The sequence below is a fragment of the Cochlodiniinecator piscidefendens genome, from assembly GCF_011326755.1.
Lineage (GTDB): Bacteria > Pseudomonadota > Alphaproteobacteria > Rhodobacterales > Rhodobacteraceae > Cochlodiniinecator > Cochlodiniinecator piscidefendens.
In genome coordinates this window covers 170,868-285,368 of record NZ_JAAOIE010000003.1, presented here as the reverse complement: position 1 = coordinate 285,368, position 114,501 = coordinate 170,868, and the positions used below count along the sequence as shown (strand labels likewise).

General features: G+C 50.9%; 116 protein-coding genes, 2 tRNA genes, 2 pseudogenes and 1 riboswitch (2 of these 121 running past the window's edge). Of the genes and pseudogenes, 35 read left to right on the top strand and 85 right to left on the bottom strand.

Going from position 1 to position 114,501, the window contains the following annotated elements:
- A protein-coding gene (gene cpaB, locus G9C99_RS10270; RefSeq protein ID WP_166417397.1) for a Flp pilus assembly protein CpaB crosses the window boundary here: on the top strand, positions 1-277 show its 3' end. The gene continues 560 nt to the left of window position 1, outside the view; the window shows 277 of its 837 coding nt (coding positions 561-837); its start codon lies off the left edge, out of view; the stop codon is at positions 275-277.
- A 33-nt stretch (positions 278-310) separates the two neighbouring features.
- On the opposite strand, the gene G9C99_RS10265 is transcribed toward cpaB, so the two are convergent.
- Complete coding sequence (locus G9C99_RS10265) at positions 311-901, bottom strand: TetR/AcrR family transcriptional regulator (protein WP_166417396.1); 591 nt, start codon at positions 899-901, stop codon at positions 311-313.
- Positions 902-984: 83 nt separating this feature from the next.
- Between G9C99_RS10265 and G9C99_RS10260 the strand changes: the two genes are divergently transcribed.
- Entirely contained in the window at positions 985-1,482 is a 498-nt protein-coding gene (locus tag G9C99_RS10260; protein WP_166417395.1) for an anthrone oxygenase family protein, read from the top strand.
- Between the two features lie 73 nt (positions 1,483-1,555).
- Here the strand turns inward: G9C99_RS10260 and G9C99_RS10255 are convergent, their stop codons facing one another.
- The 3 genes from G9C99_RS10255 to ychF all read right to left on the bottom strand — a co-directional run bounded on the left by G9C99_RS10255 (position 1,556) and on the right by ychF (position 6,566).
- Positions 1,556-3,448: an acyl-CoA synthetase gene (locus tag G9C99_RS10255; protein WP_166417394.1), complete on the bottom strand. Its 1,893-nt coding sequence runs from the start codon at positions 3,446-3,448 to the stop codon at positions 1,556-1,558.
- Positions 3,449-3,549: 101 nt separating this feature from the next.
- A complete protein-coding gene (locus G9C99_RS10250) occupies positions 3,550-5,331 on the bottom strand; it encodes an ABC transporter transmembrane domain-containing protein (RefSeq protein WP_166417393.1) in 1,782 nt (593 codons plus the stop codon).
- Positions 5,332-5,468: 137 nt separating this feature from the next.
- On the bottom strand, positions 5,469-6,566 hold the full coding sequence (ychF, locus tag G9C99_RS10245; RefSeq protein ID WP_166417392.1) for a redox-regulated ATPase YchF: 1,098 nt from the start codon (positions 6,564-6,566) through the stop codon (positions 5,469-5,471).
- A gap of 122 nt (positions 6,567-6,688) precedes the next feature.
- On the opposite strand from ychF, the gene trpA reads away from it, so the two are divergent.
- Positions 6,689-7,480, top strand: coding sequence for a tryptophan synthase subunit alpha (gene trpA / locus G9C99_RS10240; protein ID WP_166417391.1), 792 nt, complete (start codon positions 6,689-6,691; stop codon positions 7,478-7,480).
- A 54-nt stretch (positions 7,481-7,534) separates the two neighbouring features.
- On the opposite strand, the gene G9C99_RS10235 is transcribed toward trpA, so the two are convergent.
- From G9C99_RS10235 to G9C99_RS10225, 3 genes are read right to left on the bottom strand one after another with little or no spacing between them, the layout of a single operon-like run.
- Positions 7,535-8,863 carry an MATE family efflux transporter gene (locus G9C99_RS10235; RefSeq protein ID WP_166417390.1) on the bottom strand — a complete coding sequence of 443 codons (1,329 nt, stop codon included), beginning with the start codon at positions 8,861-8,863 and terminating at the stop codon, positions 7,535-7,537.
- A complete protein-coding gene (locus tag G9C99_RS10230) occupies positions 8,856-9,356 on the bottom strand; it encodes a PaaI family thioesterase (protein ID WP_166417389.1) in 501 nt (166 codons plus the stop codon). Before G9C99_RS10230 ends, G9C99_RS10235 begins: the two co-directional genes overlap by 8 nt.
- A complete protein-coding gene (locus G9C99_RS10225) occupies positions 9,353-9,799 on the bottom strand; it encodes a PaaI family thioesterase (protein WP_166417388.1) in 447 nt (148 codons plus the stop codon). The genes G9C99_RS10230 and G9C99_RS10225 overlap by 4 nt, the downstream gene beginning before the upstream one ends.
- 163 nt (positions 9,800-9,962) lie before the next feature.
- Here G9C99_RS10225 and G9C99_RS10220 point away from each other — a divergent pair, with 163 nt between their 5' ends.
- From G9C99_RS10220 to G9C99_RS10180, 9 genes are all read left to right on the top strand, one after another.
- Entirely contained in the window at positions 9,963-10,343 is a 381-nt protein-coding gene (locus tag G9C99_RS10220) for a MerR family transcriptional regulator (protein WP_166417387.1), read from the top strand.
- Between the two features lie 121 nt (positions 10,344-10,464).
- Positions 10,465-10,842: a MerR family transcriptional regulator gene (locus G9C99_RS10215; protein WP_168713298.1), complete on the top strand. Its 378-nt coding sequence runs from the start codon at positions 10,465-10,467 to the stop codon at positions 10,840-10,842.
- A 4-nt stretch (positions 10,843-10,846) separates the two neighbouring features.
- A complete protein-coding gene (locus G9C99_RS10210) occupies positions 10,847-12,640 on the top strand; it encodes an acyl-CoA dehydrogenase C-terminal domain-containing protein (protein ID WP_166417385.1) in 1,794 nt (597 codons plus the stop codon).
- 49 nt (positions 12,641-12,689) lie between these two features.
- Positions 12,690-12,902 (top strand): hypothetical protein, encoded by a 213-nt coding sequence (locus G9C99_RS10205; RefSeq protein WP_166417384.1) that lies wholly within the window; start codon positions 12,690-12,692, stop codon positions 12,900-12,902.
- A gap of 30 nt (positions 12,903-12,932) precedes the next feature.
- Complete coding sequence (locus G9C99_RS10200; protein ID WP_166417383.1) at positions 12,933-14,075, top strand: acyl-CoA dehydrogenase family protein; 1,143 nt, start codon at positions 12,933-12,935, stop codon at positions 14,073-14,075.
- A gap of 10 nt (positions 14,076-14,085) precedes the next feature.
- On the top strand, positions 14,086-14,718 hold the full coding sequence (locus tag G9C99_RS10195; RefSeq protein ID WP_166417382.1) for a glutathione S-transferase family protein: 633 nt from the start codon (positions 14,086-14,088) through the stop codon (positions 14,716-14,718).
- A gap of 13 nt (positions 14,719-14,731) precedes the next feature.
- Positions 14,732-15,943, top strand: a complete 1,212-nt coding sequence (locus tag G9C99_RS10190; RefSeq protein ID WP_166417381.1) for an acetyl-CoA C-acetyltransferase — start codon at positions 14,732-14,734, stop codon at positions 15,941-15,943.
- Positions 15,944-15,949: 6 nt separating this feature from the next.
- Complete coding sequence (locus G9C99_RS10185) at positions 15,950-16,486, top strand: NADAR family protein (protein ID WP_166417380.1); 537 nt, start codon at positions 15,950-15,952, stop codon at positions 16,484-16,486.
- Positions 16,479-18,683 carry a 3-hydroxyacyl-CoA dehydrogenase NAD-binding domain-containing protein gene (locus G9C99_RS10180; RefSeq protein ID WP_166417379.1) on the top strand — a complete coding sequence of 735 codons (2,205 nt, stop codon included), beginning with the start codon at positions 16,479-16,481 and terminating at the stop codon, positions 18,681-18,683. Before G9C99_RS10185 ends, G9C99_RS10180 begins: the two co-directional genes overlap by 8 nt.
- Positions 18,684-18,733: 50 nt before the next feature.
- Here the strand turns inward: G9C99_RS10180 and G9C99_RS10175 are convergent, their stop codons facing one another.
- From G9C99_RS10175 to G9C99_RS10150, 6 genes are all read right to left on the bottom strand, one after another.
- Positions 18,734-19,714, bottom strand: coding sequence for a Hint domain-containing protein (locus tag G9C99_RS10175; protein ID WP_166417378.1), 981 nt, complete (start codon positions 19,712-19,714; stop codon positions 18,734-18,736).
- A gap of 220 nt (positions 19,715-19,934) precedes the next feature.
- Positions 19,935-20,483: a hypothetical protein gene (locus tag G9C99_RS10170; RefSeq protein ID WP_166417377.1), complete on the bottom strand. Its 549-nt coding sequence runs from the start codon at positions 20,481-20,483 to the stop codon at positions 19,935-19,937.
- 303 nt (positions 20,484-20,786) lie between these two features.
- A complete protein-coding gene (locus G9C99_RS10165; protein WP_166417376.1) occupies positions 20,787-21,059 on the bottom strand; it encodes a hypothetical protein in 273 nt (90 codons plus the stop codon).
- A gap of 39 nt (positions 21,060-21,098) precedes the next feature.
- Positions 21,099-21,287: riboswitch (cobalamin riboswitch) on the bottom strand.
- A gap of 66 nt (positions 21,288-21,353) precedes the next feature.
- Entirely contained in the window at positions 21,354-22,529 is a 1,176-nt protein-coding gene (locus tag G9C99_RS10160) for a winged helix-turn-helix domain-containing protein (RefSeq protein WP_166417375.1), read from the bottom strand.
- Between the two features lie 47 nt (positions 22,530-22,576).
- Positions 22,577-23,425 (bottom strand): universal stress protein, encoded by an 849-nt coding sequence (locus G9C99_RS10155; RefSeq protein ID WP_166417374.1) that lies wholly within the window; start codon positions 23,423-23,425, stop codon positions 22,577-22,579.
- Positions 23,426-23,436: 11 nt separating this feature from the next.
- A complete protein-coding gene (locus G9C99_RS10150) occupies positions 23,437-24,924 on the bottom strand; it encodes a SulP family inorganic anion transporter (protein ID WP_166417642.1) in 1,488 nt (495 codons plus the stop codon).
- Positions 24,925-25,180: 256 nt separating this feature from the next.
- Here G9C99_RS10150 and G9C99_RS10145 point away from each other — a divergent pair, with 256 nt between their 5' ends.
- Positions 25,181-26,050: an SDR family oxidoreductase gene (locus G9C99_RS10145; RefSeq protein WP_166417373.1), complete on the top strand. Its 870-nt coding sequence runs from the start codon at positions 25,181-25,183 to the stop codon at positions 26,048-26,050.
- A gap of 10 nt (positions 26,051-26,060) precedes the next feature.
- Here the strand turns inward: G9C99_RS10145 and dxs are convergent, their stop codons facing one another.
- From dxs to G9C99_RS10125, 4 genes are read right to left on the bottom strand one after another with little or no spacing between them, the layout of a single operon-like run.
- Positions 26,061-27,989, bottom strand: a complete 1,929-nt coding sequence (gene dxs, locus G9C99_RS10140; protein WP_166417372.1) for a 1-deoxy-D-xylulose-5-phosphate synthase — start codon at positions 27,987-27,989, stop codon at positions 26,061-26,063.
- A gap of 27 nt (positions 27,990-28,016) precedes the next feature.
- Positions 28,017-28,883 (bottom strand): polyprenyl synthetase family protein, encoded by an 867-nt coding sequence (locus tag G9C99_RS10135; RefSeq protein ID WP_166417371.1) that lies wholly within the window; start codon positions 28,881-28,883, stop codon positions 28,017-28,019.
- A 6-nt stretch (positions 28,884-28,889) separates the two neighbouring features.
- On the bottom strand, positions 28,890-29,132 hold the full coding sequence (locus G9C99_RS10130; RefSeq protein ID WP_166417370.1) for an exodeoxyribonuclease VII small subunit: 243 nt from the start codon (positions 29,130-29,132) through the stop codon (positions 28,890-28,892).
- Positions 29,133-29,134: 2 nt separating this feature from the next.
- The gene (locus G9C99_RS10125) at positions 29,135-30,064 is read right to left on the bottom strand and encodes a histone deacetylase family protein (RefSeq protein ID WP_166417369.1); all 930 of its coding nucleotides are present in this window, start codon (positions 30,062-30,064) and stop codon (positions 29,135-29,137) included.
- 153 nt (positions 30,065-30,217) lie between these two features.
- Between G9C99_RS10125 and G9C99_RS10120 the strand changes: the two genes are divergently transcribed.
- Entirely contained in the window at positions 30,218-30,403 is a 186-nt protein-coding gene (locus G9C99_RS10120; RefSeq protein WP_166417368.1) for a hypothetical protein, read from the top strand.
- Positions 30,404-30,448: 45 nt separating this feature from the next.
- Here G9C99_RS10120 and G9C99_RS10115 read toward each other — a convergent pair.
- Both G9C99_RS10115 and G9C99_RS10110 read right to left on the bottom strand, forming a co-directional pair.
- Positions 30,449-30,685: pseudogene (locus G9C99_RS10115) on the bottom strand (M15 family metallopeptidase); the annotation flags it as partial.
- 39 nt (positions 30,686-30,724) lie between these two features.
- Positions 30,725-30,970: a hypothetical protein gene (locus tag G9C99_RS10110; RefSeq protein WP_166417367.1), complete on the bottom strand. Its 246-nt coding sequence runs from the start codon at positions 30,968-30,970 to the stop codon at positions 30,725-30,727.
- A gap of 157 nt (positions 30,971-31,127) precedes the next feature.
- Here G9C99_RS10110 and G9C99_RS10105 point away from each other — a divergent pair, with 157 nt between their 5' ends.
- Positions 31,128-31,715, top strand: coding sequence for a hypothetical protein (locus G9C99_RS10105; RefSeq protein ID WP_166417366.1), 588 nt, complete (start codon positions 31,128-31,130; stop codon positions 31,713-31,715).
- Here G9C99_RS10105 and G9C99_RS10100 read toward each other — a convergent pair.
- Positions 31,712-32,416: a response regulator gene (locus G9C99_RS10100; protein WP_168713288.1), complete on the bottom strand. Its 705-nt coding sequence runs from the start codon at positions 32,414-32,416 to the stop codon at positions 31,712-31,714. The genes G9C99_RS10105 and G9C99_RS10100 overlap by 4 nt on opposite strands.
- Complete coding sequence (locus tag G9C99_RS10095) at positions 32,413-32,910, bottom strand: MarR family winged helix-turn-helix transcriptional regulator (protein WP_166417639.1); 498 nt, start codon at positions 32,908-32,910, stop codon at positions 32,413-32,415. The genes G9C99_RS10100 and G9C99_RS10095 overlap by 4 nt, the downstream gene beginning before the upstream one ends.
- A 194-nt stretch (positions 32,911-33,104) precedes the next feature.
- Here G9C99_RS10095 and G9C99_RS10090 point away from each other — a divergent pair, with 194 nt between their 5' ends.
- Both G9C99_RS10090 and G9C99_RS10085 read left to right on the top strand, forming a co-directional pair.
- Positions 33,105-33,971, top strand: a complete 867-nt coding sequence (locus G9C99_RS10090) for a branched-chain amino acid aminotransferase (RefSeq protein WP_166417365.1) — start codon at positions 33,105-33,107, stop codon at positions 33,969-33,971.
- An 84-nt stretch (positions 33,972-34,055) separates the two neighbouring features.
- On the top strand, positions 34,056-34,466 hold the full coding sequence (locus G9C99_RS10085; RefSeq protein WP_166417364.1) for a hypothetical protein: 411 nt from the start codon (positions 34,056-34,058) through the stop codon (positions 34,464-34,466).
- On the opposite strand, the gene G9C99_RS10080 is transcribed toward G9C99_RS10085, so the two are convergent.
- From G9C99_RS10080 to G9C99_RS10040, 9 genes are all read right to left on the bottom strand, one after another.
- A complete protein-coding gene (locus tag G9C99_RS10080; RefSeq protein ID WP_166417363.1) occupies positions 34,467-35,390 on the bottom strand; it encodes a DMT family transporter in 924 nt (307 codons plus the stop codon).
- Positions 35,391-35,405: 15 nt separating this feature from the next.
- Positions 35,406-36,437: a tRNA epoxyqueuosine(34) reductase QueG gene (gene queG / locus G9C99_RS10075; RefSeq protein ID WP_331459989.1), complete on the bottom strand. Its 1,032-nt coding sequence runs from the start codon at positions 36,435-36,437 to the stop codon at positions 35,406-35,408.
- Positions 36,438-36,458: 21 nt separating this feature from the next.
- Positions 36,459-37,124 (bottom strand): FtsZ-binding protein FzlA, encoded by a 666-nt coding sequence (fzlA, locus tag G9C99_RS10070; RefSeq protein WP_166417362.1) that lies wholly within the window; start codon positions 37,122-37,124, stop codon positions 36,459-36,461.
- 61 nt (positions 37,125-37,185) lie between these two features.
- Positions 37,186-37,932 carry a monofunctional biosynthetic peptidoglycan transglycosylase gene (mtgA, locus tag G9C99_RS10065; RefSeq protein ID WP_166417361.1) on the bottom strand — a complete coding sequence of 249 codons (747 nt, stop codon included), beginning with the start codon at positions 37,930-37,932 and terminating at the stop codon, positions 37,186-37,188.
- 51 nt (positions 37,933-37,983) lie between these two features.
- Positions 37,984-38,376, bottom strand: a complete 393-nt coding sequence (locus tag G9C99_RS18340; RefSeq protein WP_205859842.1) for a CBU_0592 family membrane protein — start codon at positions 38,374-38,376, stop codon at positions 37,984-37,986.
- A 93-nt stretch (positions 38,377-38,469) separates the two neighbouring features.
- The gene (locus G9C99_RS18485) at positions 38,470-40,197 is read right to left on the bottom strand and encodes an alpha/beta fold hydrolase (RefSeq protein ID WP_166417360.1); all 1,728 of its coding nucleotides are present in this window, start codon (positions 40,195-40,197) and stop codon (positions 38,470-38,472) included.
- Between the two features lie 153 nt (positions 40,198-40,350).
- Entirely contained in the window at positions 40,351-44,877 is a 4,527-nt protein-coding gene (gltB, locus tag G9C99_RS10050) for a glutamate synthase large subunit (RefSeq protein WP_166417359.1), read from the bottom strand.
- A complete protein-coding gene (locus tag G9C99_RS10045) occupies positions 44,874-45,602 on the bottom strand; it encodes a hypothetical protein (RefSeq protein ID WP_166417358.1) in 729 nt (242 codons plus the stop codon). Before G9C99_RS10045 ends, gltB begins: the two co-directional genes overlap by 4 nt.
- A gap of 130 nt (positions 45,603-45,732) precedes the next feature.
- Positions 45,733-47,166, bottom strand: coding sequence for an NAD(P)-dependent oxidoreductase (locus G9C99_RS10040; protein WP_166417357.1), 1,434 nt, complete (start codon positions 47,164-47,166; stop codon positions 45,733-45,735).
- 217 nt (positions 47,167-47,383) lie between these two features.
- Between G9C99_RS10040 and G9C99_RS10035 the strand changes: the two genes are divergently transcribed.
- Positions 47,384-48,187, top strand: a complete 804-nt coding sequence (locus G9C99_RS10035; RefSeq protein ID WP_166417356.1) for an undecaprenyl-diphosphate phosphatase — start codon at positions 47,384-47,386, stop codon at positions 48,185-48,187.
- A gap of 48 nt (positions 48,188-48,235) precedes the next feature.
- On the opposite strand, the gene G9C99_RS10030 is transcribed toward G9C99_RS10035, so the two are convergent.
- Positions 48,236-49,222 carry a complex I NDUFA9 subunit family protein gene (locus G9C99_RS10030; protein WP_166417355.1) on the bottom strand — a complete coding sequence of 329 codons (987 nt, stop codon included), beginning with the start codon at positions 49,220-49,222 and terminating at the stop codon, positions 48,236-48,238.
- A gap of 257 nt (positions 49,223-49,479) precedes the next feature.
- Between G9C99_RS10030 and G9C99_RS10025 the strand changes: the two genes are divergently transcribed.
- A tRNA-Leu gene (locus G9C99_RS10025) sits at positions 49,480-49,566 on the top strand.
- A gap of 160 nt (positions 49,567-49,726) precedes the next feature.
- Here G9C99_RS10025 and folD read toward each other — a convergent pair.
- From folD to ruvC, 17 genes are all read right to left on the bottom strand, one after another.
- Complete coding sequence (gene folD, locus G9C99_RS10020) at positions 49,727-50,620, bottom strand: bifunctional methylenetetrahydrofolate dehydrogenase/methenyltetrahydrofolate cyclohydrolase FolD (protein WP_166417354.1); 894 nt, start codon at positions 50,618-50,620, stop codon at positions 49,727-49,729.
- Positions 50,617-50,940, bottom strand: a complete 324-nt coding sequence (locus tag G9C99_RS10015) for a chorismate mutase (protein WP_205859850.1) — start codon at positions 50,938-50,940, stop codon at positions 50,617-50,619. The genes folD and G9C99_RS10015 overlap by 4 nt, the downstream gene beginning before the upstream one ends.
- Before the next feature lie 66 nt (positions 50,941-51,006).
- Positions 51,007-52,683: a formate--tetrahydrofolate ligase gene (locus tag G9C99_RS10010; protein ID WP_166417352.1), complete on the bottom strand. Its 1,677-nt coding sequence runs from the start codon at positions 52,681-52,683 to the stop codon at positions 51,007-51,009.
- Positions 52,684-52,832: 149 nt separating this feature from the next.
- The gene (locus G9C99_RS10005; protein WP_166417351.1) at positions 52,833-53,414 is read right to left on the bottom strand and encodes an MOSC domain-containing protein; all 582 of its coding nucleotides are present in this window, start codon (positions 53,412-53,414) and stop codon (positions 52,833-52,835) included.
- 128 nt (positions 53,415-53,542) lie between these two features.
- Positions 53,543-55,459 (bottom strand): ATP-dependent zinc metalloprotease FtsH, encoded by a 1,917-nt coding sequence (gene ftsH, locus G9C99_RS10000; RefSeq protein WP_166417350.1) that lies wholly within the window; start codon positions 55,457-55,459, stop codon positions 53,543-53,545.
- A 78-nt stretch (positions 55,460-55,537) separates the two neighbouring features.
- The gene (tilS, locus tag G9C99_RS09995; protein ID WP_166417349.1) at positions 55,538-56,785 is read right to left on the bottom strand and encodes a tRNA lysidine(34) synthetase TilS; all 1,248 of its coding nucleotides are present in this window, start codon (positions 56,783-56,785) and stop codon (positions 55,538-55,540) included.
- A complete protein-coding gene (ybgF, locus tag G9C99_RS09990) occupies positions 56,782-57,609 on the bottom strand; it encodes a tol-pal system protein YbgF (RefSeq protein ID WP_166417348.1) in 828 nt (275 codons plus the stop codon). The genes tilS and ybgF overlap by 4 nt, the downstream gene beginning before the upstream one ends.
- A gap of 10 nt (positions 57,610-57,619) precedes the next feature.
- On the bottom strand, positions 57,620-58,129 hold the full coding sequence (gene pal, locus G9C99_RS09985) for a peptidoglycan-associated lipoprotein Pal (protein WP_166417347.1): 510 nt from the start codon (positions 58,127-58,129) through the stop codon (positions 57,620-57,622).
- A gap of 77 nt (positions 58,130-58,206) precedes the next feature.
- Positions 58,207-59,544 (bottom strand): Tol-Pal system beta propeller repeat protein TolB, encoded by a 1,338-nt coding sequence (gene tolB, locus G9C99_RS09980; protein ID WP_166417346.1) that lies wholly within the window; start codon positions 59,542-59,544, stop codon positions 58,207-58,209.
- Positions 59,541-60,461, bottom strand: coding sequence for an energy transducer TonB (locus tag G9C99_RS09975; protein ID WP_231704040.1), 921 nt, complete (start codon positions 60,459-60,461; stop codon positions 59,541-59,543). The genes tolB and G9C99_RS09975 overlap by 4 nt, the downstream gene beginning before the upstream one ends.
- 129 nt (positions 60,462-60,590) lie before the next feature.
- Positions 60,591-61,061, bottom strand: coding sequence for a protein TolR (tolR, locus tag G9C99_RS09970; RefSeq protein ID WP_166417344.1), 471 nt, complete (start codon positions 61,059-61,061; stop codon positions 60,591-60,593).
- A gap of 2 nt (positions 61,062-61,063) precedes the next feature.
- Entirely contained in the window at positions 61,064-61,759 is a 696-nt protein-coding gene (gene tolQ / locus G9C99_RS09965; RefSeq protein WP_166417343.1) for a protein TolQ, read from the bottom strand.
- Positions 61,760-61,870: 111 nt separating this feature from the next.
- Positions 61,871-62,260, bottom strand: coding sequence for a tol-pal system-associated acyl-CoA thioesterase (gene ybgC / locus G9C99_RS09960; RefSeq protein WP_166417342.1), 390 nt, complete (start codon positions 62,258-62,260; stop codon positions 61,871-61,873).
- Positions 62,261-62,314: 54 nt separating this feature from the next.
- Positions 62,315-62,950 carry a hypothetical protein gene (locus tag G9C99_RS09955; protein ID WP_407926013.1) on the bottom strand — a complete coding sequence of 212 codons (636 nt, stop codon included), beginning with the start codon at positions 62,948-62,950 and terminating at the stop codon, positions 62,315-62,317.
- Positions 62,951-63,005: 55 nt separating this feature from the next.
- On the bottom strand, positions 63,006-64,040 hold the full coding sequence (ruvB, locus tag G9C99_RS09950) for a Holliday junction branch migration DNA helicase RuvB (protein ID WP_166417340.1): 1,035 nt from the start codon (positions 64,038-64,040) through the stop codon (positions 63,006-63,008).
- Between the two features lie 12 nt (positions 64,041-64,052).
- Positions 64,053-64,730, bottom strand: a complete 678-nt coding sequence (gene ruvA / locus G9C99_RS09945) for a Holliday junction branch migration protein RuvA (RefSeq protein WP_166417339.1) — start codon at positions 64,728-64,730, stop codon at positions 64,053-64,055.
- Entirely contained in the window at positions 64,727-65,233 is a 507-nt protein-coding gene (ruvC, locus tag G9C99_RS09940) for a crossover junction endodeoxyribonuclease RuvC (RefSeq protein ID WP_166417338.1), read from the bottom strand. Before ruvC ends, ruvA begins: the two co-directional genes overlap by 4 nt.
- Before the next feature lie 333 nt (positions 65,234-65,566).
- Between ruvC and G9C99_RS09935 the strand changes: the two genes are divergently transcribed.
- Positions 65,567-65,776, top strand: coding sequence for a DUF1127 domain-containing protein (locus tag G9C99_RS09935; protein WP_166417337.1), 210 nt, complete (start codon positions 65,567-65,569; stop codon positions 65,774-65,776).
- 112 nt (positions 65,777-65,888) lie between these two features.
- Here the strand turns inward: G9C99_RS09935 and G9C99_RS09930 are convergent, their stop codons facing one another.
- From G9C99_RS09930 to G9C99_RS09900, 7 genes are all read right to left on the bottom strand, one after another.
- Positions 65,889-66,239 carry a hypothetical protein gene (locus G9C99_RS09930; protein ID WP_166417336.1) on the bottom strand — a complete coding sequence of 117 codons (351 nt, stop codon included), beginning with the start codon at positions 66,237-66,239 and terminating at the stop codon, positions 65,889-65,891.
- A gap of 119 nt (positions 66,240-66,358) precedes the next feature.
- Positions 66,359-67,228: a 50S ribosomal protein L11 methyltransferase gene (locus G9C99_RS09925; protein WP_166417335.1), complete on the bottom strand. Its 870-nt coding sequence runs from the start codon at positions 67,226-67,228 to the stop codon at positions 66,359-66,361.
- Between the two features lie 51 nt (positions 67,229-67,279).
- Positions 67,280-68,518 (bottom strand): MFS transporter, encoded by a 1,239-nt coding sequence (locus tag G9C99_RS09920; RefSeq protein WP_166417334.1) that lies wholly within the window; start codon positions 68,516-68,518, stop codon positions 67,280-67,282.
- Between the two features lie 36 nt (positions 68,519-68,554).
- Positions 68,555-70,564, bottom strand: a complete 2,010-nt coding sequence (locus G9C99_RS09915; protein WP_166417333.1) for a peptidoglycan -binding protein — start codon at positions 70,562-70,564, stop codon at positions 68,555-68,557.
- A complete protein-coding gene (locus G9C99_RS09910; RefSeq protein WP_166417332.1) occupies positions 70,564-71,748 on the bottom strand; it encodes a biopolymer transporter ExbB in 1,185 nt (394 codons plus the stop codon). The genes G9C99_RS09915 and G9C99_RS09910 overlap by 1 nt, the downstream gene beginning before the upstream one ends.
- Positions 71,749-71,890: 142 nt before the next feature.
- Positions 71,891-72,394 (bottom strand): hypothetical protein, encoded by a 504-nt coding sequence (locus tag G9C99_RS09905; protein WP_205859841.1) that lies wholly within the window; start codon positions 72,392-72,394, stop codon positions 71,891-71,893.
- A gap of 145 nt (positions 72,395-72,539) precedes the next feature.
- Positions 72,540-73,079: a gamma-glutamylcyclotransferase gene (locus G9C99_RS09900; RefSeq protein WP_166417331.1), complete on the bottom strand. Its 540-nt coding sequence runs from the start codon at positions 73,077-73,079 to the stop codon at positions 72,540-72,542.
- 64 nt (positions 73,080-73,143) lie between these two features.
- On the opposite strand from G9C99_RS09900, the gene G9C99_RS09895 reads away from it, so the two are divergent.
- The gene (locus G9C99_RS09895; RefSeq protein ID WP_166417330.1) at positions 73,144-74,076 is read left to right on the top strand and encodes a DUF2125 domain-containing protein; all 933 of its coding nucleotides are present in this window, start codon (positions 73,144-73,146) and stop codon (positions 74,074-74,076) included.
- 3 nt (positions 74,077-74,079) lie between these two features.
- On the opposite strand, the gene G9C99_RS09890 is transcribed toward G9C99_RS09895, so the two are convergent.
- The 7 genes from G9C99_RS09890 to G9C99_RS09860 all read right to left on the bottom strand — a co-directional run bounded on the left by G9C99_RS09890 (position 74,080) and on the right by G9C99_RS09860 (position 81,034).
- The gene (locus G9C99_RS09890; RefSeq protein WP_231704039.1) at positions 74,080-74,934 is read right to left on the bottom strand and encodes an extensin-like domain-containing protein; all 855 of its coding nucleotides are present in this window, start codon (positions 74,932-74,934) and stop codon (positions 74,080-74,082) included.
- The gene (locus G9C99_RS09885; RefSeq protein WP_166417329.1) at positions 74,934-75,866 is read right to left on the bottom strand and encodes a prephenate/arogenate dehydrogenase family protein; all 933 of its coding nucleotides are present in this window, start codon (positions 75,864-75,866) and stop codon (positions 74,934-74,936) included. The genes G9C99_RS09890 and G9C99_RS09885 overlap by 1 nt, the downstream gene beginning before the upstream one ends.
- Complete coding sequence (gene hisC / locus G9C99_RS09880; protein ID WP_166417328.1) at positions 75,863-76,951, bottom strand: histidinol-phosphate transaminase; 1,089 nt, start codon at positions 76,949-76,951, stop codon at positions 75,863-75,865. Before hisC ends, G9C99_RS09885 begins: the two co-directional genes overlap by 4 nt.
- A gap of 173 nt (positions 76,952-77,124) precedes the next feature.
- The gene (gene rpsD, locus G9C99_RS09875) at positions 77,125-77,745 is read right to left on the bottom strand and encodes a 30S ribosomal protein S4 (protein ID WP_166417327.1); all 621 of its coding nucleotides are present in this window, start codon (positions 77,743-77,745) and stop codon (positions 77,125-77,127) included.
- A gap of 172 nt (positions 77,746-77,917) precedes the next feature.
- Positions 77,918-78,985 carry a Hint domain-containing protein gene (locus tag G9C99_RS09870; RefSeq protein WP_166417326.1) on the bottom strand — a complete coding sequence of 356 codons (1,068 nt, stop codon included), beginning with the start codon at positions 78,983-78,985 and terminating at the stop codon, positions 77,918-77,920.
- A gap of 84 nt (positions 78,986-79,069) precedes the next feature.
- Positions 79,070-79,981 carry a lipid A-modifier LpxR family protein gene (locus tag G9C99_RS09865; protein ID WP_166417325.1) on the bottom strand — a complete coding sequence of 304 codons (912 nt, stop codon included), beginning with the start codon at positions 79,979-79,981 and terminating at the stop codon, positions 79,070-79,072.
- A 123-nt stretch (positions 79,982-80,104) separates the two neighbouring features.
- Positions 80,105-81,034 carry a LysR family transcriptional regulator gene (locus G9C99_RS09860; RefSeq protein WP_166417324.1) on the bottom strand — a complete coding sequence of 310 codons (930 nt, stop codon included), beginning with the start codon at positions 81,032-81,034 and terminating at the stop codon, positions 80,105-80,107.
- Positions 81,035-81,135: 101 nt separating this feature from the next.
- Between G9C99_RS09860 and G9C99_RS09855 the strand changes: the two genes are divergently transcribed.
- A complete protein-coding gene (locus tag G9C99_RS09855) occupies positions 81,136-82,116 on the top strand; it encodes a sterol desaturase family protein (protein WP_166417323.1) in 981 nt (326 codons plus the stop codon).
- On the opposite strand, the gene G9C99_RS09850 is transcribed toward G9C99_RS09855, so the two are convergent.
- On the bottom strand, positions 82,103-84,643 hold the full coding sequence (locus G9C99_RS09850) for a PAS domain-containing hybrid sensor histidine kinase/response regulator (protein WP_166417322.1): 2,541 nt from the start codon (positions 84,641-84,643) through the stop codon (positions 82,103-82,105). The genes G9C99_RS09855 and G9C99_RS09850 overlap by 14 nt on opposite strands.
- 39 nt (positions 84,644-84,682) lie before the next feature.
- Positions 84,683-85,192: an oxidoreductase gene (locus G9C99_RS09845; protein ID WP_166417321.1), complete on the bottom strand. Its 510-nt coding sequence runs from the start codon at positions 85,190-85,192 to the stop codon at positions 84,683-84,685.
- Positions 85,193-85,496: 304 nt separating this feature from the next.
- Here G9C99_RS09845 and G9C99_RS09840 point away from each other — a divergent pair, with 304 nt between their 5' ends.
- On the top strand, positions 85,497-86,111 hold the full coding sequence (locus G9C99_RS09840; protein WP_166417320.1) for a response regulator transcription factor: 615 nt from the start codon (positions 85,497-85,499) through the stop codon (positions 86,109-86,111).
- Positions 86,112-86,131: 20 nt separating this feature from the next.
- On the opposite strand, the gene G9C99_RS09835 is transcribed toward G9C99_RS09840, so the two are convergent.
- The 4 genes from G9C99_RS09835 to G9C99_RS09820 all read right to left on the bottom strand — a co-directional run bounded on the left by G9C99_RS09835 (position 86,132) and on the right by G9C99_RS09820 (position 91,718).
- Positions 86,132-87,004 carry a sulfotransferase domain-containing protein gene (locus G9C99_RS09835; protein WP_166417319.1) on the bottom strand — a complete coding sequence of 291 codons (873 nt, stop codon included), beginning with the start codon at positions 87,002-87,004 and terminating at the stop codon, positions 86,132-86,134.
- A 149-nt stretch (positions 87,005-87,153) separates the two neighbouring features.
- Entirely contained in the window at positions 87,154-88,551 is a 1,398-nt protein-coding gene (locus G9C99_RS09830) for a nucleotide sugar dehydrogenase (protein ID WP_166417318.1), read from the bottom strand.
- A 130-nt stretch (positions 88,552-88,681) separates the two neighbouring features.
- Positions 88,682-90,274, bottom strand: coding sequence for a glycosyltransferase (locus tag G9C99_RS09825; protein ID WP_166417317.1), 1,593 nt, complete (start codon positions 90,272-90,274; stop codon positions 88,682-88,684).
- On the bottom strand, positions 90,255-91,718 hold the full coding sequence (locus G9C99_RS09820; protein ID WP_166417316.1) for an HlyD family secretion protein: 1,464 nt from the start codon (positions 91,716-91,718) through the stop codon (positions 90,255-90,257). Before G9C99_RS09820 ends, G9C99_RS09825 begins: the two co-directional genes overlap by 20 nt.
- A 178-nt stretch (positions 91,719-91,896) precedes the next feature.
- On the opposite strand from G9C99_RS09820, the gene G9C99_RS09815 reads away from it, so the two are divergent.
- Both G9C99_RS09815 and G9C99_RS09810 read left to right on the top strand, forming a co-directional pair.
- On the top strand, positions 91,897-92,478 hold the full coding sequence (locus tag G9C99_RS09815; protein WP_166417315.1) for a histidine phosphatase family protein: 582 nt from the start codon (positions 91,897-91,899) through the stop codon (positions 92,476-92,478).
- Positions 92,479-92,541: 63 nt separating this feature from the next.
- Positions 92,542-92,617: transfer RNA gene (locus tag G9C99_RS09810), tRNA-Val, on the top strand.
- Between the two features lie 28 nt (positions 92,618-92,645).
- Here the strand turns inward: G9C99_RS09810 and G9C99_RS09805 are convergent.
- Together G9C99_RS09805 and G9C99_RS09800 are read right to left on the bottom strand one after the other, a co-directional pair.
- Complete coding sequence (locus G9C99_RS09805) at positions 92,646-93,179, bottom strand: zinc ribbon domain-containing protein (RefSeq protein WP_166417314.1); 534 nt, start codon at positions 93,177-93,179, stop codon at positions 92,646-92,648.
- A gap of 750 nt (positions 93,180-93,929) precedes the next feature.
- The gene (locus G9C99_RS09800) at positions 93,930-94,538 is read right to left on the bottom strand and encodes a TetR/AcrR family transcriptional regulator (RefSeq protein ID WP_166417313.1); all 609 of its coding nucleotides are present in this window, start codon (positions 94,536-94,538) and stop codon (positions 93,930-93,932) included.
- 175 nt (positions 94,539-94,713) lie between these two features.
- On the opposite strand from G9C99_RS09800, the gene G9C99_RS18585 reads away from it, so the two are divergent.
- Positions 94,714-95,946, top strand: a complete 1,233-nt coding sequence (locus G9C99_RS18585; protein ID WP_166417312.1) for a flavin monoamine oxidase family protein — start codon at positions 94,714-94,716, stop codon at positions 95,944-95,946.
- A 325-nt stretch (positions 95,947-96,271) separates the two neighbouring features.
- Here the strand turns inward: G9C99_RS18585 and G9C99_RS09790 are convergent, their stop codons facing one another.
- The 10 genes from G9C99_RS09790 to G9C99_RS09745 form a co-directional block, all read right to left on the bottom strand.
- A complete protein-coding gene (locus G9C99_RS09790) occupies positions 96,272-96,898 on the bottom strand; it encodes a CPBP family intramembrane glutamic endopeptidase (protein WP_166417311.1) in 627 nt (208 codons plus the stop codon).
- A 116-nt stretch (positions 96,899-97,014) separates the two neighbouring features.
- On the bottom strand, positions 97,015-97,341 hold the full coding sequence (locus G9C99_RS09785) for a hypothetical protein (RefSeq protein ID WP_166417310.1): 327 nt from the start codon (positions 97,339-97,341) through the stop codon (positions 97,015-97,017).
- Between the two features lie 96 nt (positions 97,342-97,437).
- Positions 97,438-97,713: a hypothetical protein gene (locus G9C99_RS09780; RefSeq protein ID WP_166417309.1), complete on the bottom strand. Its 276-nt coding sequence runs from the start codon at positions 97,711-97,713 to the stop codon at positions 97,438-97,440.
- A gap of 47 nt (positions 97,714-97,760) precedes the next feature.
- Entirely contained in the window at positions 97,761-98,024 is a 264-nt protein-coding gene (locus G9C99_RS09775) for a helix-turn-helix domain-containing protein (protein ID WP_231704038.1), read from the bottom strand.
- Positions 98,002-98,511, bottom strand: a complete 510-nt coding sequence (locus tag G9C99_RS09770; RefSeq protein ID WP_166417308.1) for a hypothetical protein — start codon at positions 98,509-98,511, stop codon at positions 98,002-98,004. The genes G9C99_RS09775 and G9C99_RS09770 overlap by 23 nt, the downstream gene beginning before the upstream one ends.
- A 316-nt stretch (positions 98,512-98,827) precedes the next feature.
- A complete protein-coding gene (locus tag G9C99_RS09765; RefSeq protein WP_166417307.1) occupies positions 98,828-98,992 on the bottom strand; it encodes a hypothetical protein in 165 nt (54 codons plus the stop codon).
- Complete coding sequence (locus tag G9C99_RS18465) at positions 98,986-99,144, bottom strand: hypothetical protein (protein ID WP_231704037.1); 159 nt, start codon at positions 99,142-99,144, stop codon at positions 98,986-98,988. Before G9C99_RS18465 ends, G9C99_RS09765 begins: the two co-directional genes overlap by 7 nt.
- Positions 99,145-99,557: 413 nt before the next feature.
- The gene (locus G9C99_RS09755) at positions 99,558-100,508 is read right to left on the bottom strand and encodes a DUF3667 domain-containing protein (RefSeq protein WP_166417305.1); all 951 of its coding nucleotides are present in this window, start codon (positions 100,506-100,508) and stop codon (positions 99,558-99,560) included.
- A 262-nt stretch (positions 100,509-100,770) separates the two neighbouring features.
- Positions 100,771-101,502 (bottom strand): CPBP family intramembrane glutamic endopeptidase, encoded by a 732-nt coding sequence (locus G9C99_RS09750; protein ID WP_166417304.1) that lies wholly within the window; start codon positions 101,500-101,502, stop codon positions 100,771-100,773.
- 119 nt (positions 101,503-101,621) lie between these two features.
- On the bottom strand, positions 101,622-102,623 hold the full coding sequence (locus tag G9C99_RS09745) for a GlxA family transcriptional regulator (RefSeq protein ID WP_166417303.1): 1,002 nt from the start codon (positions 102,621-102,623) through the stop codon (positions 101,622-101,624).
- Positions 102,624-102,748: 125 nt separating this feature from the next.
- On the opposite strand from G9C99_RS09745, the gene G9C99_RS09740 reads away from it, so the two are divergent.
- The 7 genes and pseudogenes from G9C99_RS09740 to G9C99_RS09710 all read left to right on the top strand — a co-directional run.
- Positions 102,749-103,774 carry a proline racemase family protein gene (locus G9C99_RS09740; RefSeq protein ID WP_166417302.1) on the top strand — a complete coding sequence of 342 codons (1,026 nt, stop codon included), beginning with the start codon at positions 102,749-102,751 and terminating at the stop codon, positions 103,772-103,774.
- Between the two features lie 50 nt (positions 103,775-103,824).
- The gene (gene dctP, locus G9C99_RS09735) at positions 103,825-104,817 is read left to right on the top strand and encodes a TRAP transporter substrate-binding protein DctP (RefSeq protein ID WP_166417301.1); all 993 of its coding nucleotides are present in this window, start codon (positions 103,825-103,827) and stop codon (positions 104,815-104,817) included.
- A 64-nt stretch (positions 104,818-104,881) separates the two neighbouring features.
- Positions 104,882-105,388 carry a TRAP transporter small permease gene (locus G9C99_RS09730; RefSeq protein ID WP_166417300.1) on the top strand — a complete coding sequence of 169 codons (507 nt, stop codon included), beginning with the start codon at positions 104,882-104,884 and terminating at the stop codon, positions 105,386-105,388.
- Between the two features lies 1 nt (position 105,389).
- Entirely contained in the window at positions 105,390-106,682 is a 1,293-nt protein-coding gene (locus tag G9C99_RS09725) for a TRAP transporter large permease (protein WP_166417299.1), read from the top strand.
- A gap of 11 nt (positions 106,683-106,693) precedes the next feature.
- Positions 106,694-107,899 carry a glycine C-acetyltransferase gene (locus G9C99_RS09720; RefSeq protein WP_166417298.1) on the top strand — a complete coding sequence of 402 codons (1,206 nt, stop codon included), beginning with the start codon at positions 106,694-106,696 and terminating at the stop codon, positions 107,897-107,899.
- 11 nt (positions 107,900-107,910) lie between these two features.
- Complete coding sequence (locus tag G9C99_RS09715; RefSeq protein ID WP_166417297.1) at positions 107,911-108,678, top strand: SDR family NAD(P)-dependent oxidoreductase; 768 nt, start codon at positions 107,911-107,913, stop codon at positions 108,676-108,678.
- Positions 108,679-108,768: 90 nt separating this feature from the next.
- Positions 108,769-108,945 (top strand): annotated as a pseudogene (locus G9C99_RS09710) (ATP-binding protein); the annotation flags it as partial.
- A 146-nt stretch (positions 108,946-109,091) separates the two neighbouring features.
- Here the strand turns inward: G9C99_RS09710 and G9C99_RS09705 are convergent.
- From G9C99_RS09705 to G9C99_RS09690, 4 genes are all read right to left on the bottom strand, one after another.
- The gene (locus tag G9C99_RS09705) at positions 109,092-109,265 is read right to left on the bottom strand and encodes a hypothetical protein (RefSeq protein WP_231704036.1); all 174 of its coding nucleotides are present in this window, start codon (positions 109,263-109,265) and stop codon (positions 109,092-109,094) included.
- On the bottom strand, positions 109,262-109,618 hold the full coding sequence (locus G9C99_RS09700; RefSeq protein ID WP_231704035.1) for a MobC family plasmid mobilization relaxosome protein: 357 nt from the start codon (positions 109,616-109,618) through the stop codon (positions 109,262-109,264). Before G9C99_RS09700 ends, G9C99_RS09705 begins: the two co-directional genes overlap by 4 nt.
- A 325-nt stretch (positions 109,619-109,943) precedes the next feature.
- On the bottom strand, positions 109,944-110,525 hold the full coding sequence (locus tag G9C99_RS09695; RefSeq protein WP_166417296.1) for a HupE/UreJ family protein: 582 nt from the start codon (positions 110,523-110,525) through the stop codon (positions 109,944-109,946).
- 106 nt (positions 110,526-110,631) lie between these two features.
- A complete protein-coding gene (locus tag G9C99_RS09690) occupies positions 110,632-111,405 on the bottom strand; it encodes an isocitrate lyase/PEP mutase family protein (RefSeq protein ID WP_166417295.1) in 774 nt (257 codons plus the stop codon).
- 232 nt (positions 111,406-111,637) lie between these two features.
- Between G9C99_RS09690 and msrP the strand changes: the two genes are divergently transcribed.
- Both msrP and msrQ read left to right on the top strand, forming a co-directional pair.
- Positions 111,638-112,561 carry a protein-methionine-sulfoxide reductase catalytic subunit MsrP gene (gene msrP / locus G9C99_RS09685; RefSeq protein WP_166417294.1) on the top strand — a complete coding sequence of 308 codons (924 nt, stop codon included), beginning with the start codon at positions 111,638-111,640 and terminating at the stop codon, positions 112,559-112,561.
- Entirely contained in the window at positions 112,562-113,185 is a 624-nt protein-coding gene (gene msrQ, locus G9C99_RS09680) for a protein-methionine-sulfoxide reductase heme-binding subunit MsrQ (RefSeq protein ID WP_166417293.1), read from the top strand.
- A 42-nt stretch (positions 113,186-113,227) separates the two neighbouring features.
- Here the strand turns inward: msrQ and clpB are convergent, their stop codons facing one another.
- Positions 113,228-114,501, bottom strand: partial view of an ATP-dependent chaperone ClpB gene (gene clpB, locus G9C99_RS09675; protein ID WP_166417292.1) — the 3' end only. Its footprint extends 1,342 nt past the window's final position; the window shows 1,274 of its 2,616 coding nt (coding positions 1,343-2,616); its start codon lies beyond the right edge, outside the window — the gene reads right to left on this strand; it ends in the stop codon at positions 113,228-113,230.

Here is a 114,501-nt window from a genome sequence, read left to right as displayed (position 1 = left end):
AGAGCGCGATCAAAACGAAGTTCCTCGTACGGTAACTGTACAGGTATCACCGCAACAGGTCGCCGCCCTCGCACAAGCCCAAAGCACCGGTCGGCTTTCCCTGTCACTTGTTGGGAACAATGATGCGACGGTTGCAGAAGTCATCGAAGTGGATCAGAATCGGTTGCTCGGCATTCAAGAACGTCAGGTTGTCGAAGTAGCACGAGAACGGGTTTGCACAACACGCGTAAGGCGTGGGGCCGAAGTTATCGACACCCAGATCCCTTGTACAAACTAACTCAAAGGCACCTTCGGGTGCCTTTTGGTATCTTTACGGTTTGGTTAACTTGAAAAAGACGTTTAGGGCGGATTGCGCCCTCTCATCTATTTCTTTTTGGCTCGGCAGAGGCATTACTCCAATCACCCGTTTGATCTGTAGATCCCCTACCAGAAGCCCCAAAAACCAAGTGGTCAACTGTTTGGCATTTCCTCCTTTATCCCGAGCAACCGCTTGAATGATATTTTCGATCAACGGCTGAATTACCTCGCGCCCTCCCGCCGAAATAGCAGCGCCCAACTCTCCCGTTGGATCAGCGGCCGCGGCGCGATTGAGCAAGATAGCCCGCTCCCCAAGGATCATCGCCAGAAACACTGGCGCAAATTTTTCTAACGTCTGAACAGGGGCATCCTGCGTTGTGATCGCCGAATTCAGAATGCGTTCAATTTCGATGGTATTGTCCCGGACCAACCTTTCAAAAAGGCCACGTTTATTCCCATACCAACGATAAAGAGTTTCATTTGAAGCCTTGGCTGCCTTTGCAATGCTCAGCATTGACGCCCCATCATATCCCTTCTCAGATAAAATCGTATAAGCCGCGTCTCTTATCGCTTCATGTCGGTTTTTCTTCGTTTCGTCTTTCACGGATGTCTCCAAATTTCCCTTGCCATTTACTGTACACACCATTACGGATAATCGCAAACGTACACATCTATACGGAAAATATTATGCTACGCCATATTACAACACCACTCATTCTTTCGTCGTTGTTGCTCAGTGCAGCTATATTCGGTTTTTTCTACGCTTGGATTTGTTCAACAATGTGGGGTTTAGATGCAACTGATCCTCGCATCGCAATTCAGGCCATGCAGGCAATGAACGGCTCTGTTAGGAACGCCGTCTTCGCCCCGGCGTTTTTTGGAACCCCTGTGCTTCTCGCCATAACCGCATTGGTATTATGGCGTCAGCAATTCGCAGTGAGCGCATATTATTTCACTGCCAGTGCGACGATCTATTTTTTCTTTGGTCTCATCCTAACCATGTCAGTCAATGTCCCAATGAACGAAGCATTGGCCATCCAACACGTGCCAGACAATATTTCAGATGCAGAGAAAATATGGGCGGAATATTCGCCGGAATGGCAGTTTTGGAATCGAATCCGCACTGTCGCCTCCGGATTATCTTTCTTGCTGGCGGCCTATGGTTCTTTAAAACTGAAGCGGTAAACCAAATAGCGGCCAAACTGTTTCTTGGCGGAGTTGCTAGCCACCTAATTTTTGAGGCGGCTAGCATTGGTTTCTATTTGTCGGCGGCCCATTCCCACGGCCGCACAAATTGGCCTAAGCACTTGGTTATCTCTTCGTCGGAGGATGACCCATCTTTATTAATCTGAGCAACCAGACCGCGCTTTTTACTGTCCAAAACGCTTACGATTTCAGCATCGATCCCTGATTTAGAAAGCGCATCGTTATAGACCCGCGTAATCGCCATCTTACGCAGATCAGGTTTAAACACCTTACCCACAGCTGTCTTTGGAAGCTCTGGCAATATTTCAACATGTTTGGGGCGCGCAGCTCGTTCGTGGACGGTTTCGTTTGCATAGGCCAATAGCTCTGCCTCTGTCACCACCGCCCCATCAATCAATTCCACATAGGCACATGGGATTTCCCCAGCGTGGGCGTCCGGTTGCCCAATCGCCCCAACAAACGCAACGGCCTCATGACCGGCCAGCGCCTCTTCGATCTCAGCGGGATCAATGTTATGTCCACCGCGAATGATCAAATCCTTGGCTCGGCCAGTGATCCACAAATACCCATCTTCATCAATGCGTCCAAGATCACCGGTACGAAGGTAAACATCATTGTGGAACAGATCATGGTTCTTGTCTGTTTCAGTATAAGTAGATCCGGCAAACACCCCGATGTTATCAATACAAATTTCACCAATTTCGTCAGTGTCACATTGCTGCGGCCCGTCCGGTGCCTGGCGTAGAATTTTCACATCGGTATAGGGAAATGGTACGCCAACCGACCCAACTTTGCGCGCACCATCTGGCGGATTACATGAAACCAGACAGGTCGCCTCTGTCAGTCCATAACCTTCGACAACTTCAATTCCGGTGGCATCCTGAAACCGGTTAAACAGCTCTATTGGCAATGGGGCTGAACCAGAAAACGCATTCCGTAGGGACGAAATATCTGCATCGACAGGCCGTTGCATCAAAGCCGATAGCGCAGTTGGCACGGTAATCATAAAGGTCACGCCCCAACGTTCGATCAATTTCCAGAAGTTATCGAAAACGCCATCCCCTCGGTAACCCGCCGGTGTCGGAAACACGACATGGGCGCCAGAAGCAATCATCGACATCAGAATTGGATAAACGGCAAAAACGTGAAACAGCGGCAATGGGCAGATAATCACATCATGGGATTCAAAGAGCAAACGGTGACCCAGCCACCCGTTATACACCATTCCTGAATACTTATGCTGCGCAACCTTGGGCATTCCTGTCGTCCCGCCCGTATGAAAATAGGCCGCAACGCGATCACCAGTGCTGTCGGCAAAATCTAGCGTTTTATTTTGCTTGGCCATTTCTTTACTGAAATCCAACACCCGCGCCGAATGCGTAACCGGATTTTTGGGCCTGATTAGCGGCACAATCCAACTTTTTGGCGGAGATAGATATTTCAGAAGATCAACTTCAAGAACGGTTTTAACGCCCGGCGCCATTTTCAAAGCTTCGGCAGCTTTTTGTGGAACGTCGGTTTTAGGAAAAGCCTTTAGCGTAACAAGAACAGTCGCCCCGGTTTCACGCAGGATAGCCGCTATTTGTTCAGCTTCCAAAAGCGGGTTAATAGGATTTGCGATGCCCGCAATGGCCCCGCCCAGCAATGTATCAACAGTTTCATTCGCGTTGGGTAGCAAATAGGCGACGACGTCTTTTTCACCGATACCTAGGCTACGAAACATATTAGCGGCCTGCACAGCACGATCAAAGACATCAATCCAACTTAGAGTCTCCGCCTTATCCTTGGCTCCGGATGTAATTTGGTAACTGACCGCATTCCGATCACCATATTGGTCACGCGCGGATTTTAAAAACTCGTACAGCGTTTTGGGAACATTACGATCTTCCCATGTTTTTTCGGCTTCTATCGCATCGCGATCGGCCACTGTCGCAAATTTGCTCATGCGGTCATCTCCCCTACATCCTTTTTAGGATCTTATTTGATCCAAGGATGGGACGGAAATGCCTCTACCGCAAGTCTAACGCTACGAAATTTTAGTTTAGCTTACCCTTCGGTAAACTGAAGACGCGCCAGTCGTGCGTATAATCCACCCTCGTCTACAAGCGCCTCATGGGTTCCTTCGGCAACGATTTTCCCGTCCTCAAACACCAAAATACGATCAGCCCGTTTCACCGTTGCCAACCGATGCGCGACAATCAAAGTGGTTCTATTTTCTGACATTTCTTCAACGGCCTGCTGCACGGCGCGTTCGCTTTCGGCATCGAGTGCTGACGTCGCTTCGTCCAATAGCAACAAAGGGGCGTCGCGTAAAATGGCCCGCGCAATTGCAATCCTTTGCTTTTGGCCGCCAGACAACATGACACCACGTTCACCAACGTAGGTATCATACCCATCAGGCAAGGCACTTAGGAATTCATGTGCAGCCGCAGCCTTGGCTGCGACTTCGACCTCTGCGTTGCTTGCCTCGGGACGGCCAAAGCGGATATTTTCTCGGGCGGACATCGCAAAGATGACAGGATCCTGCGGAACAAGAGCGATCGCGCCACGAACCGCTGTTCGTTCTGCTTGTGCGACATCGACACCATCCAAAGAAATTTGACCCGAACTCGGATCATAAAAACGTTGGATCAATTGCAAAATCGTAGATTTACCAGCCCCTGATGGACCGACCAAAGCAACAGTTTCTCCGGCTTTCACTGTAAAACTAACTTTGTTCAACGCAGATTGCTGAGGTCGTGTTGGGTAATGGAATGAGACGCCTTTAAAGGAAACTTCGCCTTTTACAGGACACGGCAAAGCAACAGGGTTCGATTGATCCTGAACTGGATCATCGGTATTCAAAAGTTCGACCAAACGTTCTGTCGCGCCCGCGGCACGCTGCAATTCACCCCAAATTTCGGATAAAGCCCCTACAGCGCCGGCCGTCATAACCGCGTAAATCACGAACTGGACCAATGCGCCGGGGGACATAATATCGGCCCGCACATCACGCGCTCCAACCCACAGCACACCAACCACACCCGTAAATATCAGAAAGATAACAATCACAGTCATCACAGCACGCGTTCCGATACGCGCTTTAGAAGATTCGTATGCCCGTTCAGTCACGGCAGAAAAATCATCAGATGACAGCTTTTCATGCGTGAACGCCTGAACGGTTTGAACAGATAACAGCGCTTCGGAAGCTGAACCAGAACTCTGCGCGATCCAATCTTGATTTTCGCGGCTTAGATTGCGCAGGCGCCGCCCCAATACGATGATCGGTATCAATACCATCGGCACAATAAGCAACACAAGCCCGGTCAGTTTTGCGCTGGTAAAGAGCATCAAGATTATCCCGCCAAAGAACAGCAGCACATTGCGCAGTGCCACAGAAATAGACGACCCAATTACGGACAAAATTAGCGTAGTATCAGTGGTAATGCGCGATAAAACCTCGCCAGACATCACCGTATCGTAAAATCCAGAGGACAGTGAAATGACTCGTGCGAAAACGGCTTTTCGAATATCGGAAACCACCCGTTCCCCGAGCTTTGTCACCATGTAATACCGCAGCCCTGTTCCGAGCGCCAACAGCATAGCAATCACCAACGCTGCGAAAAAGTACTGGTCCAGCAGAGCGATATCATCAGCGTTAAAGCCATCGATAACCCGGCGTACCGCCAAAGGTAACGTCAAAGATAACCCAGCAGTCGCGATCAATGCCAATAATGTCAGCGCAACCCATCCCTTATAGGGCAGCAAATAAGGGATCAGTCCCCGCATTGGGCCAACTGTTTTTGACTTTTCACGTTCTTCAGGGTTTGAATTATCGTTACGTGCCATGGGGCCTGTCCATCGTTGTTTGTTCTCACATAAAACGCTCTGCCCCGCGCAACAAGCGATGATTGCTCAACTTGCATCTTTGACGCAGAAACAAAAAAAGCGCCCAACTGGGCGCCTTTTAAGGATCGTTGCAAATTTTAGGTATTAAACAAGAAATGCATCACATCGCCATCTTTTACGAGATAGCTTTTCCCTTCGATCCGCATTTTGCCTGCTTCTTTTGCCCCAGACTCGCCTTTGAACTGAACAAAGTCGTCATAGGCTGTTGTTTCTGCCCGGATAAATCCGCGTTCAAAGTCACCATGAATGACACCGGCGGCCTGTGGGGCCAATGTCCCCGCTTTGATCGTCCAAGCGCGTGCTTCTTTTGGCCCAACGGTAAAGTAGGTTTCCAATTTCAACAATTCGTACCCAGCACGGATCAACCGGTCTAGACCTGCTTCTTCCAGACCCATTTCCGTCAAGAACATCTCGGCTTCGTCTTCTTCGAGCTGGCTGATTTCTTCTTCGATCTGCGCGGAAATCACGACCGAAGCCGCACCCTGCTTAGCGGCCATTTCAGCGACAGCTGCGGAATGGTCGTTGCCTTCTGATGCTGACCCTTCGTCGACATTGCACACATACAAAATGGGCTTAGACGTCAAAAGTTGCAGCATATTCCATGCCTTAAGATCGTCTTCGTCAACCTCAACCGTGCGTGCCGGTTTCCCTGCCTCAAGCGTGTCCAAAGCGGTTTGCAACAGGCGTTGCTGCTGCACCGCTTCTTTGTCGCCACCTTTGATCTTGCGTACGATATTCTTAAGCCGTTTTTCAATCGACTCCATATCCGCGAGCATCAATTCCATTTCGATGACTTCAGCGTCTTCAACTGGGTTCACTCGGCCATCAACATGGGTAACGTCGCCGTCTTCGAAACAGCGCAGTACATGTGCGATCGCGTCAGTTTCACGGATATTGGCTAAAAACTGGTTGCCCAAGCCTTCGCCTTTTGACGCGCCTTTCACCAGACCCGCAATGTCAACAAAGGTCATGCGTGTTGGAATGATCTGCTTTGATCCAGCGATTTCCGCCAACGTGTCCAACCGCGCATCGGGCACAGCAACCTCACCGACGTTTGGTTCAATGGTGCAGAACGGGAAATTCGCCGCCTGCGCAGCCGCTGTTTTTGTCAGCGCGTTAAAGAGGGTCGATTTCCCAACATTCGGCAAACCGACGATACCCATCTTAAAGCCCATGGCACTTTCTCCGTTCCTAATATCCGCGCGCATGTAGGGGCCTTAGACCCTTCTCGTCAAGCGGGGCATTGATTTCCGCCTTAATTTCGCGCAAACCGCTAATGAAAATACATGAGGGTGCCATGACTCGGATTGACCGTAAGTTTGAAGAACTAAAAGCAGCAGGCAAAAAGGCGTTTGTGTCTTACATTATGGCGGGCGATCCCGACTATGATACATCGCTTGAAATCGTCAAAGGTTTGCCCGCCGCTGGCGTCGACATTATCGAGCTTGGCTTGCCCTTTACCGACCCTATGGCGGATGGTCCGACGATCCAACTTGCCGGGCAACGTGCCCTTGCTGCAGGTATGACTTTGAACCGAACGCTCGAATTGGCAGCAGCGTTTCGTGAAACCGACGACACAACCCCGATTGTCCTGATGGGGTATTACAACCCGGTTTACAGCCACGGTGTTGACAAATTCCTTGCAGATGCAAAGGCGGCAGGCATCGACGGGCTCATCATCGTTGATCTACCACCCGAAGAAGACAGCGAACTTTGCATTCCTGCCCAAGCAGCGGGTCTGAACTTTATTCGTTTGGCCACCCCAACCACCGACAACAAACGTTTGCCTAAGGTCATGGAAAACACCTCGGGCTTTATCTACTACGTGTCTGTGACAGGCATCACCGGCGCCGCCGAAGCGGAAGCAGGCGACGTTGGCCCCGAAGTAGCACGCATTCAAGCGGCTGGCGATCTTCCTGTCATCGTGGGCTTTGGCATCAACACACCGGAAAAATCCGAAGCCATCGCCAAAGTCGCTGATGGGGCCGTGGTTGGTTCTGCTATCGTGAGCAAAATCGCCGAAGGCCAACCTGTTGATCAGGTTCTGGCCTTTGTCAAAACGCTATCAGATGGCGCGCACCGCGCCTAAGGTTCTGCACCAATCGTTCGAATGTAAAAAGAGCGCCGATCGCGGCGCTCTTTTCTATTGGGAGACCTGTGCCTCCAACCTTGGATAACGGGCCCATAGCGTCACCCCGCGCGCAATATTCAAAATCAATAAGGACGCCCATAACCCATGATTGCCGAGACCCGGTAACAATAGCGCCAGCGCCAGAATGTAAATGGCAACCGACCACAACATGGCCTGCATCATCTGACGGGTCCATGTTGCGCCGATGTAAATTCCATCAAACATATAGGACGCAACGCTCAGGATCGGAAGCAAAGCCACCCAATACAAATATGCGCGTGCCTCAGTACGAACATCGGGTGCGGTCGTCATCAAGTCGATCAATATCCAGCCAAAGAACCAAAAGGTGGCTCCCAGCATCAATGCACCTGCTGCCCCCCATTGGCTTGTCACTATCGCGGAGCGACGTAATGCAACCCGGTTTTTCGACCCCACTGCTGAGCCAACAAGCGCCTCAGCTGAAAACGCAAACCCATCAAGTGCATAGGCCGTGATTTCTATGAATTGCAACAATATCTGATTGGCTGCAAGCGTCACATCACCCAGCCCTGCCCCGAGGAATAAAAAGCTGGTGAAGGCCCCGGTTAGCAAAACGGAGCGCACCAAAATGTCGCCGCTGACACTCAGCATACGCCTCAGGCGATTGGGATTGAAAATCGCCGCGCGATCCCGCCAGGCTGATCCCGCAAATGCATCTCGACACAGCCAAAGCCCTAACCCCAAGCCTGATACCTCGGCGATCAAAGTGGCAACAGCAACACCTTCAACACCCCAGCCAAGTCCCAGAACAAACCAAAGATCCAGCCCAATGTTCAAACCGTTCATCCAAAGCTGCAGAACCAAAATGCCTCGGGTGCGCTCCATCGCAATCAACCACCCGGTCACCGCATAAAGGGCAATCGTCGCCGGTGCCCCCCAGATGCGAATACTCAGATAGGCGCGTGCATATCCCTCAACGGCCTCAGACGCAGGTGCGAGCGTGAACGCCGCCCACATCAAAGGAACCTGAAGCAAAACGAACATCGCACCGGCCGCCCCACCGATCATGAGCCCTCGCATCAGCAAAGCAACGACTTCGCCTTGATCCCCTTCCCCGCGCGCTTGGGCGGCCAAACCTGTTGTTCCCATCCGAAGGAAGCCAAATATCCAATACACCGCAGACAGAATTACAGCACCGATGCCAACCGCACCAATTGGCGCGGCCATCCCCATTTGGCCAACAACACCTGTATCCACCGCCCCGAGTATCGGGACCGTTGCATTCGATAGAACTATAGGCGCAGCAATGGTCAGAACACGGCGATGACTCACCTGCTCTGGTACAGAAGATGTATTATTCATCCCGCTGTGGCATCAGAAAATGCCCCGTTGCTTGGGCAAACAAGCGTGTTCTGTTGTCTTGCCAAGCCTCGACATGTACGCTGGCATACCGTCGCCCTGACCTGTTTACCCGCGCTCGCGCATAGGCGTCGCGCGGCAGGCCAGAGCGTAAATAATCGACCGTAAAATCAATTGTTTTCGGAAGCTTGGGAAAATTCTCAATCGAAAGATCATCTGTCGCCAGCGCCCCGCTTTCAACATCGTTCCAGATCATCGCCCAGCTGAGTTCAACAATCGCCGTCATCTCTAAAAACGCTGCAGTTACGCCACCATGAATGGCCGGTAGCAAAGGATTTCCGATCAGTTTTTCTGTGAAAGGCAAAATAGCCGTCAGTTCGTCGCCCCTGCGGTCAAATTGAATCCCCAAAAATTGCGCATACGGAACACCTTCGACCAAAACTTTCAGCGCAGCATCCCGACGCTGTTTGATCACTTGTACAGGTTCTACTTTCATTTCAAGAACCCCTTTGCAGTGTCTCCATTTTGCATGGTGAACGCCCCGGTCGCCGTCGCAACAGGACGATCCGTATCTTCGTCCATTGCTGTAGCCCGAACGAATGCCACCGACCGCGTCACGTTGTAACATTCAGCCCGCGCTGTAATGCTTTGGCCCGGCGTGGCTGGCCGCATATAATCAATACGCAGATCGATTGTCGCCGTAGCACTTGGGCCACTCGGATGCGCCATAACAGCTGCGCCGCAGCATGTATCCATAAGCGCCGAAACCGCGCCCCCGTGAATGACTCCAGTCTTCGGATCCCCAATAAATCGTTTATCATACGCCATGGTGATTTCCGCCATGGCATTGCCAATTTCAGTAACTTTCATTCCTAATTCGCGTGAATGAGGGATGGCTTCTATGAATTGTCGCGCAATGCGCGCCATATCGTCTGACATCTACTGGTCCCCTTTAGCGTCTTTGGTGTTGTCCTCTCCAAATGCGGCCAATGCAAGATCGATATCAAAAAACCTCACGTTCTTATTTACTGAACGCACGTAGTGTTGATCTCTTGAACAGATCCTCTTAGGGTCCGATCAACGAGATAAATCTATTGGCGTTATGACCGAAAACAGCGATCAAACCCGGCTAAGTTTCAAAGAAATGTGCGCACGCTTTGACGTGACCCCGCGCACCTTACGGTATTACGAATATATCGAACTTTTGGATCCTGAGCGCGACGGTCGCAGCCGTTTTTACAGCGCACGCGATATCGCACGTATGGTCCTTATTCTACGCGGCAGGCGGTTTGGATTTAGCTTAGAGGAAATTCGTCAGTGGTTGCTCATCTATGCTGAAGAAGGCACCGAAGCTCAGAATAAGGCTTGGGTTGAAATGGCTGATCGTCAGTTGGCGGCCCTCAAGTTACAGTACACAGAACTTGCAGAAACGATCAAAGATCTCGAAAATCTGCGCGCGACGACCATTAACTCTTCTGAATAACTTTGTGACGTATCGTCATATAAAGTTTTTACGCGGCGTAATCTTTACGTAAACGTAAACTTGTACCTAGATTGTAAGGAACACTGATCAATCAAAGGAGCAACGCGTGCAAGACGACTTTATGACCATCAGAGAAATGTGCGACACCTTTGACGTCACAGCGCGCACATTGCGCTTTTACGAAGCAAAGGAACTCCTGTTTCCACATCGTGATGGGCAAAAACGCAATTTCACCAAGCGTGATCGCGCGCGATTAAAATTGATTTTACGCGGCAAACGTTTTGGTTTCAGTCTCGAAGAAATACGCCAACTGCTCGATCTCTATGACTGCGAAGACAAACAACACACACAAATCCAACGCACCTACGACATCGCCAAAGAACGTATGCAAGACATGATTAATCAACGCGATGAACTAAACGAAGCCATTGAAGATTTAAAAGCACAACTGGCTTGGGGTGAACAACAAATCGCGCAAGCAATGCAAAAGAAGGGATAACCGCATGACACGTTACACAGCCCCCACCGATGATATGCAGTTTGTCCTCCACGATGTCCTGAATGTTTCTGCCTCTGATATCCCCGGATACAATGACCTTGAGGCTGATTTCACCTCTGCGGTGTTCGAAGAAGCCGGAAAAATTGCGTCCCAAGTTTTGGAGCCTCTAAATGCGGTTGGTGATCAACAGGGATGCCGTTTGGAAAATGGCGTGGTCTATCCCCCCGACGGCTTCAAAGCTGCCTTTGACCAAATGCGCGAAGGAGGCTGGACCGCGCTTGATCTTGATCCTGACTATGGTGGTCAGGGGATGCCCTATCTGATGGGGACCGCTGTGGGGGAAATGTTTTCTTCCGCGAACCAAGCCTTCACCATGTATCAGGGCCTGACACACGGCGCTTATGCCGCGATCCACGCCCACGGCACGGACAATCAAAAGGCAAAATTCCTGCCGAACATGGCGGATTGCACTTGGACAGGCACAATGAACCTGACCGAACCGCACTGCGGCACGGACCTTGGCCTTATGCGGACCAAAGCAGCCCCCCAAGCCGACGGCAGCTATAAAATCTCTGGCCAAAAGATTTTCATCTCGGCCGGTGAACACAACATGTCTGACAACATCATTCATCTCGTGCTGGGTAAAATTGTTGGCGGTCCCGAAGGGATCAAAGGCGTCAGCCTGTTTATTGTCCCGAAATTCATCGTCAATGATGACGGCACACTCGGCGAACGCAACGGTGTATCTGTCGGCAACATCGAGAAAAAGATGGGCATTCACGGCAATTCGACCTGTGTAATGAACTACGACGACGCAACAGGCTATCTGCTGGGCGAAGAACACAAAGGCATGCGTGCCATGTTCACCATGATGAACGAAGCACGGCTAGGCGTGGGTATGCAGGGCCTGTCTCAGGCGGTCGGCGCGTACCAAAACGCCGTCGATTATGCCAAAGACCGCCTGCAAGGCCGCGACGTGACCGGCGTGAAAAACCCGGACGGACCAGCCGACCCGTTAATTGTTCACCCAGACATTCGCCGTTCATTGATGGATCAAAAATCATTCGTTGAAGGCGGACGCGCATTTCTTTTGTGGGGGGCGCAACTGATTGATCAGGCCCACCGCGCACAAGACACAGACGCAGATGGGCTTGTGTCCCTCATGACCCCGGTGATCAAGGGTTTCCTGACAGACAAAGGCTTTGACATGGCGGTTCAGGCGCAACAAGTCTACGGCGGTCACGGCTATATCGAAGAACACGGCATGAGCCAGTTCGTGCGTGATGCACGCATCACCCAGATTTATGAGGGCGCGAATGGCGTTCAGGCGCTTGACCTTGTGGGGCGCAAACTGGCCCAAGATGGCGGAAAACATGTCATGGCGTTCTTTGATCAGGTGAAAACCTTTATCAAAGAGAACGAGACAGACGAGGCCCTAAAGGCTGATTTCCTTGATCCTCTAAAACACGCGTCAAAAGACCTTCAGTCCGCGGGCATGTACTTCATGCAAAACGGCATGAAAAACCCAAATGACGCGCTCGCTGGGTCTTATGACTTCATGCATTTGTTTGGTCATGTGTGTTTGGGCCTGATGTGGGCCCGCAGCGCCAAAGCTGCCCTTGCGGCACTCTCGGATGACGCCACGTCGCGCAGTAATACTGACGCTGCGTTCTATGAGACGAAGCTCACGACAGGGCGCTATTACATGGCACGTCAGCTTCCGGCAACGGCGACCCACCTCGCACGAATCCAATCTGGGGCTGATACAGTTATGGCGTTAGACGCAGAAGCATTTTAATCATGTCTTGTCCGGGCGACATGTCCGGGCAATTCACAAAGGGATTGATATGCCAAAACGTTTTCGCCTGACCCGCCGTTTTCCTGTCGCCATGACAGAAGACGGTTACCGCAAATTGAAAAAGTTCGCGACCAACGCGGGCTTAGATGAGGGAGAGGCGCTTTCGTTTCTGTTTGAGAACTTCGAAAGCGTTACGGATGAGGTTAACCTCGCAACCCGCTTGCGGCTCTTTAACTCAGAGCTGGAGGCACGCAAACGCTAGGCCAAATTCGGCCCTGCACAGGGAACACGCATGACACATTCCATCTGGATGACAGATGAGCACCAAATGCTGCGCGATATGACAGCCAAATTCATCGAAGATGAATGGATGCCGCAATACGATCGCTGGCGTAAACAGGGCGAGATGGATCGCTCCACTTGGAATGACGCTGGCGCACTTGGGTTGCTGTGTCCTTCTATCCCAGAAGAATACGGCGGCCATGGCGGCGATTTCGGCCATGAAGCCGTGATCATGATGGAAGCCCCACGCGCCAATCTCGCCAGCTGGGGCAACCCCATCCATTCTGGCATCGTAGCGCATTACATTCTGGCCTACGGAACCGAAGAACAAAAACACCGTTGGCTGCCCAAAATGGTGTCTGGCGAAATGGTCGGCGCCCTAGCCATGACAGAGCCCTCAGCGGGATCCGACGTCCAAAACCTAAAAACCAAAGCGGTCAAAGATGGCAACGCCTATCGGCTAAGTGGTTCAAAAACCTTCATCACCAACGGCCAACATGCCGAACTGATTATCGTTGCGGCAAAAACCGATCCTGCCGCCGGGGCCAAAGGGGTTTCGCTGGTTGTTGTCGAAACCAACGGTGCTGCTGGATTTTCGCGTGGACGTAACCTTGATAAAATCGGCCTACATGCGGCCGACACCTCTGAGCTGTTTTTTGACAATGTTGAAATCCCCCCTGAAAACATCCTTGGTGGTGTCGAAGGTCAGGGCTTTTATCAAATGATGAAACAGCTCCCTCAGGAACGTCTGATCATTGGCTGCACCGCTGTTGGCGCAATGGAAGGCGCGGTAGAACGCACCATCGCCTATTGCAAAGAACGCGAAGCCTTTGGTGGTCCTCTGACGCAGTTTCAAAACACCCGCTTTAAACTTGTGGAATGCCAGACCAAAACCAAAGTCGCGCGGGCCTTTTTGGATGAATGTATCGCCGACCACATGCGCGGTGATCTCAGCGTCGAAAAGGCCGCAATGGCGAAGTACTGGCTGACCGACACCCAATGCGAAGTGTTGGATGACTGCCTGCAACTGCACGGCGGCTATGGCTACATGCAAGAATACGCAGTCGCGGAAATGTGGGCTGACGCCCGTGTGCAACGCATCTACGGTGGAACAAATGAGATCATGAAAGAACTGATCGCACGCGCATTATAGGGAAATTGACATGATTAAATTACATTGTTTTGGCGAAAGCGGAAATGCCTACAAGGCAGCACTTGCACTACAACTGTCCGGCTTAGAGTGGGAAGCGGTCTATGTTGATTTTTTCAACGGCGCGACCCGCACCCCTGAATTCCTCGCGATAAACCCATTGGGCGAAGTGCCCTGCCTTGTTGATGGTGATGAATGCATCAGCCAATCTGGCGTCATCCAGATGTATATCTCAGAGAAATCTGGCAAGTTTGGCGGTGTCACCCCAGCCCAACAACGCGAAGTGCTGCGTTGGGTGTTTTGGGACAACCACAAGCTTTCAAGCATGGCTGGCAATGTGCGTTATTTCGAAAACTTTGCGCCCAAAAGCTCCGTGCCCGAGGGTTATACAGAAATGAACAAAGCCCGCCTCACCACCGCTTACAAAACGCTGAACCGCGCATTAGACGGCAACGATTGGCTGGTGGGCGACAGCATCACCAATGCAGATATTTCCTGCTGCGGGTATCTTTTTTACCCAGAACCCTTTGGGTTTAACCGTACGGATTTCCCGAATATCGACGCTTGGCTTGATCGCATCAGCGAACAACCCGGCTGGAAACACCCCTATGACCTCATGCCCGGCCACCCCTCAGACCGCGCTTAAGAAAGGACAGACCATGATCGACGCCTATATTTACGACACCGTGCGCACCCCCCGTGGCAAAGGCAAAAAAGACGGCACATTGCACGAAGTGACCGCCGTTCGCTTGTCCGCCGAGGTGCTGAATGAACTTAAATCCCGCAACAACCTTGCTGGCGATGAAATCGAGGACGTTATCTGGGGCAACGTGACCCAAGTTGGCGAACAAGGTGCATGTCTGGCGCGTTCTGCAGTGCTTTATTCCGATCTGGCAGAATCCGTGCCCGGCGTGTCGATCAACCGTTTTTGCGCATCGGGCCTTGAGGCGGTGAATATGGCCGCTGGTCAGGTCATGGGCGGCATGGGCGATGCCTATATTGCGGGTGGTGTCGAAAGCATGTCACGCGTGCCTATGGGCATGGATGGCGGTGCAATCGCGGTTGACCCCGAACTCACCTTCGGTTCGTATTTTGTCCCGCAAGGCATTTCATCTGATATTATTGCCACCAAATACGGCTTTAGCCGTGATGATGTTGATGCTTATGCCGTCGAAAGTCAAAAACGCGCCGCCGCTGCGCAGGCCGCAGGCAAGTTTTCAAAATCGCTGATGACCGTGCGCGACCAAAACGGCCTGACCATTCTGGACCGCGATGAAATGGTGCGCGGCGAAACCACCATGCAAAACCTCGGCGCGCTGAACCCGAGTTTTCAGGTCATGGGCGAATCTATGCCCGGCTTTGATCAGGTCGCCTTGATGAAATACCCTGATCTGGAACGCGTCAATCACGTCCACCACGCGGGCAATTCGTCAGGCATCGCTGATGGTGCGGCTGCCGTGTTGATCGGCACCAAGGAATTCGGTGAACGCATGGGCCTAAAACCCCGTGCCCGTATTCGCCAAACCACAAAAATCGGCACCGACCCGACCATCATGCTGACCGGCCCTGTGCCTGTCACCGAAAAGGCGCTGAAACAAACAGGTATGTCGATCAATGACATTGACCTCTTTGAAGTGAACGAAGCCTTCGCCTCCGTTGTTCTACGTTTCCAGCAGGCGTTTGACGTCGATCACGACAAACTCAACGTCAACGGCGGTGCCATCGCGATGGGCCACCCGCTCGGCGCGACAGGGGCCGTGATCCTCGGCACCCTTCTTGATGAAATGGAAGCTCGCGATCTGGAAACCGGGCTTGCCACGCTCTGCATTGGCTCCGGAATGGGCGCTGCCACGATTATCGAACGGGTGTAATGAGTAATGCTAGTTGATGAGCATTCTTTTCATTTCTTTTGGTCTGGTCCATTTAGTCAATGGCACCCCAGCCACTTTTCCTATGCGGATCAAACCTTTGAAACAGCCGAACAGGCTATGATGTATGAAAAGGCCATTCTATTTAATGACGCCGAAATTGGGGCGCAAATACTTGCTGAACCAGAACCCGGGTGCCAGAAAGCCCTCGGGCGCAAAGTGCGCGGCTTTGATCACGCCAAATGGGATGCCGAAAAGGTAAAGATTGTTACGAATATTAACATGGCAAAATTCGACCAGAACAAAGGCCTGCGTCGCAAACTTTTTCAAACCCTACCCAAACAATTAGCCGAAGCCAGCCCTGTCGATACGATTTGGGGCATCGGGTTGGACGCAGCACACGCTGTGACCACGCCTGTAGACTTGTGGCCCGGTCAAAACCTTTTGGGTCAAATACTCACATCAGTTCGAGATGAACTGGCAAAAACCTATCCGAAAGAAGCGCGTGCATGCGCGTCTGAAACTTGGGAGAACATAGATGTCTGATTTTACCTACTCCGTAGACGCAGATGGCGTCGCGACAATCACTTGGGATACCGTCGGCAAATCCATGAACGTTATGAACCAACAAGGGTTCAGCGATCTGAATGATATGATCGACACCGCCATCGCAGACGATGCTGTCAAAGGTGTGATTATCACCTCTGGCAAACCCGGCTCATTTGCTGGTGGGATGGACCTAAACATCATCGCCGCCATGAAAGATTCTGCGGGTGACAACCCCGCCCAAGGTCTGTTTGACGGTGTCATGGACATGCACGCGATCTTGCGCAAAATCGAACGCGCTGGGATGGACACCAAAACCAATAAGGGCGGCAAACCTATCGTAGCGGCCCTCCCCGGTACAGCGCTTGGCATTGGTCTAGAAATTCCGCTCGCGTGCCACCGCATCATCGCGGCTGACAATCCAAAGGCCAAAATCGGCCTGCCAGAAATCATGGTTGGCATTTTTCCCGGCGCAGGTGGGACAACGCGGCTTGTTCGCAAAATGGGCGCAATGGCCGCTGCACCGCTTTTGCTTGAGGGCAAGCTCAACGATCCCAAAAAGGCCGAAGCCGCAGGCGTTGTCGATGACGTCGTTCCCGCCGATGAACTTTTATCGGCCGCAAAAGAATGGGTGTTGAACGCCAAAGACGCCGACATCGTCAAACCATGGGACGCCAAAGGCTACAAAATGCCGGGCGGCGCGCCTTATCATCCGTCTGGTTTCATGACCTTTGTCGGTGCATCAGCGATGATTCACGGAAAAACCAAAGGTGCCTTTCCCGCTGCCAAAGCCCTGCTCAGCGCGGTTTACGAGGGGGCGCAAGTTCCCTTTGACACAGCGCTGAAAGTTGAGGCGCGTTGGTTCGTCAATGTTCTGATGAACCCGTCCTCCTCTGCCATGATCCGCAGCTTATTCATCAACAAAGAAGCTTTGGACAAAGGGGCAAACCGCCCCGCCGTTGACGATCAAACCGTGCGCAAAGTCGGCGTATTGGGCGCTGGTATGATGGGCGCTGGTATCGCACTCGTGTCAGCCACTGCCGGGATGGAGGTTGTCCTGATTGATCAGGAGCAGGCCTCCGCCGACAAAGGCAAAGCCTACACCGAAGCATACCTAGACAAAGGGATTTCCCGCAAGAAAACCACAGAAGAAAAGAAGACCCAAGTCTTAAGCCGTATCAACGCAACTACGGACCTTGACGCGCTAAAGGGCTGCGATCTGATCATCGAGGCCGTGTTTGAAGACCCAACCGTCAAAGCCGAGATCACAAAAAAAGTCGAAGCTATCATTCCCGACGATTGTATCTTTGCGACCAACACTTCAACCTTGCCCATTTCCGAATTGGCCAAGGCCAGCAAGCGCGCGGATCAATACATCGGCATTCACTTCTTTTCCCCCGTTGAAAAGATGATGTTGGTTGAGATCATCAAAGGCAAAGAAACCGGTGATCGTGCGGTCGCCAAGGCGCTCGATTATGTTCGCCAAATCCGCAAAACACCCATCGTCGTAAATGACGCGCGGTTCTTCTACTGCAATCGCTGCATCATCCCCTACGTCAATGAGGGCATTCGCATGGTGGCAGAGGGCGTTTCCCCTGCCCTTGTTGACCGCGCCGCACAGATGCTGGGCATGCCTGTTGGTCCGCTTCAGTTGGTTGATGAAACCTCGATTGATCTTGGTGCCAAAATCGCCCGCGCAACCAAATCCGCCATGGGCGATGCCTACCCAGACGGCGCTGTTGATGACGTAATCTTCTGGATGGAATCTGAGGGCCGCTTGGGCCGCAAAGCCAACGCTGGGTTCTTTGATTACGACGAAAAAGGCAAACGCCAAGGCTATTGGTCAGGTCTCGGCGAAAAATTCGCACGCTTGGATGATCAACCCGACCTCACCGAAGTCCAGCACCGCCTGCTGTTCGCCCAAGTGCTTGAAGCCGTGCGTGCATTAGAAGAAGGCGTGCTAGAAGACATCCGCGAAGGCGACGTCGGCGCGATCCTTGCTTGGGGCTTTGCGCCGTGGTCTGGTGGCCCGTTCAGCTGGCTTGACATCCTCGGCACACCTTATGCTGCGGAACGCTGTGATCAGCTAACCGAAACCTATGGCGCGCGCTTTGAACCCCCAAAACTCTTGCGCGATATGGCTGCCAAAGGCCAAAGTTTCTACGGACGCTTTGATAAGGCAACCAAAGCCGCCTAAACCAACAAAAATGGGCAGTCCACCGGGCGGCCCAAAGAGCAAACATTAAATCAGGCGACGAGTTGCTGAAGCACTGTCGCCTCTTTCTGTGTCAGACACATGCGCGCGGTCTGCTCGAACCCTTTCGGTGTGTTTGAACGCAACTCGGGAAACAATTCCAACACTTCTTGACGTGTTTCGTGAGCAAGCGAATTCAACCCAACCGGGCCGGGAAAAAAGCTCTCGCTATATGCCCCATTGGCCAATACCACTTGGTGTTCATCAAATAAAATATGAATATAGGTCACCATGCCCCCAACGCGACGAGTGATCCCAGGTGTCGTAAGAAGATGCTTAGCCGAAACCAACAATTCACGCTCGCCGAAATACATGTCCGCGATCGCGGCTTCTATCAACATCCGATGGTTCGGCGAAACCAGCAAACCGCGGTCATTGCCCAATACGTGCGCGGCAATATGGACCGGGGAGGTTTTCCCAGCAGCTGGAACCGTACAACGGCCAATCCAACGCATCGGTTGAAACCCGTTATCTCGGGTTAAAATCAGATCACCCTCTTTCAAAGAGTCAATGAGCCGTGGGCCCTTGGCGGTCTCAATCCACGTTCCACTGGTAAAACACGGAACGAGACGGGCATAAGCAACCGCTCCGTCAGTGTTAAATGTACCAAAGGTATAAGTGACAGCAGGGTCTAGTGGTTGATTGGAAACAAAAAGTGGTCCGTAGTTCGCCGCGTTATTGGTTGCGACAAAATAAATTGTGCCATTGGATCCATCGGAGCCTGTGATCGTATATTTATACCGTAAGTCAATTGTATCGCCGACATTGATCCCTGACACTGAGGAAGCCGATACATCCTGATCAGGAACATCTGCGCCACCAGTGTGCGTAAAATCCCCGAACACACCATCATCCGAGCCATTCGAATCATCAATCGTTACCTGCCCAGCAACACCTACGGTAAATGTGCCGCTGTGCGGATACGTGTTGTCACCACTTGCAAAATTGTAAACCAGTACATTTTCTAAAGCCATCGACCTACCATAATACCTAACAATGTTTCGAACGAACCGCTTCAACCAAATGGTAAAATCAGTCCCATTCCTCAAAGGTTAATTTTGGTTAATGGTCATATTGTGTTCAGGAGAGGCCAATTTCAGCACCGTCTCAAGGCACGATTAAACTGTACATCTAATCGCGCCTTAATTGCATTGATTACACCAGTGGAAATATCGGCTCTGAAAGGGTCTTGGCTTACAGCGTCCCTCGCCCCACCAGTGTATTGGTCTGCGGTCCTCTAGGGCCTAATACTGCACCGCTTCCAGCAACACCCCGCGCATCAAGCACAGCATGCCCGCTATACGTCGGTTCGGTGTCCCCTTCTCGCAAAAGTTGGTAACTATATCCATCCGACGTCGCAATTGTTCGGCGGACCCAATCAGAGACCTCCCCATTAGCGGTAGTTTTGGTAAACCTGCATTCGCCAAGCGTCCGCACACAATTATGTGGCTGGTATTCGGCTTGAATACCTTCTGCGTTTCCCCAACGTACATAGTTTCCATGCTGATCGAGGTACGTGGTAAATTCTGGTATACCCTCAGGAGCTGGTCCTCGATAGCTTTCCACGCGATGCGCATTTCCATCACGCCCTCTGAAAACGTGATGGATCAATCCTATTCCGCTCTGATGAATTGACACATAGCTCCCCGGTTCCTGAAGTTCGGACTGCCAGCGAATACTTGGGGTTGTTTCAACACATGCGGCCAATAGCCCGACTACAGCCCAAATGCTCCATTTTTTCATATTATTAGCCCTTTCAATACACATGTTTCCTGCGCAGCAAGATTCTGATGCCAAACAAATTGGAAGCAATAACTCACCCAGTCCGTTTACAAATTCTGACCAACCCGACGCTTTGTTGGTTTTCAAATCTCACAAAACCTACGCATAAGCGTCATACCTTTGTCACACACTTTATGCATAGTCTGTGTATCGGAAAATGCTATTAAAATAAGGGTGTTACGTCCGGTAGAATACTGAAGGCTCGTTTTCTTATGACGCATTGGGGCGCAATTACGCCCCAACCCTTTTTATTGTTCAATAAGCTCAGTGCAAATGCCGTTTCTTACGCGCACCGCCGCGTCGTATAGGTGTAATCGTGGGTGTTTCGGCAATTTCCCGCAGCATCTTTTCGAACAAAACTAACGCTTTGCTTTGTACGCCATCGGCACAACGCTTTAATGCGACTCGGGCTTCGGCGCGTGTATCCGTCCCTTGAGGAAGGGTAAGCACCCATTCCATCAACGCCATACGCGCGTTTAGTTCCGCACCTTCACTTGGCGCATTGCACAATCCGTCTACCAATTTGTTGAACTGCATAGTTCTCTCCGTCCTTGGTCGCGACCCCGCGACAGGTGAATATTGACGTTCACCAAGGCTGGTTTCCGGACTTAGACAGGGCCAAATTGACCAACACAGCGCCTTCCCGAATTTCCTCAGTGGCTTTGCTATGCCTTACCCGTCTTTACCGTTGCGGGGGCAGTGCCGGAGTTTCACCAGCTTCCCAATTCTCCACCCGAAGGTGGCACCTTGATACAGGTAGATTTGCGGATTCAATCGTTCAATGCAACGGTTTTTTCGCACCTGCGGCATCGTTTTATTTTTCATTTAATTTCAGCAGGCTATCGGCGGCTTGCAAGCCCACACTAAATCGCGGCACCCTGTGAAACGCCCCATGCGACTCAGTTCTGCCTCTAATTTTCCCTGTCGGGCCTTGGTCCATTTCACGCCTGCCTCGGCCCAGAGGTTGATAATTGTGATCGTGCCAGCTTTGCGATCTGCCTTTGCCTCGATCCGTCCAACAAAACGGTCCCCTTCCAGCAGGGGATAGACATAGTATCCCCATTTTCGTTTAACCGCGGGAACGAATATTTCGATACGGTAATCGAACCCAAAAAGCGCTTTTAGGCGATTGCGATCCCGAACAACAGGATCAAACGGATTAACAATGCGTAACCGAGAGGTAGGCTGCGGGACGTCTTCAATGCGCTTTTCTAGATCAGAAACAGCCACTACATCCACAGCTTGGCCATCCGCCGTGTCCAATGTCGCTTGAACCAGTTCCCGACGCCCACCCCAGGCCTTAACCTCACGGGCATCCGTGGCCTCCCAAAACCGCTGAACATCCCCCAAACTCCCAAAGCCCAGCCGATCTAACGCATTATCACACAGCCAATCGATTTGGGCTTCATCCGGCACGTGTTGGATACGTAAATCATGCGGAAAAACATTCTCACCCAAGTCATAGATTTTTGTAATGCCGTCACGATGACAAGTCGCCAAATCACCACAATACCACATATAATCCAACGCGAGTTTATGCGGCGGGCGGGCCCACATCTTCTTTTCCCCAGTGACTTTGCTGTCAAACGCATAGGTCGAAAGCGGGCCTTCAACGGCAATACGATCTTTGATCGCCTGCCGCCCAGATGCATCTAACATTGTTCGAAACCACTTAGCCTTATCAAAATAGGCCTTTTTCCGGCGAAACTGGCGATCCCAATAGGGTAGAAATGCCATCGGAATAACTGATGCATCGTGGGTATAATGTTCAAATATCCCGCGTTCCCGGCGCATCAAGTCATTGAGCATGGGTTCGCTATAGTTCTGATTGCGGCTCCAGAGAATATGATGGTGCGCCCGGGCCAAAACCTGAATTGTATCAAGCTGCACAAACCCAAGACGCGTAATCATATCAAGTAGATCAAGCGATCCAGTTGGCGTTTCTGACAACCCCTGGCTGTCCAGCCAAAGCCATCGCGCCGTACGATTTGAAAGAGTGAATGTCATGCAGCCACTCTTCCATTCTCATCTATGATTTACCAGAGCAAACAGGGTTACCGAAACAGAAGAACTGGCACCGGGCAGGACCGGATCATTTCTGTTGTTGTCGACCCAATAATCAAGTTGCGAATACGGGAATGCCCATAGGCCCCCATCACCAGCATATCAACGTCACCGGATTTAGATTTCTCCGCAATCACATCGTCTGCGTCCCCTACAGCAAACTCTGCTTCGACTGTGTAGCCTTCTGCCTCTAGCGTTGCGGTGGCACCTTCAAGCGCCCGTTTGCTTTGGGCATTGGCCTCACTTACTGTCAGCAGCTTGGCAGTCAATCCAGCAAACACATCACTTTTCTCAACATGCGCAACAGCCTTTATCGCGCTTTTGCCGCCATCGTAGGCGATCAAAAAATTCTTTGGTTCGTGAAAGGCACGGCTCGCCACCAAGACCGGAATTTTCGAAGCACGCACGACGCGCTCCAAATTCGATCCAAGGTGCATTTTAGAAAAGTCAGCAGATTCGCCTCGTTTCCCGACAACCACCAGATCAGCGCCTTTTTCAGCTTCCAACGCTTCTTCGGCAATGTCGCCGTGACGCAGCCGCGTGGTTACGTTTTCAATGCCATCGGCACGCACACGCGCCTCGGCGTCTTCTAGAATTGCGCGACCCCGGTGCTGGGCAAGCTTTGCTTTTTGCGCATCAAGATCGGCTAACTCTTCCATGAGTTTGGTGCGCGCACCCAACCCGATGTTTCCAGATAGGTTACTTTTGGCCGCCTCTTCACGCCCTAAAACATGAAGGATTTCAACCGAAGACCCTTTGCGCTTAGCCACCCAAGCGGCGTAGTCACAAACGCTTTCTGAATAGGCTGATCCGTCAACCAGTGCGATGATCTTTGACATATCCTATCCCCTTAATGCCCCATTAGACGCTCAAGCGCGCCCGGCTTATCATGCTCGGCTAAGCGACCCATCAAGGTTTCGCTGGCCTCATTCATGCCGATGATTTCGACATCCGCACCTTCACGGCGGAATTTCAACACCACCATATCCAATGCGGCAACAGATGAAATATCCCAAATATGCGCACGGCTGACGTCAATTGTCACACGTTCCAGCACTTCGCCAAAATCAAACGCATCAGCTAGGTCGGGCGCCGTTGCAAAGAACAGCTGCCCTTCGACCACATACGCGCGCGCACGGCCGCCATCACTCGCCTCAGATGTAACCCGAAACACAGCAGCGATTTTCCATGCAAAGAAGATTCCGGAAAGCAAGACACCGGTCAAAACGCCAAGCGCTAAGTTATGGCTGAATACGGTCACAACAACGGTTGCAACCATCACGATGGACGACGCCCCAGGATGTTCACGGAGATCCTTAAGAGAGGACCAGCTGAATGTCCCAACAGACACCATGATCATAATTGCGACCAATGCTGGCATCGGAATGCGTGCAACCCAATCCCCCAAGACAACGATCAAGAACAACAAAAACACTCCGGCTGCAAAGCAGGACAACCGCCCACGTCCGCCGGATTTTACGTTGATCATTGACTGGCCAATCATCGCACAGCCCGCCATACCACCAATGAAGCCCGTTGCAGTATTGGCCACACCTTGGCCGATGCATTCACGGTTTTTATCAGATTTCGTGTCTGTCAGGTCATCAACCAGTTTTGCTGTCATCAGGCTTTCTAAAAGGCCAACAACCGCGATAGCCGCAGAAACGGGGAAGATAATTTTAAGCGTTTCAAGGTTAAGCGGAATTTCTGGGATCAGAAAGATAGGCAACGTATCAGGCAGTGCCCCCATATCGCCCACAGTACGCACATCTAGCCCGAAGAACAGCGCCAAAGCCGTTAAAACAACAATCGTCACCAAAGGAGACGGGATTGCTGTTGTGACATAAGGGAAGAGATAGATGATCCCTAGACCACCCGCGACCATAATATAGGTCAAGAGCGTGACACCCTCTGTGCCCATATCAAGTTCTGGCAATTGGGCTAAGAAAATGAGGATAGCCAAGGCATTTACGAACCCGGTCATCACCGATTTGGACACAAATCGCATCACGTTTCCAAGCTTAAAGAGCCCAGCCAGGATTTGCAGCAAACCCGCTAAGACGGTCGCTGCTAATAGATATTGTAACCCGTGATCTTTGACCAAAGTGATCATCAAAACCGCAGTCGCAGCAGTCGCCGCCGAAATCATACCCGGACGCCCGCCTACGATCGCTGTGATCACGGCGATAGAGAACGAAGCATAAAGCCCGACCTTTGGATCAACACCGGCAATAATGGAAAAGGCGATAGCCTCTGGGATCAGGGCCAGAGCCACAACAAGCCCAGCAAGTAAATCAGCACGAATATTGCCCAGCCAATCTTGGCGCAGGCTGGTCATAATATCAGTCGTCACGGGAATATCTCCGGCAAAAGCGTTTGCGTCAGTCGGCAGCATCTACCGCCCAACTGCAAAAAACACCAGTGTTTTCTAAAACTCCGCCGCAGTGTAACAAAATTGAACGCCTCCGGCGCACCGGTTTTCTCAGGTTTTTTCTTCGATAAAACCTTCGGATTGGGAATAGCTGCAACCCTTTCGCGTAATCACAGGCAATGCCGGCCTTGTTGTCAGGCACAATTCACGCCATGACTGCACTATGACACATACTTTTCTATCCTTTGGGCACGGTTACAGCGCTCGCGCGCTTGCCAGCCGGTTGCCCCGTTCAGACTGGCACATCATCGGCACGACCCGCGCGCAGGAAAAACAAAACCCGCTCGCGGCACATGACATAACACCCCGCCTTTGGCCCGGTTCCGATTTGTCGGAAGATATTGCCTCGGCCACACATATATTAGTGTCCGCAGCTCCAAACGAGGCTGGCGATCCAGTACTCAATGATTGGCGCACACAAATTGCAAAACGTGCCCCGAACCTAAAATGGATTGGCTATCTATCCACCACAGGGGTCTACGGTGATCACCAAGGCGGCTGGGTTGATGAAATGACCCCTCTTGTCCCGTCAACGAAACGGGGTCAACTGCGGTTAGAGGCAGAAGCTGCATGGCAAACATTGGCGAAAGAAACGGGGTTACCGCTTCATATATTTCGGTTGGCCGGCATTTATGGGCCTGGTCGTGGCCCTTTTGCAAAAGTACGTGCTGGAACAGCCCGTCGGATCATAAAAAAGAACCAAGTATTTTCCCGTATTCACGTTGAAGACATCGCACAGGTTTTAACCGCCTCAATTGCAAAACCAAACCCCGGTACTATCTACAATGTCTGCGACAATGATGCCGCTCCACCAGAAGACGTCATCGCCTACGCGGCAGAGTTGTTAGGCTTGCCTCTTCCGCCTGCTCAGGATTTTGAAACCGCAGATATGACGCCAATGGCCCGTAGTTTTTATGCCGAAAGTAAAAAAGTGCGTAATGATCGGATCAAAGATGAACTCGGGGTACAATTGCAATACCCCGACTATAAAACTGGATTGCAGGCACTATTGAAAATAGAACAAGGCGCCTAATCACGCCTTGTTAGGCACGACGGCTGGCGATGTCCGTTATACCGAGTACCTCTAACACTTTGGCTTCGATGCATTCGGGGGACAATCCCGCATCCGCATACATGTCTTCAGCACCGCCATGATCAATAAAGGCATCCCGAAGCACCATTGAGCGCACCTTAAGGCCATGATCTAACGCGCCTTCATCGCTTAGCAATTGAAGGACATGGCTCCCGAAACCACCAACAGCACCCTCTTCGATCGTTATCAATGCTTCGTGGTTTGCCGCGAGATCAAGGATCATGGATTTATCCAAAGGCTTGGCAAATCGCGCATCTGCAATGGTCGGCGTTAGTCCTTTGGCAGCCAAAGATTCCGCCGCCTTCTGAACAGCACCTAGACGCGTCCCAAATGATAAAATCGCAACACGTTTACCTTCCGAAATAATCCGGCCTTTACCGATTTCCAATGGCTCCGGCTGTTCAGGGATATCAACACCGACACCTTCGCCGCGTGGATATCTAAACGCAATCGGACCACTATCGTGTCCTGCGGCAGTTACCACCATACGGGCCAGGTCGGCTTCATCAGCTGCGGCCATCACCACAAAGCCAGGCAAGTTCGCTAAATAGGCTGTGTCAAATGCACCCGCATGGGTCGCACCATCTGCCCCAACCAACCCCGCGCGATCAATGGCGAAACGAACAGGCAAGCCCTGCACCGCCACATCATGAACAATCTGATCATACCCGCGCTGCAAAAACGTCGAATACATCGCGCAGAATGGCTTTAGCCCGCCAGCAGCCAAAGCCGCCGAAAATGTTACCCCATGTTGTTCTGCAATCGCGACATCAAAGCAGCGACTTGGATAACGTTCTAAAAACTTATCAAGCCCCGTTCCGTCGGGCATCGCCGCTGTCACCGCACAAATTTTATCGTCTTCAGCAGCCAAGTTTAAGAGTGTTTCGGCAAAGACCTTTGTGTAACTCGGGGCATTTGACGGCGTTTTCTTTTGTTTGCCCGTCAAAACATCGAATTTCGCTGTCGCATGTCCGCGATCCCGCGCGTTTTCAGCCGGGGCATATCCTTTGCCTTTTTTCGTCGTGACATGGATGAGCATTGGACCTGTCGCGCGCGCCTTTATCGTGCGGAGAAGCGGCAACATTTGATCAAGATCGTGGCCATCAATCGGACCAACGTAAGAAAAACCCAGCTCTTCGAACAATGTCCCGCCAACGGTCATACCCTTGAGCATTTCTTTGGCCCGGCGCGCACCTTCTTGGAATGGGCTTGGCAACAGGCTGACGGCCCCTTTTGCCGCCGATTTCAATTCCTGGAATGGTTCACCAGCATAGAGAGATGACAGATAGGCTGACATTGCCCCCACAGGCGGGGCGATCGACATTTCATTGTCATTCAAAATAACAAACAGACGTTTTTTTAAATGTCCCGCGTTGTTCATCGCCTCATAGGCCATGCCCGCGCTTATGGCACCATCGCCAATCACAGCAATCGCATCGCCCAATCCGTGTTCGGGTGCGCCCCCCAAATCGCGTGCAACGGCAAAGCCCAACGCAGCAGAGATCGAGGTCGAAGAATGCCCAGCGCCAAATGGGTCAAACGCGCTTTCAGTACGTTTAGTGAAACCGGATAAACCATCTTTCATCCGTAAGGAACGAATGCGCTCGCGGCGGCCGGTCAAAATTTTGTGCGGATAACACTGGTGACCTACATCCCAAATCAAACGGTCCTTTGGCGTGTCAAAAACGGCGTGCAATGCCACCGTCAATTCCACCACACCAAGCCCCGCCCCCAAATGGCCGCCAGTTTCCGAAACAGCGCTGATGGTTTCAGCGCGTAATTCATCAGCGACGCGTTTTAATTCGGCATCTGTCATTCCCTTTAGATCAGCGGGAAGGTGAACGCGATCAAGCGTTGGGGTTTTTGGTTTGTCACTCATACTGGCGATCCTTCCCTATCGGGAACCTTAGCTGTCTCGGGCAATAACGAAGCGTGCGGCTTCCCGCAAGCGATCTGCTTTGTTACCATAGGGCGCAAGCGCATCTTCTGCTTCAGATGCCAACGCCTTTGCGCGCTGTTTCGCGGCATCTAAGCCTAACAATGACACAAAGGTCGCTTTGCCCGCATCTTCGTCTTTTTGCAAACGCTTACCGGCCTTTTCAGCATCACCCTCAACATCCATGATGTCATCTGCGATCTGAAAAGCAAGCCCAAGCGCCGTTGCATAGTGTCGCAAATGGGTTGTATCAGCCCCTGCGATCAATGCCCCAGCCTGCGCAGACCAACAAATCAGCGCGCCCGTTTTGTTGGCTTGCAATTCAGTGATCTCGTCAAGGTTCAAAGGCCGATCCGCAGTTTCCGCAGCAATATCTTGGGCTTGGCCCAGCACCATACCGCGTGCACCTGCCGCTTGTGCCATCGAAGAAACCAACGCCATACGCCGATCTGCGGGGCCGATTTCTTCGCGTGCAAGCAATTCAAAACACAACGTTTGCAGCGCGTCACCCGCCAACACAGCGGTGGCATCGTCCCACTTCACATGAACTGTTGGTTGGCCGCGGCGCAAATCATCGTCGTCCATACAGGGTAGATCATCATGGACCAGTGAATACGCATGAAGCGCCTCAACCGCAGCCGCAGCATAAACCGACTGCGTCTCAGGCACATCAAACACCCGCGCGCTTTCCATTACGAGAAACCCGCGCAAACCTTTGCCGCCTTTTACCGTGTAGCGCATTGCGTGGTTCACTGGCTGATCTGCCAAATCCCCAAGTGCCTGCGTAAGGCAAGCCTGAACGCGTGCGCCATCTGCCGCCAACTGTGCCTTAAACATAATGGATTACAGTCCCTCGACCGGCTTGGTCCCGGTTGGCTGCCCGCCTTCGCCCAACGTAATCGCGTGCACCTTTTCTTCGGCTTCTTTCAACTTGGCTTCGCACCGCTTTTTCAACTCAGCGCCGCGTTCATAAAGCGTGATGGATTGATCCAATGGCACATCGCCACGCTCAAGCTGCCCAACCACGCCCTCAAGGGCTGCCATGGCTTCTTCAAAGCTCATTTCTTCTACTGCTTTTTCGCTCATCTTTAGCGCTCCATCAATACGTCGACGTGGGCCGCAACTGAGGCCGCCAATGCGTTAAGATCATATCCACCTTCCAAGGTAGAGACCACCCGTCCATCGCAACATTCTTCAGCAACATCGCAAATTTGCGCCGTCAGCCAGCGGAAGTCTTCGGTTGTCCAGTTTAGGTTGGCCAAAGGATCCATCCGATGCGCATCAAATCCGGCTGAAACGAGAATCAATTCCGGCGCAAAAGCCTTCACAGCCGGAAGAATAACATCAGCATAAGCACGGCGCATTTCATGCGAACCAGAATTGGCCGCTAAGGGCACATTTAACACGTTTTCATGCGCCCCGGTTTCATGCGCGGCCCCGCTCCCCGGATACAACGGCATCTGATGGGTCGATGCAAACAATACGCGATCTTCGTCCCACAACAGGTCCTGCGTTCCATTGCCGTGGTGCACATCAAAATCTATGACTGCGACACGGCTCAAGCCATGATGATCCAATGTGTGTTTTGCCGCAATCGCGACATTCCCAAACAAACAGAACCCCATCGCAATTTCACGTTCCGCGTGATGTCCCGGAGGCCGACACCCAACAAAGGCATTTTTGACCTCACTGGACATAACCAGATCAACAGCTGCCACATTCGCGCCAACGCCTCGCGTTGCGGCATCCCATGACCCAACGGTCACATTCGTATCACCATCCAGCGCATTCCAACCCTCGTTGGGAATGGCCTGCTTGACACGCGAAACATAGCTTTGTGGATGGCATCGCAAAATATCGCTTGGATCACAGATTGGTGCGTCTTTGCGCAACAACCCATCGAACCGCGCATCACTCAACGCCATTCGAATAAATTCCAAACGTGCAACCTGTTCCGGATGCCCCGGAGGGGTGATGTGTAAATCGCAATCAGCGTGAGAAAAATATGCAGTTGTCATAGCCGATGGCTACGCCAATCCCGACCACGAAACAAGGGCACCCGATGGGGATAACGAACAAATCTAGGTCAACACTCAACAGCAAAACCGCCCAATTGACGCCCCAATGTTAAGCTAAGCAAAGCTATTGCAAAAAATATGTTGGGGCTCGAAATGTTTGAATTTATCGAAAAAGTGAACGCACTCACCACCTCGCAACTCGTATTTATGATTGTTTTCGTATCAACTATATTGGCTGCGCTGAGGTTTGTATTTCTAAGATTAGGCATCAAATCCGGAGGCGGAAACCCCGAAGCAGGAAGCTTTGGTTCAAATGACAATGGCTCCGGATCAGATTAAAGAAGCCCGTCGCCGTTCAGACATGAACCAACGGCGGCATGGCCATCACTCATTTGCGCTCACATCAAGGGGATTATATACTGGAACTTCTTCCACCAACCATGGGGCAACGACCTGAGGTTCAGTTTCCATGACTTCCCCAGTGGCTTCAATCAGCGGATAGTCTTCAGTCCAGTATCCACCCCATTCGACGCCACACTCCTTAAAGGCGTTCACAACTTCTTCGGGCACAAAGCTCGCCCCGACAATCGTCAGCGCATCATCTTTTTTGCGCGTTTCGAATGCACGCCACGCGTCTGTAGAAAGGTCGACAAACGCCCCTCAAGTGCCATGCCAACCAAGCGGCCTTCCTCGTACAAAATAATACCCACCTTCTAAATATTGATCATATACCAAATCCAGATTTGCTTGTGATAATTCCCAAGCTGCCTCGTTCAATTGAATGGAGTGCCCGTTGGCTAAATTTACACATTCGACGAGATCTACAGCGATCTCATCTTGCTGCGCCATTGCTGTAATAGGCGCTAAGAAAAACACCGCAATCAGCAGCCGTACGAACCTACCCAATACATCACTCCAAACCTGGTACACGAGAACAAGTAAGCTCCATTCATCCCTTTGCAACCAACACTATCCATTTTGATGGGCTAGGAGCTATCGTGGTTTGATCGTATAGTTAGCTTCAAACCTGTCTGCTTTTGAATTCATCAGATGAGAATTTGTCATGAAAACGTACTATGCCGCTGCCGTACTATCCTGCCTTCCTTCTCTGTTGTTTTCCCAAACCTACCAGTTCGAAGACTATCAGGTGGTTGGCAGATTGGAGGCCGACATTTCGGGTGATGGGATTGTGGACACCGCGCTTCTGCTGGATGAGCTCGACAATGGTGGCGCGGCAGCTTTACTGATCTATTTAGGTGATGCGCGTGAGGCACCGAATAATCCCATCTATGTAAAAGAGTTCGCATGGATGGGTGCGATGTTTGGCACCAAACCGTCGCTGTCAATCAACCAGAGTGGGTCACTCGAGGTCATTTCCCAAAACATCGCTGTTGGTCGGGATCGGTGGGAACAGGTGGTTACAATCGCCTACCGCCGCAACGCCTTTCGGGTCGCCGGATTAACCTATAGCTACTATGATACGCTTGACCTTGAAAACATCGGTATGTGCGACATTAATTATCTAACTGGATCTGGCGTTGTATCCTTTGGCCAAGAGGCCAGACCCGTGCCATTTGATTTATCAGTCAACGCGGTTTCGGTTTCCGAATGGTCTGGCACTCTTCCTTCGATTTGTTTCGATCGCGATTAATCCCCAGTCAGCATGTAACCAGAGCCACGCACCGTCTGCAAATAACGTGGGCGTTTTGGATCATTCTCAATCTTGCGTCGTAGACGGGTGATTTGCACATCAACGGCACGTTCTTGGGCTTGCCCACCATCGCGCCCCAAATCTTCGACCAATTGGCCACGACTGACCGGTTCGCCAATCTGTGCAGAAAAGATTTTCATCAACTGGCTTTCAGTTGCCGTTAATCGCACGATTTCATCACCCATGCGCAGCTCGCCCCGTTCAAGATCATAGCGTACTGCACCAAGGCTTAGAAATTTCGGCCCGGCCTCAACAGACACTGGCGCAGGTGCACGCCGCAATATCGCATTGATCCGCAACAGCAGTTCTTTTGGTTCAAACGGCTTTGCGATGTAATCATCAGCACCCGCCTCGAGCCCAACGATCCTGTCTTCAGTTTCGCCCTTTGCCGTCAGCAACAGAATCGGAGTTTCCATTGTCGCGCGAAGTTCGCGTGTTAATTCAAATCCATTATCACCGGGCATCATGACGTCCATCACAATCAAGTCAAATTCCAGACCTGCCAGAATTTTACGCGCATGTGCCGCATCGCGCGCGACACTCACCCAAAAACCATGGCGAATGAGAAATTTTTGTAAAAGGCTACGAATGCGTTCATCATCATCTACAATCAGAATATGGGCTTCCACAGGTGCGATCATGATGTGCCCTCCTTATTGGGTTTGTAATGACGTCGTAGTTCAGGATCCATCATTGCCTCAAGAACCTGTCGGAAGCCCGCTACCGCCTCCGGCCCAGCTTCGCGATAAGCGGCGCGCATCCGATTGCGTTGGGCGTCTGACAATTCCGCCTCTAACGTTACACCGCTATCCGTTAAAAAAAGATGCCGTTCACGCTTATCCTTAGTGCCCACCCGACTTTCGACCAAACCGTCTTCGATCAACGTTCGCAAAACCCGGTTAAGCGACTGTTTAGTTACGCCAAGAATGGACAGTAGATTATTTACCGATGTGCCCGGTGCTTGTTTAATAAAGTGAATCGCGCGGTGATGCGCCCGTCCATAAGCATAATTTGTTAAAATGCGATCGGGATCAGCAGTAAATCCGCGATAGGCAAAGAACATCGCCTCAATCCCTTTACGCAACTGATCATCCGTGAGAAACAGCCGCGCCTCGCCTCCAACGCTGCTGGACATACCGTTTTCTGCCATGGCCCCCTCGATCACATTATATTTCGTTGATTAGATTTTATGTCAGTCTTGTTGACTTTCCAAGAATCAATTCGTAACAAATACCAGTTTCTGTGTAATTTTATGTCCGCACCGGACCTATGTTGCGCAACAAATGAAAACGAGACCGAATTTTCGGCATTTGAATAAGGAAAATACCAATGGCGGGTTACGACGACCGCGACGGCAAAATCTGGATGGACGGCAAGCTCATCGAATGGCGCGATGCAAATGTCCACATCATGACCCATGCACTGCACTACGCATCTTCCGTCTTTGAAGGTGAGCGCGCTTACAACGGTAAGATTTTTAAATCTGTGCAGCATTCAGAGCGTTTGATCAAGTCTGCTGAATTGATCGACTTTGAAATTCCTTATTCTGTCGAAGAAATCGAAGCCGCAAAATACGAAGTGCTTAAGGCCAACAATTTGACCGATGCATACGTTCGTGCGGTAGCATGGCGTGGCGCTGGCGAAGATATGGGTGTTGCCTCTGCGCGCAACCCAGTTCGTTTGGCGATTGCTGCATGGGAATGGGGTGCCTATTACGGCGACGCTAAAATGAAGGGTGCAAAGCTCGACATTTCAAAATGGAAACGCCCATCTCCGGAAACCATTCCGTCGGCTGCGAAAGCGGCTGGTCTTTACATGATTTGCACTATGTCCAAACATGCGGCTGAGGCCAAAGGTTGTTCTGACGCGATGATGTATGATTATCGCGGTTACGTTGCAGAAGCGACGGGTGCGAATATGTTCTTCGTAAAAGATGGCGAAGTACATACACCGCTTGCAGACTGTTTTCTAAACGGCCTAACCCGCCAAACTGTGATTCAGATGCTCAAAGAAAAAGGCATCACCGTTCATGAACGCCACATCATGCCCGAAGAGCTTGAAGGGTTTGAACAATGCTGGCTGACCGGCACAGCGGCAGAGGTCACGCCTGTTGGCCAAATCGGCGAATATACCTTCGAAGTCGGTGCGCTCGCACGTGATATCGCCGAAAGCTACGAACGTCTCGTTCGCGCCTAACAAAAGAAAAGCGTCGCCATTGGCGGCGCTTTACGCTTCCTTGACATGTTTAGACTACCTTGGCGATGCGCTTTGGGGGCAAACATGAAACGATCAAACATTCTATATTTGTTAGTAATTTTTCTTCTGGTCGCAGCGCCAGCCGGGATTTCCTCGCTTTATTATGCGATGTCTGATACGGCCCAGCCCCCTCTCGGCATTACGTGGGAGGCCGAAAATCACTATGACGGTGAACGCGTCACCATTGATGCGACCCTACATTGGGGGGCCAATGCGCAAATCAATATTTCCAAATACAATTACACGAACGCACTACGCGAAGCCTTTCGCACACGTGGAATGGAAATCAATTTAGAAATTCTCACGGTCCCCAACAACGACGCAATAACAATCACCTATAACATTGGAAGCACGCAACTAGGGCCAGTACCCTTGCAGCAGGCTGCCTCTCAGATCAGCCCAGCCATTGCTGCATATCGGCAATTGACCAATTGATCAGCCTTGCGGCGTCATGCCTTTACGCGCCCGGCTGCGTTCCAAGCCAAGCCGATGTTCACGAAGAATAATCAAGACACCTGCAAAGATCACCAAGGCAGCGCCGCCTAGCATCGTCAGCGTGGGCACTTCTTCAAACACAAAATACCCAATCGCTAGCGCCATAATCATCGAAGCGTAGTCAAAGGGGGCCACAACGGAAGCATCTGCAAATCGGTAGGCAGAGGTCAAAAATATCTGACCAAGCCCCCCCAATATTCCAGCACTGATCAGCAGCGCTGCTTCGGTGCCCGTTGGCCAGACCCAACCAAAGGGAATGGTCAATAACGACAGCGCAGTCGATGTCACCGAGAAATAGAACACAATCGCTGACGTTTGCTCGGTCTGCACCAGCTTACGAATATAAATCTGCGCCAAAGCGGAAAACACTGCGCCAAACAACACCAAAATCGCCCCAATTGCAGCGGCCATCTGAACGGTTTCCTGCCCCAACAGGGTCACGCGTGGGGACACCACGATCAACACACCCACCAGCCCAATTCCTACGGCAGTTAGACGAAAGGCGCGCACTTCTTCCCCCAAAAACATCGCGGCGAACACAACTGTCAGCAACGGCGCTGCGTAGCCTAGGGCTGTCACTTCTGGCAAAGGTAATAGCCCTAGACCCGCAAATCCGCACGCCATGGCCGTCGTACCTGCAAATCCGCGCCAGAAATGGCTTATCTTGCTCTTGACCTTTAATCCTGTTCGCAAATCTCCCCGCACCGCAAGCCACCCTAAAATGATGGGTAGCGCAAAAAACGAACGGAAAAACACGGCTTCCCCTGCCGGCACTCGCTCTGAGGCGGCTTTGATCAACGACGCCATGCAGATAAACAATGTCACCGCCGCAAGTTTTAGCAAAATACCTTTGATCGGGTTCATCGTTTTTCCTCTGATTTATAATCGGGCTGCGGCCCATTGGGCGGCATCACGCACCGTCGCATCGGGATCGTTCGTCAATGCCAAAGCCGTGGGCTTCAATGAAATGTCTTGCGAATTTCCAATCGCATAAAGCACGTTGCGCACAAATCGGTCGCGCCCAACACGTTTGATCGGAGAACCTGAAAATTTTTCACGAAACCCAGTATCATCAAGCGCTGCCAGTTCCGACAATTGCGGCGCGATCAATTCTTCTTTTGCCGCGTATCGCATCTCATGTGCCGTCGCTGCAAATTTGTTCCATGGACAGGCTGCCAAACAATCATCACACCCATAAATATGATTGCCCATCAAGGGGCGTAAATCTTCATCCACAGGGCCGTGATGTTCAATCGTTAGGTACGAAATGCAGCGACGTGCATCCAATTGGAACGGCGCTGGGAAAGCATCGGTCGGACAGGCATCCAGACACGCGCGGCATGAACCGCAGTTTTCGACTGATTTTACATCAGTGGGAAATTCAACAGTGGTAAAAATTGACCCCAGAAAAAACCAGCTCCCCAAATCCCGTGAGAGCAGATTTGTATGTTTACCTTGCCACCCGAGACCTGCGGCAGCGGCCAATGGTTTTTCCATCACTGGGGCGGTATCCACGAACACTTTGATCTGTGCGTCAGGAACCTGCTCAATCAACCAACGCCCCACCCGTTTCAGACGTTTTTTTACAATATCATGATAGTCACGATGCTGAGCGTACACAGAAATAGCACCACGATCTTTCATCGCAAGCACATCTCGTGGGTCGAAATCTTGCGTATAAGGTTCCGCTAGCATTATAACGGATCGCGCCTCCGGCCACAACGCATCAGGCGCCCCACGCCAATGCATGCGCTCTTTCATCCATGCCATCTGCCCGTGGCGATCCTGTTCTACGAAGGTTGATAGACGCTCTGCAATCTCCGGTATTGCGTCAGGGCGGCACACCCCAACTTTGGCAAAGCCTTCGTATTTAGCTTGCGCAATTAACCGTGATTTCAGCGTATCGGGCACGAGGCCCCCCTTCCAGAGGAATTAAAAATCAAGATCCGCATAATGCGCAGGTGGTGGGAAACCAGGAACTTGGTCAGCGAGAATCGAACGAAATGCCGGACGTGATTTAATTTTCGAATACCAGTCGCGCACGTTAGCGTTGCGGTTCCAGTCAACGTCACTGATGTAATCTAAACACGACAAATGCGACGCAGCTGCAAAATCAGCCAGGCTCATTTGATCCCCCGCCAGCCAACGACGTTGATCCAGCAACCATCCCATATAATCGAGATGATACTTAATCTTCTGCGCCCCTAGTTTCACGTTTTTTGAATCCGGATACCCCTGATTCATGATCTTTTTGTTGACCCGTTCATTCAACAGCCTAAATGACACGTCGTTGTAGAATTTATCATCAAACCAGCTCACCAAACGGCGCACTTCATACTTCCCTTCAGCATTCGTGGGCATCAGAGGCGGACTGGGGTGCTTTTCTTCGATGTATTCACAAATTGCAGCGCTTTCGGAAAAGTGCCGCCCATCCATCTTTAAAACAGGGACTTTCCCAGCAGGATTGCGCTGCAGAAAATCGCTCCCCTGTTCCCAATACCGCTCTTCCACCAGTTCAACTTCGATCTTTTTTTCCGCAAGACTCAGGCGGACTTTGCGGCAGAATGGGGAAAGCGGGACGTGAAATAGCCGGTTCATGGGCGCGGGACTCGATCTGTTTTAATTGTTTTACATCATTTGACCCGATTTGCCGCAGAATTCAACTCTCGAAACACGCAGAACGGTCATCCCGGCGAATGGTTGCAGCCCCGTCCATAATGGATGTCGCACGCGAAGATGTTGCAGATGACGGTGAACTTGCTGAGCGAACCTTAGGATTTGGGAGTAACGCAATGAGCAATGCCGCCTGCCGCGCCGACAATTCAGACGGAGAAATGCGGAAATAATGATGCGACGCGGCTTCGATACCAAAAACACCTTCATCAAATTCTGCTATGTTCAAATAAACTTCCAAAATACGTTGCTTGGACCACACCAGTTCGACCATTGGTGTTAATACAGCCTCCAACGCTTTACGTACCCAACTGCGCCCTTGCCATAGGTAAACATTTTTGACTGTTTGCTGGGTAATCGTTGACGCACCACGGCGGCTCCCCTCGGCCAAAGCTGCCCGTATTGCCGTCATATCAAAACCCCAGTGATTGCAAAAATTCACATCTTCTGATGCAATAGCAGACAGGGCTACATGAGGGGACATTTCTTCAATCGGAATCCATTGCTGATCCACTTGGCCTAATCTTTGGCCTTCGCTCCAAATCGTGTGATTGGTTGGCGGGTTTACAACGGAAAACAGCAATACAAACGTTGCAATAAAAACAACCACGCCGAGCCCTCCCCGCAACAACCACTTGCGCAACCAAAAAAGCACCCGCTGCCACCATGGGGCCCGTGTCTGTTTTTGTTTCTTTTTGCCGCTCCGGCGGTTTTTTTTCACTGTCTTTGCCACCCCTGACCATAGCCATGAAGCATGTCCTATCGTCAAGGGCGCTCAGACAAATTACTGCGCTGCAAACAGTGGAACGATGGCGTCATCGTCTTCATTTGTGACATCAACAACAGAATTTTTGGTAGCGCTCTCCGTTAAAAGCGCCACCTGACGGCCAGGTAACAATCGAAGCGTTACGGCCACCACCCCCAAACAAATCCAAAATATTTGAATGAGTGCGGAAGCTAAGTTAAAGTTCTGCACTAAACTGGTCAGCACACAACTCGCAGCGATGATATTCACGAGGAAGAACGTAATACCCCGGCTGTCAATTTTTTGAAAAGTAACGAGGGTGTAGTTTGTTAAATACAGGCCAAACCCAACCACCCCAATCACATCCAATATCCCGAGAGAGGATAAAGTAACATCCGCGAAAAACGGCGATGTCTCGGATAAAAAATCCATTTTTTTGCTCATTCATTTTTGTAAAATATAAGGTACAGAATGGCGGTGATGCGGCAGGGCGTCATACCTCAAATGTGGTATAGCGCCCTTAAACTAGGATTTTCGTTGCAAAAACGGGGTAAGGTATTCCAGCACTTCGGGCCAATATTTAAACAATAACAACTCCCCCGCGTCTGGCATGACTTTGTATTCAATCCAGGGGTATTTTTGTTGTATCTCGTCAAAAGTTTGTTGCGGCATCATAGGACCATCCAAACCGATAAAGGCTGTAACTGGAATTTGACCTTCTAGCTGAGCAAGATCATTACCCCAATTCTGCCCCGCATGAAGCGTTACTTCGCAGGCAAATGCCACGTGCGCGCTATGCCAATGCGATAAAGTCACCTCAGAGCCAAGCGCCATCGCATCGAAAACCTCTTGGTTTGCGAACACAGCTTTGTCAGCATCGCTGTTCGAAAACACGGCATTCAAAAACCCACGTTTCCCGATAGAGCGTGCCAGAAAAAAACCAGCCTTCACCATGTAAGGCAACACGCGCGGTGCAAACCGTGCATTCGCCAAGATGAAGCGATACCATTTATCCATACGTTCGAATTGTTCTCGCTTCCAAAACGGGAACGGTGGTGCGCAGGTCACAATAGCGCTCACCCGTTCGGGATGTCGGGCAGCGAATAATGTCGCAAAACAAAAATCAGACGTTTGTGCCAATATCGGACACTGCTCTATGTCAAAATGATCCAACAACGCCGCAAAATCTGCTGCGATCAAATCCTCATAATTCTCCGTCGTTTCGATTGGAGTCGAGCGGCCATAACCGGCGCGGATCGGCACAATCATTTTTATGCCCTGCACCTTTAGCAATGACTCAATCCTGGCGGGCACACGGATTAGCCCTAAATCGGACGGCAAATACAAGACAGGCGCGCCTGTCAGATCACCATAAACAATGTAATCCATCCAACGCTTGGATGGGCGCGGAATGCTCTGGAACACATTGGGGCCTAGAATATCTTTTCCATCAGATGGAACATAAGAATGTGGCTCACTTCCCCCTGTGGTTTTCACCATATCCATCAATGACAACGAAATGCGCACCAGTTCCGCCTGTGATCGGGTCTCTGTCTTTTCATAAATTGACCGGATTTGTGTGCGTACCGTTGCCTCGGAACGCCCCCGTTTTGCGGCAATAGACTTTATTGTGTGCCCTTCGACCATACAGCGTACAATTTCGACTTCGCTTTGGGAGAGATCGAAAACGCCCTTTATCGCGTCACCAAATGTCTCTTGCCAAGCGAGGATTGAGGTCACGATCAACGCATTTCGCTGCCCGTTTGGTGCGTTTAGTGCACGTATTTGAACAACAACAAATCGTTCATTATCCAATATACGAAACCGCATAAAATGCGCCGTTCCATCATGGCGCAATGCTTGTTTTATTCCATGTAGAAGCGCCGCATATGAGTCCTCATCAATCGGCAAATTTTGCGGCTTCTCGCCTTCGCAAACCCCCAACAATTCACGTGCGGCCGCATTTGCACTCTGAACAATCAAGTCCGGAGAAACAACAAGCGCAGCCAAGGTACCTGCCTCATCGGTGATATCGTTGTGATTATCCTGTGGTAATCGATCCAGTAGCAATCCCAATCGCGAAAAGTGGGTGAAGGCCTGATCGCCCGTCCCTTCCCATTCGGGGTTTAACAACCGTAACGGGCTAAAATGCTCTTCCCAGCTATCAACGAGTTCTTCTAGTCGCGCAGGGTCCACCGCAACATCGTAGATCCGGTCTAATATCTCGAGATTAAGTTCAGCATCATGCTTCACAAGAAACGGGCCTTCTGCATTTTATCGCGATGAAAACAAAGGAGTATCAAAGAATAGGTATCAGGCTAAGCCAGATTGACCATTCAGTCAAAACATAGGACGCAAAAGGCGCGGTGAAACTCACCGCGCCTTTTCAACTTTAATTAGAACTGATCACGCTGATTGGGCGGTCTCTTCAATTCCAAGCGGGGCTGGTAGATGCACCAACATTTCTGTTGGGCACACCTGAACGAAGTTAGTCTTCTCAAGATCCCAATGCTGCAATATCTCAGCAGCTTTACGGCTCCCGGTTTCGACAGCATGACGTTCAATCAAACCTTTAAGTTGGGTTTCCCAATGCTCAACCGTCACAGGGCAGGTCACCAATGTTTCCATGTTCATCAGTTTTTGCGCCTCACCCTGCGGGTCATAGAGATAGGCCATACCGCCTGTCATACCTGCGCCAAAGTTTGCACCAATTGACCCAAGGATCACAGCGACGCCGCCGGTCATATATTCACAACCGTTTGATCCACAGCCTTCGATCACAACTTTCGCGCCAGAGTTCCGCACGCCGAACCGTTCACCCGCACGACCGGCAGCAAACAGATATCCGTCTGTCGCACCATAAAGCACGGTATTGCCAATGATCGTGTTATCTGCGGCCACCAACGGGCTCGCCATAGAAGGGCGCACAACAACCGTACCCCCAGACAGACCTTTGCCCACATAATCGTTGGCGTCCCCAGACACTTCGATCTTTAGCCCCGGTGCCGCAAACGCACCCAATGCCTGACCAGCAGATCCTGTCAATTTAACCGTCAGATGATCCGGCTGCAGATCATTGCGCATGCCAAAGTTCTGTACGATGTGGCTAGAAACCCGCGTCCCCACAGTCCGATGCGTGTTCTGAACAGCATAAGACAGCTGCATCTTTTCACGATCATTCAGGAACCGTGCCGCGTCTTTGACGATCTCAGCATCCAAAGTATCTGGCACCGCATTGCGCGGCTTATCCCGGTTGTAAACGATGCTTTCGGCGCCATCAACGGTGATCAACAACGGGTTAAGGTCGAGATCATCCAAATGCGCAGACCCCCGTGAAACCTGCGTCAGCAGATCCGCACGCCCAATCACCTCATCCAGTGACCGCGCCCCGATAGAGGCCAGCAATTCACGCACTTCAGTCGCATAGAACGTAATCAGGTTCACAACCTTATCCGCATTCCCGGTGAACTTTGCACGCAGACCTTCGTCTTGGGTACAGACCCCCACTGGGCAGGTGTTGCTCTGGCACTGACGCACCATGATACATCCCATCGCGATCAGGGCCGCAGTACCGATACCATATTCTTCTGCGCCCAACATCGCCGCCATGACGACATCACGCCCAGTGCGCAAACCACCGTCTGTCCGCAATGTTACCCGCTCGCGCAGGTTGTTCATTGCCAACACCTGATGCGCCTCCGTCAGGCCCATTTCCCACGGAAGACCCGCATATTTGATCGACGTCGCTGGCGACGCTCCGGTGCCACCGTTGTGGCCAGAGACCAAGATCACGTCGGCTTTCGCCTTTGCAACACCCGCAGCGATGGTCCCCACGCCAGAGGACGCAACCAGTTTCACGGTGACTTTGCAGCGTGGGTTGATCTGTTTCAGATCATAGATCAACTGTGCAAGGTCTTCGATCGAATAGATATCGTGGTGCGGTGGCGGTGAAATCAACGTCACACCCTTGGTAGAATGACGCAGACGCGCGATCAAATCGGTGACTTTCATCCCCGGCAGCTGACCACCCTCACCCGGCTTTGCACCTTGGGCCACTTTGATTTCCAGCTCTTCACACTGGTTCAGATATTCCGCAGTTACACCAAAACGACCTGACGCAACCTGCTTAATCTTTGCCGATGGGTTGTCGCCATTTGGCTCAGGGTGGAAATGCGCCGGATCTTCGCCGCCCTCACCACTGTCAGACTTTGCACCAATCCGATTCATCGCAACATTCAGCGTTTTATGCGCCTCAGGGCTCAGCGCACCCAGGGACATCCCAGGCGTCACAAAACGCTTCCGAATTGATGTAATGCTTTCGACTTCTTCAATCGGGACAGGCGTTCCAAGTGGTTTAATATCCAGCAAATCCCGCAGGTTAATCGGTGGATTGCTTTGCATCTTTGCAGAATATTGCTTCCACATTTCGTAAGATGACCGGTTGCACGCCATCTGCATCATATGCATGGATTGCGCTTCCCACGCGTGGGTTTCACCAGATTTACGTGCTTTGTAAAATCCGCCAATCGGCAAAATATCTTGGCCACCCAGCCAACCTTTGGCGTGGATTTGTTCGACTTTGCGCTGAATGCCGGTTACACCAATCCCTGAAATACGGCTGGTCATGCCCGGGAAAAACTCCGCGCACATGGCGCGCGACAGACCCACAGCTTCAAAGTTCAGACCACCGCGATAGGATGACACAACGGAAATCCCCATCTTCGCCATGATCTTTAGCAAGCCCTGATCAATCGCATTGCGGTAGCGCGCAACCGCTTCGGTCAACGTGCAATCCAGCAGGCCACGTTCAATCCGATCCGCGAGTGAATCTTCGGCCAGATAGGCGTTCACGACCGTTGCACCACACCCAATCAACACCGCGAAATAATGCGCATCCACACATTCCGCCGCCCGGACATTCAACGAACAGAAGGTCCGCAATCCTTTGCGTGTCAGATGGCTATGCACCGCAGAGGTTGCCAAAATCATCGGCATTGCGATCTGCGCTTCGTTTTGCGCCTGATCCGTCAGCACAAGGTGCCCTGCCCCAGATTGAACCGCCTCTTCGGCTTCGGCCCGCACACGTGCAAGCGCGTCTGACAAAGTTTCGCCTTTGGCAAAGGTGCAATTGATTTCAACCACTGGATCGTGGAATTGCGAAATCAGCATATCGAACTGGCTGTTGCCGACAAATGGGCTTTCCAAAACAATGATTTCTGTTTGGCTGCCGTCTTCGTCCAGCACGTTTTTCAGGTTCCCAAAGCGGGTCTTCAGTGACATCACCCGGAATTCACGCAAACTATCGATCGGTGGGTTTGTGACCTGGCTAAAGTTCTGGCGGAAGAAATGGCTCAGTGGGCGATACTGATTCGACAAAACAGCCGACGGCGTATCATCCCCCATCGACGCAAGCGCCTCTTTCCCATCTTCAGCCATAGGCGCAAGAATTTGTTCCAGTTCCTCGATAGAATATCCCGCAGCAATCTGACGTTTGCGCAAATCCGCACCATCAAACATTGGCTCTTCCGAAACCTTTGAAAGGGTCTCTTCCAATTCATGAATACGACCGACCCAATCACCAAATGGCTGTGCTTCAGCCAGCTTGTCTTTGATTTCAGCGTCACGAAACAATGCGCCGTCCTGTAGATCAACCGCAATCATCTGACCGGGGCCAAGCGCGCCTTTTTCGACGACGGTCGCCTCATCAATCGGGATCATGCCGGCCTCAGAGCCTGAAATCAGCAGCCCATCACCAGTCACAACATAGCGCATTGGACGCAGACCGTTACGATCAAGCCCGGCACACACCCAACGCCCATCCGTCATCGCCAACGCCGCAGGGCCATCCCATGGCTCCATCACAGAGTTGCAATAGGAATACATATCCCGCCAGCTTTGTGGCAATTCCACCGCTTGTTTGGACCAGCTTTCCGGCACCATCATCGTTTTTGCCATCGGCGCAGAACGTCCAGCGCGCACCATCACCTCAAACACACTGTCAAGCGCAGCAGAATCCGACGACCCCCCCGCAACAATCGGTTTGATATCCTCAGCAAAATCCCCAAATGACGCAGACGCCATGCGGATTTCGTGGCTTTTCATCCAGTTCAGGTTGCCCTTCAGCGTGTTGATTTCGCCGTTATGCGCCAACATGCGGAAGGGCTGTGCCAACCACCACTGCGGGAAAGTATTCGTCGAATACCGCTGGTGATAAATCGCAAAGTTCGACTTAAACCGCTCGTCCATCAGGTCCGGGTAAAACACGGCAACCTGCTCTGCCAACATCATGCCTTTGTAGATCAAAGACCGGCACGACAACGACGCAATATAAAGCCCGGCCACATGCGCCGCATTGGCTGCTTTTTCAATCCGGCGGCGGATCACATACAACTCGCGCTCAAAAGTTTCTTCGTCTACACCTTTGGAATTGCTGATCAAAATCTGTTCGATTTCCGGGCGCGTTGCGTTCGCTTTTTCGCCCAGACAGCTTACATCGACCGGCACATGACGCCAGCCATAGATGTAATAGCCCATTTTCAGAACTTCGGTTTCAACGATCGTGCGACACGTTTCCTGCGCCCCAAAATCGGTCCGTGGCAAAAACACCTGCCCCACCGCAACCAGTTCATCCATACGCGGAGTATGCCCCGTACGTTCAATCTGATCGTAAAAGAACGGCACTGGGATTTGGACGTGAATACCCGCGCCATCGCCGGTTTTGCCGTCCGCATCAACAGCCCCACGGTGCCAAATCGCCTTTAGGGCGGCGATACCCGCATCAACCACCTTGCGGCTGGGTTGACCATCAATTGACGCAACGAGCCCAACGCCACAGGACGAATGTTCCTCCTGCTCATCATAGAGACCATTTTCGGCCATCCATTTGCGTTTTGCTTCTTCTGCTGCCACCCAGGTTGCGTCAAATTTGGTCATAGTCGTCTCGTCCCTTCATGTTGGGAAAGGGGCACATCCAGCCCCGATAGAATGTCACCGCAATCAAACAACGGCGAAGTCGCAAGAAAACCTTGCTCCCCCGGCTCCGAAAATTCGACAGGTGTATTGTCATACTCTTCGCGGCCTTGGCGACTTTCGATCACGCCAATACCGCCTAGAAAAATGTTGAACCGCTCGTAAACATATTCATTGCCAGTCGCGACAAAGGTTTCGCCCGTGGCGCTGAATTCAGATCGCATGTGATATTCGGTCTGGCGCAGCGTAACGCCGTCAATCTCAACCGTGTCACCCGTTAGGCGATCATAACCGCTGTAGCGTTCCGTTGTTAGAAACTCACCACGTTCGAACCAATCCTGATCAAAGGTCCAGCTGTCACTGCCTGTCTCCAAAAGCTCAGACATGGATTGTGGATCAACTTCTTGGCTCATTTGTTCACGCCGGGCTGTTTTCAGGCGAAACATTTCGAGCCAACGGTATTCACTGTCCAATTTGCTCAGCAACGACGGACCATCCGACTGGATCGTCAGCCGCCAAAACACACCTTCAGGGTCTGCTTCACAGCGCCAGTAGTGGTCCACTTCGCACATCCGCGATTGCACCGTCAAAAACCCACTGCACCCTTCAGGCACAGAATAGGTGCCCGCCTGTGCCCCCGAGGCATAGGTAAAAACGGTCAATGCGGCGGTTAATGGCTTCATCATCATTTTACAGTCTCCAGGTCACAATTACTGACATATTTCCCCAACGGGTCAAAACGATACGGAAAATCGTATGCATAAAAACCATACACTTTATGCATAGTTGCTGCATACTTTGTGTAACCCGGATTTCTCCCTATTCTGCGGCGACGCTGGTGCTTTGATTGAGATAGCTAAGAACACTCTCAGCGGCCTCGCGCCCATCCCGAATTGCCCACACAACAAGCGACGCACCGCGCACGATGTCCCCTACAGCATACACACCATCTAGGCTGGTTGCATGGGTACGGAAATCAGCTTTGACAGTGCCCCAACGGGTCACTTCCAACGCTTTTTCACCCCATAGTGTTGGCAAATCTTCTGGTTCAAAACCAAGCGCTTTTACAACTAGGTCAGCCTCTTCGACATAATCGGCATCTTCAATCACTTCAGGCGATTGACGCCCTGTGACATCTGGTTGCCCAAGACGCATTTTTTGAACTGTAACACCTGAAACTGGATCACCGCTGAACCCCTTAGGCGCAGCCAACCAAACGAATTCCACGCCCTCTTCTTCGGCGTTTTGTGTTTCGCGTTGGGACCCCGGCATATTTGCCCGGTCACGACGATAAAGACATTTCACACTGGTTGCACCTTGGCGAACAGCCGTGCGCACACAATCCATAGCGGTATCACCACCGCCAATGACCACAACCTTTTTACCAGCCGCGTTCAATTCACCTGACGTGAATTCCTCGACCTCATCGCCAAAGCTCACGCGGTTATTGGCCGTCAGATAATCAATCGCCCGCACGATACCGTCGGCATCGGCGCCGGGACCTTCCAGATCCCTTGTTTTATAGACGCCAGTAGCGATCACCACTGCATCGTGTTTGCCACGAATAGCATCAAAAGAAATGTCTTCGCCGACCGTGCAATTCAGCACGAATTCGACGCCCGCTTGCTCCAATTGATTGATCCGACGCATCACCACGTCTTTTTCCAGCTTAAAGCTCGGGATACCATATGTCAGCAAACCACCGGCCCGATCATAGCGGTCATAAACCGTGACCTGAACGCCCTGACGACGCAGAACATCAGCGGCGGCCAACCCGCCGGGACCTGCACCAATGATCGCAACACTTTCGCCACGTTCGGCATTTGGGGTGCCTGGAAGAACCCAACCTTTGTCCCATGCGGTATCGGTAATGTATTTTTCGACAGACCCGATTGTAACTGTGCCGTGGCCGGATTGCTCGATCACACAGTTGCCTTCGCACAGGCGATCCTGTGGACAGATACGGCCACAAATCTCTGGGAAGGTGTTGGTCATTTGACTCATTTGATAAGCTTCTTCCAAACGCCCTTCGGCGGTCAAACGGAGCCAATCAGGAATATTATTGTGCAACGGGCAATGGGACTGACAGTATGGCACGCCACATTGACTACACCGGCTCGCCTGCTCTTCCGCTTTGGCCGCCGCGAACTCTTGATAGATTTCATCGAAATCTTTGTTGCGTTCAATCGCATCACGTTTCTCGGGCATATCCCGATCTACGTTCACAAATTGGAGCATTCGCTGCTTCGCCATTGGCTGATCTCCATAAAATCTATCCTCCCCCCCATCTACACTGCCTTCATGCGCAATAAAAGTCAACCATGCTGACCTTATTTTACTTATTTGCATAATTTATTAGGTTTGAATGAATTTAACTTCTATTTTGCGGCAGTACAACTTACCTATTTACCCCCTTTCCCCTATTTTTCTTGACTATAGATTAGGCACACGAATCAATTGGACACCCCGCATGACATTTCTACACCTCTTTCTGATTGCCATTATCCAGGGCATTACTGAATTTTTACCAGTTTCCTCTTCTGGCCACCTTATATTGCTTCCCGCGCTGACTGGGTTTGCAGACCAAGGTCAAACCATAGATGTCGCACTGCACATCGGCACACTTTTCGCTGTAATGATCTTCTTCCACAAAGATGTTGCGCTTGGCCTATCGGGCATCCCTCGACTGCTATCAGGCAAAATCGACACGCCCGGCTCCAAGCTCGCATTTTTACTCGTGATGGCGACTATTCCAGTCATCATCGTTGGACTTATATTAAAGGTCACTGGCCTTGCTGACGCCATGCGTTCCACAGCGGTGATTGGCTGGAGCATGATGGTGTTTGGGGTTGTGCTCTATTTTGCTGACCAAAAAGGGGAAACGACCAAGTCATCCAATGACTGGTCCTTAAAGGACGCAATGATCATGGGTCTATGGCAAGTCGTCGCGTTGATCCCCGGCTCATCTCGCTCGGGCACAACAATCACAGGCGCACGCATGCTCGGATACAATCGCGAAGACGGCGCTAAGCTCTCCATGCTTATGTCCATTCCAACAATCATTGCCTCAGCGGTACTTTTGGGTGGAGAAGTCATTGCGACAGCTGACGTCGAGGCCGCAAAAAATGGGGCGATCGCTGCGGTATTCTCGTTCATCGCTGCCCTATTTGCACTGAGCCTCATGATGAAACTACTGCGCAGCGTTAGCTTCACCCCATACGTCATTTACCGCATTCTATTAGGCGGCATACTTCTCTACATTGCCTACGCATAAAAAAAGCCCCCGCGAAGGCAGGGGCTTTTCAATTCTACATCCCTAAATTCAAGACATCCGCAGATTTTTTGCTGAGTCTTTTATCGCGTCATACTGGCCCGACGGACGATACCGCCACAAATATTCAGGCAGAACTGTTTCGTAGGACGTCGGTGCGATCCCCAAATCAGCAAAACCCTTTGCCCCTTCAGACACAACATTATCTTTACGCAGGTTCTTCAATTGATCCCGCGTCAGAATTCCATTGGAAACCAAGCCCAGCGTAACAGCCTGCACGGCATCGCCAGCCAGCGCGATAATGGATCCCGCAAAGAATGGAAGGTTCAGAATAATTTTCCGACGATGGATCACGTTTAACATATCTTCCATCATCTCATTCATGGTCTTAACTTCAGGGCCGCCCAATTCATAAATGCCTGCAGCTGCATGTCCCTCAACACCAGCCACAGCCGCCTTTGCAACATCTTCCACGTGCACCGGCTGAAATTTAGTACGACCGCCTACAAGCGGTAGAAATGGCCCCATACGAGACATTGACGCAAAGCGATTGAAGAATTGATCCTCGGCCCCAAAAATAACCGATGGGCGTAAAATGACGGCTTGAGCAAAGTGCTGCAGCACCCCTTCTTCGCCAAGAGCTTTAGATTTAGAATACTCGCTTTCGCTGTCTACATCTGCGCCAAGCGCTGAGACATGCACAAGGCGTGACACACCTTCTGCCGCAGCGATACGTGCGATGCGTTCTGCGCCTTCGTGCTGCACGGCGTCAAATTTGTTGCGGCCTGATTCATTTAGAATCCCGACGCAATTCACCACCGCATCAGCGCCCTGCATAACCGCCCGGACGGATTCGTCGTTCCGAATATTGCAGAACACAGGTTCGACTTGCCCCGGCGTTCCATAAGGTTTGACGTGTATCGCTTCATTTGGGCGGCGCACAGCAACACGAACACGCCAGCCGTCTTTGGCCAATTTACGTGCGATATAACGACCAACAAATCCGGCCCCGCCGTAGATGGTAACTAATTTAGACATAGGTGCCTCCGAAATTCAGTTGATACAGGAATACCCTCCGACGTCGGGCTGAACAAGCAACAAACCTGAGTGTTTTTTCTTTGATGCCTGCAAAACCCGCAAAAACCATTAATAGAAGTCAATGAGGAGCGACAACCGTATCCCAAAATGCTGCTAGACTTAGCGGCGCAATTGATTTTATCAGCTTTCGCGGCACAAACCCTGCGAATCCACTTGACCGGCCTGAAGCGGGGCGATAAGTCCCGCTCACGACACCTGCCCAGGTGGCGGAATTGGTAGACGCGCTAGCTTCAGGTGCTAGTATTCGCAAGGATGTGGAGGTTCGAGTCCTCTCCTGGGCACCAAATCCCCCTACGATAGTATGACCTCAAATCGCGTTGCGTTGTTTGATCGGTCGAAATCCGAGTATTGTCGCCAGCCACATTACAGCATTTAACCAAACTTCACCTATAAACAAAAAAACCAGCCACTTGGGCTGGTTTCGTTTTTGTTATCGGCTTCAGGTTAGGCCGTCAAACCTTCGGGTTCCTGCAGGCCATTCGCGCGGCAGCACGCTGTTAGCGTATTTGCTAGTAGGCATGCGATGGTCATTGGACCAACACCACCCGGAACAGGCGTGATAGCTCCAGCAACTTCAGAAACACTGGCAAAATCGACGTCGCCAACCAGCTTCATTTTACCATCTTCTTTTTCGATACGGTTGATGCCCACGTCGATTACGGTTGCGCCTTTTCCTATCCAGCTACCCGGCACCATTTCAGGGCGGCCAACAGCAGCCACAACAATATCAGCGCGGCGCACAACTTCTTCGAGGTCTTTGGTGCGTGAGTGCGCGATGGTCACAGTGCAGCTATCACCCAAGAGCAATTGCGCCATCGGTTTACCAACAATATTTGAACGACCAATAACAACAGCATTCAGGCCAGACAAAGAACCGTGATAATCACGCAGCATCATCAAGCAACCAAGCGGCGTGCAAGGTACCATTGATTTCTGTCCTGTACCCAACAAACCAACATTGGAAATATGGAAACCATCAACGTCTTTTGCTGGCGAGATAGAATTGATCACCAAATCTTCGTTCAGATGTTTTGGCAACGGAAGCTGAACCAAAATACCGTGGATCGTCTCATCGTTGTTCAACTGGTCGATCAGCGCCAATAAATCGGCTTCAGACGTATCAACGTCAAGCTTATGCTCAACGGATTTCATACCAGTTTCAACAGTCTGTTTGCCCTTAGAGCGCACGTAAACTTGTGACGCGGGGTCTTCGCCAACCAATACAACTGCCAGACCAGGTGTAATGTTGTTTTCTTCTTTTAGGCGCGCAACGTGTGCTGCCACTTTTTCGCGGACTGTACCAGCAAAGGCTTTGCCGTCGATAATATTTGCGGTCATTCGGACTCTCCTAAATCGGCTGGGGTGTCAGGCCCCAACGTGTTTTCTTCGCGGGCAATGGACCAATTGATCAGCGGACGCCAAAGCGTTTCGGCCAAATCCGGGTCAAGCCCTGAGGTTTGCGCAGTTTGGCGAGCGTTGGAAACGACTTCTTCGACACGATCAGGGATCCGTGCAGGCCAGCCATTTTCAGACTTCAGCTCAGCGGCGCGGTCAATGTAAGTGGAGCGTTTGACCAACAGTTGAACCAACTCTTGGTCTAACGCATCGATGGCCAAGCGAAGCTCGGCCATCGTAGAGCAATCTTTAGGGGCACGCATATCTGTCATTTGTCTCTCTGAGAGTTTGACCATGACTTAATACGTGTCCCCGAAGAATTCTACTGCTTAGAACAAACCTTCGATCTGAAGATCGTCATTTAGACAGATTGCTTCAGCAGAAGGTACGCGTGGTAGGCCAGGCATGGTCATGATGTCGCCGCAGATAGCAACGATGAAACCAGCACCTGCTGACAGACGCACTTCGCGAACAGGTACAGAATGACCTGTAGGCGCGCCGCGCAAAGATGGGTCAGTAGAGAAAGAGTACTGAGTTTTCGCCATGCAAACCGGCAAGTTGCCGTAGCCTTGGTCTTCCCATGCTTTCAACTGATCGCGGATTTTCTTGTCGGCCAAAACTTCATCAGCGCGATAGATACGTTTCGCGATGGTGTCGATTTTGTCGAACAAAGACATATCATCAGGGTAGATAGGCGCAAAATTCGCCATGTCCGCGTCAACGATTTCCGCAACACGTGTCGCCAGTTCTTCGGAACCTTTAGAACCAAATTCCCAGTGCTGGGACAGGATCGCTTCGGAACCATGTGAAGCTACGTAGTCTTTTACAGCCTGAACTTCAGCGTCGGTGTCGGTCACGAAGTGGTTGATTGCAACAACAACAGGAACACCGAATGATTTCAAGTTCTCGATGTGACGACCAAGGTTTGCGCAGCCATCGTTTACAGCCGCAACATTTTCACCACCAAGATCAGCTTTCGCTACGCCACCATTCATTTTCATCGCGCGTACAGTTGCAACAAGCACAACCGCAGACGGTGCAATGCCAGCTTTGCGGCATTTGATGTTCATGAATTTCTCAGCGCCAAGGTCAGCACCAAAGCCTGCTTCGGTCACAACGTAGTCTGCAACTTTCAGCGCAGTTTTAGTTGCGATAACGGAGTTACAGCCGTGTGCGATGTTCGCGAATGGGCCACCGTGAACGAACGCTGGGTTGTTTTCCAGTGTTTGAACGAGGTTTGGTTGCATCGCGTCTTTCAGCAATACGGTCATAGCGCCGTCTGCTTTGATGTCGCGTGCGAATACTGGTGAACGGTCACGACGGTAGGCAACGATGATGTCACCCAGACGTTTTTGCAGATCTTCAAGGTCAAGCGCCAAGCAAAGGATCGCCATAACTTCAGACGCAACAGTGATGTCAAAACCAGCTTCGCGTGGGAAACCGTTGGAAACGCCACCCAAAGACGCAGTGATCTGACGAAGTGCGCGGTCGTTCATGTCAACAACACGACGCCATGCAACACGGCGTGTGTCGATTTCTAGTGAGTTACCCCAATAGATGTGGTTGTCGATCATTGCAGACAAAAGGTTATGCGCGGATGTGATCGCGTGGAAGTCGCCTGTGAAGTGCAGGTTCATTTCTTCCATTGGAACAACCTGGGCGTAACCGCCGCCCGCTGCGCCGCCTTTCATGCCAAAGCATGGGCCGAGGGAAGCTTCGCGAATACAAACAGCTGCTTTTTTGCCAATACGGTTCAGACCGTCACCCAAACCAACAGTTGTTGTTGTTTTACCTTCACCCGCTGGTGTCGGGTTGATCGCAGTAACGAGGATCAATTTACCGTCTTCGTTGCCTTGAACAGACTGGATAAACTCTTGGCTAACCTTTGCTTTGTCGTGGCCGTAAGGCAGCAGGTGCTCTGAGTTGATGCCCAACTTTGCGCCAATCTCTTGGATTGGTTTTTTGTTGGCTTCGCGTGCGATTTCGATATCTGACTTATATGCCATGGCTTCCTCTGAATCAAATGTGCGAGTCTTCTGACATTGTGATATCTAGACTTCTGGAAAATGAGCATTGCATTTCCGACATTTCCAATACCGGAATCGTCCCGGTACGCGATTGCACACCTATTTTGGGGTTTCCTACGCAGAAGAGCCTATCTTGATTGCCACGCTCTTTGAGTTGGGACAAACAAATTGACGCGCTCCCCGAGCTCCAGCACGCCCTCGGCTTCGATCCAAGCTGTGATCCCGCGCCTACCGACCGCAGACGACTTAAAACTGCGCCCTTTGCCTTCATGGCTTTCATCAATATATTTAGCAGGTAGGTGGCAAGGGGCGTTTTCAACATCAACAACCAAAGTCACGCCGCTTTCGGTTTGCAATCGCGCGCTGGGGGGAAGATGTGTCAGATCAGGTAATCCCGACAGTATTAATGAAGCACCTAGATCTTCGGGTTGCAATTTAGGCACCCCCATAACACTAGCAACTTGCGAAAGCTCTTCGGCTGACAAAACAGAAAGCTGCCTTGTATTTCGAATTTCGGTTCCCAAAGGATAGAAATCCCGAACACGACCACAAGATGGCCGAGTTAACCCACCATGGGCTTCCCCCAAAGGGCCTGAGAACGCTACCTTTAGTCTGTCTACCGCTATAGACCTAAGTGATTGTTCCCGATCAGGGACGTAGCCCAGCCAAACAATTTCACCAATAAATTCCGTTTTTTCAAAAACTGGCATCTCAATCCCTATGCAATCGATACCAAACTGTGCGGTGGAACATGCACCTGCGCAAGCGCAATTATCGAAACAAATCCTAAACAAAAAAACACCGCGGAAATTTCCGCGGTGTTTTTTCCGTCTATATTTTACGAAGTTGGTTCCGGCTCAAGCCCACCATCCGTTTTTGGTTTTGGCTTGGTTTTCGGAATGGCCGTAACACTTGGTGCAGAACCTTGATCGGTATCGTCATTGTCATCATTTGACTGTGGCGGCTCTCCGCGAATGACTCGTTGGATTTCTTCACCCGTTAGGGTTTCATACTCCAACAAGCCTTGCGCCAAACGTTCAAACTCTTCGTTTTTATCTTCAAGAATTTGAACCGCACGATCATAGCCGGCATCGATCAAAAGCTTAACTTCTTCTTCGATCAGCTCTTTCGTCGCGGCAGATACTGAAAACCCACCAGCGCCGTTGCCCATGTAACCTTCGTGCGCCTGTTCATAGTCGATATTCCCAACTTTTTCAGACATGCCCCAACGCATAACCATCGCACGTGCAAGGTTCGAAGCCTGTTGAATATCGCCAGACGGGCCATTTGAAACGTGGCTTTCACCCCATTTACGAATTTCCGCCGCTTTACCCGCCATGGTCATCGCAATGCGTTGCTCACATTGATCTTTGTGCCAATTCAGACGATCCATCTCGGGCAGGCTCATCACCATACCTAAAGCCTGACCTCGTGGAATGATTGTCGCTTTATAGACCGGATCGCAAAGCGGCAAGGACACACCAACGATCGCATGGCCAGCCTCATGATAGGCCGTCATTTCTTTTTGCTCAGGCGTAAGGACCATAGATCGCCGTTCGGCACCCATCATGACCTTATCTTTGGCGTTTTCGAAATCTTCCATAGTAACAAACCGACGACCAACGCGTGCAGCCATCAACGCAGCCTCGTTCACGAGGTTTGCAAGGTCCGCACCAGAGAAACCGGGAGAACCACGCGCAATGATGCGCAGATCAACGTCTGGGCCCAAAGGTGTTTTGCGCGCATGCACGCCCAATATCTTCTCACGGCCTTTGATGTCTGGGTTTGGAACTGTCACCTGACGGTCAAAACGACCCGGACGCAGCAACGCAGGGTCCAGAACGTCGCGACGGTTGGTTGCCGCGAGAATGATCACCCCCTCGTTGCTTTCGAAACCGTCCATCTCAACCAGCAATTGGTTCAATGTTTGCTCACGTTCATCATTTCCGCCGCCGTAACCGGCACCACGAGAACGGCCAACGGCGTCGATCTCATCGATGAATACAATACAAGGCGCATTTTTCTTTGCTTGTTCGAACATGTCACGCACGCGAGAAGCGCCCACACCCACAAACATTTCGACGAAATCAGAGCCCGAAATGGTGAAGAACGGCACACCTGCCTCACCAGCAATCGCCCGCGCCAGCAAGGTTTTACCAGTACCCGGAGGACCAACGAGCAATGCCCCTTTTGGAATTTTACCGCCAAGACGAGAAAATTTCTGAGGGTTACGCAGAAACTCAACGATTTCTTCGAGCTCTTCTTTCGCTTCGTCAATCCCAGCAACATCATCAAATGTCACACGACCAGCGCGCTCAGTTAGCATCTTAGCTTTGGATTTTCCAAAACCCATCGCACCGCCTTTGCCGCCGCCTTGCATCCGGTTCATCATAAAGAACCAAAAGCCAATCAACAGCGCTACAGGTAACAACAAGGTAAGCAAAGAGAAGAAACCAGATTGTTCTTGCTGTTCCACTTGGACCGCAACATTTTTTTCAATCAGGCGATCGGTGAGGTTTCCATCTTCCAGAGGCCGAACAGTGGTGTAGTTCTGGCCATCGGTTCCACGTACAACAACGCGTTCCCCATCCAATGTCACACCGGCGACGTTTCCATTATCGACCGCCGTTATAAAATCAGAATAACTGATTGAACGGCTTTGCAGGCCGGACTGATTGTTGCTGAACAAGTTGAACAAAGCAACAATCAGCACCAATAGTACAACCCAAAAGGCGATGTTTCTCGCGTTTCCCACAGGGAGTCTCCTCAGATTCGTTCGGCCGGACTGTAATCAACGGGCCACCTGTTTAAAATAGAGATCAGATCAGTTTGTTCAATGCGATAAAACAGATGAATGAAAATGATCTGAAGAATAAATGAGTTCTGCACGGAATTCTGGGTTAAATCCAGCTAAAGGTGCGGCAATAAGTACATCGTTTTGCCAAACAGCTGGAGATGCGAGCAAACTTTGTCTGGAAACTCCCGTTTCGCGCCAATCTGGACAGGCACGCAATCCTGTCTCCCCAAGCGCCGCAATTTTCGCTCCATCAATTTTTGGTCCCGAAACCTTCCAGCGATGATCCCATACCTCTCCAAGCAGGCTTTCGATGTGTTTTACCCTTTGATATTCTCGAGAAACAACAATCACACCTCCCTTTTGACGTATCACACACCCATGTAAAGTGGCATCGTTGCCCGCCGACAACATCCTAACAATTTGATCAACGCTCGATTGACGTGGCGCATAAGTTGTCTTGCTCACCCAGCACATTGCATGGACCAGCAAACGTCGACGAATTTCGTCACTTAGCTCCCAGAATCCATTTTTATCAAATAAAACATCACCATCATGTACACGCGCATAAGCCCTAGCGGCGTTCTCAGTGCTACTGTTCAAAGCGCGCCGAACAGATTGCATGTTCATTGCTACAGTGCTTAAGGCATCTACTGTTAGACCCAATGCTTCAAGTTGAGGCATCGACTTTCGTAAATTCACCCGATGGTAGGCACGATCCTCATTAGACGGATCTGAAGTCCATTCACATGCGTCAGCGCGTAAATAGCCTTGCAATTCCGCGCGACGCACAGACAGAAGAGGTCGTAAAAAAACCATTTCGTAGCGGGAGATTTCCGGCTCCATGGCGCACAATCCATCCACTCCTGCTGAACGCCCAAGACGCATCAACACTGTTTCGGCCTGATCATCTTGGGTATGCCCTAACATCACGGCTTTTACATCCAAAGCCTGCGCCCACTCAGCCAAAAGCCGGTATCGTGCATCGCGTGCCGAGGATTGCAAATTCCCCGTGCCATTCCAATCCGACCAGTTCAATATTTCGTGTGGAACTCCTAATTTCGCGCAATGATCTGCAACAAATGCGGCTTCCTGTCGGGCTTCAGGGCGAAGGCCGTGGTCAACGGTCGCCGCGACCACACTGCCTGTTGGACAGCTCCGGGCTGCGAGATACAACAGCGCCAGTGAATCACTGCCTCCGGAAACCGCGACACCCAACCGGCCAGAAGGCAACCCTGCTAAGGATGCCCCCAGCTTGTTCTTTAAATCGTCACGATCGGACGTCACGAACATTCCAAGTTTTGTAGCGCTGAGCGTGCTTCGACAGCAATATCTGCGGTTGGAAACCTCACGCCGACCTGATCAAACATTTGACAGGCCTCGGCTGTTTGGCCCAAATCCGCGAGACTACGGCCAACTTGATACAGAGCGTTCGGAGCTTCAGCACCTTGCGGTGCTGAACTGAAACTATCCAAATAGGCCCGCGCGGCACTGCGAGTATCGCCCAACTGCTCTAATGCTGAGCCACGCAAAAAATGCGCGCGTGCTGACAAAGGACCACCAGGATAGGTTTCGGTATAGACCGCAAATTGCTCAGCAGCCCCACGATAATTCCCATCACTAAGCGCATCTTCCGCACGATCAAAATCTTCACGCTCAGCAACCGCCAATTGCACACCCGTATCTGATGACGGAACCGGGATAGGCGCGGTCGAGGCGACATCAACATTGCCCAACGTCGTCCCTTGCCCCAAATCGGCTAGATCACAGTTTGGCTCTAATTCGCAAAGACGGAATTCCAAATCACCAATTTGATTACCCCCCACAGTCGCGATTTGATTAACCCGAAAATCCAATTGCTCCGTATTCGCCGTTAAACGTTGAAGTTCTGCTTCAATAGCATCAATGCGCTCAAGAGGACTATTGCCGCCGACAGATGCACTTGGTGACCCGGTTGTTGATAATTCTCGCTTGAGCCGCTGAACCTCAACATAGAGCAACGACAATTCTTGGCGAATATCCGCGAGCGTTTCAGTGTCTTGCGCAACACCCATAACCGGTGTCGTCAGGGCCAAAACTGATGCTACAAAAAGGGATGAAATCCGGGTCATCTTGATTTCCTTAGCTGGTCAATGCACCGGCAGAAATCACCGTCACCGCGCGACGGTTCTGCCCGTAACAAGTTTCATCAGAACACACCTCGATCGGACGCTCTTTCCCGAAAGAAACGACGCGAAGACGGTTGGATGCAATCCCCTGCGACGATAGATATTCCTCGACCGCATTCGCTCGGCGCGCACCTAATGCAAGGTTATATTCCCGCGTTCCCTGTTCATCTGCGTGACCTTCGATCAACGCATCGAACTCAGGGTTCGCATGCAGCCAATTAGCCTGTGCCAACAATGTCGCGCGGGCGCCATCTCCGAGAGTGCTTTGGTCAACTGCGAACAATACGCGATCTCCGATTGTTTCGCGGAAATACGCTGGTGAACTTGGATCATTCACACCATTCAAATCCGCAGTACTGTTATAATCGGTGCCATTCCCGCCAGTCCCGTATTGCGATGGGTCTGTACATGCCCCTAGTCCAATCGCTGCGACAAGCAGCAGTGTCTTTGATACCAAATTCATTTTCTCTGCCCTTTGTTATAGTGTGTTCTATTCGCTTAATCTGCAGTTTCATAACATTTTACGTGCCAATTGAAAACTTATGGCAATAACGGCGACCAAGCCGGATCAGACGCCGCATTTGGCGTGTTCACCCGCCGCAAATTACGGCCGGAAATGTCTACTGAATACAACGCCGGCGCACCACCTGCCCCTGCAGTTTCACGCATAAACATGATCACGCGCCCATTTGGTGACCAACTCGGACCTTCATCAAGAAACGACGCCGTCAGTAATCTTTCCTCTGATCCGTCGGTGCGCATCACGCCAATGTGAAACCGGCCTTCGTTTTGTTTGGTAAAGGCGATCAGATCCCCACGCGGCGACCAAACCGGCGTACCGTAGCGCCCTTCCCCAAAACTAATCCGACGAGGCTCCCCTCCGGTCGCTGGCATGACATAAATCTGAGGCGAACCAGAACGATCGCTTTCAAACACGATCTGACTGCCATCCGGCGAAAAGCTAGGCGCGGTTTCAATAGAAGGCGCGCTGGTCAAGCGGCGCGTTTGGTTCGTCCGCAAATCCAATGTGTAAATGTCTGAATTGCCACCGGAAGATAGTGAATATACCACCGTTTGCCCGTCGGGGCCAAAGCGCGGCGCAAACGACATCGTGCCTTGCTGTTCTGCTAAAACGCGTCGCTGAACGCTTCCGACATCTAACAGATAAACTTGGGGAAAGCCGCTTTCGTAAGATGTATATAAAATGCGATCTCCGGTCGGTGAAAACCTAGGGTTTAAAACCAGGGCATTGCTGTCCGTCAGAAATTGCACATTCGCACCATCGTAATCCATGATAGCCAAACGTTTACGGCGATCATTTTTGGGACCAGTTTCAGATACAAAAACCACGCGGCTGTCAAAATATGGGTCTTCCCCCGTGATACGCGAATACACCGTGTCTGCAACCCGATGCGCTAAACGGCGCCAGCTGGTCGTCGTGCCGCCTAACCGCAGGCCTTCGCCCAGCTCATTGCCCGAGAATACATCATAAAGGCGAAACTTCACTGTGACCTGACCGTCTGATGTCACATTGACCGCACCCGTGATCAACGCCTGCGCATTGATCGCGCGCCAATCAGCATATTGAACAGGACTGTTAAAATCAGACGTTTGTGAAATAAATGCAGATGGGTCGATCTGCCGGAAAAGGCCTGTTGCCTGTAAGTCGGCCGCAACCACTTGCGAAATCCCCAATGCGATCTCTTCAGAGCCTGCGGCTTCGGGCATGAACGTTGGCAATGCAAATGGCAGAGGTTCAATCACCCCTTCCGTGATCTCGATGCGCAAAGGCCCATTTTGCGCAATAGCAGCAAAACTAAAGACAGATGCAGACACGACCACACCAAGGGTCAAAATGAGGGATCGCAAAAAGGTCATCGTGTTCTCATTCTTTCTGGATTGAAGGTGATTTCAATATCACGCCACTGTTCATATTTCTCAATCGGCAGATCATATCCACGCGCTCCGCAGCGGATAATCGCCCGCCGCGCTGCCTGAAAGGCTGTGTCAACTGCCCGGCCCGACCCACCTTCGCTGGACACCAAGCGAAGAGAATTGCTGACGACAGTTGCGTCGCGGTTCATCGACATGCCTACAACAACAGTTACATTCGCCGCCGTAGATCCGACATCCACATTCCAACATTGAGAAACAGCGACCCGTAGTCCCTCGCGCTCCCCACGTGTAAGTGGCGGGCCAGAAGGTCCGCGCGGCGTTTCGGCGGGCTCATTGGCCTCGTTCACAGCTTGATTGATTAAATCCGCGAGCGGATCGACCTCAGGCTCAGGTGTGGCTTCAGCAACCGGTTCAGATACTGGCTCTACAACGGGATCAGGGCGCGAAGGCCGAGCCGTAGGCCGACGAGAACGCGCAGGTGCGAGCGCCGCCAAAGTATCAACCTGTTCGGCCTCTGTGACGATTTCTGTACTCGCCTCTTCCTGTGCTGCTTCTTCACGCGGTTCAACGGGAGCCTCAGCCTCAACCGTTTCAGAAACCGCTTCAACCGGCACGTCAGCGATTTCAACCTCAGGCTCCGGTGTTTCAACAGGTTCCGGAGCCACGCGGTCTGCTGGTCGCGGTATGGGTGTTGTGTCAATTTGTGGCTGTTCTGTTGTGCCTGTCTCAGACGGGGGTGCCGGTGTCTCAGGAATGGTTTCATCAACTTCGGGCGCAATGGGCTCTGGTGGAGTTTCAGTTTCCACAGGCGTAGGCGGGGTAATTTCCTCAACTGGCTCAGGGGGCGTCTGCACGACAGCAGTGGCCGCAGCGATTGCCGCGAACTCCGCTTCTGACATGATGGACACCGAAGTTACTTGCACCTCTGACCTTTCGCTACGCCAAATCAGCCCGCCAAACAGGATCCAACAGATTAAAGCCAAATGGCCCCCACCTGAGATATAATGCCCCGTTTTCAACGACCCGCCTTATTCGCTTTGACCTGTCAACGCAGGCCCACCCGTTTCGGTCACCAGACCGATATCGTTAAATCCAGCATTGTTCAGCGCCCCCATGACCTGAACAACGGCCTCATATGGAATTGCGCCATCCGCCCGCAGAAAAACCTTGGTGCTATCGCGCTCTGTCGCCACAGCGCGCAAGCGATTAATCAAATCTTCGCGTTCAACATCCGTGGTTTGAATCAAAGTACGGCCATCAGCAGTCAATGTGACTGTCAAAGGCTCCTCTTGTTCTGCGGCCAAAGCACCTGCAGCCGTTTCAGGAAGCTCAACAGGAACGCCGACGGTCAACAAGGGAGCTGCAACCATGAAGATAATCAACAGCACCAACATTACATCGACAAAGGGCGTGACGTTAATTTCGCTCATCGCGTGGTTTTTCCCACGCCCAGAACGCCGTCTGCGTCCGCTGTCTTTTTTGATGACGCCCGCCCCCATGATTAGCTATCCAACTGACGGCTAAGAATGGTCGCAAATTCATCTGCAAATGCTTCGTAACCAGAAATGATCCGATCACTGTCAGCAGAAAGTTTGTTGTAGAATATCACCGCAGGAATAGCTGCCAAAAGCCCAAGCCCCGTCGCCAGCAATGCCTCGGCAATACCGGGGGCGACAACCGCCAAATTCGTATTCTGCTGCGCTGCAATTTCGACAAAGGCATTCATGATGCCCCAGACCGTACCGAACAACCCAACAAACGGCGCGGTGGATCCAACTGTCGCCAGAAATGATAGACCACCGTTTAGGTCTTCGCTTTCCTTGGCGATCGCGACATCCATTGAACGATCGATACGCGCCTGCGCACCCGCGATCAAACCACCGTCAGACCGATGGGACCGCCGCCATTCCGTCATCCCTGCCGCAAATACCTTCTGGGCTGATCCTGCGGGTGATGGCCCGATTTTCTCGTACAATTCATCCAGCGGTTCACCAGACCAGAAAGCGCGATCAAACTCCGCAGCTTCAGCCCGAGACTTTCGATAAGAGATCGTCTTTTGCACAATAATCGACCACGACCAAAAAGAGGCCACAATCAGCATAATCATCACAAGCTTCACACCCAGTGTCGCCCGTGCAAACAGCGCCCACAAGGAGAAGTCAATCTCCTGCGCCGCATTTAGGATTTCGGTTTCCATTAGCCTGCTCTTTTGTTTTGGCCGTCTTTTGCGACCCTATTTGGGACCAAATCTAACCCAGTTTCACGGGGAAAGCTATCAAATGCGTGTCAGCGGCGCGAAAACACCGAATTAATGCAGCATTAGGCGAATATTTGCCGGAAGACGCGAGGGTTGCCCCGTTTCGGTCAGGGCCACGAGGGTCACAGCGGCCGAAAATAGCAACGTTTCACCCCGTTTGACGTCCTGCCGCAATACAATGCGCACACCTGTCACAGCTTCGCGTGTGGTTTCAACGGTAAGTTCATTATCAAATTTTGCCGAACTTAAATAATCTGCCTCAAGATGCCGCACCGCAAAAACGATACCTTCGTCTTCCTTCAGGCGCGATTGATCAATGCCAAGCTCTCGAACGAACTCAGTGCGAGCTCGTTCAATAAACTTTAGATAATTTGCATAATATACAATCCCGGCCAGATCGGTATCTTCGTAATAAACGCGTAAAGGGAACTTATGTGTCATGTGCCTGCCAATGTTTTTTCAGAACAAAGCAGGACCAGACAATCAAAGCAACCCTTAGCTATCCGTTTGGGCAGCTTGCAGGCGCGCAAACATCCGCAAAGCATGTGACGCATCGCGTGCAGCGGCTGGCATGGTAAGATCGTAAGCCGCGCGAATAACGTCAGCGATATCCGGGCGCAAGACGACGCTCCCATCTGGCAAAGACGCCAAAGGTGAACTTTCGCGAAATACCGTGTCTGACCACAATAAAATTGCCTGCACCATTTGACCAAGCGCGATGGTTTCCGCAGGTTGATCCGCCATTTCATCGGTCATGCAAACAAAACTAAAGCAAGCCTGAATCGCACCATCATCATCAAACCGGAACGCGCGATACTGCGACGCATTTGACGCCTTCAGCCGATCAACGGTGGTCGCCAAATTCGGTATCAATTCATCCAGCTTTGGCGTCGCAGTCAATTCATCCCAATCACGGATGAAGAATACCATCAGGTTTGTACCAAGTTCAGGATCGGTTTCCGCCATTTGATGGCCCGCCAGCGTAACGACCGCCTCAATCGCGCCCTTCAGAACCTCAAGCGTCTCTTCCTCGACCCCAAACACCACAGGCACGATAGGGCGCCCCCAACGTGAAAACACATAGGAACCATCAGCGCGCGTAAACAGAGCTTCGATTTCAGTTGGGGTCATAAGGCGCTCCATCGTCTAAAAGATGCCATTGCCATAAATTGCGCCGCGCATTTGCTCAACCAAATAAATCGCTTTGCTTGCGGGAAGGTTCAGGCTTTGGCATCGGAAGACCCAGATGATCCCACGCTTTTTGCGCCAACATCCGTCCACGCGGCGTCCGCTGAATAAGCCCCTGTTGCAACAAGTAGGGCTCTATCACCTCTTCCAACGCATCCCGACTTTCCGAAAGAGCGGCTGACATTGTTTCAATCCCAACCGGGCCACCCGCGTAGTTTTCCGCAATCAAACGCAAATACCGTCGGTCAGCTCCATCCAGACCCAGATAGTCCACACCCAGACGTGTCAGGGAACTATCTGCGATCTCTTTCGTAATACGCCCATCACCTTCGACAACCGCAAAATCGACAACGCGGCGCAACAGTCGCCCTGCAATCCGTGGTGTTCCGCGCGCCCTACGGGCAATTTCGCGCGCACCGGCGGATTCCGCAGGCACCCCCATCATCCTTGCACCGCGCGTGACGATTTCGTGCAGCTCATCCTCTGTATAAAACTGTAACCGCGTCGGAATACCAAATCGATCGCGCAAAGGCGTGGTCAACAGTCCAAGCCGCGTCGTCGCCCCCACCAGCGTAAAGGGCTGCAATTCAATCCGCACTGTGCGCGCTGCCGGACCTTCGCCAATCACAAGATCAAGCTCAAAGTCCTCTAAAGCCGGATATAGAATTTCCTCAACCACTGGATTGAGGCGATGAATTTCATCGATAAACAACACATCCCGCGCCTCAAGGTTTGTCAGGATTGCCGCCAAATCGCCCGCCTTGGCCAAAACAGGCCCAGAGGTCATGCGGAAATTCACCCCCAATTCCCGTGCCATAATTTGCGCCAGCGTTGTTTTTCCCAACCCCGGTGGACCATGAAACAGGGCGTGGTCCATCGCCTCCCCCCGGCGTCGCGCGCTTTCGATAAAAACCTTTAGGTTTCCACGGGCTTCTTTCTGACCAATGAATTCATCCAGAGATTGCGGGCGTAATGCGCGGTCGGTATCTTCGGGACGCTGTTCAGGGCGCAATGTTGGATCAGGTTCAGACACGGTTTTCCCCCATCACCCTTTGGGCGCAAGAAGCTTCAGCGCCTCGCGGATTAGAACAGACGTATCAGCGTCAGAATTGTTTTCAGCCGCCTGCGCCACGGCGCTCGCGGCATCGGATGGGCCATAGCCAAGATTGGACAAAGCCGACAACGCATCAGATTGATGCACGGCCCGACTTGGCGCTTTGGGTTTGGCAGGGGCACGTTTTGCGGCGGGTTCAGGCGCCTCTATGACTTCGGCCTCTGCAAGGCCCTGCGCGTCCTCTAACGTCCCGCCAAGCGCCATGACTCCTGGCGCTTTGTCCTTCAGTTCATTCACCACACGTTGCGCAATCTTCGGGCCGACACCAGGTGCCGCCTTCACCGCACCCCAATCGCCCAAAGCAATCGCACGACTTACGCCATCAGCGCCCAATGTGCCCAATATGGCCATCGCCGCTTTAGCCCCGATCCCCTGCACCGAAAGCAACAGCCGATGCCATTCCTTTTCCAACAAGGTCGGAAACCCAAACAATTGCAGCAAATCTTCGCGCACCAACAATTCAGTATAAAGCGCGCACGCCTCCCCCACCGGGGGCAACCCCATCAATGTGCGGTCCGAGCAATAAACCAAATACCCGATACCGCGCACATCAATCATCACATGATCTGTACTTTTGTATTCAATGCGCCCTGAAATCTTACCAATCATGCTCCGGCCTTTTTGATAGCAGCATCCAAACGCCCTGCTGTTTGACAATAAAACGAATGACAAATCGCAATAGCCAGCGCGTCGGCGGCATCCGCACTGTCCAGCTTAACGCCGGGCAACTGTAAACGCACCATGTGTTCTACTTGTTTTTTATCCGCATGGCCTACACCAACCACGGCCTTCTTGACTGAATTGGGGGCATATTCACCAATCTCCAACCCCGCCCGCGCAGGCACGAGCATCGCAATGCCCCGTGCTTGACCCAATTTCAGAGTCCCAGCACCATCTTTGTTTACAAAGGTTTTTTCAACAGCGGCGGTATCAGGGGCAAATTGCGCCACAACTTCACTGAGTTGATCAAAGAGTGACAGGAGCCGAACCGACAAATCGGCCCCTTCTGAATGGCAAGTCCCGTTCGCAACGTGAGTGATTCTGCTTCCAAGCACATCAATCACACCCCAACCAAGGTTTCTCAGCCCCGGATCAATGCCCAACACCCGCATACTGCCAACTTTCTGTATTTTCTTTTTCTACGCAGTAGCACGAAACGCGAACATTTGCCAATCCGCAAACGCGCGACCTAAATTTGCAGGAATCCGACAAAACAACCACCTCGCGTACAAAATACGACCTCTTTAGGGCTGAATTCGCCGCATTTAACACGATTCAAAACACCTATTTCGCCCTTAAAAACAAGGGGAAAACGACGTTTTCCAAGCCATGCAAAAAACGCAGATGAGACATGCAAAAATCGATCTTGTTTGCAGCGGCAACCACGACTAAATGCCGCTCAGAACAAAACACACAGTGCCAACTCGTATATAAGGAATATTCACATGGCAGCTTATGAAAACGCAATCGTCTCCGCCAACACAAGCTTTGGCATCTTCGCAACCGCTAGACAGTCGATTTTCGCGACTTTGACTAAGTGGAACGAAGCCCGTTTGACACGCAATGCGTTGACGTCACTGTCTGATCGTGAATTGTCCGACATCGGCCTGTCACGCGGCGACATCGAAGATGTCGTCTCCCGTCACGTTCTCTGAAACGTAAACGGGCCCACTTGTGTTGAAAAAGCTGCGCTTAATAAGCGCAGCTTTTTTATGTTCACTAGAAATGAAACAAAAAAGGGACTGTCCTCAGCCCCTTAAGTTCGTCTTATAATGGAAAAAGATCTCGTATCTGGATCGATACCCAAGCAGATAGTGGATCTTCTTGCATGACGAATGCACCGATTTGATCAATCGCGGAGCCGCTCTGCAGCAACTCAACACGATCTGCATAAGACTCTGTGCCATAGTAAGCCAATAGTGACGCCTTAAGCACCAGCATTGCCAAAGTAATTAAACCAACGCTTTTCCAAAGCGGCGACACCGGGCGGCGGTTGGAATACACCACCACCTGTCCATCATCCAAAATCGCAGCAATATGACCACGCCCGCGTTTACGGTGTGACTTCCGGATACCACGCACCCGGTTCTCAAACTCATGAAGATTGGTGTCTGCCATAGCGTCCTCCACATCCTTACCTAATACAAATTGCGCAACAGCTGCGCGGAAAGCTTTAGATGAGAATACTTCAGACGGTATTTGAAACCAAGTTTATCAGGACTTATCGTTAATTTTCACTAGTTTTGACGTAAAGTAAGGGTGGTCCACTCAACAATTTCATCTCTTTTGATAAGATTGAAGCCATTTCGTGCATAAACGTCGATCACCTCATCAGCCTGCTCATTGAGGATTCCAGACAGAATCGCATAACCATCAGGGCGGATGTTTTCAGCCATATCTGGCGCAAGGCCAATCAATGGGCCCTTTAAAATATTGGCGAAAACCAAATCATATGGGGCAGCATCTGTCAGAACAGGATTATCAAAACCCGCCGCTTCGCAGCAAATGATGCGATCGTTCAGGTCATTTGCCTTCGCATTGGCCACCGCGACATCAACGGCCACCTCGTCAATATCGCTGGCATATACAGGGTTAGGCCAGATACGCGCCGCAGCCATCGCCAAAACAGCTGTACCGCAACCAACGTCCGCAACTTTATCCCCCACGAACCCATCCTTCGCGAGTGTATCAAGCGCCCGCAAGCAACCCAACGTCGTTCCATGATGCCCAGTACCAAACGCCATCGCCGCCTCGATCAAAAGCGGAATGCAATCGTCAGGCACTTTGTCCGCATCATGGCTACCGTATACAAAGAAACGCCCAGCCTCGACCGGCGCAAGTTCGCGACGCACATGTGCCACCCAATCTGTTTCCGGCAGCTCAGACACAGCAAACGGCTTCGTATCGAACGCTACCGCCAACAACGCCAATCCTGCCTCGTCTGGGGCTTCGATAAAATATCCCCCTACTTCATACAGACCAGAGCCATCTTCGACCTCAAACACCCCAACCCCTGTCGGTTCTGGGTTCAGACGTTCCATCGCTTCGCCGAGTTGCTCAGCAGCGGATTTTCCTGTCAAAGTGGTCAAAGCGGTAAAGGTCGGCATGGGGTATCCTTTCAGAGGTCACGCGCCGGATACCCAGCACACAGAAGCACGTCAAGCATGTGGATGTACTTGCGGCGCCCGAAACTTACTTAAAACGGTTTCATTACCGGGTTCAGGGTTACGCGGGATCAACAATGACAAAACCAACGATCCACAGGCAATCCCAGCTGCCAGCAAAAACACATATGCCGGTGACACCATCCACAACAGCCCCATCAGCACAGGCAAAAACACCGCCGCGATATGATTGATCGTAAACGCCACCGCCGCCGTTGGCGCGATATCGGCGGGATCCGCGATTTTCTGGAAATAGGTTTTGAGCGCCAAGGCCAGTGAAAACAGCATGTGATCGATGACATACAGAGCCGAGGCAATGATCCATCCCCAGTAGAACATGTAGATCCCGCCATAGGCCGCAAACACCAAGATCAACCCGACATATTCAAAGATCAGCGCGCGGCGTTCTCCAAAATACGCTACAGCTTTGCCGACAAACGGGGCAAAGATCATGTTGGCGACAAGGTTGATCAGATAGAGCGAGGTAATCTCATGCACCTCAAAGCCAAAACGCTCAACCATCATGAAACCCGCGAATACCACAAATATCTGCCGACGCGCGCCCGCGAAAAACTGCAAAAGATAATAAAGCCAATACCGCTTGCGCAGTATCAAGCTGCGATGCTGGGGCGTCTTTGCCTCAAACCGCGGATACGCAAAATAACAAAACGCAGCGATCGCCAATGTTAACCCGCCAGACACCAAATAAACAAAGTTATAAGACAGATCGAAATGTTCCCACGTCAACACCAGCAACAGATAGGCCACCAATGTCGCCCCCGCGCTGGCGGATCGTATCCACCCCAGCATTTGCGGCGCTTTGTCTTTGTCCAACCATTGGAGCTGAAGCGACTGGTTCACCGTTTCATAATAGTGAAACCCGATTGAGCTCACCATCGTGATGGTCAAAATGCCACCTAGGCTGGGAAACCACGCCGTCACAGCCGTCGCACAAGCCAAAAGCGCAAGCGACACGATCCATAAAACCTGTTCCCGCACAAACAGCAGAATGGCAATGACGCCAACCGCCAAAAACCCCGGAATTTCGCGCACAGTATGCAGAAGGCCAATATCAGCCCCCTCAAAGCTTGCCGCTTCAATAACAAAGTTATTTAACAAAGCCGACCAAGTTGAAAAGGCAATTGGCATCGCCGCTGCCATGACAAACAACAATGTAATAGGTCTGCGCCACAGGGGGAGCTGCCCAGCTTGATCAAAAGGAATGCTTTTCATTCCTCCGCCTTACGCCTCTTTTGACCAAGTGGAAAGCTATTGTTCCGTGAGTTTCAATTCGATCCGCCGATTTTGGGCGCGCCCAGCTTCGCTGTCCTCAAGACTGATCGGTTGATGCTCCCCAAACCCGGTTGCTGCCAAACGATCCGGGGGGAAATTCAATTCATCAATCATATACTGCACCACAGACAACGCGCGCCCCTGGCTAAGTTCCCAGTTGTTGCGGTAACGACCCGTCCCAGACAATGGCACATTATCAGTATGACCATCGACCCGGATCACCCAGTTGATCTCCGGCGGGATTTCCCCTGCCACGTTGCGCAGTATCTCAGCAACCTTGGTGATTTCGCCTCGCCCCGCCACTGACAGATCAAAACCACCCGGCGGGAACAGAACCTCAGACGCAAACACAAAGCGGTCGCCCTCGATGCGCACGCCTTCTTGATTGCCCAGAACCTCGCGTAAGCGTCCAAAAAACTCAGACCGGAATTGCTCAAGGTTCAGCGCCTCATCCGCCAAGCGCGCCGCCTCAGCCTCCGCACGAATACGTTCAGCCTCTTCCAACTCGCGGCGGCGACGTTCTTCTGATGCGACCTGCGCAAGGGCGGCGTTCAATTGGTTCCCCAGTGCATCAATTTGCACGTTATTGCCCGCGTCACGCGCAGCCGCTTCGTCCAGAATATTCTGTAACGCTCCGATTTGCCCACGCAGCGCCGCGACCTGTTCATTTAACAGGGCAACCTCACGCTGGCTTTCTGCGTTCTGCGCCTCAGCTTCCGACAGCGCTTGGTTTGCAGTGGACAGCAATACGGCCTGTTGTTCGCGATTGCTCAGCAATCCTGTTTCACGGGTTTCAGCGGCCAATCGCGCCGCAAGCGCCTCTGCCAACTGTGCATCCGTATCGGCCTGCCCCTCCTGCAACCTTGCCCGCTCTAGAACCAAGGCTCGCTCAACTTCTTCCAGTTGCGCCAATTCAGCACGCGCTGCGGTCAGATCCTCCTCGGTGATGCGCAAGGCCTCAAGTGCGATCATGGCCTCAGCCAAATCCAAATCCAAACTATCGCGCGTCGCATTTGCCGCCGCGAGCAGCGTTAGCGTTTCTTCCGCCTCTGCTCGCTGTTCCTCAAGCGCCAAGGTCATCGCCGTCAGTTCCGCGTCAGCGTCCTGTAAACGTGCCCGTAATGCCTCTGCTGCGGCAGCTTCAACCAATCGCGCTTGTTCCTCCGCAGTCAGCTGTACCTGCAACTGCGCCGTCTGTGCATCCAGTGCCAACCGCGCCGCTTCCTCTGCACTCAGGTCTGCACGCAAGGCTTCTGCCGCACGCGCGGCTTCGATCCGCGCGGCCTCTTCCTCCGTCAATTGAACCGTCAACGCAGCATTTTCAGAATCCAATTCCAAAATACGCGCGCTGCTCTCTTCGGCTTCGGTTGTTAAATCCACAACCAAAGCCTCAAGCGCTTCACGCCGCGCCGCCGCTAAACGCGCCTCTTCGGTTTGCAGATCCACCTCATCCCGGATTTGCGCAAGCGCCAGTTGCAGCGCCTCTTGGCTCGAAATCAATTCCGCTTGTGCGCCTTCCAAATCGGCAATCGTTGCTGTCTGTTGCGCATTCACCTCAAGCGCCCCATCGCGTTGCGCAATCAACGCTGCCACCTGCGTTTCAAACGCTGAAATCTGAGCCGCACCCTCCGCCAACGCGGCCGCTTGCTCCGCCGCCTGCCCCCGCAATTGCGCGATCAAAGCTGCTTGGGCCTCGCCCTCGGCGCGGGCCGTGGTCAAAGTTGCGCTCAACTGTGTTAGATCATCCTCAAGCCGCGCACGGTTGCTGCGCTCTAACCCCAAGGCATCCGCCAGCCCAACGATCTGCGACGTCAGTTCATCCAGCTCCGTTTCCTGCCCGGTGATCGTTTCTCGCAATACAAACTGCACGACCATAAAAATGGTCAGCACAAACATCAGCACCAGCAAAAGCGCCGTCATCGCATCAACAAAACCCGGCCAGATCGCCGCCTGAAACCGTTGCCCAGAGCGCCGTGAAAGAGCCATCAGCCGCGACTCCCCGGTTCAGTCAATCCTCGTACCGCCGCAGTCAATTGCCCAAGCTCCGCCCGCAAGTCCGCAATGCTTTCCTGCCGCCCGGCTGACATTTCCTCAAGGATACGCAGCAATTGCACATCGATCGACCGCAACCGCATCCGGCTCTCGGCATCGACAGACGCCGGGGAATTGTCCCCACCCGAATGCTGCGCAAACATCTGGCCCAGCGCCTCTTGCCCGTCCGCAATCCGGTTTAACGCCTGCAATGTCGCGTTATCACCCTGCGCCCCATACGCCAGCTTTTCCATCGCCACGGCCAGCATACCCAGCTTTTCATCCACAATTGAACGCGTAACATCAGACTGCGTGAACATCGCTTGCATGCTTTCCATTTGCTCTGACATGTGATCCAGAACCGCCGCAATTTGCCCTGTCGCGCCGCCCTCATCATCCCCAGATGCAAAACCAACCCGCGTGATTGTCGACAACCATTCTTCCAATTCGCGGTAAAATCTGTTTTGCCCGTGGCTGGCGAACAATTCCAACAATCCAACAACCAAAGACCCTGCAAGGCCCAGCAAAGACGACGCAAACGCAGTGCCCATGCCGCCCAGCTGCCGCTCTAGCCCGCTCATCAAGCGGCCAAAGACCTGCATACCGCTTTCGCCTTCCGTCGGAGCCAGCGACCGGATCGTATCCACCACCGCAGGCACCGTTGTCGCAAGACCATAAAACGTCCCCAACAACCCGAGGAAAATCAGCAAATTCACCAAATACCGGGTAATATCGCGCGCTTCATCAATCCGCGTTGCAACAGAATCCAAAATCGACCCGCTTGAAGTTGAACTGATCTGCGATTTTGCCCCGCGGGACCGCAACAGCGCCGCCAAAGGCGCAAGCAAACGCGGCGCTACAGTCACCGGCGCGCCGGAACGCTCCGCGACAAAGCTTTCGATCCAGTTCACCGAATAGATCAATTGAATGACCTGCCAGAAACAGGCAAACACCCCGATGACGAACACCAGAACAATGAACCCATTTAACAGCGGATTTGATAAAAACACCGGCGCCACCTGTGGCAACGCGAAATACGCGCCAAAGCTCACAAGCCCCAGTACCGAAAGCATCAATATGACCTGCTGCACAGGCTGAGAGAAAAACGGCTGCGCCTCTGTGTGCGTCTGCTCGGCCATTAGGCTATCCCCGATCTTTTGTTGTTACGCACACGTTAGTGCCAAGATCGAATTTCGCCAACAGGAAAGACGGGAAAAGGGAATTGCTGTTGTTCCCTACGCAGCAAAGACAACATTTCTGGATTAAAACTCGAATATAAAATCACATTGGGGAGCAAGCTGGTTGAATTTTCTCAATCCTATAAAGTTTGTTGAATTCGCAAAGGACCATTTCTAGCGTCGCTACGAAGACGGTGGAATTGAAGCTAATACCACCTTTGAGAGGTTCGTGGAGATATCGCCAATCGACAAAAGCATTGGCGTGTTGAAACAAAATAGTCTCAATTCCATAATTAATGGCAATATCTGGGTGAAAAGGAGCAACAGACCGTTTGAACTCGGAATTTAGTTTTTCTTTGCTCTCAGGTTTCAACGCTTCGAACAACTTCGAAAGGTTATGCGATCTAATAGCCTTGGATGTATCATGATCAAACACATACCAAGCCTTCAATGCCAACTCCATTGAAAGAGCCAAAAGCATAGGTTCTATTCCAATATGCGCCCTCAAATTCCAGCCTTCTTTTTCGAAGATATGCTCATCATCGAAATTCTTTACTCTTTGAAGGATAGCAGTTGAAGATTCACCTAACCGAATAGCGGTTCTCATACTTGCACACATAACACCCCTAAAACCCTGCATGGTTTCGATCTATGAAAGTAAGTGGCTCATTAGCAGGAAAGTCAAAGGCTTTAATTAGCTACATCAAATCACACAATCGTATGCATAAAAACCATATGCCTGTTTTTGCCGTTTATTTGGTTAATTCTCGCACCCGTTCCATCAGCCAATGCAGGTCGTCATCCTTTAGGCCGATCTCTTCTAAATGCTCTGCCGTGTTATATAGATATTCGGTATTGGGGCCCCGTCCACCCACGGCTTTTGCGATGATTTCTGCTTGTTTTTCAAGCGACATTCCCCCGCAATATTGCACGTGATTTGGGTCCATAATATAGGTTACCGCCTGCACTTCGCGCCCGTCTCTGAACGTCAGCGGCAGCTCTGCCTCAAGGTAGGCAGATGAAATCAGTTCTCGTTCACGCAGCGCCTGCAGCGTTTCCTCTGCATCCTCTTCCCCAACGTAAAACGCCACCCCATCACAATACCCGTCCCGCACTTTATCAAGCGCTAAAACAAGCCCTGGTTCCTCTTCGGAGCCACGGTGATGGATGGATAACATACAGAAACTACGATGAAATCCGTCAAGCCGCGCGATCTGGCGGTCCTTATAGGGAAATCCCGGATTCCACACGAGCGAGCCATATCCAAAGACCCAAAACGGCGCTGTTCCCATATCACTGGTCCTTTTTGTTTAACCGTTATAAACACCAAATAAGCCCAACAGGAAAGACCCCAAGATGCGCGTATTGATGACTTTGTTGATTGTGTTCACCGTCGGCTGGACCGGATATTGGTTTGTCGGATCAACGGCCATTGAACGTGGATTTAAACAATGGTTCGAAGACGCAGCTTCGAACGGCGTCGTGGCGGAGTATTCCGAGCTTCGCACGCAGGGCATACCCAACCGATTTGACACAACAATCGAAGACGTCCGCATTGCCAATGACCAATTCGAATGGCGCGCTCCGTTCTTCCAGATATTTGCGCTATCCTATAAGCCTAATCACATCATCGCGGTTTGGCCCAGCACACAAAGCATCATCGTCGATGGCACCGCGCTGGCTGTAAACAGTGAAGACATGCGCGCCAGCCTGATTTTGGAACCGAGCACTCATCTCGTAATTGATCGGTTCCAATGGGCCGCAGAAGGGTTGACCATCGCGTCATTAGAACAAGAACCAATCCAAGTTCAAAATGCAGCTGTGGCTTTGCGCCAAACACCCGGGCAAGCAAACGCCTATGACCTTTCTGTCCAACTGCCCAATCTCAGCCTACCAGAAAGCCTCCCCCCCCTTGGCAACAATGTAACAGCCACGCTTGGCCTAACGGCGCAGTTCAACAGCCAAATCGCCTTAGCGAATGCCTTACCGGAACTCACCGAAGTTTCCATCAATACTGCGCGCATCCAGTGGGGCCCCGCGTCCATGACTTTGACAGGTATGCTGACACGCGACATCAATGGTTATGGGGCCGGAACACTTACCGCGGAAATCGAACAGTGGCGGGCTGCCTTTGCCGGATTGGTGCATACCGGCGTCGTCCAACCCGGATGGGAAGGTGCCTTTGCTGCTCTTGAAAATGAGAACGATATTCTCGAACTGCCATTGCTCTTTCAAAATGGCCGCATTGCGTTTGGTCCGTTTGACTTAGGGAGCGCCCCGAGGTTTTAACACCTAACGACAATATGGCCCGCTACGATAAGAAGCGGTATCAAAATGGAAATGATCCTGATGATGTCGATCTGAATCGGGGCCAAGCACCGTCCCAAAAGGGCCGCAGGCTGCTGCATGCATAGCGCGCAATGCCCGACGTTGACTTCGGTCGCGCCATCCCGTGAGCACCCTAAGTGCAGAACCATCCACCAAGTTAATTGCGGCTACATCAACAGCACGCCCGCGCCCATGTTCAGAAATACGCGCCCCGGCCCGATTGTTACGTGTTCGACACGCATAATGGGCAACAATACGCAACGAACTCACGCCGCCGCCTTGCGAACCAACAGCCGGACGAACACCGTCAATAATCCAGTCGCGCAATGCCTCGGCAGTTTCGCAGTTAATCGTCGCAGCTTGACTTAGAGTCACTCCATCAATTTCCGTTACCCGGACGGGGTTACTCAACCCACACCCCTGAAGTCGCCCTGCGATTGGTGCAATTTCTTCGCCTCGGATACGCGGATCACCACACACAGAACCACTTTGAGTGTAGGATGCACGTGTACGTTCTGCTTCGCGAGATTGACGGCGTTCAAGCCGATCAGCCCGCCGCTGTGCGCGTTCAACGAGACGTCCAAAATTTCTAGGACGCGGGTTCGGTATCAAAGAACGTACAACACCTGGAACAGAAGGATTGAGAATGACAGCGCCAATATCAGACGGCGGACCTGACAGGCCAGTTCCCTCACCCGATGTGGATTGCGGACGCGGCAACGGACGCAAAGAAATTTCAGGCGCATAAGCGTACAGCGGGGTTGTGAGCATGACACTCAGGGCACCGCCAACAACTATGGACTGCATCCATTTATGCATTAGCTTTCGCCTTTGACAGGCCCAGGCGCACGACCAAAATTCGGCGCATCCGTATCTTGTCCTGCCTCAATAATGCCCCGACGGATCGCGCGTGTGTGGGTGAAATAGTCGTGCAGATGTTCCCCATCACCCGTTCGAATAGCGCGCTGGAGCGCAAAAAGCTCTTCGGTAAAACGACCGAGGATTTCCAAGGTTGCTTCTTTATTGTTCAAAAACACATCGCGCCACATCGTCGGATCAGAAGCCGCAATCCTAGTAAAGTCCCGAAAACCAGACGCCGAATACTTGATCACTTCGCTTTCAGAAACGCGACGTAAATCATCCGCAACACCGACCATGGTATAGGCGATCAAATGCGGCGTATGCGATGTAACCGCCAGAACCAAATCATGATGCTCGGCGTTCATTTCATCAACGTTGGCACCCATTCCTTCGCATAGCGCACGAAGCTTGGCCACGGCTGCAACATCGGCCCCTTCAGCGGGCACAATCAACCACCAACGGTTGTCGTATAGCTCGGCAAATCCAGAACGTGGACCAGAGTGTTCTGTACCTGCCAATGGGTGTGATGGGATAAAATGCACGTCTGCAGGAATATGCGGCGCTACAGCATCTATAACGGCCTTTTTCACAGACCCCACATCAGTCACAGTTGCGCCCGTTTTTAAATACGGCGCAATCTCTTTTGCGACAGCTTCCATTGCACCGACGGGTACGCACAACACGACCAAATCAGCATCTTTGACAGCCTCAATAGCGCTTTCACAAACACGATCGCACAAGCCAATTTCGCGTGCGGTATCACGTGTTTCGCTAGAACGCGCATAACCTGTCACTTCACCAGCAAGTCCTGCGCGTTTGATCGCCCAGTGCATCGATGACGCAATCAATCCTAGCCCGATCAGGGCAACCCGATCATAGACTATGGTCATGCTTTACCCTCTTTGAATTGGCGGACGGCATGCGCAACGCGACGGCAACTTGCTTCATCACCAACTGTAATGCGCAAACAATGCGGTAAATTATACCCAGCGACACGACGCACAATAAGACCTTGGGTCTTTAAATAGTCATCACAGGTGTTTGCCTCTTCCGGGGTCGCAAAGCGTGCCAGAATAAAGTTTGCACATGATGTATCAGACGGCACACCAATTTCGGCCAATGCTTCTGCCAACCAAGCCCGCAAACGTGTATTTTCTTCGCGACAGCGCACCGCGTGCTCTCGATCTTTAACCGCGGCCTCTGCTGTTTCCATCTGCGCTTGGCTCAGATTGAAAGGGCCGCGAATACGGTTCAACACGTCAATCACATGCTTTGGGCCGTACCCCCAACCAACACGCAACCCACCAAGCCCGTAGAGTTTGGAAAACGTGCGTGTCATGACAACGTTTTCGCGACTGTCCACCAAATTTGCACCGCCATCGAAGGCCTCTACATACTCAGCATAGGCCCCATCTAACACAAGCAATGTTTGCTTTGGCAGACCTGCGGCCAGACGCGCAATTTCACTCCCACCGATCATCGTCCCTGTTGGGTTGTTTGGGTTTGCGATAAAGACAAGTTTGGTTTTCTCATTGCAAGCGTCCAAAATCGCGTCAACGTCGGTAATACGTTCACGTTCTTTCACCTCAATGGGTGTTGCACCCGCCGCAAGCGACGAAATACGATACATCGCAAAACCATGTTCCGTATGGATAACCTCATCCCCCGGCCCGGCATAAGCCTGACAGAGGAACGCAATCACTTCGTCCGAACCAACACCACAAATGACACGATCCGCGTTTAACCCGTGAACCTTTGCAATCGCCTCACGTAGGTTTTTGTGATCTGTCGATGGATAGCGATGTAACGCGCGGCTGGATTTTGAATAGACTTCCACCGCTTTTTCCGAGGGGCCAAACGGGTTTTCATTTGAGGACAGTTTCACAACGTCCTTTACCCCATCAAGCGAGGCCGCACCGCCTTCATACAAAGCAATGTCCGTGATACCGGGCTGGGGCTGAATATCTGTCGACATAAGATCACTCCTGATTAGGTGTGTTCTATCGGCCCCCCCAGCGAAACGCCATATACAAAAACGACATCCCCCAATCCACGCAGACCTGTTGCCAAATCATATCGCCTGATATCACCCCAGAACGCAAAAAACCGCCCCAAAGGGCGGCCTTTCGATCAATTAAGACGCTTAGATTAGTTCTGAGCGTAATATTCGATGACGAGGTTTGGTTCCATAACAACAGCATATGGCACATCGGAAAGACCCGGTGTACGCACGAATGTTGCAGTCATTTTGGAATGGTCAGCCTCGACGTAGTCAGGCACATCGCGCTCAGCCAATTGGCTCGCTTCAATCACAACAGCAAGCTGCTTTGATTTTTCGCGAACTTCAATGACGTCGCCTTCTTTTACACGGTAAGAAGGAATGTTAACGCGTTGACCGTTAACAGTCACGTGACCGTGGTTTACGAATTGACGTGCAGCAAAGATGGTTGCAACGAATTTCGCACGGTACACAACAGAGTCCAAGCGACGCTCGAGCAGACCGATCAGGTTTTCACCTGTATCGCCACGTACACGTTCAGCTTCGCCAAAGATGCGGCGGAATTGCTTTTCAGTCAAATCGCCATAGTAACCTTTCAGCTTCTGCTTCGCGCGCAACTGAAGACCGAAGTCAGACAATTTGCCCTTGCGACGCTGACCGTGTTGGCCAGGGCCATATTCACGACGGTTTACTGGTGATTTTGGACGACCCCAGATGTTTTCACCCATACGGCGGTCGATTTTGTATTTGGCAGACGTGCGTTTGGTCACGACTGGATCCTTTCAAGTAAAGAAAGATGCTTTCCTTTCCCATGTCATCAGCGACAGTGGGCGACAGGTATCCTCTTACGAGGTCCACAAACACCAAATAGATGCCCCGGCCACAAGGACCGGGAACAGGCGGCTTTTAGGCCCGACTGGCATCAGAGTCAACAGCGCAACATTAGGCGACGCGATGCAGCAGAATATGGACATCTGATTGCGAAAGATTGCGACGGGCATAGTCCCCATAACTATGAGGATTGGCCTCAACGCCAGGCAGGTGGTTTAGCAATCTATCACGCTGATCTTTTTCAATTGATTGAAGCGAAGCATTCGCAGGATGGAAGCTTTCGGTTTCCACTCCGTTCGCCCATACAATTTCATGACGATCCAACAGCAAGTGGTGATACGTAACCTCGCGCACGGACCGATCCACCATGACCGTGTGATCATTGATTAAATCTTTTGCAGCAACCAATACCTCAGGCGTATTGAACAACATTTGTGCCTCAGCGCCATGTAGCAATACGCGATGTTCCGGCGATACAAGCAAATCTTCGTCTGGTTCACCATTACCCAAAGCCCCTGCACGCAAGCGAATAGGCCGCAAATGCGGCATCGCATAAAGGCGTGCACCGGTCATACGCCGATGACCCGACCAGCGGATTTCCTGCGCACCGCTATCTTTGGTGCAAAGCTTATCGCCTTCATTCAAATCTTCGACGCGCTTTGGCCCATCTGGCGTTAGCAATTTGGTGCCATGGGTAAAACAAATCACCCCGCCTGTCGCCACATCACCCGGAAATGATTTTTGATTCCCCATCGCCGCGTGCACGATCCAAAGATCCGTGTCCGTCGGGGGAAGGTCATCCATAATCATCAAAAGAGGTGCTGCACTGCCTGCAACATCAATCAACGTCACCGTATAAGTGCGCCGTCCATCCGTAACCACAAACCCACGTTCGGGTTCTAGGTCGTCTTCAAATTCCACGCGATCCGAAAGACGTGAGGTGTCAAGCGCCACCCCTACCAGTCGACGCACAGTACGCGCCGCCCGCTTTCTCAGATCTACTGCCCCTTCTGCGCCACCAAGACTGAGGATATTGTCTGGGCCGTCCACACGAACGGCTTTACCGCTCCAGCGCCAAGTGGCGCCGACGTCCAAGCAATCCAATGTTGTGGCCTTTTGACCTTCAACATCCGTCTGATGCCAGGAGATGACAAACGTGCCACGAAAGCCCGTTTCCATACCTGTATTTCCTGCCGATTTTATTTTTATTAACGGCAGGATAGCAGCAACGAATCATCCTGAAAAGGGGGGATTTGTTCGAATTTAGAAACGGAGGTTTAACTGCACCGATCCAAGCAACTGTCCTTCGTTTTGACCCACGAACTCTTCGGTCAGATAAGTCATCCCGTAAAACACAGCTGCCCTGTGACCTTGCCAATGCATACCAAGGCGTGCGCGGCTTCGGCTGTCTGTCAGTTCATAACCACCTGCTGACGGCAAATAGACGGAATCTTCGACAAAAGCGATGTCAGCTCCAAATGCAAAACTCAGCCCAATATCGTCGCCTCGAGTACCGCGATACAATTGGCCCGTTGCCACGTCACGTAGCATCAGATCATTTTGTCCCACACGTCCAAACAGAAAGTCCCCACCGACACGCACCAGATCTTCTGGTCCGACCAATGCCTCAATGAAGGGACGAAAGGATAAGCGATCTGAAATTTCCAACTCACGCGACATCTCAAAGGTGAGCGCACCGTATATGCCATTTCCAATCTGATTGTTCGCAGCTACGGGTTCCGCAGCGCCTAAAATCTCATGAATTTCAGTTTGAAAACGGCTTAACCCGTTTTGCTCGCCTGTGACGATGATATCGCCGCCGACGCTAAAATCGACGCCACCACGGGCGAAATAGGTATGCACACCAAACGAAAGCGCCCCAGCATATTGCCGGTCCCCGGCAGCAGGTGCAGTTAGGCTTTCTGGAGCAAAAATATCGCTACGCACACGAAACTCTAAGAGTTCCCCAAACGCCTCAGGGCGTTCACCGTCCCAGGACAATCCCCGAATTTTACTTACTGAATACGACCCAGTACGCCACCGATCTTCGCCATCGCCAAGAAAGTCATTGGTAAACAGCCGACCATACCCAAGTGTTTGGCGGTCAGTGGCATGGGCGGTGGATGTTATGGCTGTCGCGCATAAGACCACCGCAGCGAGAACGGATCGAAGCATCGTAAAGTTCCTAAATTCAGCCCCCGCCAAGTAAGGCAAAAACTATGTTAATTCGTCACGAGGGGCTAGTGCTTTTTTACCACACGAAGCAGAAGATACACATTTGAATGCCTCAATTGCGCCCTATTGATCGCGCCGTACAATCAATTTTTGTGCCGATCCAGTGGAAAAATAGCTTTTACATTCCTCAACGAATTTTCGCACCGCACGCCGGGGCCCAGTTTTATTGTACCCCACAGCCAAGGTTAGCGATGTGATATCATCGTCAATTGGCACAGCGCGAAGCTCATTCCCCCCATAACAAAGGTCGGTAACGGGCCTCATATTCAGAATAGCGCACCCATACCCCGCGCCAACCAAGCTACGCACCATTTCCGTTGAATTAGCATAAGCCGCAATATTCGGCTGCGCCCCAATCGCTTCAAATAGCCGGCTGTAATATTCTTTCGCTACGGGCCGATTCAAAAGTACAAAGTTTTCATCTTTCAAATCATCCAATCGCACTGAACCATTTTGGGCAAGCCGATGAGCAGCTGGTAAAAGGCAATAAGCCGGAGCCTTAGTCAAAACATCAAATTCGATCTGCGGCAAAGCCTCATCAGCCACGAACAAAATGACATCAAAAGCGCCAGCCAAAAACCCATCCTGTGCATGATCGTTATCGCATTCTTCAAGATAGAACGTCAGTTCGCTTTGCTCCTGTTGCATCGTTCTAAAAATTTCAGGTAAAAAAGCAGGAGCCACAGGCGCGTAATATCCTATACGAATGTCCCCCTTTAAAGCATCCTTTAACTCCGCACCCTCTGACATAATCGCGTCGTACTCTTCCAGCAGAGTTTCAAATTTTCGCAGCATGACGCGCCCAGCCTTCGTTGGCGCAATACCACGTGACCTGTGCCGGGTGATAAGTGCCAACTGCAATTGAGACTCGAGTTGGTCAATCGAAGCTGAAACCGCTGATGCCGCAATCCGTAATTCTTTAGCCGCCTTTGAAATATTTCCATGCCGCACTGACGTAACGAAGTAGCGCATAGATTTTAAAGTGACCGCCAAACCTATTCCCCTAATTTTACGATGTTATATGTCACAATTTTCTGTTTTTCATATGAAAGAAAATTGCGCAAGGTTGTTCAACATTTCAATGAGGACGCGCTATGACCACTTCAAAACTAAAAGGATGGAACCACACACCCGACGTTCCACTTCAGGTTTCTCCCTTTTTTCGATGGCCTCTGCGCCCGCTTGAAATGTTAAGCTGGATTTGGAATTCTTGGTTTCTGATTTCTGAACGCCTACTAATCGTAGGTATCGCGCTCGCGTCCTATTACTGGGTACAGCCCCCTCTAGAAGAAAGCCGCACCTTCGCGATTGGGTGGGTTGCAGAAATGTATATCCGCAACCTGATTTTACTCTCAGTCGTTGCCAGCGTCCTTCACAGCTATTTCTATATCTGGAAAAAACAGGACGATGTTCTGAAATATGACCCGCGCCCACTTATGCTAAACGGTCGTCAGTTTACGTTCAGCGGGCAAGTCCGCGATAACATGTTTTGGTCTCTCGCAAGCGGAGTCACCATTTGGACAGCTTATGAGGCATTGATGTTTTGGGCCTTAGCAAACGGATATGCACCGATGCTCACTTGGGCAGCACATCCCGTGTGGTTTGTCGCCATGTTTTTACTTATCCCGCTGTGGGAAAGTTTCTATTTTTACTGGATTCACCGTCTGCTCCACGTTCCGTTTTTCTACAAACGCTTTCACGCGCTGCATCACCGCAACATTAATGTTGGTCCCTGGTCTGGAATGGCGATGCATCCGGTCGAGCACCTAATTTATTTTGGTACGGTTCTGATTCACTTTGTCGTCGCGGCACATCCGATCCATATCCTGTACCATTTACAATATTACGCTTTGACCGCGATAACGACACATACTGGCTTCGAAGGATTGGTTATTAAAGACAAAGATCGGCTAAAATTGGGCACATTTCACCATCAAATGCACCATCGGTATTTTGAATGCAATTATGGCTCTTTGGAAATTCCTTGGGACAAACTCTTTGGCTCTTTTCACGATGGCACACCAGAAATGAATGAAGTCATGAAAGAACGTAAAAAGCGCATTATGGGGAGTTAGACTCCACTGGATGTTCAGCGAAGAAACGATCTATTTCTTCGCTGGATTGCCCCCATGTCAGAGCCAGTTCCATCAACAGCTCAGAGTTATCACGTTGCCAAATATCTGCATTAACGGTTTCGACTGCTAATAACTGTTTACGTAAATGGCTAAACCCAAACACCGCAGCAGATCCCGCGAGCCTATGGGCTTCTCCTCTTACTTTTTCCGAGAGCCTTTTAGCAGATGACAGCGTTCCACACAGATTTTCGACCTCTTTTTTGAATTCCAATAAAAACTCTCGGCACTTATCCACTCCGAGATATCCAACGCATTCTATAAGCGGCGCTCCAGTCGTTTCGGTATTGTCGAGAGGTGCATCCTCGCTAAATAGTTTAGTCAAACAATTAAGCAGCTCGGATTCCGAAATAGGCTTCGTGATAATATCGTTAAAACCCGCCTCAGAAATATGTTGGTGATCATCCAGCGCGGCATGCGCTGTCACGGCCACGATGGGCACGTCGGACGAAGGCCCATTCATATTGCGAATAACCTGCGTTGCTTGAATGCCGTCCATACCCGGCATACTGATGTCCATCAAAATGACATCAAACTCATCTTCTGTCGCAGCGCGAACGCCGGCTTCTCCATCCTCTGCTTCAAAAACAACATGGCCTGCGTTTTGCAACAACTCTCGCAAAACCAGTCGGTTTATTTCATTGTCTTCAACGATCAAAATCTTCAGTACACTGATGTCTTCGGGCAAATCCAATCGTGGTGATGCTCCACTTAAATTGGTATCACCGCTGATTGCCCTTAGCGGCAATCGGAACCAAAATAGACTCCCTTCATTTGGCTCGCTTTCGGCACCAATTTCCCCACCCATCGACGCAATCAACCGCCTGGTGATCGCAAGACCAAGCCCCGTTCCCTCGGATTGACGGCTGTAAGACGCATCCAGCGTGACAAATTCATCAAATATCCGGTCCAACGCGTCTTCGGCAATGCCCGCGCCATCATCAATAACCCTGAATTCAATCTCTTGGCCAGAATTGAGCGGTTCCACTTCAACACTAATGTGCCCGTTGCTGGTAAATTTTATTGCATTCCCCAGCAAATTCAAAAGGCATTGTTGAATCCGATGCTCATCCCCGAGAACATAATCAGGGATATTTTGTGAAAGCGACAGCTCAAGCTGATTACCTCTCATTTGGGCATTCGCTTTTTGGCCTTCAATGACAGCCTCCATGAAGTCGATCAACGAAATCGCCTTGCTGGCAATTGGAATAGCCTGTGCATCTAGCCGAGAAAGTTCAAGCACATCATTTACATGCCTCAACAATACATCTCCAGAAATACGTATAGCATCGAGATAGCGAATTTGCTCTGGAGAGGGGTTTGTTTTTTTGAACAATTCAAGCGTTCCCAACACGCCATTCAGGGGCGTACGCATTTCGTGGCTCATGACAGTTAAAAGATTAGCTTTAGCAGTTTCTCCTGCTCTGGCTTCATCACGTGCTTGACGTAATTGAGTTTCGGCCTCCAGCCGCTCAGATATATCCCTGAGAAACGAAACAAAAACTTCTTTGCTTTGATTTTTTGTCACCGATATCGACAACTCAACAGGGAAAATCTCACCTGATTTGCGTAACGCTTCTAGCTGCACCTGCCCTTGGCCTATTACTTTGGGCTGTCCCGTTTCTAAATACCGCGCCATTCCCTTGGTGTGTGCCTCGCGTAGATGCTCAGGGACGATCAGATCCGCCATATTGTGCCCAATGGCCTCATCGCGTTGATAGCCGAATACGGCTTCGGCCGCGCCGTTGTATTCTAGGATACGGCCCGCTGTATCCGTCATAAGGATTGCATCCAAAGAAGATGTCACCATGGCCTCTTGGCGGGCGCGCGTTATCTCATTTTCAGTGGATGCTTTTTGGCTCGCTCGGTACAATCGGGTGAGCGACAGCAACACAACAATCAGAGCGACAACCAACGCCAGTGTAGCAAGCCCCAATTGGCCCAATGTTTGAGAAATAGCATTACGTTGTTGATCAGCAGATCGAGCAAAAAAATTGATACCTCCAAGAGCCAAGCGCCGAACGTCGGCCTGCAAGTCATTTGCGTCGTGCGCCAATTGCGGCAGATAATCCACTAAGGCGTCGTCTCGCCCATCAATGAAAGCGGCACTCTCGCTCAAGAACACATCGATCTGTGCAAGATGCATCTGAAATACAGCCACCCCACGCAAATCGACAAACAATCGGCTTTCCTTGAGCGTACTAATGCGGCTGTAAAAAACATCAAAACGACGTCTTACGTTTTCTAGCCTCTCCGAAACGCCTTCGTGCTTAGCCTGATCAACCGCAACAATCAGTTGAAGAAACTCAACTTCAACCTGAGAAATATTCCATTGCAGGTTATCGTTCTTTGCCGTGGATAAGGTCGTGAGCTTTTCGGCTACATCTCGGCCCAAAATGGAAATTTGAAACATGCACAGCAGCAACACAAGCACCAATAGGCAGGCTTTAATCTTATCACTTCTGCGCATACACTTTCGCTTTACCATCTCAAACACTTGGCCCGCAACTTAGTGCACTATTTCGATCCGATCGAGCTGCCAAATACTACGTGAATAAATTTCTTCGGAATTATACTCCGGTTTGCTGTCATAAGGGTAAATAATCCACAAAGGACCTTTATCACGTACCATCATAGGGGCTCCATTGCGCAGATAGGCAACGATGGGCCCACCTTCGACAGCATCTTCGAAGGGTATCTCAACAGCATAGTCATTGATTGCAGTGGCCCGAATTGTACCCATCTCGACATCCAACGCACCTAATAGATCATGCAGCAGAACGCCCTCAAAGACTTGCAACCCATCAGTCCAAATTGTCGTCGTTGTTATTTCTGTGGAAGAAAGTTCCTGTAGCATCGCCAGATCAAACACTGCTTCGTCACCAACATTAATCACGCCAATTTCCCCGGAAACCGTCAATACAGGTTCTCCACCCGGTATCTGTAAATTTTCGGCCTGCACCTCTTGGGGCAGAGCAAAACTGCATATAAACGCCGCAACAAATAAGCCGTTCCACATCACTTTTCTCCAAATTCCTGAGATGTCATAAGGCCACAGTGTCACAAGATTGATTATCGCGCATCTGTGCGTTGGGTCATCGAACTATCCTTTAGGTTAGTATTCCCTATCGAATGCGTGTTTTCCGCAACGCATGCGCCACTCATTATCGCTAAATTCCTCCGTTAGGATAGCTGGAGAAACATTTTGAAAGGTGATTGGCATGTCTGCGAAAATTAAAACAACCCAGAAACAGGTTGATGGAATTGCAACCTTTAAAGGTGTAGGATCAAAAGACAGACAGAGTTTTTTTCAGAGTATACAAATGCAAATTCTTCTCGCAGACGATCATGACATGGTACGAGAAACGATTTCGGCCTACCTCGAACGCGAGGGTGGCGCAGTTGTTACGTCGGTAAACGACCTCGATACCGCGCTTCATCAAATTAAAACAAATGGCCCCTTCGACTTGGTTTTGCTCGACTACAATATGCCCGGCATGAATGGGTTGGACGGACTGGGCAAGGCGCGGGCTTTAAATGAAGCGGGCGGCGTAGCAATCCTATCAGGCAGTGCACCAAACACCATTGCACAAGAAGCAATCGATGCAGGCGCTATCGGTTTCTTACCCAAAACGATGGGGGCTAAATCTTTGGTAAACGCAGTGCGCTTTATGGTTTCGGGTGAAACTTATGTGCCCGTCGCATTCATGCAGGAAGATAACTCAAAGCAAGAGCACCCACTCGCCCAAAAACTAAGTCAGCGCGAAAACGAGGTTCTCTCGGGCCTGTGCCGTGGCCTTTCTAACAAAGAAATCGCCCGAGAACTTGATTTGCAAGAGGTAACGATCAAGCTTCATGTGCGGACATTGTGCCGTAAATTGGATGCAAAGAACCGCACACAAGCTGCAATGACCGCGAAAGAAGCTGGGCTTTTTTAGTTCATGGACCACAGGCGTTGTTAAGCTGCCGTTCCCCACTCGAGCCAACGGCGCTCATCAACGCTTAATAATTCTGACATACGGTCATCATACGCCGCTAAGTCAGCTTGGGCCAGTTGCCCATGCCATTTGTTAGAAGTCGCGCTATCGAAAAAAGAAGTGTCTTCTTTCCAAAACCCTTGTTTTGCAGAAACGGCAAACCGATCAGCATTGGCTTTCATATTTGAAAAAGTCGCAGCCTGAATAAGCGATTTTTCCACGGCCTCTGAATGTTGTATTCCTACATGCATCGCAATTTTTTGAAACGCCCCGGATAAATCCTCCAACATATCTGCATAATGAAGGAGTAATAAATTCGTGTTCGTTTCAAGTTTTATCGCACTTTTGTAATGGTCAACGATGGAACTAAGGCTCGCGCCATCTTGATGCTCCCCCTCAAGAAAAATACGAAACCCTTCTGATATCGAGTCTGGAAAACACTCTCTCAGAACATCCTCTTTCATATTTACGACATGTTTACGAAATGAGAAATGCACATCAATCGGATGCCGGTAAACGGAGATGTATTTTAACTCTTTCCAAATCGGAATACCGTCCAAAGGCGTATGCGTTTTGATATGACGCCGATGCTGCTGCGCCTCTAGCCCTTGAAGCAACGCATCCCCATCAGGTACCGATATATCCAACCACGGCGATTTGCGGGCGACATCTGCATCGACCAAAGGATCGCCCGAAATAACCAGAGCCAAAATACCTTGTGTCCAAGTTGTTCCAGATTTAGGCGGGGTCGAGACAACGATATCCCCAACACGTGGCTTAAATGCCCACCAACGCGACCGATCCGCTAACTTGCCGCTGTAAGTACGAATGGGTAACCGGGGGGATGACAGCAAGCTTTGATCCTTTAACAAATATAGCAATCCACACATAAAAGAACCAAGGGCAGTTCCCCGCCCTTGGTACATCGCAATAGTTACTCCAACACCGTAAAATTGCAATTTCTATGTATCTACCTTCTACCTTCTACCTTCTACCTTCTAACTTACCAAGCAATCCCGCTGTAGGTTGCAACCGTTGGCGGCGCATCGAATAGACGCACGAGATCTACTATATTTTTGTGCGGAGCGTTCCGTACCAGACGACGGTAAGTAGCGTTTTTGTGGGCAACTATAATCACGTCAGCTTCTTTCATGACGTCCTCAGCACTGCCACGCAACATCTGAGGAAGGTCATCAACAAGATCACGTAATCCTCCGCTTGCATGTTTCACATAGCCTAATTGAGCGTCCAGAGCAGTATCCACGGTAATCGCATCATCATGAGCAACAATTTCATGACCTTCTTCTTTGAGGGCCGCCATGACCTCCAATATTGGGCTTTCACGCAAATCGTCTGTACCCGCCTTAAACGCGATTCCTAAAACACCGATACGTTTTGCCCCGGTCGCCTTAACCATATGATAGGCCTCTTCAATATGGGTTTTGTTTGAGATGTCTAAATTTGCCATCATTGGTAATTCAACCCCTGCAGATTCAGCCATGTGCTGCACAGCCCGCACTTCTTTAGGCAGGCAAGACCCTCCATACGCAAATCCTGGCTTCAGGTAATACGAGGATAGGTTCAATTTGGTGTCCTGAGTAAACACATCCATGACAACGTGACTATCAACATCAAAGGGCTTGCACAGACGGCCGACCTCATTGGCAAAACAAACCTTTGTGGCATGCCAAACGTTGTCGACGTACTTGACCATTTCTGCCGCCTCGATCCCAACCAAAATCGGCTCTGGGTCAACGGGGGCATATATCTGGCGCATTATATTTGCACTACGCAAATCTGTGGTCCCAATTACCGTTTTCGGCGGAGTATGGAAATCCGCAATTGCAACACCTTCGCGCAGGAATTCAGGGTTAAAGCAAATACCAAAATCACGCCCAACAGTTTTCCCCGAAATCTTTTCAAGAATTGGGGCCATGACCTTCATCGTGGTTCCAGGCGGAATAGAGCAACGCATAGCAAAAACGTGAAAACCTTTTTTCTGCGCTAGGCCAACTCCCATGGACCGAGCGGCCTGCTCAATATAGCTGTAATCGCATCCGCCATCAGCTGCGGTGGGTGTTCCAACTGAAATGAAAGTAACATCCGTTTCGCGCACCGCTGCGGCCAAATCATCGGTTGTCGAAATTAACCCCCGATCGACCCCTTCGCGCAAATAAAGTTCTAAGTCTTTCTCGTGAATTGGGCTTTCGCCACGCCCTACGCTTTCGACCTTATCTTGATCCATATCGACACCAATCACTTGATGCCCTAAATGCGCGAGACATGCCGTAGAAACTGCCCCTACATACCCCAACCCCACAATGCTAATTGATGCTAACTTTTCCGGAGTTGGCGCGGGAACAACGGTAGCTTCGGCAGTTTCAAACGGATGCAGTTCCATAATTATACCTTTCAATATCAGATGGATATAACATGTCATCTCCACTGCACAGAGTCTCAGCCCCCCTCGGATAGTCGACAAAGAATTAGGTTACTCAAACTATACTTTCGAACCCACAATGCGCGTGTGGTCAGTACCAATTCGGGAACGGCAGCAATCCAATATAAATTGAAACACCTGCCAAAAAGCCAGCAACCGCTGTAGCTAATTGTAGCTTAGCAAATCCATTTTTCAGCATAGGCATTACGCCCTTTTCCCCCCCGGCACTTTGATTGCCCCGGTTTGACCATTTCTGCTTGGAAAGATGGAATATCATATAGATTTTAACCGAAGCGTTGATCACTTGATTTAGGTAAAGGACAAAGGGCCAACTCATATCCACTGTGCGGCTGTAGTTAAACAAGAACAGGCACAATACAATACGCGACATGAGCACCCAAATGAGACAATTCCAAATATATCCAGGAGCAACAATAGACCCTAATAAAGCTAAAGCTGGACTCACCATCATTGTCCACATCGCAATACGTTGATCGACAATACACCACCAGATAAATGGCGAAACAACGCGCGGCCCCAACGCAATCGCGCGGCTACCATTGCGTAACATATTTCCCGACCAACGACGGAAGTTCTGAACCATCCGTCCCATACCGTTTCCTTCGATAACCTCGATGGTGTAAACGGTTGCGTCGGGCACATATGTCATTTTTGCACGGCAGGTGAGTAAGTGATACCACGTCGATTTATCGTCACCAGAAAGGAAACGAAACCGCCCCCAAAGCCAATGATCCAAATGATCTGCCTCAATTGTTCGAATAAAGCGCTCGGACAGAATATGATGAGCGCGAAAAACGCTCATGCGCCCTGTCAAGGTCAACACCTTGCCGCTGACCGCGTGGCTTTGCATGGCCAAACGTCTCTGAGCAAATCGCATATTAAGCCAACTTTCGATCCACTTCGGGCCATAGCAGATGACCTCTTCATTGGTCGTCAGCGCCTGAAGATCAGGGTCAGCCCCGAACATCGGTAAAGTCTTTTCCAAAACGTCATCGCCATATAATGCGTCGCCGTCCATAAATATGACCAAATCATCGCTATTTGGCATTGCTCGATTTATCGCCCGCAGAATGAGACCAATAGCCATGCGCTTGCCTGGTTGATTTTGACGAATAAAAACCAATTCCGCGAGGTCATCAGGTATATCATTGGCATAGACGTCAACAAATTGGCGAATAATCTGCTCATCAAAGGAACTTCCTGTGCCAATATAGATTGTCGTCGGAATTTGCTCTCTGCGGATTTGACTTAAAATCGACCCTATGACGCGTTTCGTGATTGCTGGCTCTTCAAAATACGTCGTCATTTGGATGTGCAAACGCTTTGGTCGCCACCCCTGCACCCAAACCTCATTCGCCTTTGACCGCTTCTTTGGCCAGATAAATCGTTTGTAAACAGACGCGCGTACTGCATGGGTAAACCACCAACCAAAGCGCCAAATTCCAATGCTCCCGAGCACCAGGGTGATGTGAAGCGCAGACGGTGAAATAAATCGGTTCGGCAAATAAAGCATAAGCCAAAGCAAACAAACGAAGCATGTCACCAATATGAGAACTTGTTGCGCGCCCCATTTAGCTAATCCAGCTTTTGCAGGCATCCGAAATTGACGCAACCGAACAGCCAGATCTTTATCAAACTCATATTCAGTTTGTGGAGTCTTCATGTTTCCCCCATAGACCCTCCCACCATTCCAGCGGAGCCCAACGACGGTGGATTTTGATGTTTAACGGAGCATTCGGTCGCAGAAGGCTACGAATATCCTCAGGTGAAATTTCATCCAATTCAAACGAAATAATTACGCCATACTCTTCTGCACGAAGGGGATCGCCCCCTGCTGAAATTTGAGAAATATGCGCGCCCAGACGGATCAATTCGCCCCCAGAATTCAGATTTACGTCCGCCTGTTGGCCAACAAATAATACGTCCACAGCGCTCGCGGGCATCCACCCCACCGCAACGCGTGGTTCAGCTTCCTCTAGGACTAAAGCGTCCCCACCACGGGCAATAAATTGGTTCGGATAAACAAATACCTCTTCGACGATACCATCATGCATAGCCACAATATTCAGTGCATCTGCTGCGTCCTTGCGATTTCCCAAATCTCGGCGCAAGCGCGACAGCTCTTGCAGTCGGTCCCGCACACGCAAAGCTTGTTCATCGATATCCGTCTGCAGGGGCGCCAATCGTGTTGTAATTTGGCGCTCCAGCCCAGCAATGGCAGCTTGTGCTATATAGATTGTCCGCAGGTCACGCCCGGCAAAAAAATCATAAACTGAACGAACTGCTATTAAGCGTTGGAGCCTCAATTCCAATGCATTCAAACGCGGCACAAATGACTGGTGTTCAGCGTCATACCTATTGATACGTTGTGCATACCGGCGCTCCGCGTCTTCAAGTCGGCGTTCAGCCGCATCACGTGCCACACGGATCGCTTCGATGTCACTATCCATTTCAGGAGTGCTCATCTCGATCAAGGTTTGCCCTTGCGATACAGAATCGCCGACTTCGACCAATATTTCATCTACATAAGCTGCGACCGGGCTACGGTAGTATTCAATGGGTGCAACCACATGACTGCTTTCGGCATGTAAATAGGTCAATCTATCGATGATTTGACCACCAATAAATCCCAAGACCACCCCAGCAAAAATGAGATAAAACACAATATTCCACAATAGTCGACCAACGCGTCTGCCAGCCCCAATATCCCCGGCTTTCTGTTCTGTTTCAGTTTCTCCCATTGGCACAAGATCTATTGGGGTATCGAGACTTGTAATCATGTCCTCGCTGCTGGCCATCCGCCCAGATAAAATGGAACGATAGAACAAATGCAGTGTTTCACGTTGGCGACCGCTCAGGTCTTTAAAAAGAACGCCATTTCCAGCTTCATCTCTTTCAATACGAATAGGAAAGCGTACATCAACACCTTGAAAGGGAACCGATAACGTGCCTGCTGCTGGGCATTCAGGTCCATCTACAGGCCACTCAAAGCCAGCCAAGGACCATTTTTCAATTTTCAACACCTCACCCATAGGCGTTTCAAAAAACATGCCTGCGTGTACCTGCCATGATAGATCAGGATGGGGAGTTTCGTGCCGGACTTTCATAACGCGCCCTAATTGTGAAATACAAAGATACAGTAGACTGAAAAATAGTTGAGATGTGGTCACCGCCGAATAGGACGCGCGCGCAAAAGGATAGGTCTCTTACGCCCTTTGCTTGCACTGTAATCTTAGCCCCGCTACTGATTGCGAACGCTTAACTCTTTTTACATGTGGATTTTTCATGCAATTGCCTGAACTCTTTATGCTTCGTCACGGACAAACAATTTGGAATGCCGAAGGCCGTTTTCAGGGGCAAATGAACTCCGACTTAACTGAGCAAGGTAAAAGGGACGCCGCGCGCCAAGGATCGCTCCTAAGCCCCGTCTTTAAAAAATTCCCAAACGCAAAAATCGTTGCCAGCCCGCTGGGTCGTGTACAGCAAACAGCAACTATTGCACTGACTATGCACAACCGCACACCAGAGTTTGATAAGAACCTTATGGAGATTTCAGCAGGCCAGTGGGAAGGTGTTACCCGGAGAGATATCGAAAAAGGGTGGCCAGATCTATTTAATGCATCGCAAACAACAATTGATCTATTTATGGCGGCTCCCGGCGGCGAAGGGTATGAAACGCTCTATAATCGCTGCAAAGCGTTCCTATCCAATTTGGACCAACCCAGCATCGTATTTACACATGGAACAACTATGGCAGTCTTGCGTGGAATTGCGCGAAATCTATCTTATGAACAGGTAACACAACTGGACCATAGACAGGGCTGTATTTACCATATTTCCGACGAGCACGAGACGATTTTAGATTGAAGGAGGTTTTTGTGAAAAACCCTCTTGCACTCCCTTTGGGTCTTCTCTAAATACCCGCTTACCGGGTCGTTAGCTCAGTTGGTAGAGCGCTTCGTTTACACCGAAGATGTCGGGAGTTCGAGCCTCTCACGACCCACCATTCGTTTTCAGCACATATGAAGCACCCTCTAAAGCCCTGAACGGCATGGATAATTTTGGTGTTCTAGCGTGTCACCAAAGTCGCGGTGTGGCGCGGCTTGTTTTCCCTGTTTTTCGTGCAAAATGATCTTCTGTTTTTCCATTCCATCGATCTTCTGCTCATAGGCTTTGATCACCGTGGCGTTTTCTGTTTCCACGATTCTGTCCAGCAACGCGTCGATCTGATTGTCGACCTCGGTGACTTGCTTTTGGATGGTCTGCTTATCTTGTTTATTTTGCGCACTGCGGATGTCCCACGCCGTTCGGAACATCGCCTTAGCCATGTCAAACAATGTCTGGTTTGGCTCAAGCTTGTGCAACAATTCTCCGACATCGCCTTCCAGCTTGTCACGGCGGATCGACTTGCCGTAGCTGGCGCAACTTTTGGTTTGGCACAGATAGTATGGATGGTATTTCGTCTTGCCTTTGGACCAGCTGGATCGCAGCAGCGCACCACAACCCTCACAGATGACAAAGCCACGCAAGGCGAAATCTTCGCCGATGTCTTTGCGAGCGGGGGCCAATTCTCGGTAGACGACCGCGCGTTGGCAGCCGTTTCAATTGCCGCCGATCGTGAAGCCTGCATGTCGTTGCCACCACGAGATCAAATCAACAATGCGCATACTGCATCAGGTCACGCGCTTAATTTTCTGCGACGCAATAAGTTGCCTGATAAGGGCTTGCAGGACCTCCAAAGGGCGCAACACAAGTTTGCAAAGACTAAATTGAAGAGGGTAAGAAGAACTCATTGAACTGGTTTCAGCGGCTAGTCAGACGTAATCGATAGCTGACGTTGAAATGGAATAAGCGAATAGTCTCCTTCATCCGCACACCGACGATTAAGACCCCAAAATACTGCAGGGTGCGTGAATGGTCGTTAGACGCCATGGCAAAAGCCGCTGAGAAGTATGGGGTTAGTATTAATGATCTGTCTGGGCCGATTAACACCCGCGCCAATGATATCCGGGAACTGCGGTTGGAAGTGGAGCGGCAGAAAGAGTTGGAGCTGGAAAAAGCTAACGAGCGTACGAGGGATAGGGGGATGGATTACGGATTGTGATGGCAGGCAAAAAGGGCGCGTGTTCTCCGAAGGGTCAATGGAATCTGCGAAGGTTGCCTCGAAACACAGGCCAATGCCGTTCACCACCTGACCTATAAAGATTTCTGGGCTAGGCTAAGAGGGTAGGATCCGTTTGCTGCATGATGCATCAATGTCGGCACTGCAGGATTTAGTGAACTTTCGTCGTATCCGTACAAATGTCTGCTATCATCGTTTAGACACTGTTTAGCACTGTGGCCCTCATTGTTCTAACCGCTTGCTCTTCATAGAAAGCTCTATTTTTGGCTCCTGCCTCACAGACCAGTTGCAGGAGCGTGTTTGCAAGATCGAACCAGTAGGCGATCTGCTCTTTACGGATGGGCGCGTTTGATCTGTCAGCATTGATGGCCCGTGCTATCAAGTTGATTGTGGTGTCATCATGCGCTTTGTCAATTCTTTGTATTTCCCTGTTTAATACAAATGCCTTGGTCAATTCGGATGTCAGAATGTGATCTTCTTCTGTGCATTCGGCGAGCCCTTCTGCAAAGACCTGGACAAAGTAATCCTCGACTGAAATGTCATCCGGGATAACCGAAAACACCCGTTCTACATATGCCGTGGCCTCTTTGAGATACTCTTCGTAAAGCCGCGTGATAATGTCGGACTTGTCCTTAAAGTACTTATAGACCGTACCAATGTTGCACCCAGCTTCAGTTGCAACGTGATTTGTCGAAAATTTCTCAAACCCGTCTCTGATCAGGATGCGCCGTGAAGCCTCCAGAATGCTTGTTTCTCGGGCGACAGATCGTGCCTGACGGCGGGGAGTAGAAGTTGTTGTATTCATCGGGGCCACTGAGTGAGTAGAAAATAGTGCCTGAGTAGTTAAGTAAAGCCAGATCGTCAATAAATAAGCATTTGCTTACTTTTTAGGATTGGGCTACATGGTGGCAAAGAAAAGAGGTTCTGAACCTGTTCGCGTGATCAATATCGTCGGATTTTTTTGAACCATGGAGACAAGCATGAAACGTCGCACTGTACTAAAGGGACTGGGGGCAACCGCTCTTATGTCTGGATTTCTGCCTGCACCGACGCTTGCCGGAGAACCGCGCGCGCCTTTGGGGTACCTGCGCACAAACTGGAGCCGTGATCCTTATTCATTCGGGTCCTATTCAGGCTTTCTGAAGGGGTCGACAATTGAAGATCGCGTTGCATTGGCCGAGCCGGTAGAGAACCGGATCTTCTTTGCGGGCGAAGCCGCAAACACGGAATACAATGGGACCGTTCACGCAGCTTACGAATCTGGGGTAACGGCCGCTGAGACCATCTTGGATGACACCGATGCGCGTAAACTCGCGGTGATCGGGTCAGGCATCAGCGGCCTTGCAGCAGCAGAGCTGCTGACCGAGAATGGTCGTGATGTGACCGTACTTGAGGCAAGAGATCGCAAAGGGGGGCGTCTTTGGACGGTTGATGTGCTGGGTGTCCCATTGGACTTGGGCGCAAGCTGGATTCATGGGATTGACGGCAATCCATTGGTTGAGCTGGCCATGAGCCAAGATATGGGCGCCGTACCTACAGATGATTCCACGATCATTCGGGGTCGGGATGGTCGAGGAGTCGCTTTTCGTGATGCACCGGAATGGTTGGAAGAGGTCGGCAACGTCCAACATAATGCTGGAATGGCGCTGAGCCAGATCAACGTTGAAGCCGCGATGGAGCAAGGCAACAATGATTATGATGGCGAAGAGGTGATTTTTCCAAATGGATACGCCCCCATCTTAGGTGCATTGACCGGGCAATATGATTTGCAATTGAACGCTCCAGTTACGGCGATCAGACTTACCGACGATCAGGTCAGCGTCACGTCCTCCAGGGGTACTGAAGCCTATGATGCAGTATTGGTCACGGTTCCATTGGGTGTGCTGAAGGCCGGAAGTATAGAATTCGCACCAGCGCTTCCCACCAGAAAGCAACACGCGATTGACGCGCTTGGCATGGGCACTTTGGACAAAGTCTATTTGCAATATGAAGAGGCATTCTGGGACCCGAACGTCAACTGGATCATGACCCCCGAAAACGACCTGCCCCAGGGGCAGTTCAACGGATGGCTAAACCTGTACAAATATTTTGGCATTCCAGTGATCATGGCCTTCAATGGCGGTCCCCCCGCGTTGCAGCTTGCTGGCCTTAGCGACAATGAGGTTATTGAGCGCGGTGTGAGAACACTGAATATGGCTTATCCGGTTTCATAGAAAGTTCGCCGTTGCTTCAGAACGGACGTTCAAGGTTTTTGAAGTATCGATACTAAGGACTTGTCTTATGTTTTTCCCATCGATCTGCGAAGATTGAGCCATTCCCCACCGAGCCAATTTTGGCGGGGAATGGTGGCGGTTGGATCGATTTGGGCTTGGTCGTAGTGCTGCAAATTCTTTTTCCCGATCCTCGAGTTAGAAACCGGGCGGATTCAACCACCAAAAAGGTGGACAGGTTGGAGTTAGACTTTACTATCGGGCCTTAAAGCCAAAACTGGTTAAGTATCCCAAATTTTGGCAACAGTTCTGGTGAATTGCAGTCGGCTTACGTGAAGAAAGCAGGTGTATTGCTGAGCATATGCACGATTGCCACGACAATGAATGACCTTGAAAAATGATAAACAAGCCCAAAACCTAAGCCCATGAAGATGTATGGGATACTTCCCAGCCAATCACCTGAGAAAATCACATGTACCAACCCAAACAGAGTCGCGCTAATCAGGAGTGTGACAGCAAACGGCACTTTTATTACGTTTCCAATATCAAAGATTGATTTTCGGAATACCAGTTCTTCCAAAACCGGACCAACAACAGCAATTGTTAGAAATGTCGCTATAATATTTTTCTGGGCGATGGTTTCCATAACCGCTGCCTGATTATCAGAGGTTTCGGATCCGGATATGGCAATAAATAGAGACACCCCGGAAAAAAACAATATTTGTGTAAATAAAAATCCACCAATGCAAAACATAAGAAAGCGAAGTAGCGACATCGTGCGGGTATATTGGAAATTCTCCCACAGGCTATCGCGCAACACAAACACCATTAGTGCAACCATTACAACTTCCAACAAAAAATCTGGTAGCGGCACCGAGTTCGGCGGAACAGACAGATAAGTGACGTAAATCAGAACGCAGATGAGTGGATTTCGTAGTTGAAAGAAATTTGTCATTTGTTGCGCTTTCCAGCCGAGGGTTTGGCTTCATATCGTTGATATCTGGAAATGGGGTGCAACATCACCCCACCTCCTTCATCTTCTTGCGAAGAATGTCTGATCATTGGCGTTGTTTAGCGAGTCGAGAACATGATTTCAGCGAGTGTGTTTGCGGTCTCCGCGTATCCCGGATAAAATCGGTTGACACCGTCAATAAACTGCTGGCGGGACATTTCACCAGTATAGACAGCACTACTTACCGCCAGGAATTCCTCTCGCTGCTCGCCCGTATTGATGGGTAACCGTTGGTAGTTCTCCTGAGAATCAATTGTATTGCCTACATTATCAAACCAGCTTTGGAAGCCGGGATCGTCAAGTATAGCAGGATCGAATGCCAATGCCTGCGTGGCCATAGCAAGTGTTGCAAATAGAGTAGTGAAGGATAGTGACTTCTTAAACATTGAGTTTCCTTTCAAGGATTTACCGGTAGTGGACTCAGGTCACGTCACACCGAGAGGGTGTGAATGTCGATTAGACGGAAATTGAACGTTGCCGCCTTACCGGCACCGTTTTTCTCGGTAGATTGCGTTGTATTGCTCTAAAGTACGCCCCACCAGAGCGCCGTCGATGCTGCCCAACGCCTCGTCAAGCTCGGCATCTTCGCGTTCGCGTTCTGTATCTCCCAAAACTGATCCAAAAGCCCCTGCGAGACTATCCAAATCAGCGTCAAACTGTTGTTGCTCAAGCCGTCCAATCTTTCTGGATAGTTCAGAGCAGCTTAAGTATCGCGCATCCTCCAATTCGCTTTCTGATGCGCCGCATGCCACTAACACTGATACGCCTATCAATGGAGTCAGTACGCGTATAATTCTTACCTTTTTCACTTATTTTCGTCCTCATTAGTAGAGTTGCCTTTGTTGCTCACGAGCAAATCACCTGGTTGGCAGTCAAGAAACTCACAGATTGCCTGCAGCGTAGCGAACCGTATTCCGTTCACTTTGCCCGAGCTGAGAAGGGAAAGGTTGGATTCCGTAATCCCGACGTAAGCGGCCAACTCCCGCGCAGTTTTTCGCTGTTCGGCCAGAAGTATTTTCACACGAACTTCTATTGGCATTCTCACCTCATACAATGCGTTTGTTGTCATCTTCAATTTCCTGCGCACTTCGAAGTGAAGCTGATAACGCCAGGAAAACTATCGAAAATATCAAGAGGATTAAGTCCGGCTCAAGAATCGTCCATTCAATAACTGGGAAACTTCCGTCAGAAACGTTCCACAGTAAAAGGCGAGGGACTACCCAAAACATGAAGCTGCTGCCAACCCAAAAAACAGCCAATCCAAAAGATGCTCTGCGAAGATGTTCGGCAAGATAACCAAAGCGCCGTTGGGGTTGGGGTTTAAGCAATCGGCTCATACAGAGAAAAGTCCACCCTAAAACCCCCATGACGACTGTCATCAGAACCATGCATACCAGCGCGATTCCCTGCGGCGGCCCAGCCAGATCAGCAGGTAACTCGAAAACCTCATATGCCAATCCCGGTTCGTCAAACACTGTCAGCCCCCACATCAGGCATATCGCAAACTGAAAAAACGCCCAAAATAGCAGCATGAGCAATCTAGCGAAGGTAGTCATATTCACCTCTTACATCTTTTGTGCGTCATAACATGTAATTAGTGCATGTAAAGTATTACTTTTCGTAAAACAGAAAATAGTTGCCCGATGCGCTCCCGAATATGGGCAGCAACCATCTAATCAATGCGCGAGAACTTTCTAATGATCTAATGTGGGTGGATCGATCGGATGTGTCCTATGCCCCCCCAGCCGCGCAGGAGGTCAGATAGGTGTTGCGATATCCAAGCCAAACGCTCCTGTTCGCCATCATCGGACAAGATGCGCGCCACCTGGGCCATACGCTTGGTGATCCCGGCCTTGGATCGATTTTCTGGGCTTACTTTGCCAGTTCCGAGATTGTCGCAGCCAAAAGAGCGGTAAAACCTGTTGCCAGATTTTCCGAGAGTGTCGCGGCCTCGATCTCCCCTGCATTCAGCCTTGCCAAAATGTCAGGAGCAGCATCCGCGACACGCGCCGCCCCTTTGCGTGGTGTGTTCACCATGTTTGTGCGATCTCGGTCAGTTGCGCTTTCGCGGCTGACAGGCTCTGTTCCCGATAGTCAGGACCGCCAAAATCCAAACCATCTGCATGCACGAATGTCATGTCTGTCAGCCCTATGAACCCGTAGACAGTTTGCAGCCACGGTGTTTGCATGTCGAATTCCTTGATTGGGCTGTCGTCTCCGTACACGTGCACCGCGTGCCGTGATAAAGATGGCCTTCTTCGCGCCCAATACGACTTCTCAGAAGAAAAGCTCCGCGACACCCTCGGAACCCTGCCCGAAAAAGGTCGCGTAAAATCAGTGCAAAAGCGGGAGGGTCAAAAAACAAGAAAACTCTATAAGTTCAACCAAATACCGAGATCACTGTGGGACTTCGCGTTCCTTTGTTGGGTCGAATCCAAGATTGAACTAAAGCTGTCGGGAGGAAACGATTTTGCATCGGCCTGTCGCGGCGTCGGTATCAGTGACGAAACTTACTAACATTGGCGCAGGCGGCCCTCTCGGCCGGAGACACCAACTGACTTTGTGAGCGACATCTGAATCGCGAATTGTTCGTCTTACGAACCTAGATAATTCTCAATAAAAATAGCAAAAGAAGATAACCGACAAATGAGATCGTCAATATTAGAAGAACCACAAGAAAGTAGCAAACGGCCTTTAAGTAAGACAAGTCATATGAGCCTCGAATCTGAAAAAAAAGATGCACTAGTCCAACGGCAATTATGCCTAGAAATACGGTTCCCGATGTGACTCCCAAAAGGTCCAAGACCGCTACGAACACCAAAAGCGACAACATAAATGAGAGTGAGTAGCCCGCAAAAACGGTATGCTTAAAACGAACCCTACTACGTCCGGGTAACACCAATAACATTATCGGCAAAGATATGGGGATCAGCAACCAGCTGAACTTCAGCAAGCTCCCTCGAAGACCTAATATTTTTCCCTCAGGGTCTGTTGCCCAAGACAAGCGCGCCTCTTGCAAGCGTCGGGACAGCCAGGTTTCATCAGGCTTATGTTGCTCTTCCCAGAAATCTGCAAAATCGTCAGTTGATATGATGGGAAGACCCAAGAGACGTGCGTCAACATTCCTCAATGCCAGTTGGAAACTGAAATCTTCAATTAGCGCTCTTCTGTTTTCTCCAGTCGCCTGACGAATATCGGAAATTTTCGCGCTCATGGTGGCGTCAAACCGTTCGATAGTTTGGAGTTGATTGACATTCCCACTCTGTAGATCCAACGCATCTTCAGAAGACAAACCACCAAAGAGAGGCAACATAAATAGAAGGAAAACTGCCGTCAGCAGCATCGTGATCGGAGACAAGTAGCGTGTGCGCTGTCCAGCGTAGTACCTTTTTGTCAGGGCGCCAGGATTACACCAAAGTAGCCGGTAAGTACGAAAGAAGTGTCGATCCCCACGAACCAAAGCAGGAAGTGCCTCCAACACAAAATCGCCAATAGAGTAGGACAGGACGAGTTTTTGACCACAGTTCCCGCAAAATGAGCCCTCCGACCACATCTCGCAGTCTCCACATTGAAGTCGGCTCCGATCAGAATTTGAAGCAACCATTGTCGTCAATCCATTCCCATAAATTATCATGTCTAAAACACAAACGTTCCCACGTATATGTTAGCATGTCACCGAGTTGGCGTATGTGAAAGCCGCTAGTTGACTGTAATGTGGAGATTGCGAGGAGTCAGTTTTTGGTTGACCCACCGATCACAAGCCAACGACTTAAACGACATAGGTTTGATCCAGATCGTGTCAAACCGATAACGCACTACAGCCGGTTTTTGCAAAAAAGCCACCATAGAGGAACATTGGCAAGAATGAGGAAAAAGACGAATACCGCAGTATATGACTCATCAACCTCTGCAAGTTGGCCGGAAATCGCTACAAAATCCCACTGCCAATGCATAACAATCAGCGGCCAGAGATTGTTTAGTCTGAGCGCCAAAGGCGCGGTGAACAAGCCGAAAATGAATGTAAATACCAACTGTAAGAAGGTTGCTCCGATCCCCTGGCCCCCTGCAATGTTCACCGCATGCAGAAGCGAAAACAACCCCGCACTGACCAAACACGCCACCCAGGGCTTGTGCCTTTGTAAAAAGGCACGGAGCGCAAAGCCACGAAACACCAATTCCTCAGAAAAACCCACTAGCGCGGTAGTGAATCCCACCAACAAAAATAGTTGCCACTGTGCAGAACTGAAACTTGAAAGTTGAGGAATTATTAACGACCAGCCGAACAGAATAGTCGCAAACGGAATTGCTAGCCACCACCCGTACTTTTTTTCAAGCGTTCCAAACCCCACCTGTTTCCAACTGGCATAGCGCCAAGTTGCGCCGATGGCTATCGTCGTGAGAATGATCTCGACCCACCAGAGAGTTTTCATAAGCTCTGGTGTCCCGTAATTATGCCCGGCCGAGGAAGCTAGGTACATCCCAATGCCAATCACCAGCGTATAAAGAACGACCAAACCAATAGCCACGGGCGGGGAAAAATTTCTCATGTCAACCGGGGTCCTTGCAATCTTTTGTTGGGGGAGCAGCCTTAATAGTGAAAGGGAGATAGGACCTGCGAGAAGCGGGGTCAACTTGTAGTGTCTGACGTCAGCGCCAATGGGACCACCTAACCGTCTAGAACAGACTTAGACAGTCTTTGCTTCTGATATGTTTTGGGAGACATGTGGTACGCTTTGAGAAAGACCTTTGTGAAATGCGGATGATCTGTAAACCCGGTGTCCATAGCAATCTGCGTCATACTCTTGCTTGAGTTCAGTAACATCCACCGGGCATGTTCGAGCTGCAGAGAACGCCGGAACTTTGCCGGTGTCAACTTGGTGTGGTGAACAAACAAGCGTGTAAGTTGGGAAGTGCTTATCCCAATTCCTTCAGAAATTTCTCTTAGACTCATGGGTAAGCTCAGATTTTCTCGCATGATTTCGATCGCCATGACCACACGTTTATCATTGCAATTTTCAAACTTAGTTAGGGGTGTCAAAGCCATCTCTGTTGAAGCACGAAAACGGTCAACACTCATTTCGACCAAGCCTTTTAAGGCGCGTTGACGCCCAAGTTTGCGCGAAAGTAATGTCATTGCCAGATCGATGGATGCAGTACCGCCAGGGCATGTAATCACACGATCATCTTCAACAAAAATATCACGGCTGCTGACTTGGATATTTTTGTACCGGCTGACAAAGTCACGCCGATGCCTATGATGCACTACGGCTCTGCGACCTGTAAGCAATCCTGCCTGAGCAAGGATAAAGGAGCCTGTACACAGCCCGACCACAGTACCACCGTCTGCATGGTACTTCCTCATGTATCTCAGGGTTGCAGTTGGCACCCGGTCAATATGAGGCATCAAACCGCCGATCATGACAAAGTAATCTGGTGCGGCCATTTCTCCGAAGGTCACGTCTGGGTGAATGTTTATCCCCGCACTAGACATCACCGGGTTAGCGTCAGATCCACAGATTTCCCACCTGCAATAAATTTGCCGGTTCTGATTGTCGTCATCAGCGGCATGTCGGAGCGTGTCGACAAACCCACTTAGTGCCAAGATCGGGAACGTGTGCGTTATAGCTATCCCGAAACTCACCTCCGGCGACTCTGGCAATCGATTCATGGGGTCGCCCTGATCTAAATGCAATGTGCTTACTTTGTACAATACTATGCGGGTTTTTTACAAGTTTATTCCTTCGATTTCTTCAATCGTCAGGTGAAAGCGTTGAAACAAGTTGAGGGCAGAACATGGAGCTAGGCCAGGAAATTGAATTGCTGGGTGTGCATGCAGAAGGCGAAATTGGCCGTGTAATAACAAGTGGTGCCCCAGACATTCCCGGCGACACCATGGTCGCCAAAATGAACTACATCAATGATGTTGATGACAGTCTGATGCGGGTTTGCCTGTATGAACCGCGTGGTGCGTCTCAGATGACAATCAATCTGCTCACCCAGCCTTGCCGCAAAGGTGCAGATATCGGATTTTTCCCTATGCAGGCCGACGGCGCACACGCGATGTCAGGTTCCAACACGATCTGCGTAACTACCGCCCTTCTGGAATCTGGGATCGTAGAGCCCAAGGGGCCCGAGACATTGGTAAAACTCGATACCCCAGCCGGCCTGATCGAAGCCACAGCACAGTGGAACGGGAAAAAAGTAGAAAGAGTACAGATCGACATGCCTGTCAGCTTTGTCGAACATCTGGATCACCCTCTCGAAGTTCCCGGCCTAGGTGTGATCAACGTCGATGTTGCGTTTGGCGGTTGCTACTTCGCTTTGGTTCGCGCGGAGGAACTTGGATACAACATCCAGCCGGACGAAGCGCGAGACTTGGTCGAGCTCGGCGCGAAAATCAACGCGGCAGCTCAAGAACAGATATCGGTGCAGCATCCCGAGATTCCCAGCTTTAACCGGGTTGAGTACCCAATGTTTGTAGCAGGTCGAGGCACCAGCATCCGCAATGCAACGATCATTTTTCCCGGGCGCATAGATCGATCTCCATGTGGAACCGGTACTGCCGCACGCCTTGCAGTTATGCTGGAGCGTGGAGAGATTTCGCTGAATGATGAAGTGTCTTCGCGATCGATTATCGACGGCGAATTCATCGCCAAAATCAAAGACGAGACAACTTGCGGTGATCGCAAAGCCATCCGCCCGACAGTGTCGGGCCGTGGCTGGATTTATGGACGCCACACGCTTGGCGTCCATCCAACCGACCCGTTCCCACTGGGCTACACGCTGTCGGACTGCTGGGGCGCAGAAAAGCCTCGATAACCTGAGTGCCGCTTTAGAAGCGGTTGTTCAATCAACATGGGAGGATCTTCATGACCTTTTTTTCCACTCTGAAATTCACAATGGCTACGGCTGTTATATTCGGGGCTTCAAGTGCCTTCGCTGACGAAGTACGGCTCAGGCTCGCTGGTCAGCATCCAATCGATCACAATGCAACGCGCGTGCTGATGGAAACTATTGAGCGGATCGAAAGCGCAGACGTAGGTATTGAGATCCAGCTATTTCCTGCGGGCCAACTTGGCAATGGCGAAGTGGTTTTCGAAGACACCGCTGCTGGTGTGATTGATATCGGTCACACGTTTATCTACAGCCACAACGACCCGATTTTGGAAATCAACTCGTTGCCATATCTGGTCAGCAACTACGCTGAGATGGAACAGGTCTATTCGCAGGGTTCGGCGTTCTACGAAATTTATGAAGAGCGTATCGCCGCCCAGGGTCTCAGGCTGCTGGGTGTCTATGCCGAAGGCTTCATTGGCGTTGGTTCTACAAGCGCGCCTGAGGATGCCGGCGGAGTAGGTGACAAAAATCTCAACATTCGTGTGTGGAGCGCTGAAGTCGGCCGCCTGACGGCACAGGCGATGGGCTTCAACACCACGACGATGAATTGGGGGGATGTTGTCCCCGCCATCCAGCAAGGCGTGATTGAGGGTGTTATCGGCGGAACTGCCGAATCCAACTATACGGTGTTCGGCGATGCGGTGAGCTATTTCACTCCATACAACGCCTTCGTCGAAAATACGGCCTTCTACATCAACCAAAATACTTGGGATGGGCTTTCAGAGGCGCAGCAGACCGTTCTCTCCGAAGCTTTCGCTGATGCATCCGCTGCCTCGTTCGAGCTGAGCGAAACCGTCGACAGGGAATATCTAGGTCGGTTAGGCGAAGTTGGCGTCGAATTGGTCGAAATCTCACCTGAAGAGCTTTCTTCAATTGCGGGACATGTTCGAGAGACTGTCTGGCCTGTTTTAGAAGAAAATCTCGGAAGTGAGATCCTTCAGGCAATTATGTCAGATCTGAATTGACCGTCAGATTCGACATTTGGCGAAGCCCGCACGCGGGCTTCGCCAAGAATAAAGGGGAGAAAGAATGCACATTCTAGGAAAAATAGAACGGGCAATTGCCTTTTGCTGCTGCCTGTTTCTGGCATCAGTGTTTTGTCTGGTGGTGCTCATGAGATATGTGTTTGAAACGGACCTCTTCGCCTATGAGGAATGGGTGCTGACTGTTGCCTTCCTCCTATATTTTATCGGTGGAGCACTTGCCTCACGGACAAACACGCACATTAAGGCGGACATTTTTCTGGAGTACATCCGTACCGAACGGGCAAAGAAGAGATACGAGGGCATTATTCAGCTTGTTGAGGCGGTGATTGTGGCGCTGATCGCTTGGTACGCTTCTAAGATGTTTATCAACGAATTCGCACGCTGGCCGAACATTCCGACTTCGCCCGTCTACAAAATTCCGCTGGCACTACCTCGGTTCTTTATCGTGATGGGATTCGTCCTGATGGCGCTGCATGCCTTTGTAAATGGTGTGAGAAATCTGCGCGAGGCTCGTGAAATGAAATCAGATATCGCTGCGAAGGGGAACTAATATGATTCTCGCTATTGTCTTCCTGCTTCTTTGCATTCTTTTGGTCATCGGACTTCCGGTGCCATTCGCATTTGGCGCAATTTTGCTTTATCTAGGCTGGGTTGCCGAAACTGATGTCGCCAACTTTATTTCATCCGGTCACTGGCGGATGAACAACATCGTGCTTCTCGCGATTCCACTTTTCATTCTGTCCGGTTCGATCATGAACCGGGGCAAACTGGCTGAGCCATTGGTTGAAATCGCGTCCTTGTTTTTGGGCCGCATTCGGGGCGGACTTTCCGCTGCAGCCGTTTTGGCCAGCGCTCTATTCGGATCAATCTCGGGCTCAGCAGCGGCAACACTGACCTGTATTGGCGGTGTGATGTTACCGCGTCTGCACAGGGCGAACTATCCTAAGGGATTTTCGGCAGCTTTGATCGCGCACTCAGCGCCACTCGGCCTGCTGATCCCGCCCAGTTCGATTCAAATCATCTATGCGTGGGTAACCCGTCAGTCTGTGCTGAAGTGTTTTCTGGCTACAGTTGTGCCGGGGATCATTCTGATTTGTTTGCTGTGCCTGGTGAATTTCATCATGATGCGCAACCGAAAGGAAATCGAATTAGAAGAAGCACCAGAATCATTTGTAGTCGAAGTGCGTAAGCGCACATTCTTCGCGACACCTGCCCTGCTGATGCCCGTGATTATTCTCGGTGGGATATACGGCGGCGTCATGACGCCAACAGAGGCGGCAGCTATCGGTGTTCTATACTCTATCCCCATTGGGTTTTGGGTTTATCGTGGTTTGAACTGGCATACATTCAAAGACGCCGTAGTCGAATCCGGCACCACCATCGGTGCGGTGATGGTCATGTTCTTCATGGTCATGATCGTAAGCCGCTTGCTAGTGTTCGAAGATATTCCGGGGCTGGCGCAGCAGTTCATTTTCTCGATATCGGAAAATCCGATTGTTATCCTGCTCATGATCAACGTCGTTCTCGTAATGATCGGTATGCTTATGGATGACGTGTCTGGTGTTCTATTGGCGTCCCCGCTAATGCTACCGATGGTTCGAGATCTTGGAATTGATCCCGTTCAGTTTGCCGCAATTATCGGCGTGAACCTTGGCATGGGCAACATCACTCCTCCGACCGCACCGCTCTTATATCTAGGCGCACGGGTTGGCGGCACATCCGTCAGTTCGATGATGAAACCGACACTGATCATGATCGCCTTCGCCTGGATTCCAACCCTGATCCTAACGACCTACATTCCAGAAATTTCTCTTGCACTCCCCAACTATGTGTTGGGCTACTAAGGAAACCAACCATGTCCAAAAAACTGGCTGCACAACGTTTCAAACGGGATCTCGCTGAACGCCTAGACGGTTTGAAATCCGATGGTCTCTTCAAAGTTGAACAACCTATTGCATCCGCTCAAAAAGGAGTGGTGCAACTGGAAAACGGAAAAGACTATATCAACCTCTGTGCAAACAACTATCTGGGTTTGTCAAACCACCCTGAACTGGTGACGACAGCTCAGGATGCAATCGGTGCGTTCGGGTTTGGCATGTCTTCTGTTCGCTTCATCTGCGGAACCCAGACACCGCATAAAGAACTGGAAAACCGGCTAAGCTCATTCCTTGGAATGGACGACACTATCTTGTTTCCAAGCTGCTTTGACGCAAACACCGGCCTTTTTGAGACCCTCCTCTCCCATGAGGATGCGATCATTTCGGATTCCTTGAACCACGCATCCATCATTGACGGCGTGCGGCTCTGCAAGGCGATGCGAATGCGCTATCGCAACCGTGATTTGGCTCATCTTGAAGAGCAGCTTCAGGCAAGCCAAGACTGCCGCTACCGCCTGATCGCGACAGATGGTGTGTTCTCCATGGATGGTTACATTGCGGATCTGAACGGCGTCTGTGATCTGGCGGAAAAATATGATGCAATGGTGATGGTAGATGACAGCCATGCTGTCGGTTTCATCGGTGAAAACGGTCGCGGTACGCACGAGTATTGCGATGTCATGGACCGTGTAGATATTCTGACAGGCACCCTTGGCAAAGCGCTTGGCGGCGCGTCAGGTGGCTACGTTGCCGCCAGCCAAGAGATCGTTGATTGGTTGCGGCAGCGATCCCGCCCCTACCTGTTCTCCAACACGCTTGCGCCGGTAATTACCAAAACTAGTATCAAGGTACTCGACCTGCTGAGCAACTCGTCGGAGCTGAGGGATACTCTGTGGCGCAACACCTCTCACTTCCGCACCGAAATGACAAAGCTAGGGTTTGAGCTACTTCCCGGAGAGCATCCCATTATCCCTTTGATGCTACGCGATCCAAAACTGGCTCAGGACTTTGCCGCGCTACTGCGCGAAGAAGGTGTTTACGTCGCAGCCTTCTCCTTCCCGGTTGTACCGCAGGAACAAGATCGTATTCGGACTCAAATGTCAGCAGCACACAGCATTGAAGAACTAGACCGTGCAATTGCTGCGTTTGCCAAAGTAGGTCGCGAACTCAACGTCATTAAATAGGAGAGCGGTTCATGTTCACACTCAAAGGGCACACAGCAATTGTCACAGGCGGGGCAAGTGGTATCGGATTGGCGACAGTAGAGATGTTGTCGAAGCTCGGCGCCAATATCGTGATTGCCGACTTGAATGCAGAAGCAGGAAACGCCGTAGCCAAGTCGATCAACGAAGCTGGAACAAAGGCAGTTTTCGTCGAGACAAATGTTGCAGATGCGGACAGCGTTAATGCTTTGGTCAACAAAACTCTGGAAGCGTTCGGATCTGTAGAAATCCTGATGCACTTTGCCGGAATTGGCCTGGAACAGCATGCGCTCGACACAACACGAGAAAACTGGGATCGGATTATTGGTATCAATTTGACCGGCAGCTTTCTAGTAATGCAAGCGGCGGGGCGCGAGATGGTTAAAAACGGCTATGGCCGGATCGTTGCCATGTCCTCCATCGCCGGTATCCGCGGCGGCACAGGCCGAACAGCCTATGGAGCATCAAAAGGTGGTGTTGCGGCGATGATGCGTGTGATGTCGATGGAATGGGCCAAGCGCGGAGTGACCGTAAACGCGCTTGCACCGGGCGGCATTGAGACAGCTCTAGTCAAAAAGATGCATGATGAGGAAACCCGTCGGGCGTATCTGGCGGGCATTCCCATGGATCGTTACGGGACACCCGAAGAAGTGGCCGCTGCTGCTGTCTATCTTGCCTTGCCACAATCTGGATACATTACAGGTGTAAGCCTTGCTGTTGACGGCGGCTTCGAAGCCGCTGGCGTGATCAAAGAAGACTGAATTGACAGTTCCTCCCCGCATCGCAATTGCGATGCATACGGTGCTGTCAGCCAACTTGGTTGGCAGCACCATTTTCTCAACGCACCAAGCTATCCTCGCGCAGACACCGTTATCAATTGCATGGAGTTCGGTGAATGGGTCTCCGTCTTTGGCGATGCAAAGATGCCAACCGCGCTTTTGGATCGTGTCACGCATCATTGCTCGATTATCGAAACCGGAAACACGTCCTATCGGTTCGCTCAGAGCAAAAAGACCCGGAAACAATAAACCGCAGCGCAAGCAAAGCCAGCAGACGAGCTCGCTATTTGAGGGTATCTCGCCTGCTGGCTTTGCCTCATAAAAGGTGGGTCAATTTTAAATGCACATACCGGGCCAGTTTTGAACGATCATTGACAGCCTAAGACGCCTCAAGCTCAGAGGTCTTGGGTCGCTTTGGAAATCGCATGCGCTTCATCCAACGCGCCATGCAAATCATCCGCCATGAAGCCTCGCATATCGAGCAATTCCACATGGTCATTGTCGCGCTCATTCATCAGGTGATCCGACAAATCCCGTGCACCAGCCCGTTGAGAGCCCTTGAGGATCATGATAATTTCTCCAACGCCTGCATCAACGTCACCCGCATCCAAGCGATTTCTGCAAAGGCGCGGTTCAGATCCACTTCCAATTCCGGATCAATCATCAACGTGCCCTGATTGAGATGCTTCGCGATCTGATTGAGATTGTTTGCATGTTGTGTTTGTCCCAACCGCGCCAACACCTCCGCGAGCAATTGTTGCTCGGCCACCGGAGGTCTGCGCCGCGCCCGATGTTTCGGTGCATCCTCCGCAAAAACCACTGATTTGATATAAGACGCAAGGGGCATTCCACCCGCCTGTGTTTCTAAACGCTGACGTTCGTCCTCAGTCAATCGCAGTGAAAAGGGTGCAGGACGGCTCATGGACGTGGTCCCCGCATCTTAGATGGTTGCGAAGAAAACTGGGGATCATGATCTTCATTTACCAACTTACGAAGGCAGCGCACTATCGTTTTATCGCCCGCTAACACCGCTTCCCAGCGTTCTAATTCTTCCAGTACAGACGGGCCGTCTTGTGGTTCTAGTCCTGGCGCTTCTTGTCCACCATTCAACCAAAATTTTGATATTCGATATTTGGTTAAATCAATCACCTCAAAATATAAGCTAAGCTTTAGCAAGAGCTGGTTACCTTCCCAGCTCTGCTGAATTGATTTTACTCGCGCTTACATCCGATTATGCAGCGACTTAGCTACATGGCGAACCACACCCCAACAGCGGCGGTAACACCACCCAATAAGCGTGTAATTGCCATCCCTTGATGCATCCGCGTGACTGCAAATAATCCTAGTGCAAAACATAAACCAGCAATATGCAAAAGCATCGTTGCTAAAGCGAATCCTGCTCCAAACGGAAGCACCGCAGCGGACCCAATTTCTGAACCGTGGGCATGCCCATGAAAGATTGCGATAGCAGCGACAATAAACCCAGCAGTTTCAATCGATACATTCACTGACAAAGCAACAATTCCGCCAATGGCAATGATTGAAAGCACGATAATTGGCTCTACAAAGGGTAATGGCATTCCCGCAAGCGATGTAAGAAAACCGCCGATCATTGCGACAACAAATACCGTTGGGAGCACCCAAAGTGCTTTTTGCCCCAGAATCGCAGCCCATAGTCCAACCGCTATCATCACCAACACATGATCGGGCCCGAGCAATGGATGGGTGAAACCAACCATAAACGGATTGCTGTGATCAGGGGACACATGCGCCACAGCCGGTGATGCCAAAGACATCAGTAAAACACAGAATGCAAAAAATTTCGTCATTTTCGTTCCTCACAAAGGTCAACACAGCGCCCCTAAGTGGGTCGCGCCTGTAGGCGCTTTTGCGGGAAATATTAAACCAAGGCAAGAGCCTTGGTTTGTAATATCATTAAAGGCTATTTAGGGCGTTTGATGCTTGTTGCTCAAGCCAAGCCATCATCCCGCGATAAGGAACAGGACCATAACTGATACGCGCAACACCTAACTCAGCGAGGCGCGCGTTTTCGGGCGCCCCCGGAAGCGCAATAATGTTCACCGGCAATTCGATTGCCGAACACAACCTTTCAATCATAGCTTCGTCCTTTAGGCCTGGGGCGAAGAAACCGCTTGCCCCTGCATCTTCGAATGCTTTTGCCCGAACGATTGCCTCTTCCAACATCGAACTTGTGTGGTCCTCTGGCTTTTCCTTCAAAAAAATATCGGTACGCGCATTGATAAACGCCGGAATATTTGCCGCCTCAGCCGCCCTTCGTGCGGCTTGGATACGCGTGACCTGAAGGTTAACCGGGTGTAGCCCTTCGCCACCCACGATTTGATCTTCAAAGTTAAACCCCACAACGCCTGTCGCCAAAGCCTGCGTCACGGCATCAGCAACTTTTTCGGGTTCAACGCCGTATCCCCCCTCCAAATCCATGGTGACGGGCAATTCAGTTGCATCGACGATCCGTTTCGCATTGGATAAAGCCGCAGAAAGCGGGATCTTTTCGCCATCCGTAAACCCATGGGCAAGCGCCACAGGCATGCTGCCAGTTGCCAAAGCTTTGGCACCCGCGCTTATAACCGCATTTGCACTGCCAACATCCCATATATTGTACAGAATGACCGGACTGCCTTTGACATGAAGTGCAGAAAACTGTTCAGCTTTTTGAAATTGGGTCGGCATGACATGCTCCTGTTAAATCTCTCAAAACCATAACCGAAGCAAAACGTCTTGGTAGCCCCAAAATACGCCTTGCCATCACAGGTTCGCGAGAAACCTGCTTAAAAATGAGGTGAATAACCAAAGTTTCAGAACATGCACGTTACAAGAACCCACAAGTTCGTGAGATAAGTTTGTTTGGCTTGGAAAGACTGAGGACTTAATTCAGGATCAGCACAACAAAGGAGAAAGAGATATGCGTTTTAAGCCAGACCTCACGTGGGCCGATGTCACACCGAAGGCAGATTTTTTGAATCGCCGTCAATTGATGAAGGGTGCCGCCGCCATGGGGATTGGCTCAATAGGAGGCGCGACTATGGCATCAGCCAACGCCCCTGCAAGCATATACTCAACGGATGAAGAACCCAATACGCTTGAGGAAATATCGAGCTACAACAACTTTTACGAATTCGGCACGGGAAAAGACGAACCAGCCGAACATGCATATCGGTTGACCACCTCACCGTGGACTGTTGAAATCGACGGGTTGGTTGATAATCCGGGCATGTATGACCTGAATGATATTTTATCTCAGGTGACAATCGAGGAACGTATCTACCGTTTCCGCTGCGTAGAAGCTTGGTCAATGGTCGTACCATGGAATGGGTTTGAACTGCGCCAACTTTTGGAACGTGTGGGCGTACAATCCTCAGCGAAATATGTAGCGTTTGAAACTTTGGTACGTCCGGATGAAATGCTATGGCAAAACTATGATATTTTGGAATGGCCATACCGCGAGGGACTGCGTTTAGACGAAGCGATGAACCCACTCACCATCATGGCAACGGGCCTTTATGGCGAAGAATTACCAAAACAGAACGGTGCTCCGATGCGTTTGGTTGTGCCTTGGAAATACGGATTTAAATCCATCAAATCCATTGTTAAAATTTCCCTGACTGAGGAAGAACCAGAAACCAGCTGGAACATGCAAAATGCACGTGAATATGGGTTCTACAGCAACGTAAACCCCGAAGTCAGCCACCCCCGCTGGAGCCAAGCAAGCGAGCGCCGTATTGGCGGTGGCTTTTTCGCGACCCGTCAACCAACCCAAATGTTTAACGGATACGAACAATATGTCGCCAGCATGTATGATGGCATGGACCTGTCGGAGAATTTCTAAATGCAACAAGTGAGCCAAACATGTAACGGGCTTTGCCGTGCCATACCCGTATGGGTCGTGTATTTACTGGGTTTTGCCCCGTTTGTTTGGCTTCTTATTCAATTGTTCACCTACCAATTAGGTGTCGATCCCGTCAAAGTTCTCGAACACGAGTTCGGAAAAGTTGGCCTGCAATTTATCGTAGGCGGGATCGTGATTACCCCATTGCGCAATTGGACAGGCATAAACCTTTTGAAATTCCGCCGCGCTATTGGAGTGTTAGCCTTCTTTTACGTTCTGGCACATTTATTGGTTTGGTTGGTTCTTGATATCCAATTGCTATGGGGGGAAATTTTGACCGATATTTTCAAACGCCCCTACATCACAATTGGTATGTTTGGCTTTTTAATCATGGCACCTTTGGCTTTGACATCAAACAATACATCCGTCAAAAAAATGGGCGCTATGAGTTGGCGTAAGCTACACAAGCTTACTTATCTGGCGGCTCCGGCAGCGGCAATTCACTATGTCATGGTTGTCAAAGGCTGGCAGATCGAACCGTTGATTTATTTGGCCATTGTCGGTGTCTTGTTGATCGCGCGAATAAAGCTAAAGCAGCGGAACCGTTCAGCAGCCCGCGTCTAAGTCACAAAAGGCCCGCCCAGCAATCTGGACGGGCCTTTATCTTTAATGAATGACCGCTTCTTCAGGTGGTTTGCGATCCGAGGCAGAAACGCGATCCCCTACGATCAAACCGTCGGCCCCCGCATGCACGGGGATTAGATCCCCGTCCATCACTTCGCCAGACAAGATCATTTCAGCAAGCCGATCTTGAAGAGCCCGCTGGATCACGCGCTTCAGTGGACGCGCCCCAAAAACCGGATCGTATCCTTCATCCGCGAGCCAGGTCATCGCGCTTTCATCTAGTTGCAACTCAATGTTGCGCCCCGCCAAACGTTTCGCCAAACGGTTCAACTGGATTGTCACGATGCCATCCATATCTGGACGACTGAGACGATCAAAGATAATCGTTTCATCCAAGCGGTTCAGAAACTCAGGTCTGAAATGGGCACGAACAGCATCCATAACATCGCGTTTTGCATCAGCTACATCTGCACCCTCAGGCAATTGGCTTAAGGATTGCGCCCCCAAGTTGGACGTCAGAATGATCAACGTTTGTTTAAAATCTACCGTGCGCCCCTGACCATCGGTCAACTGACCATCATCCAAGACCTGCAACAAAACATTGAACACATCAGGATGCGCTTTCTCGACTTCATCGAATAAGACAACCTGATAGGGCCGACGCCGCACGGCCTCGGTTAAAACTCCGCCTTCGTCATATCCAACGTACCCCGGAGGCGCGCCAATCAATCGCGACACTGCATGCTTTTCCATGAACTCAGACATATCGATGCGCACCATCGCGCCGTCATCATCAAACAGGAACTCCGCAACGGCTTTGGTTAGCTCCGTCTTCCCTACGCCTGTTGGCCCAAGGAATAAAAAACTACCCAAAGGACGGTTTTCGTCGTTCAGCCCAGCGCGTGCGCGTCTTACAGCATTGGATAGTGCACGCACCGGCGATTGCTGCCCTATAACACGTTTGCCCAGTTCGTCTTCCATGCGCAAGAGCTTCTCGCGTTCACCCTCCAGCATCCGAGAGGTCGGAATACCAGTCCAGCGCTCAACCACCTGAGCTATTTGCTCAGGACGCACAGCCTCAGAGACCATTTTGGCATCTTCGATCTTTTCCGCTTCGGACAGTTGTTTCTCCAGCTCAGGGATCACGCCGTAGGACAACTCCCCTGCACGTGCGAGATTACCTTCGCGTTTGGCGATATCGAGGTCGGCGCGCGCACGTTCAAGTTTTTCTTTTACATCTCGCGCATTCGCAAGCTTGTCGCGTTCTGACTGCCACTGCGCCGTCATTTCGGCCGAGCGCTCCATCAGTTCGGCTA

Excerpts from the sequence above, each read along its gene's own strand:
- G9C99_RS10225 (WP_166417388.1), bottom strand. The coding sequence starts at position 9,799 with ATGTCAGACGATATGGCGCGCATTGCGCGACAATTCATAGAAGCCATC.
- G9C99_RS09930 (WP_166417336.1), bottom strand. The coding sequence starts at position 66,239 with ATGGCAGACACCAATCTTCATGAGTTTGAGAACCGGGTGCGTGGTATC.
- G9C99_RS09890 (WP_231704039.1), bottom strand. The coding sequence starts at position 74,934 with ATGCATAAATGGATGCAGTCCATAGTTGTTGGCGGTGCCCTGAGTGTC.
- G9C99_RS10095 (WP_166417639.1), bottom strand. The coding sequence starts at position 32,910 with ATGTCCAGCAGCGTTGGAGGCGAGGCGCGGCTGTTTCTCACGGATGAT.
- G9C99_RS10040 (WP_166417357.1), bottom strand. The coding sequence starts at position 47,166 with ATGGCGAAGCAGCGAATGCTCCAATTTGTGAACGTAGATCGGGATATG.
- G9C99_RS10005 (WP_166417351.1), bottom strand. The coding sequence starts at position 53,414 with ATGCCAGTTTTTGAAAAAACGGAATTTATTGGTGAAATTGTTTGGCTG.
- msrP (WP_166417294.1), top strand. The coding sequence starts at position 111,638 with ATGCGTTTTAAGCCAGACCTCACGTGGGCCGATGTCACACCGAAGGCA.
- G9C99_RS09830 (WP_166417318.1), bottom strand. The coding sequence starts at position 88,551 with ATGGAACTGCATCCGTTTGAAACTGCCGAAGCTACCGTTGTTCCCGCG.
- G9C99_RS10235 (WP_166417390.1), bottom strand. The coding sequence starts at position 8,863 with ATGAATAATACATCTTCTGTACCAGAGCAGGTGAGTCATCGCCGTGTT.
- G9C99_RS10200 (WP_166417383.1), top strand. The coding sequence starts at position 12,933 with ATGACACATTCCATCTGGATGACAGATGAGCACCAAATGCTGCGCGAT.
- G9C99_RS09770 (WP_166417308.1), bottom strand. The coding sequence starts at position 98,511 with ATGACTACCTTCGCTAGATTGCTCATGCTGCTATTTTGGGCGTTTTTT.
- G9C99_RS10125 (WP_166417369.1), bottom strand. The coding sequence starts at position 30,064 with ATGACAACTGCATATTTTTCTCACGCTGATTGCGATTTACACATCACC.
- G9C99_RS09850 (WP_166417322.1), bottom strand. The coding sequence starts at position 84,643 with ATGCGCAGAAGTGATAAGATTAAAGCCTGCCTATTGGTGCTTGTGTTG.
- ybgC (WP_166417342.1), bottom strand. The coding sequence starts at position 62,260 with ATGACACATAAGTTCCCTTTACGCGTTTATTACGAAGATACCGATCTG.
- G9C99_RS10250 (WP_166417393.1), bottom strand. The coding sequence starts at position 5,331 with ATGGCACGTAACGATAATTCAAACCCTGAAGAACGTGAAAAGTCAAAA.
- tolB (WP_166417346.1), bottom strand. The coding sequence starts at position 59,544 with ATGACCTTTTTGCGATCCCTCATTTTGACCCTTGGTGTGGTCGTGTCT.
- G9C99_RS10190 (WP_166417381.1), top strand. The coding sequence starts at position 14,732 with ATGATCGACGCCTATATTTACGACACCGTGCGCACCCCCCGTGGCAAA.
- G9C99_RS10045 (WP_166417358.1), bottom strand. The coding sequence starts at position 45,602 with ATGATGATGAAGCCATTAACCGCCGCATTGACCGTTTTTACCTATGCC.
- G9C99_RS10255 (WP_166417394.1), bottom strand. The coding sequence starts at position 3,448 with ATGAGCAAATTTGCGACAGTGGCCGATCGCGATGCGATAGAAGCCGAA.
- G9C99_RS10175 (WP_166417378.1), bottom strand. The coding sequence starts at position 19,714 with ATGGCTTTAGAAAATGTACTGGTTTACAATTTTGCAAGTGGTGACAAC.
- G9C99_RS09955 (WP_407926013.1), bottom strand. The coding sequence starts at position 62,950 with ATGACCCCAACTGAAATCGAAGCTCTGTTTACGCGCGCTGATGGTTCC.
- G9C99_RS09725 (WP_166417299.1), top strand. The coding sequence starts at position 105,390 with ATGATTCTCGCTATTGTCTTCCTGCTTCTTTGCATTCTTTTGGTCATC.
- G9C99_RS10120 (WP_166417368.1), top strand. The coding sequence starts at position 30,218 with ATGTTTGAATTTATCGAAAAAGTGAACGCACTCACCACCTCGCAACTC.
- G9C99_RS10185 (WP_166417380.1), top strand. The coding sequence starts at position 15,950 with ATGCTAGTTGATGAGCATTCTTTTCATTTCTTTTGGTCTGGTCCATTT.
- folD (WP_166417354.1), bottom strand. The coding sequence starts at position 50,620 with ATGACCGCAAATATTATCGACGGCAAAGCCTTTGCTGGTACAGTCCGC.
- G9C99_RS09730 (WP_166417300.1), top strand. The coding sequence starts at position 104,882 with ATGCACATTCTAGGAAAAATAGAACGGGCAATTGCCTTTTGCTGCTGC.
- hisC (WP_166417328.1), bottom strand. The coding sequence starts at position 76,951 with ATGTCGACAGATATTCAGCCCCAGCCCGGTATCACGGACATTGCTTTG.
- G9C99_RS10035 (WP_166417356.1), top strand. The coding sequence starts at position 47,384 with ATGACATTTCTACACCTCTTTCTGATTGCCATTATCCAGGGCATTACT.
- G9C99_RS09755 (WP_166417305.1), bottom strand. The coding sequence starts at position 100,508 with ATGTGGTCGGAGGGCTCATTTTGCGGGAACTGTGGTCAAAAACTCGTC.
- G9C99_RS09695 (WP_166417296.1), bottom strand. The coding sequence starts at position 110,525 with ATGACGAAATTTTTTGCATTCTGTGTTTTACTGATGTCTTTGGCATCA.
- G9C99_RS09935 (WP_166417337.1), top strand. The coding sequence starts at position 65,567 with ATGGCAGCTTATGAAAACGCAATCGTCTCCGCCAACACAAGCTTTGGC.
- G9C99_RS09815 (WP_166417315.1), top strand. The coding sequence starts at position 91,897 with ATGCAATTGCCTGAACTCTTTATGCTTCGTCACGGACAAACAATTTGG.
- G9C99_RS10130 (WP_166417370.1), bottom strand. The coding sequence starts at position 29,132 with ATGAGCGAAAAAGCAGTAGAAGAAATGAGCTTTGAAGAAGCCATGGCA.
- G9C99_RS09910 (WP_166417332.1), bottom strand. The coding sequence starts at position 71,748 with ATGGCCGAGCAGACGCACACAGAGGCGCAGCCGTTTTTCTCTCAGCCT.
- G9C99_RS10030 (WP_166417355.1), bottom strand. The coding sequence starts at position 49,222 with ATGTCTAAATTAGTTACCATCTACGGCGGGGCCGGATTTGTTGGTCGT.
- G9C99_RS09870 (WP_166417326.1), bottom strand. The coding sequence starts at position 78,985 with ATGGAAACGGGCTTTCGTGGCACGTTTGTCATCTCCTGGCATCAGACG.
- G9C99_RS09690 (WP_166417295.1), bottom strand. The coding sequence starts at position 111,405 with ATGCCGACCCAATTTCAAAAAGCTGAACAGTTTTCTGCACTTCATGTC.
- G9C99_RS10215 (WP_168713298.1), top strand. The coding sequence starts at position 10,465 with ATGACCATCAGAGAAATGTGCGACACCTTTGACGTCACAGCGCGCACA.
- G9C99_RS09715 (WP_166417297.1), top strand. The coding sequence starts at position 107,911 with ATGTTCACACTCAAAGGGCACACAGCAATTGTCACAGGCGGGGCAAGT.
- G9C99_RS10135 (WP_166417371.1), bottom strand. The coding sequence starts at position 28,883 with ATGTTTAAGGCACAGTTGGCGGCAGATGGCGCACGCGTTCAGGCTTGC.
- G9C99_RS10165 (WP_166417376.1), bottom strand. The coding sequence starts at position 21,059 with ATGCAGTTCAACAAATTGGTAGACGGATTGTGCAATGCGCCAAGTGAA.
- G9C99_RS09790 (WP_166417311.1), bottom strand. The coding sequence starts at position 96,898 with ATGACAAATTTCTTTCAACTACGAAATCCACTCATCTGCGTTCTGATT.
- G9C99_RS09820 (WP_166417316.1), bottom strand. The coding sequence starts at position 91,718 with ATGAAAGTCCGGCACGAAACTCCCCATCCTGATCTATCATGGCAGGTA.
- G9C99_RS09920 (WP_166417334.1), bottom strand. The coding sequence starts at position 68,518 with ATGAAAAGCATTCCTTTTGATCAAGCTGGGCAGCTCCCCCTGTGGCGC.
- G9C99_RS18465 (WP_231704037.1), bottom strand. The coding sequence starts at position 99,144 with ATGCAAACACCGTGGCTGCAAACTGTCTACGGGTTCATAGGGCTGACA.
- ruvA (WP_166417339.1), bottom strand. The coding sequence starts at position 64,730 with ATGATTGGTAAGATTTCAGGGCGCATTGAATACAAAAGTACAGATCAT.
- G9C99_RS10085 (WP_166417364.1), top strand. The coding sequence starts at position 34,056 with ATGAAACGATCAAACATTCTATATTTGTTAGTAATTTTTCTTCTGGTC.
- G9C99_RS09720 (WP_166417298.1), top strand. The coding sequence starts at position 106,694 with ATGTCCAAAAAACTGGCTGCACAACGTTTCAAACGGGATCTCGCTGAA.
- G9C99_RS10210 (WP_166417385.1), top strand. The coding sequence starts at position 10,847 with ATGACACGTTACACAGCCCCCACCGATGATATGCAGTTTGTCCTCCAC.
- G9C99_RS10170 (WP_166417377.1), bottom strand. The coding sequence starts at position 20,483 with ATGAAAAAATGGAGCATTTGGGCTGTAGTCGGGCTATTGGCCGCATGT.
- G9C99_RS10100 (WP_168713288.1), bottom strand. The coding sequence starts at position 32,416 with ATGATCGCACCTGTGGAAGCCCATATTCTGATTGTAGATGATGATGAA.
- tolQ (WP_166417343.1), bottom strand. The coding sequence starts at position 61,759 with ATGGAAACCGAAATCCTAAATGCGGCGCAGGAGATTGACTTCTCCTTG.
- G9C99_RS10080 (WP_166417363.1), bottom strand. The coding sequence starts at position 35,390 with ATGAACCCGATCAAAGGTATTTTGCTAAAACTTGCGGCGGTGACATTG.
- G9C99_RS10015 (WP_205859850.1), bottom strand. The coding sequence starts at position 50,940 with ATGCGTGCCCCTAAAGATTGCTCTACGATGGCCGAGCTTCGCTTGGCC.
- G9C99_RS10260 (WP_166417395.1), top strand. The coding sequence starts at position 985 with ATGCTACGCCATATTACAACACCACTCATTCTTTCGTCGTTGTTGCTC.
- G9C99_RS09900 (WP_166417331.1), bottom strand. The coding sequence starts at position 73,079 with ATGGGAACAGCGCCGTTTTGGGTCTTTGGATATGGCTCGCTCGTGTGG.
- G9C99_RS10195 (WP_166417382.1), top strand. The coding sequence starts at position 14,086 with ATGATTAAATTACATTGTTTTGGCGAAAGCGGAAATGCCTACAAGGCA.
- G9C99_RS10150 (WP_166417642.1), bottom strand. The coding sequence starts at position 24,924 with ATGACCAGCCTGCGCCAAGATTGGCTGGGCAATATTCGTGCTGATTTA.
- G9C99_RS09855 (WP_166417323.1), top strand. The coding sequence starts at position 81,136 with ATGACCACTTCAAAACTAAAAGGATGGAACCACACACCCGACGTTCCA.
- G9C99_RS09750 (WP_166417304.1), bottom strand. The coding sequence starts at position 101,502 with ATGAGAAATTTTTCCCCGCCCGTGGCTATTGGTTTGGTCGTTCTTTAT.
- gltB (WP_166417359.1), bottom strand. The coding sequence starts at position 44,877 with ATGACCAAATTTGACGCAACCTGGGTGGCAGCAGAAGAAGCAAAACGC.
- G9C99_RS10010 (WP_166417352.1), bottom strand. The coding sequence starts at position 52,683 with ATGGCATATAAGTCAGATATCGAAATCGCACGCGAAGCCAACAAAAAA.
- G9C99_RS10160 (WP_166417375.1), bottom strand. The coding sequence starts at position 22,529 with ATGACATTCACTCTTTCAAATCGTACGGCGCGATGGCTTTGGCTGGAC.
- G9C99_RS09740 (WP_166417302.1), top strand. The coding sequence starts at position 102,749 with ATGGAGCTAGGCCAGGAAATTGAATTGCTGGGTGTGCATGCAGAAGGC.
- G9C99_RS10180 (WP_166417379.1), top strand. The coding sequence starts at position 16,479 with ATGTCTGATTTTACCTACTCCGTAGACGCAGATGGCGTCGCGACAATC.
- G9C99_RS10155 (WP_166417374.1), bottom strand. The coding sequence starts at position 23,425 with ATGTCAAAGATCATCGCACTGGTTGACGGATCAGCCTATTCAGAAAGC.
- ruvC (WP_166417338.1), bottom strand. The coding sequence starts at position 65,233 with ATGCGGGTGTTGGGCATTGATCCGGGGCTGAGAAACCTTGGTTGGGGT.
- G9C99_RS09775 (WP_231704038.1), bottom strand. The coding sequence starts at position 98,024 with ATGACAACAAACGCATTGTATGAGGTGAGAATGCCAATAGAAGTTCGT.
- G9C99_RS09705 (WP_231704036.1), bottom strand. The coding sequence starts at position 109,265 with ATGATCCTCAAGGGCTCTCAACGGGCTGGTGCACGGGATTTGTCGGAT.
- ychF (WP_166417392.1), bottom strand. The coding sequence starts at position 6,566 with ATGGGCTTTAAGATGGGTATCGTCGGTTTGCCGAATGTTGGGAAATCG.
- G9C99_RS09825 (WP_166417317.1), bottom strand. The coding sequence starts at position 90,274 with ATGAAGACTCCACAAACTGAATATGAGTTTGATAAAGATCTGGCTGTT.
- G9C99_RS09865 (WP_166417325.1), bottom strand. The coding sequence starts at position 79,981 with ATGCTTCGATCCGTTCTCGCTGCGGTGGTCTTATGCGCGACAGCCATA.
- G9C99_RS09905 (WP_205859841.1), bottom strand. The coding sequence starts at position 72,394 with ATGAGAACCGCTATTCGGTTAGGTGAATCTTCAACTGCTATCCTTCAA.
- G9C99_RS10105 (WP_166417366.1), top strand. The coding sequence starts at position 31,128 with ATGAAAACGTACTATGCCGCTGCCGTACTATCCTGCCTTCCTTCTCTG.
- G9C99_RS10230 (WP_166417389.1), bottom strand. The coding sequence starts at position 9,356 with ATGAAAGTAGAACCTGTACAAGTGATCAAACAGCGTCGGGATGCTGCG.
- G9C99_RS09840 (WP_166417320.1), top strand. The coding sequence starts at position 85,497 with ATGCAAATTCTTCTCGCAGACGATCATGACATGGTACGAGAAACGATT.
- G9C99_RS09975 (WP_231704040.1), bottom strand. The coding sequence starts at position 60,461 with ATGTCAGAAGCGGAGTTCGCGGCAATCGCTGCGGCCACTGCTGTCGTG.
- fzlA (WP_166417362.1), bottom strand. The coding sequence starts at position 37,124 with ATGAACCGGCTATTTCACGTCCCGCTTTCCCCATTCTGCCGCAAAGTC.
- G9C99_RS09745 (WP_166417303.1), bottom strand. The coding sequence starts at position 102,623 with ATGAATCGATTGCCAGAGTCGCCGGAGGTGAGTTTCGGGATAGCTATA.
- G9C99_RS10205 (WP_166417384.1), top strand. The coding sequence starts at position 12,690 with ATGCCAAAACGTTTTCGCCTGACCCGCCGTTTTCCTGTCGCCATGACA.
- G9C99_RS09885 (WP_166417329.1), bottom strand. The coding sequence starts at position 75,866 with ATGACCATAGTCTATGATCGGGTTGCCCTGATCGGGCTAGGATTGATT.
- G9C99_RS10145 (WP_166417373.1), top strand. The coding sequence starts at position 25,181 with ATGACACATACTTTTCTATCCTTTGGGCACGGTTACAGCGCTCGCGCG.
- G9C99_RS09915 (WP_166417333.1), bottom strand. The coding sequence starts at position 70,564 with ATGGCTCTTTCACGGCGCTCTGGGCAACGGTTTCAGGCGGCGATCTGG.
- ybgF (WP_166417348.1), bottom strand. The coding sequence starts at position 57,609 with ATGACCCGGATTTCATCCCTTTTTGTAGCATCAGTTTTGGCCCTGACG.
- G9C99_RS09700 (WP_231704035.1), bottom strand. The coding sequence starts at position 109,618 with ATGAGCCGTCCTGCACCCTTTTCACTGCGATTGACTGAGGACGAACGT.
- G9C99_RS09845 (WP_166417321.1), bottom strand. The coding sequence starts at position 85,192 with ATGTGGAACGGCTTATTTGTTGCGGCGTTTATATGCAGTTTTGCTCTG.
- dctP (WP_166417301.1), top strand. The coding sequence starts at position 103,825 with ATGACCTTTTTTTCCACTCTGAAATTCACAATGGCTACGGCTGTTATA.
- G9C99_RS09800 (WP_166417313.1), bottom strand. The coding sequence starts at position 94,538 with ATGAATACAACAACTTCTACTCCCCGCCGTCAGGCACGATCTGTCGCC.
- G9C99_RS09925 (WP_166417335.1), bottom strand. The coding sequence starts at position 67,228 with ATGCCGACCTTTACCGCTTTGACCACTTTGACAGGAAAATCCGCTGCT.
- trpA (WP_166417391.1), top strand. The coding sequence starts at position 6,689 with ATGACTCGGATTGACCGTAAGTTTGAAGAACTAAAAGCAGCAGGCAAA.
- pal (WP_166417347.1), bottom strand. The coding sequence starts at position 58,129 with ATGAATTTGGTATCAAAGACACTGCTGCTTGTCGCAGCGATTGGACTA.
- G9C99_RS18340 (WP_205859842.1), bottom strand. The coding sequence starts at position 38,376 with ATGGATTTTTTATCCGAGACATCGCCGTTTTTCGCGGATGTTACTTTA.
- G9C99_RS09765 (WP_166417307.1), bottom strand. The coding sequence starts at position 98,992 with ATGGTGAACACACCACGCAAAGGGGCGGCGCGTGTCGCGGATGCTGCT.
- msrQ (WP_166417293.1), top strand. The coding sequence starts at position 112,562 with ATGCAACAAGTGAGCCAAACATGTAACGGGCTTTGCCGTGCCATACCC.
- dxs (WP_166417372.1), bottom strand. The coding sequence starts at position 27,989 with ATGAGTGACAAACCAAAAACCCCAACGCTTGATCGCGTTCACCTTCCC.
- G9C99_RS10220 (WP_166417387.1), top strand. The coding sequence starts at position 9,963 with ATGACCGAAAACAGCGATCAAACCCGGCTAAGTTTCAAAGAAATGTGC.
- G9C99_RS09895 (WP_166417330.1), top strand. The coding sequence starts at position 73,144 with ATGCGCGTATTGATGACTTTGTTGATTGTGTTCACCGTCGGCTGGACC.
- tolR (WP_166417344.1), bottom strand. The coding sequence starts at position 61,061 with ATGGGGGCGGGCGTCATCAAAAAAGACAGCGGACGCAGACGGCGTTCT.
- G9C99_RS09785 (WP_166417310.1), bottom strand. The coding sequence starts at position 97,341 with ATGTTTAAGAAGTCACTATCCTTCACTACTCTATTTGCAACACTTGCT.
- G9C99_RS18585 (WP_166417312.1), top strand. The coding sequence starts at position 94,714 with ATGAAACGTCGCACTGTACTAAAGGGACTGGGGGCAACCGCTCTTATG.
- G9C99_RS10090 (WP_166417365.1), top strand. The coding sequence starts at position 33,105 with ATGGCGGGTTACGACGACCGCGACGGCAAAATCTGGATGGACGGCAAG.